The following is a 115,343-nucleotide window of genomic DNA, read 5'->3' as shown; positions in this document are numbered from 1 at the left end:
CCGGCCTCGCCTGGGGCGCGGGTCAGCTCCAGCCGCTCGCCGGACGTCCCGAGGCTGACGGCGGCGCGGCTGTCGTCTTCTTCGAGGCCGAGCCCGGCCGACTGGTCGCCATCAAGGGCGCCGACGAGGCGCGGGCCCACTCCGGTGTCGTCGAATTCCACCTCAACTTCGAGGTGGGCCAGGTCATCCCGCCGGTCCGCTGGTCGCTGGACCGCGCCGGGTACGTGGTGGTGACGGCCGAGACGGCACGGGCTGCGCAGGACCTGGCCCAGGCGCTGGCCTCCCAGGTGCAGTTCGTGACCGAGCCCGCCCCGGACGCCGAAGAGGACGGTGCCGCGAGCCGCCGCCGGTACCGCGATCTCGTGGCAGAACTCAACCAGGTCCCTCACGTCGATGCACTGACGTGAGGAGATGACCTGCGAAGCAGGCAGGGCGACACCCGGCGTCTCCTCGAACGGGGTATCGCCCTGCCCGCCGAGGAGTCGTCCCTGCCCGGCGCTCGTCGATGCCGATGTCGCACACACGTGACCACACAGCACGCATGACGGCGGACCTGGTCGGCCTCATCGGCGGTGGGTGCCCCGGCCGGACCGAGCAGCGTGCCTCAGAACCGCCGCGAAAAGCCCTTCGCGAAGTCTCTCTTCGACCGCCCGCCGCACCTCAGCGACCGTCCTCGCGGCCCGCGCGATCGTCTCGGCCATTGCTCTGCCGGCTTCCGCGCAGGACAGCGACCGACACCGCCCCACACCCCGCGTCGTCATCAGCGACGTGCAGGCCGACAGCCAGGGCCGCGACACCCGCACCGACCTCTTCCAGGACCGCCGCGCCTACGTCCGGGACAACTACAGCGACACCGCAGCCCTGCGCGACGCCCGCGGCCGCACCGTCGATACCGACTCCTGGGGCCACAACCACCACCGCCGCTGACCAAACCCGCGGCCACGCGAAGCTGACCGCTGAGTGGCATGCCCCCACGTAGGGGCAGGGCAGGAACGTCACCCACCGGGGCCAGCTTCCGCGCCAACCACCAGCTCGCTGCTGCACGAAAACCAGCTCGCACACGAAGCGAATGTGGTGTGCTCCCCGATCAGCTTCAGTCGTCCGGGCCCCCTCAATGCCGCAGCCCGGACGACTGGAGCCGATCGGGCACCTTGCCTCGGTTTGCGCGTGGCCATTTCGCCCGGACGGCCGCCCGACGTCCCGCGGCCGTCCTGGTGGCTCGCGCAGCGGCCGTTCCTCCGGCTTCCTCCGCAGGTGCCCTGTACGGCCGGGAGCGGATACACACAGATAGTTTGAATTATGAACTAAAGTGTCAGCGCGGTGATATTCCGCCCATGCGTGGTGCGTTGGGGCTGACACGCCGTCCGGCGCCCGGAGGATTCCGGGAATTTGACCACACGCTTGACAAATTAAGTCCACATTGCCAGCATGCAAAAATCTCGCGAGTTTCCGCACGTATCCCGATGGCGCAACGAAAGCTCTCGCAGCTTCAGCACGGATCGGTACGGCTGCTTCCCGGGTGACGGGACATCACCCGGGCGCAGGTTCCTCCCTCAGTGACACGGCAGCGTGCTAGCCGCGCGCTCACGCCTGACTCACTCCCCCCAAGGCCAGGAAGGACGCTCCATGTCAGGACTGTCAGGACGGTCACGGCCGAGACATACGTGGTTGAGGTGGCTCACGGTACTCGGCCTGGTGGTCAGCGGCGGTGCCCTCGTCGGCCCCGCCGCCTCGGCCCACCCCGGTCACCCCGAGCACGAGGCCGCTGCTGCGGCCATCCCGGCCGGCGACTACCAGCAAGTACAACTTGCCTTGGGCTCAGCAGAGTTGGGCGAAGCTATGTCGCTCGCGGTCCTGCCCGACCGGGCCGTCGTGCACACGGCCAGAGACGGCACGGTCCGCTACACCGACGCCGCGGGCAACACCAAGACGGCCGGCAAGCTGGACGTCTACACGCACGACGAGGAGGGCCTCCAGGGTATAGCCGCCGACCCGGGCTTCGCCTCCAACCGCTATCTGTACCTGTACTACTCACCCAAGCTCAGCACCCCGGGGGGCGACGCCCCCGTCACGGGCAGCGCCGCCACGTTCGAGGCGTGGAAGGGGCATCTCAACCTGTCCCGCTTCACCCTCAGGACCGACGGCACCCTCGACCTGGCAAGCGAGAAAGTCGTGCTCGAAGTCCCCAACGACCGTGGCCAGTGCTGTCACGTGGGCGGCGACATCGACTTCGACGCTGCTGGGAACCTCTACCTGACGACCGGTGACGACACCAACCCCTTCGAGTCGAGCGGCTACTCGCCGATCGACGAACGGACCGACCGTAACCCGCAGTTCGACGCCCAGCGCTCCTCGGGCAACACCAACGACCTGCGCGGCAAGGTGCTGCGGATCAAGCCCACCGCCGCCGGTGGCTACACCGTGCCCGTCGGGAACCTCTTCGCGCCCGGCACGGCGAGCACCCGCCCCGAGATCTACGCGATGGGATTCCGCAACCCCTTCCGGATGTCCGTCGACAAGGCCACCGGTGCCGTCTACCTCGGTGACTACGGACCCGACGCGGGCGTCACCGACGGCAGCAGGGGCCCGAGCGGGCAGGTCGAGTTCAACCGGATCACCGCCCCGGGCAACTACGGCTGGCCGTACTGCACGGGTACGAACACCGCCACCGAGACGTACGGCGAGTACACCTTCCCGAGCGGTCCGTCCGCGGCGAAGTACAACTGCGGCTCCGGCCCGGCCAACAACTCCTTCCGCAACACCGGCCTGCCGACCCTCCCCGCCGCCAAACCGGCGTGGATCCGGTACGCCGGGGACGCCGGCTCGCCATCCGAGTTCGGCAGCGGCTCCGAATCCCCCATGGGCGGCCCGGTCTACCGCTACGACGCGGCGCTGAACTCCAACGTCAAGTTCCCCCAGTCCCTCGACGGACGCTTCTTCGCGGGCGAGTACGGCCGTAAGTGGATCAAGGCCATCGAGGTCAAGGCCGACGGCACCCCCGGCGTCATCGAGGCCTTCCCCTGGACCGGTACGCAGGTGATGGACCAGGCCTTCGGGCCCGACGGGGCGCTGTACGTCCTCGACTACGGCACCGGCGGCAACAACCAGGCCCTCTACCGGGTCGAGTACATCGGCGGCAGCAACCGCAACCCGGTCGCCAAGGCAGCCGCCGACAAGGTCTCGGGACCGACGCCGCTCAGCGTCGCGTTCTCATCGGCCGGCAGCTCCGACCCCGAGGGCCGAGCCCTCACGTACGCCTGGGACTTCGGTGACGGCACCAGCTCCACCGCGGCCAACCCGAGCCACACGTACACCACCAACGGCACCTTCCGTCCCACCCTCACGGTCAAGGACCCCGAAGGGCTCACGGGCTCGGCCAGTCTCGTGGTGACCGCGGGCAACACCGCACCGACGGTCACGCTCCAGTCCCCGAAGGACGGCCAGCTGTTCTCCTTCGGTGACACCGTGCCCTTCCAGGTGTCGGTCAGTGACCCCGAGGACGGTGCGATCGACTGCTCGAAGGTCAAGGTCACCTACCTTCTCGGCCACGACGAGCACCGGCATCAGATCACCCAGACCACCGGATGCTCCGGCAACCTGACCGTGCCCGCCGACGGCGAGCACGACAGTGCGGCCAACATCTACGGAGTCTTCGACGCCGAGTACACCGACGCTGCCGGGCTGACGACGCACAGCGCGCGCATCCTCCAGCCGCGCCACCGGCAGGGTGAGCACTTCGGTGCGCAGAACGGCATCCAGGTCGCCGCGCACGGCACGGCGGAGGGCGGCAGCACCGTCGGCTTCACCGACAACAACGACTGGGTGTCCTTCAAGCCGTACAACCTCGCCAACGCCACCCGGTTCACCGCCCGGGTCTCCTCGGGAGGCGTCGGCGGCACGATCGAGGTACGGGCGGGCTCCGCCACCGGCACACTGCTGGGCAGCGCAGCCGTCGCGCCGACCGGCGGTTGGGAGAACTTCGTCGACGTGTCGGCGAACCTCACCAACGTCCCCACAGCGAGCACGGAGTTGTTCCTCGTCTTCAAGGGCGTGACCGGACAGGGCAACCTCTTCGATCTCGACGCGTTCACCCTCGCCACGGGCAGCACCGGATCGAGTCAGACGGTCGAGGGCGAGTCGTTCAGTTCCGGGCAGGGTGTCCAGGCCGCCGACCACGCCCCCGCGAGCGGCGGCAGGACCCTCGGCTACATCGAGAACGGCGACTGGGCGGGCTACGCGGCGGTCCCGACGGCCGGCACCAAGACCTTCAGCGCGAAGGTGTCCTCGGCAGGCGCGGGCGGCACCATCCAGATCCGCTCCGGGTCGGCGACCGGCGCCGTGCTCGGTTCGGTGGCGGTCGCCAGCACCGGCGGCTGGGAGACCTTCGCCACGGTCTCGACCACGCTGACCGGTACGGCGTCCTCGGGCACACTGTTCCTCACCTTCACCGGTGGCACAGGGTCCCTGTTCGACATCGACACCCTCACCCTCACCAAGTGACGGACGGGAAGGGATCATGATGTTTCCTCGACTCCGCCGGCTGCCGGCGACTGCGGCCTCGGCCCTCGTCGTCGCGCTCGGCCTCGCAGGCTCGCTCCTGACGCCTGCCTCGGCGGCGCCCGCCGCCGACCCCGCCTACAAGGTGCTGGTCTTCTCCAAGACGGCGGGCTTCCGCCACGACTCCATCCCGGTCGGCACCCAGACCATCCGTGATCTGGGAGCGGCCAACAACTTCACCGTCACCGCCACCGAGGACAGCAACGCCTTCACGACGGCCAACCTGGCCGGCTTCAAGGCGGTGGTCTTCCTTTCGACCACCGGTGACGTCCTGAACGCCACCCAGCAGTCGGCCCTCCAGTCGTACGTGGACGGGGGCGGCGGCTACCTCGGCATCCACGCCGCGGCCGACACCGAGTACGAATGGCCGCAGTACCAGCAGCTCGTCGGCGCCTGGTTCAAGAGCCACCCGGCGATCCAGCAGGCCACGGTGCGGACCGAGGACCGGGCCAACCCGGCGACCTCCCACCTCGGCCAGACCTGGAGCCGCACCGACGAGTGGTACAACTACCGCACCAACCCGCGCCCCGACGTGAGGGTGCTCCAGAGCCTGGACGAGGGCAGCTACAACGGCGGCGAGATGAGCGGCGACCACCCCATCACGTGGTGCCACCCGCAGGGCAGTGGCCGGTCCTTCTACACGGGACTCGGACACACCCAGGAGTCGTACGCCGACCCCGCCTTCCGTTCGCTCCTGCTCGGCGGCATCCGGTACGCGGCGGGCTTCGCCAAGGCGGACTGCCGCCCCGAGACCGGCTACACGAGCCTCTACAACGGCTCCACCACCGGCTGGTCACAGGCGGGTCCCGGCAGCTTCACCAACACCGACGCCACCCTCACGTCAACGGGCGGCATGGGCCTGTACTGGTACCGCGCCAAGGAGTTCGCCTCGTACTCGCTCAAGCTGGACTGGCGGATGCCGGGAGACGACAACTCCGGCGTGTACGTCGGCTTCCCGGCCTCCGACGACCCCAACTCGGCCGTCAACCAGGGGTACGAGATCCAGATCGACGCCACCGACTCCGCCGACCGCACCACAGGGGCGATCTACGGCTTCAGGTCGGCGGACATCCCGGCGCGCGACGCGGCGCTCAACCCCCCGGGCAGCTGGAACACGTACGAGATCCGGGTGGAGGGCGAACGGCTCCAGGTGTTCCTGAACGGCACGCGGATCAACGACTTCACCAACACCGACCCCGTTCGCTCCCTCGCGCAGGGATACATCGGGATCCAGAACCACAGCACCTCTGACGACGTGGCCTTCCGCAACATCCGGATCAAGGAGCTGGGCGGCACGACCCCGCCCACATCGACCACATACGAGGGGGAGTCCTACACCTCCTCGCAGGGGGTCCAGGCAGCGGACCACACCCCGGCCAGCGGCGGCAGGACGCTCGGCTACATCGAGAACGGCGACTGGGCGGGCTACGCCCAGGCGTCACTGACGGGTGCGAAGACCTTCACCGCCAAGGTCTCCTCGGCCGGCGCGGGCGGCACCGTACAGGTCCGCTCCGGCTCGGCCGGCGGACAGGTCATCGGGACAGTATCCGTGCCCAACACCGGAGGCTGGGAGACCTTCAGAACGGTCTCCACAGCGCTCTCCGGCACACCGACCGGACCGGTGTTCCTCACCTTCACCGGTGGCGCCGGCTCCCTGTTCGACATCGACACCTTCACCCTCGGGAGGTAGGCACCGGCAGGCACACCTGGAGGAAGCGTCGGGGCGTCGGCGCCCCGACCGGTGGGCGGGTTCCGGACAGACCGGGGCCCGCCCGCCGCCGTCGACCGGAAGCAGCGGTGAGACGGACCAGCTTTGTCTCGCGCCCGCCACCATAGGAGGCTGCGCCCGACACGGTCACAAGCGGCTGGTATGCCTCTCCCACCCTTCTTCCCGCCTTCCCGGAGCGCGACTGGACGACGGATCCAGCGACCCTACTGGTCGACGGACTGGTCCCCGTCAGCGGCGTCCCACGTGCGGCGCGATACGAGGTCGACGCTGTCACCGCCGACAGTCCAGGCGCCGATGGACTGTCCGGCGGTGAAGTCGGTGAACGGGGCCGGCGCCGGGACGAGGGGGCTCTCGAAGCTGCCGGATGACACCCCGGTGGTGTACGTCCGGACAGCGGTGTCGTCCGCGTGAGGAGTGGCAGAGGCGGTGGCGGTGGCTATGGAGCCCAGCAGGAGTAGGGCGATCGCGGTGGCGGACAGGGCGGATTCGGGCGTGCGTAGTGAACGCATCAGGGCCTTCCGGTTCGATGACGCCTCACGGCGGGGCCCGGTGCGAGAACCCTCCAGGAGTGTGCGGTCGGCGTCGGAGACTGCCAAGAGCACCTGCCCGCAACCGGGAGTGCTCAAGGAGTGCTCCGCCGACGTGGACGTCACGCCCTGCAGGCCCCAGGGAGCGCGGGCGACGTTCGCGCGCCCCGCCCTCTCACCCGTCTCGACCTGGGCTCACGCGGCACGCCCCGCTCGGCGGGCCCGGACCGGCGAGGGAGGCGTCCGAGCCGGGGCGACGACGCGCTCCCGTGGACGCGATCCGATCCAGGGGTGCACGCGCTCCGGCTCCGCGCTCCGGGATCTTGGTGATCCTGGAACGTGTAGATCTACGTGGCACGGGCTTGTTTGGCGGATCTTCCCGGATTGCCCACCGCCGCTGAATCGCTGCGGCACCCGCCGGACAGGAACTGGGCGAGCAGGTCGGGTCCGCCGCTAAATGCCTCGACATCGGGCGCGGTGATCGGGGACGCTTCGCGCGATGACCAAAATCGACGACACGCCGCCCGCATGGGACGATCGCACCCAGCTCACCACGTTCCTCGACTACGCACGTGACACCGCTCGCGCCAAGTGCGGCGGTGTCTCTGCGGAGAACGCACGCAAGGCGCTTCTGCCGGGCTCACCCCTGATGACCATGAGCGGAGTCATCAACCACCTCCGCTGGGTCGAGTACTACTGGTTCCAAGTGGTCTTCCTCGGCGAGGAAGACAGGGCCCCCATGACGGAGGAGGACCCCGACCGCGAGATGCGTATCGCCGTCGACTTTCCGCTTACGCAGTTGCTCGATGAATACGCCGAACAGAGCGCCCGCTACCGCGAACTGGTCGCCGGGAACGACCTGGACAAGCAGGCCAAGGGAAGCATTCGCGACGGCCTCCATGTCGACCTGCGCTGGATCCTCCTCCATCTCACCGAGGAGACGGCCCGCCACAACGGCCACCTGGACATCCTGCGCGAGCTGCTCGACGGCACGACCGGCGGCTAAAGGCTGTTGCAGAAGGGTGAGCGTGGGCAGGCCGAAGTGGTGTTTGACCTGCTGGTTCAGCCTGTCATGGCGAGGTTGTGCACAGGGGCGACGGCTTGGACGGCGTGGTGGAGGCCGTCTCCTTTCTGGCGGCAGTCGCGGAGAACGTCTTGCCCACGTACTCGATCACCGTATCGAGCACGGCGTATGGGGAGGCATGACCGAACGGGAAGGCGAGCACTCCTACGACGTCGCCCAACGGTGACCTCCTGGCGGCGTCTGCTGGAGACCGCGCGCGCCGACGACCGACAGCACCGCACGGGTCAGCTCGAGTCGTCGCTCTGTTGCGTGGCCTCGGCTTCCATGTCAGTCCGCTCCAGGCCGGGTATTCGGCACCGGAGGCGCCTCGGAATTCCGTACGACCATGTCGTGCTCCGCGTGGAACCCGATGGCGGCACGGGGCCGTGGATGGCCGATGCGGGATTCGGGGACCACGCCTTGACGCCGGCCGCACCGCACGGAGCAGGAGGGGAGGCGCCCCAGGGTGCCTCGACCTCTCACGCGACGGTTCTCGGCGATTCCGTCTTGATTTGCGACCGCGTGTGCTCTCGGATTTCCTCGCCGGTTCCTGGTACCACCGCACCACGACCGATTCCCACTTCACGCGGTCTCTCGTCTGCTCGCGGCGTACCGAGGAGAGGCAGGTGACCCTCGGTGACCGATCCCATCGCAACCGTGCTTGAGGAGCGCAGAATCAAGGTGCTGGCCACAGATGCCGACCTACTCGGCGTGTATGTACGAGAGTTCGGGCTGATGCTCGATCACATGCCGGACATATGATTGTCCTTGACCGAGAGACATACGGGGAGCCGGACGACGCAGTGTGGAATACGGGTCATCAGGGCCAGGCGTCACAGTTGCGAACGACTGGGCGTACTCGGTGCAACCGGTCGCGAGCTGCCGCGTTTGCCTCGAACCTCGCAACGGTGATCGAATGTCTACTCGTCGGCGGGCCGCAGTTCTGACAACGACGTCCATCCGTCAGGGGTCCGAGGTAAGAGCCCCCTGAGGAGTACGTGCACGTGTTCGGCCGTTGGCTAGGCAGAAGAACTGAGTCGGGCGCGAAGCAGGGCAACGCCCTCGCGGGGCTCTCGGTCCCGCAGAATGCCGGAATGCTCAGCTGTCGGGTGCTCGATCCCGTCAACGAGCCCTTGAGGCAGGCAGAGTTCGTCGTGACCGACAACGGCGGCCGGAAGGTCGTCCGCGGGGAGACGGGCCCCTTCGGGAACGTGGTCGCAACCGTGCCGGCCGGCGACTACCGCCTGGCCGTCACCAGCGAGGGCTTCACTCCGTTCCACGGCTCGGTCGCCGTGACCGAAGGGGGCCACGCGAGTATCGGGGATGTCGTCATGCAGGCGGCCGCGCCCCAGCAGCTCCCGGAAGCGGGTGACTGGGAGATCGATCCGGGACACACCCAGATCGGCTTCATCGGGCGGCACATCGGCATGGCGCGCATCCGCGGACGGTTCAACTCCTTCGCCGGTGCCGTCCGGATCGCGGAGCGCATGGAGGACTCCGCCATGCACGTCATCATCGACGCCGCGACGATCGACACCAACGTCCAGATGCGTGACGACCATCTGCGGTCGGACGACTTCCTCGACGTGGAGCGCTACCCGACCATCGAGTTCTACAGCGAGCGTTTCGCCCACCGGGGCGGAGCCCGCTGGGCCGTGACCGGAGCGCTCACCCTGCATGGTGTGAGCCGCACCGTCACTCTGGACGTCCAGTACCTCGGCGTGGGTAACGGCGTCATGGGAGAGACGCGCGCTGCGTGCCGGGCGAGCACCGAGCTGCACCGCGAGGACTTCACGCTGACCTGGCAGACGATGCTGGCGCGAGGCATCGCGGTTGTGGGTCCGAGCATCGAGATCGAGATGGACATCCAGATTGTCCCCAAGACCTGAGGGTCAGGTGCACCCTGGCTTCGGGCCGTCGCCTCATCGAGTGAGGTGCCAGCCGGGAGGGCCTGGCCGTGAGCGCGGAGGGGAACGGTTGTCGTGCGTCCTTGGGCGCGGCTTGACCAACTCCGCGAGCATCCGCAGGCCGAAGCCGAGGAGGTGCGCAGCTTGTTGGAGCGGCTGGCAGAAGCACCCGATCCACGGGATCCACGCCCCGTGCGGCACGCCCTGGCGGCCGTGCTCGCGCTGACCGCGTGTGCGGTGCTGGCCGTGGTCGGCCAAGGCCTGCGCGGTGTGGTCAGGGCAACGGGCCGCAGGATGCACCTGCCGGCGGCGGTGGAGCACACCACTCGCGTCGTCCTGGCGCCCAGCTGAACTGTGCGAGAAGACGAACGAGATCACCTGCTTCCGGCCGCTGCTGGACACCGTCGCCGATCTCGCTGGAGCTGCGGTGACCGGGGGCGCGTTGCACACCCAGCGCGAGCACGCCGCCTATCTCCTGGGCCGCCGGGCGCACTACATCGTGATCGTCAAAGCCCAACCAGAAGCGCCTGCGCAAACAACTCAAATTGCTGCCTGGGAGGACATCCCCCTTCAGGGCAGCACCCGTGACCGAGGCCACGGCCGCCATGAGATCGGCCGGATCAAGGCCGTACCGTGAACAACCTGCTCGTCCCCGGAGCCCGTCAGGCGCTGCCGATCAAGCGCCGCCGCACCGATCGCACGACCGGCAAGGCCACCATCAAGACGATCCACGCCGTCACCAGCCTGACCTCCGAGCAAGCCTCACCTACCCAGCCCGTCCGGCTGATCCGCGACCGCCGGGCGCATCGAGGCCCTCCACCACCCGCGACACGACCTTCGCCGAGACGCCTTCCAACTACGGACCGGCAACGCGCCACGCGCGATGGCCACCTGGCGCAACCTCCCATCGGCTCCCTGAAACAGGCCGGCGTCACCAATATCGCAGCGGCTCTGCGGCGCAACGCACGCGACCCCCGACGACCACTCGCACTTTTCGGCCTCGGATGAGCACGAAACGGACATCACCCGACTACGCCGAGGCCCTGTTTCCCGGCCGGGCCAGGGTCCCCGCCAATGGATTCCTGGTAGGCATCCGCGTAGGTGGGGGAGTCCTTGATCAGGTCGTCGCAGAACGCTGCGACGTCGGTGCCGGTGAGACCCAAAACTCCCTTGCCCTCGGCGGCGCCCTCATGGAAGAAGTCGACGATTCCGGGGAGGAGAGAGCCGTCGGACAGGCTGACCGGTCCGACCTTGAACAGGTACTTCTGCATCTCCCTGTAGACGATCTGGTAGTCCGGCGGGAGTGCCTTGACCCGAGCAGCGTGCGCACGCCACTGTTTCTTGCCTTCGATGACGTCTTGAATGCTCACGTCAGCCTCCCAGCCGGCTCAATTTTCTTGCGACGTTCCTGTTCAACTGCTCGCGCCACCGGTCGCGATGAGTCCGGGCCCCTGCTCCGCCGGCCAGCGCCGTGCAGAAGCCCTGGATGTCGTCGCCGAGCACCTCGTGGACGTTCTGCACGTCCGCTGCCGACACTTCGAGCAGCCCCAGGGCGGAGTCGAGGATCGGTATCAGATTGCGGCCGGTGAAGTCCCCGTAGGGGAAGAGGTGGGCGACGATCTGGTCCCACCCCTCCCGGTAGTCGTCCGGCAGAGCCTCGACCCGGGCTCCGAACGCCTGCCAATCCCTGGTGAGATCGCTGCCTGTGACCTTCTCCCAGAAGTTCATCTCCCGCCCTCCTCGAGCCTGTCGATGCGTGATGAGAGGTACTGCCATTTCGCCCAGAACTTTGCGAGCTCTTCGCGCCCGGCGTCGTTGAGCGCGTAGAACTTGCGCGGCGGACCCACCCCGGATGGACGTTTCGTCACTTGGACGAGCCCGTTCCTCTCCAGCCGCAGCAAGATCGTGTACACCGTCCCCTCGATGACGTCGGCGAAGCCGAGTTCATTCAGCCGGCGAGTGATGGCGTACCCGTAGGTTTCCTCGCTGCCGATGATTTCGAGCACGCACCCTTCGAGCGTGCCCTTCAACATCTCCGTCAGGTCGTCCATCGCGGGGTGCTCCTCAGCCCTGCCAGTACTACGTGATACTGAGTACCGCTACACGGTATCACCGAGTAGTGGAACGGCGACGTCTCCAGTGGACACAATCCCGGGCCGACTCGTTCAGCGAGGAAACCGGGTTGAGGCGAACCCTGCAGCCCGGCCATCGGTTGAGCTGACGGGTGGGCCGTTGCGCGTCAACATGCTGAACTTGACAGAGAAAGCGCGTCCTGGAACAGCCGCACCCCCGCGGAACCGGTCCCCGTCACACCGGCCCTTGTCGCGGTTGCTTTGTTCACGACAACACGCTGAATTCGTGGACCACTTCGGGTTCTGGCTCACTATCCGTGAAGCGGTCACACGCTGTTCAGTGACGTCCACCGCTGAGATGATCACTGCTCACCCACAGCGGAGGAGTCGGGGCCCGGATGAGTAGCTGGCCGCCAGAGATGGATGAGGTGTTGGAGGCGTCAGGATGGACGCCTGGACGGAAAGTAGACACGGCCCCCTGGCGATCCATGTTCGAAGCAGTCGGCCTCGCCATGCACGACGCTGCGGAAGCCTTCCTGCAGGAGTTCGGCGGTTTGACTGTGAACGTCAGCGGACCAGGCATCAGCTGTGCACGCACGCCGTTCGAGCTGGACCCCGAGCTGGCCTGGGGCGAGGATGGCCGATTCACGGAGTGGGGCGAAGCGATCGGGCGCCATCTCTACCCGCTCGGCGAGCTGGACCACGGCCGGTTCTTCCTGGGCATCGATGAAGTGGGCGTGATCTATCTCGTAGAGACCTGGGTCGCCAGCTTCGGAGCGATGCCTCACGCCATGGAGAACTTGGTTCTCGGCGTGGCTCCTCGCCGTATCGATGAGGGGTTCGAGCCAGCGGAGCAGTCGTCCTGACGCGTCGGTCACCTGGAGCGCAGTACTCGCTTTCGGAGGAGCGGGAATCCGGCTCGGCCGAGCATCTGTCGCTTGAGCATCTTGATCCGGTTGACGTGCCCCTCTACGACGCCCGAGTTGCAGGGCAAGGTGAGACCGGCGATGACAGATCGACTACGTTCCCTCCTGGACCCGTCCCCTACGCGTTGTCCCTGCGCAGGCCGGAGCCTGCCTGGCCCCCGCGAAAGTCCTCAGCCCCGAAGCCTGCCTCCGCCCTACGGTGGCGGTCCGTGACCTTTCCGCCGCTGCGCGTGGTCGATGTGGCTCTCCGGACACCTCCGAGCTGGCGCATCACGACCACTCGGGACGCCACGTGTCGTGCGGGTGGGGCGGGCTCGCTGGGTAGTCGCCGCAGGCTGCTCCCTGTGGTGCCTGTGACCCCCGGGAGCGGTGAAGAACGCTCGTCCGCAGGGTGCTGCTGGTCGGCGGCGTTCGTCGCGCTCACGGCACCTTGGGGCCGCCGAGATACGTCCCGTGCTCGTCGTACGGCCACGCATTGGGCAGGCAGCCGTCGAGACCGTCGATCTGCTGCATCATGGCCGGTGCGGGTCTGCCCGGCCCGGGGCATCCTTCGTGCCCGTGCCCGATGCGGTGTCCGACCTCGTGGTTGATGATCAGCGCCCGGTAGTCGGCCAGCGGTCCGTGGAAGTTGGGGGATCCCGAGTTCCAGCGCTTCAGATTGACGATGACACGTGAGCCGACGTCGCAGTTCACCTCTCCCTGCGTCCGCAGCCCCGCGGCTCCGCAGATCCTGTCCACCGTCGCGGGTGAGGCGATGACGACCACGAAGTCCCGGTCCCCCTCGGAGACGAGTTCGAAGCCGTCGTGGCCGTCCGCTGTCCAGGATCGGTGGTCGGCCAGTGTCCCGTACACCTCACGGGCCACCTCGTCGGCCGATACCCCGATGCCGTCCTCCACCCGGACCTTGAAACGTCGGATGGTGCCGGTGCCGATCGGTGGGGCGGAGATCCTCGCTGTCACGAATCCGTCCGTGTCCCCTGGGACGGCAGGTGAAGGCGCCGTGGAGGTGGGCGGGGGAGTCCCGAGCTCGTGTCTGTGGGCCGCGGCAGCGACACCTCCGGAGGGGCTGCCGTGTGAGCGCAGCAGGTGCGGGGCGGTGCTGGCCGCGATCGCTGCGAGCAGCAGGACGAGCAGGAGGCGCGTCACCGGCTTCCGGCGGCTTCGTCCGGGCCGTGGCCGGGAACCGGCTGCTCCGGGCGTGTTGCGCGGTCGCGCCCTTGAGGGTGATGCAGGGTGACGTGCCATGTCTGATGCCGGTCCGTATCCGAGTGCCTAGGGAAAATGTCCTCCTGGTCTTACACGAGCCATATGGCTCGATTTGTTCATTCGGCAGTCCGGCCCCCAGAGGAGTCGATCCCGTAGAGCCCGGTACATCCGTCTTCTTCGCAGGCGGCCGGAGGGCGCCGGGCGGGCCCGATGTCCTGCTTTCCGGCCGTTCGGCTTCCTCGGCCGCCTGCCCTTCCGTGGCCGCCGCTTTCGCTGGTGATCGTCGTGCACAGGAGAGATGAGCGAGGACAAGGCGTCGTGGCGTTGGCGAGAGGGTGTGCCGGACAGTGGGAGCTATGAATGTGACTGCGGTGCCGGTCGCCACTGGAGCACCCAGCAAGCCGGGGCCGACCTCACCTCGTTCCTCCCACAGCTCGGCCGGATGGCCAGAAGCGTCAGCAGGCCGTCGCCACCAGCATCACCGGCACCCGCAGCGAGGGCACCGACCGGTGGGCGGACCTGCTGCGCATCACGATCCTCGAGGGTCTGGCCCGCGACGCGATCCTCGCCCCGGCCTGGCCCGACATGGCCGCCTCCATGGGCTGCTTCAACGACCAGAGCATCGACGTCGCCGGATCCTCACCGACGCACACGCCGCGGGGCTCGGCGTCGACTAGGCCGTCGCCGCCGTCACCACCACCGCCGCGCCAGTCACCCCGGCCGCAGCCGCGGGGGCTGCGCAGCCATCCCCGACGGGCGCACCCGCCACCACGGCACCGGGTGCGGCCCGTGTCCCCCACCCCGCTCCCGCTCCGGCCACCGCCACCATCGCACCCGCCCCGGCGGCGGGGAAGTGGGCTGGTTCGTGGGCCCCAGCCGGCGCGGACATCCAAGCCATGTGGGGCCCGCTGACCGAGGGCCTGCCACTCCCGGAGGTCCTGCATCTCGACGACCGGGAGACGGCGATGGGCCAGCTCGATCACCGCTCCTCGCAGAACGCCCACCCGGTGTCGGTGCTGAAGGAGACCATCGGCTCCGGCCCGAGTGGCCGATCTCGTAGTCGGCGCCCGGGCCTGGTCCCTGCTTGCCTTCCGCAGGGTCCGTGCGCCGCCACCGACCTGGCCCAAAGCCGTCGCCGTCCTGGGACGCGCACAGCAGGACGCGGCCTGGAACCGGCAGCAGGTCGCCAATCAGCTGCGGTCCCCGCTCAGGGAGCACTTCCCGGCGATGATCGAGGCGTTCACGGACAAGCCGGGAACCCTGACCCGCCCCGATGCCCGCCGCATCCTGGCCGTCGCGCCCATGCCTGCCCTGGCGGCCGAGCTGCAGATGTGGAAGTTGACCGCCATGCTCCGGCGAGCTGGACGTCGCCGGGGCGGCGAGACGGACGCCGAACGAATCCAGCAGCTCTCCCGCCAGGAAGCCCCACGGCAGCTGCCCCTCGTCGAGGACGCCATGGACGCCGCCTGCCAGGCGGTCGATGACCTGGCGCAGGCCACAGAGGAAGCCCTCCGCTCACACTCGGACGCGGAGATCACGCTGAGCTTCCCCGGGATCGGCTCCCAGGTCGGTGCCCGCATCCTGGGCGAGATCGGCGATGACCGGAGCCGGTTCGTCACGGCCGGAGGGTTGAAAGCGTACGCCGGATCGGCTCCGATCACGCGGGCCTCCGGCAAACGCCGCTACGTCGGCCGCCGGTTCGTCAAGAACAACCGGCTCAACCACGTCGGCCACCTGTGGGCCTTCACCTCCCTCAGTGGTTCATCCGGCGCTGACGCCCACTACCGGTGACGCCGGGCAGGAGGTGACTGGCACATGCAGGCACTGCGGCACCTGTTCGACCGCATGCTGGGGCAGCTGCATCACTGCCTGCTCGCCCGCGTTCCTTTCGACGAAGCCATCGCCTTCCCTCCTTCAGCTGCGACGCCCCAGCCGGCCCGTTCATAGGGCTCAGGACATGAGGGCAGTCGACACGCGAACCAGGTCTTCTGGTGTAAGGGCGAAGCCATTGGACGGGTTCCGGTACGAGTACGCGCCGTCGTCCACGCGAACACCGCTCTTGCTGGTCCAGCGGGAGGCCCCTACCGCGCCTTGGCCTTCAACGAGAGCGACAGCGAGTTCCTCGGGGGCCTCAAAGGCAGTAACGGCGCTGAGGGCTGCTATCAGGCGGTGCTTTGCGTTGTACGGGATGTTGTCGTCTCCGAGCGCGGGCAGCAGCAACAGGAGTCGGCGGTGTGGATCGGCTGTGCTGCCACCGGGCAGCCCGTTGTCGGTGGCAGAGAACAACTCGGACCAGGACAGGGCGGGACCCATGAAGTGCCCGTCGTCCTTGGCCAGCAACAGTGCTCGCTCCCAGCTGGGGTGGTGCAGGAGAAAGTCGACACCGGGGTCGTCCTTCCACGCGCGGTAGACGACGTGGAGGAGGTGCCCGGCGGCCAGCGGGATGGTGAAGACGGGCCACTTCGCCCGCTCCCTCAGCTCCCGGTGGAACACCTCGGCCGCCTCGTAGTCCGCACCGAAGAGCAGCTCTTCCGTGTCCTCGTCGTGAGCGCACGAGTACAGGTGGCCAAGCCAGAGGAAGGGTTCTTCCAGCAGCTCTGGCTGGTGGACGAGAGGGTGACCGTCGTACCCGGGTATCTCCATCATGCCGATCATCATGCCGCCTACGCGGCTGCCCCTATATGGTCGGCCCCCGATACTCCGGTGCCAGCCCGCGAAGCCTCGCGTGCGTCATCACGGCGATGCGGATACGAAGTCCCTCGGTGCATCTTGACGGCTTGACTGCATGAGGTGTCTTTCCACGCGATAGCCGTGGGAGAGGTGAAGGGGCCGCGGGCCGTGGTGCCGGACCGCGCCGTGCGTCTCGCGCTGGCTGATCCCGCGCGGGCGCTGCGTGAGGTCGAGGTATCTGACTCCCCAAACTGGCGGCTGAAACCGCCGGGCTCCTGACGCACCTGACTCGTGAGAACCCGTCGACGGGGCTTGCGCCGCTTTCTAGCGCCTCCTCCAGCGTCTGCCCATCACTCCGCAACCAAGCGCTGCGTATCCGCTCTACGCCCCGTCTGCGACCGTTCGGATCGATCGAGTGGTCCCGGATCGCGGACTGTGACCCCGAGCCGCGGGCCTCGTTCTCGTCTCATGTCCTACAGGCCTATCCACCCTGGAGGCGCGTTGGCGGCGGCGCCGAGCGGGCCGAAGGCAGGGGCGCGGGCGCAGCCAGAGCCGGGCGCCTTGATGAGGTAGAGAAACCTGTGTCGGGTATCGATCTGCTGGTCGCCGACGGCGCCTACACGAACACCAGCCTCGTCATCCCGCACCGGAAACGACCCGGCCGACCGCTCCTGCCCGGCCAGGAAGCGGACAACGCCGGTCACCGACGCGTGCGGGCCCGCGTGGAATACGCCCTCGCCCGCATGAAGCACTACAAGATCCTCCGCGACAGCCGACAACGCGGCAACGGCCTCCACTACGCAGTTGGGCCGCGATTGATCACAGTTCACGGTCGGCCGGTGACGTACGGGACGGTCACTGCTGCGTCGTTCAGGCGTCCAGCCAGCAGCCGGCAAGCAGCCGGACCACCATGGCGCGCGCGTCTTCCTGCTCATAGCCGGGGCCCAGGATGCAGAGGTTGCCGATCGCCCGCATCAGCACGTACGCGTTCACGCTGGGGTCCATCCGTCCGCGAGCCACGGCGGCGTCGATGAGCAGCCCACACGCCGGCACGAGCTTGTCGAGCATCAGGGAGTGCAGTGTGTGGAAGCCGGCGTCATCCGACTGCAGGGCCGCCCCGAGCCCGTGCTTGGTGACCAGGAACTCGACGAACGAGTCGACCCACCGGGACAAGGCGCCCCTGGAGTCGGGCGAGTCGGCCAGCTCGCTCGCGAGGGCGGCGCACTCATCGATCTGGTGCCGGTAGACGGCGATGACCAGCTCGGCTCGATCGGGAAAGTGTCGGTACACGGTACCCAGGCCCACCTGGGCGCGGCCGGCGATGGCACGAATGGGCGCGTTCACGCCCTGTTCGACGAACACCTGGGCCGCCGCCGTCAAGAGCGCCTGACGGGTGCGCTGCGCTCCGGCCTCCCGGGCGCCTGTTTCTCGCGGCATTACTTCTCCTTGCTTCGCGGAACACTGTTCCGCTAAGTTGGCGGAACAGTGTTCCGCCAAGTATGCGGCACGTCCCCTTCATGAGGAAACCAGCACACATGCCTACTCCCGCACATCATCAGACGATCGCGATCAAGCCGATCATCGTTCCCACCGATGGTCGAGACCTCGAACTGCAGGTGAAGGTGACCGCACCCGTCCTGGGCGCCGACCTGCCCGTCATCGTGTTCTCCCACGGCAACGCGTGGTCGATGGACGGCTATGAGCCGTTGGTCGACCGCTGGACTGCCGCGGGCTTTGTCGTCGTCCAGCCCACGCATCTCGACTCCCGCCGGTTCGGCATCGGGTTCGACGACCCGCGCTTCGGCACCATCTGGCGGGTTCGGATCGCCGACCTCCATGGTGTGCTCGACCACCTCGGCCACGTCATGGAGCAGGCCGGGCTCACCGACCGAGTCGACCAGTCACGAGTCGCGCTGGTGGGGCACTCCTGGGGTGCCCAGACCGTGGGCGCGCTCCTCGGTGCCCGTGTCCTCGACGACACCGGCAACCCTAGGGAGGACTTCTTCCGCGATGGCATCAAGGCCGGCGTCCTGATCGCCGCGACCGGAACGGGGGACTCCCTGACTCCGTTCGCTGTTGAGCACCTGTCCTTCATGAGGCCGGACTACAGCACCATGAGTGCTCCCGCGCTCGTCATCGCCGGCGAGAAGGACCAGTCGAAGATGTCCACTCGAGGCCCGGACTGGTTCCTCGACGCCTACCATCTGAGCCCCGCGCCAAAGCAGTTGATGGCCGTACCGAACGGCGAGCACACCCTGGGTGGCGTCGCCGGGGAAGCCGTGGCCGAGACCACCGACGCCGACCCCGCCCGCGTGGCGCTCGTGGCGGACGCGGTCAGCGCCTACCTGTTCGAGGCTCTTGACGTCAGCACCAACGCCTGGTCCACGTTCCGCGTTGCGACGGAGACCGAGGGGAGGGCATCCCTGCGGCGCAAGGACTGACTCCCGCACTCCTCCCTCCCGGCCCACCGCCTCAGGCGCGCACAGGCCGGGAGGAAGGTTGGTCACCGAGCTCCGTGCCTGCCGAGACACCTCGAAGCGCGCTTGGAACCCGGTGGCCCTCGACCAGATCGGAGACCTCATGACTGAACACATCACCATCCCCACCCGTCCGGACTCGCTGACCCTCGGGCTGAAGCTGAGGGATCAGGAAAGCAGCCGATCCCCTTGGGCCTCAGAGCTCGTAACACGAGGGTCTGTCAAACGAACGGTTCTGTCTCACATTCGGTGATGACGGAGGGGGCGAAGCATCGTTGATATCGATGGGATGGATGTCAACCAGCTTGTGCAGATGGTCTTTTCGGGGATAGCTCCGCTGCTCATCGGCGGACACCCGCCACTCTCCCCGAGTAGGCCGCCCACCGCCGCCCCAGCGGCGAAGGCGTTGTCAGCGCTGGACCCGACCGCACTCATGACCGGCTCTCCGGTGCACATGCCGAAGCCCGGTCGTGCGCCGCTGCCGTGGCAGGGTGTTCCGTCCGGGCCGCCGACGCCATCGCCGGCGGCCCGGAGGCGTGAACTGCGCCGCGTGCGAGTCCCGGCGGGGAGCCCGGGGCCGGTTTGGCCGCTCGTTCGCGCTTCACGAACGGGCGTGCCGGAGACCCCGTGCTCCCCGCCGGACCGCGTCACATCTTCATGTCGGGGTCCATGCCCTTCTTGTGGCCCATGGCTCCGTTCATACCCATCGTCATTGCGTGGATCTCGTGGATCGCCGGCGGCATGATCACGAACGGCCGCATCATCCCCTCGTCCTCGTGGGAGAGGATGTGGCAGTGGTACATCACCTTGCCGGTCTGGTCGGCGAGGCGTCCGGCCACCGTGACAAGGCTGTTGGCGGTGACCGTGATGGTGTCCTTCCAGCCCGACTCCTCGGGAGCGACGGGCATCGGCGCACCCAGGGTCAGAGGCTTCTTCGTCCGGCCGGCGCTGACGTCCAGGCCCGAACCGTCCACGGCCCGCCGGTCGATGACCTGGAAGTTCATCAGGTGGATGTGCATCGGGTGGTAGATCGGCAGCTCGGCCGGTCCCGCGCTGATGAAGTGCCACTTCTCCCAGGTGCCCGCGGCCGCGAAGAAGGTGGTGGTGTCCTCGAACATGGCGGCCGTACGGCGCAGTGTCCGGGTCCTGCCCGCCATCTCGATCTGGACGATGCCGTCCTTGGACGGTGTGTCCGACGCCACCTCCTGCATCTCCCAGAGCTGCGGCATTCCGCCGGTCCTGTCGAAGGCCGTCATGACGAACCGCTCGGTGGCGTTCGAGGGGACGTCGGACGCCTTGAGCTTGCGGAACGAGCTGGACAGCGTCGCCGGAATGTGAGTGGGCGAGTGCCGCTTCTTGCCGACGCGGAACTGCATCACCTCGGCGAACGGGATCGCGAAGTCCGGAAGGGCTGCTCCAGGACGCTGGCCCGGGATGGTGTTGACGAGCTTGAGCCGCTTTCCGGGGAAGGCGGCGAAGTCGATCACGATGTCCGCGCGCTCGGCGGGGGAGAGGGAGATCGCCTCCTCGATGGTCTGCGGCTTCCCCAGCAGGCCCATGTCGGTGCCGATCAGCTTCATGGCGCCGGGGACGGCCTTCCCGGTCTCCTCGTCGACGACGACGAGCCGGTAGATGCGGCTGTCCGATGTGTTGACGGCGCGGAAGCGGTAGGCGCGGGCCTCCACGTCCAGGTGCGGCCAGACCACCCCGTTGACCATGGTGAAGGGGGCGAGCGTGGACAGGGCCGGCGGCAGCGTGCCGGGTTCGGGGGCGCCGGGCCCGCCGATGATCCGCTTGAAGGCGACCTGGCCGTTGAGGCGCCCCTTGGCATCCGTGTCGAAGTTGACGTCCTGGATCGTCAGCGGGATCTCGTAGTCACCGCTGGGCAGGTCGAGCCGCGACTCCTCCTTGTCGCGGACGATGTAGTTGCCTATCAGGCCCGCCGCCACGTTGAGCGCGGTCACCGCCATGGCGTGGTCGTGGTAGAAGAGGTGCGTCGCCGCCTGGTCGTTGGCGTACTCGGCCAACTGTGTGGAGCCGGGGCCGATTCCGTACTCGGCCGCGCCGTCGTTGAGGGCGTTCTGGTGGCCGCCGTGCAGGTGCACCGTCGTCCACGCGGTGAGCTTGTCGATCTCGGGGCGCGGGTACGAGCCCTGCGTTCCCGGGCGGTTGTAGGGCAGCAGGCCGGGGCCGGGGCCCTCGCCGTGCACCCAGACGGCCTTCACGGGCGTGGTGCCGGACAGTCTGTTGTTCCAGGCGATCCGGAACGTCTCCCCGCGGCGCGCCTCGATGGTCGGACCGGGGAAGTGGCCCTTGTAGGTCCACAGACGGGTGGCGGGCATCTGCGAGTGGAGCCGGAGTCGGGTCTCGACGAGGTCGATCTCCGTGATGCCCTTGCTCCCGGGCCGCAGGGTCGGAGGTATGCGCAGCGGGTCCTTGAACGGAGCCAGCGTCGAGTGCGTCGGCTCGGTCACCCCTGGCAGGGTACTGGCAGCCAGTACCTTGTCGTCGTCGGAGTCGTTCGAGCGGAGGATGCCGACGCCGGCCACGGCAACGGCGGCCGTGGTTAAACCGGCCATGCCCAGAATGGACCGCCTGGACGTACCTGTCATGTGTTTACGTGTCCTCAATCAGTAATCGAAGCCTGGGGATGCGTCCACGCGGAAGAAGCCGTCATGGATCGCAGAAACGTTTCGGCGATGAGGGCGCCTGAGACCCCGGGGAACGCGTGACACGCATGCCCCGGCGAGTGGAGCCTGGCTTGTCCGCGATTGGGCGGATATCTCGTGCCGGTAAAGAGCAGTAGATCATGAAGAAGTTGACTCTGCAATTGCAGTGTGGATTTCGTGGAGGAGGCCCGGGTGTGGCGTGCCGGTGGGGGCGGCAGTCCGAAGGATTTCGGTGTCGAGCCGGCGGGGTGGGGTGCGAGAGTGACGGACTGTCGCACGCCGGCGGTGGGATGCCCTGGGCCTGTGACGCCGGACCTTCCGGCGGGGCGATCCCGTCATGTTCGTGTCGGTTCCTGGATTCGTTCCGGGCGCGTTCGCCGCAGCCGATGCGGAACGTTCCTGTCCGCCCTCTTGTGAGAACCCCGGCTCGCATGGCACATAGGTTTGGACCATTGCTGTCAGATGGAACACATCACCGTGCAACGCCCCCACGTAAGGACCGCGTTGACCTGTTCCACCACACTGCTCATGGCCGCGCTCACCTCCTGCGCGGCATCCGCCGAGGCTGACGCCAGGGACCCTACGGCCCCCCGGGCGTGACCGCGGGGGCCGGCAGTGCGACCCGCCCACGTCATGTGGGAACGGGCCTCGGACGAGAAGGGCTCAGCGGCCACGACGCCTACTACGAGGACGAGAAGCCGCTTCCCGGACCCACACGCTCACCAGGGCGACGGCCGCACTCGATAGGCCCCATCGGAGCGCCTAACGGCCCCACGGGCTCGGGCTCTTACCATCGACAGCCGGCATGAGTTCCTCCTTGGTTCTGGATCCGGCCGACACCTGCGTCCGTAGGCGAATTCTGCGGCTGGGGAGGGCAAGCATCCTGGGCGGCCGCGATCGGGTCAGGCGCGAAACTGCTCCCCGTCGCGGTACGCGCCTCGGGTCATGCGGGGGTTGGGAAGGATGCCCGAGACGACCGAGGAGGTAAGACCAGGGACGTCCACGAAGGTGGTGTATCGGTCCAGGGCTGCTCGGTCGCGACAGCCCGGCTCTGTGTGGTGTGGCGTCATAACGCGTCTGCGCCGGTGTCGGCGGGGTGTCCGCCGACACCGGCGCGGGGCGTTATCAGTTCTGGTTCAGCGGGAGCGCGATGTCGACGACCTGTCGGCCGGTCGGGAACGAGCCGACGAGGGATGTCTCACCGTTAAGAACGTTCACCCGGTAGAAGCGCTGCTTTCCACCGGTGGACAGCGCGGCGAACCCGCGGTTGGAGCCGTCGGAGGGCTTGTAGTAGATGTCGAACCCGGCCCAGGGCCCTGCGTTCACTCCCAGGTTTCCGGTGGGGGCGAGGGTGCCGGAGTTGGCCGGGGACTGGAGGGAGACGCGGTCGTTGACCGTGTCGATGTCGAACAGGGTGGTGGCGGTGGCCGCGTTGACGTCGTTGTTGGTGTAGGCGGCTCCGGTGACGCCGAGCGCGGTCGAGGGCGGTGTGGTCGGGTTGGTGAGGGTGCCGTCGACGGTGGTGGTGCGTGGTGTGGCCGGGTCGTCGATGTTGTGGCGCAGGTTCTGGCCGGTGTCGCTGATGACGCGCAGGCGGTTGGCGGCGGGGTTGAAGTCGACGCCGAAGTTCTGACCCGCCAGTGCGACGGTGAGCTGGGAGACCTTGACTGCTTGCGCGTCGCTGTTGACGGTGTAGATGCCGCCCTGGTCGCCGACGCCGTAGAGCTTGCCGTTCTGGACCCGGAAGTCGATACCGACCAGCTTCCCGTCCCCCCTCAGGCCGGATACTTTGCCGAACGACCAGCTGTCGCCGGGGTTGGTGACCTGGAAGCCGACCAGGCGCTGGTCGGAGGTCAGCCCCACGCTGATGAGACTGGGCGACGCCGCACGCCCGCGTGGGCCGAACGGGGTGGGCTCGGTCTCAGCCGATGCGAGCGCCGGGGCGGCAAGGGACAGTGCGATGGCGCCGGCAGCGGCGGCCGGAAGAAGACGAGTACGCACGGTTGCACTCCGAACGGTAGTCGGCCCACCCTTCGGAACGGGGCGGGTCCACCCGTTGTTTCGATGCCCCCTTCGATCTGGTTTGGGCCCATGGGGCAATACACCCCGAATGGACCACAAAGACGCGCCTTCGTGCGGCCGTTCAGGGGTATCGCCGGTAGCCACAGACCTGAGCGGCCGTCCTCCGACACTTCCACGTCCGGCTGCGGAAAGTAGTCGCTCGCCACCGTGCGCTTCTACGTCGCTGGGTGATGCCGGATCGGCTCCCCAGCCACCGCGCGGGCACCGGTCGCGCGGTGGTTACGCCGGTTCCGCAACGCTGTTTCGCCTGCACCCTGGGCCACGGATTCTCTGCTCGGGGCCGTGCACGGTCCAGGTGCTCCCGGTTCACGATCGCGGAGCCCGGTTTCCACCGGCCTTGCTTCGTCGGTTCCCCGTCGGCGTCCGCGTGCTCGCCGCCCCTGCGATCCCGCCGCAGACCTGATGGCCTTGCTGTGTGGCGCCTGTACCTACATCCACACCTTCGCCCCGGACATCTTCCGCTGGCGCGAGATTTGTGCCAGGCAGGGCGAGCCACGCGCCGACCTGCCGCGTCACACCAGCGCACCGCCCGTCCGCGCCGAATACACCGACGCGCTCCTGACCCAGTGGCTCAGCACGCCGGGCAACGAAGTGCGCGTCCACGAGGGCGCCGTTTCTGGGCAGGGCCGCAATCGGCGGACACCGCGTAGCGACCGTCAGCGCGGGTGTGGGTCGCGGCAAGGGATCCACCGCACCGAGCTACACCGCCCCGGGCGCCGGGACAGGCGCCACTCAGGAACAGCTGGACGACGACGTGCGAAGCTGGCTCGCCGATCCAGCCATCGTGGTACCCGTGCATGCCACCGAAGACCACGGGCGGGCGGGAGAGCCGGTGTGGGCGACCGAAGCCCACCGCAAGAGGTACGCTAGGAGATTCGACCTGCGCCACCGGGCAGGAGCAGAGCGCGGGCGCCTGCTGAGGGAGGCCGTGGCCGCCGGCCGCGGCGTGCCCGTCGATCTGGGGGTGAAAGACGGCTGGCGTGCCTACCCGCTGCCACGCCCGGACGCCGCCCGCATACAGCGCGAAGCGGCCCAACGGCACCGTGGCGCACTCGGATCAGCGTCGTAGAGCGAGCCATCCCGCACCGAGGAATTCCAAGATCCCCGACAGAGTCAAGCTAGGTCTCTCACCAAGTCCACGTCCATCAAGCCCTTCCCAGTGTGCTTCGGTACGGCTACGGCATGATCGCGTATGCGTACGACAACGCCCCGTCCCGCGCGGCGCCACCGGCAGGTTTCACGACGCTTCAGGACGACGCCACGGCCTAACTACGCCGGTCGCGCTACCCGACCTGGGCTCTGGCGGGTTCCAGCTCGGCCCAGCGCTCGGGTCCGGCCCACTCCGAGCGAAGCATTGTGACTGAGCCCCGTAGTTGGCATGTCTGGCCAACTACGTGCACACGCGGGACACAGCTTCGGGCGTGGACGGTGGCGTGCTGGTCAGAGTTCCCAGTCCGCGGAGGCGAAGGTGTCTTGCGGGTGAGGAAGCGTGCTCTGTGAGTAGGTGGAGCCGGACGGCGAGAAACGTCAAATGCGTTCAACGAGCCGCGGCGTGCGCGGGCCGTGGTCGAGTTCATTTGCTTCGGGCTTTGGTGACGTTCCCGATAAGGGTGGCGATGACCGCCTCGTCGGGGCCCGGGTCCGGCTTGAACGCTCTGAGTTTCTCGGGTGGCAGAGGCCCGGTGGTGTCCGGGACGTTCATCGTAGCGATGACGTCTCCGACCCGTACCGCGGTCACAAGTTTCCAGGCAAAGCCTCCGTTGTCCAACCGGGACAGGGTCCGGTACCGCAGTGCGTCCTCCCCTAGGTCCGGGGCATCTAGCGCCTCGGTCGTGACGGACGCCTTTCCGATCGTGTTGCTGAAGCTGAACCGGCTGCATGCCCCGACGGCCTCGCTCAACTGCTTCATGCGGACCCGTGCAGCCCCTTCCGGATAGCTCATTAGGTTGGTGCTCCTGGGAGCCATGGAGGTCCCAGCCCGGTACATGATCGACGAGGCTGCGGCAGCCTCCTCACCATCACCCCCGGTAGCCTCCCTCACATGCCGGCAGACCTCCGGGGAGACGGTCTCCTTGACGTCGAGGGAGGAGTCCGGTTCAGCCCCGTCCCGAGAACTGCTCTCCGTGATCTCGAAACCGACGGCCTGGTCCGCGGTGAGCAGCGCGGCCTTCAGCTTGGCAGCGGTCAGCGGTTCGGAGTGGTGTTCCGCCGCCATACCGGCTGCCGTGCTCGTCGGCCGCCCCGGCCTTCTCTCGGCTTCAACGGACTCGGCGCTGTCCCCGCACCCTGCGGTCAGTCCTATCGCCGACAGGAGCGTCACCGCCGACGCCAGTCTTCGTCCGCTCTTCCGCACCATCAGGTCCCCACCTCGAACTCGCACTGTTCACATACCTACTGGCGAACGATATCCGTGCATGCCCAGCCTCTGACGTGTCAGCGATTGAAGGTGATCGGCTTTCCAGCCGGTCAAGGAGCTGGGCAAGGTTGCACGGAAACTGCCAGCGCGCCGCCCGCTACCTCGAGGGCTATCTGCCCCGCTCAAGAGGCCAACTGCGATGCACAGAACGCGGGCGGGTGTGCGGGCGACGTGGTCGGGGGACGCCGGTCGTAGTTCAGGGCAGTGGGGCTCAGGGGGCGTCGCACGGTTCGGGCTCTTCCGAGTGGAGCATGCGGCGGACGCAGCGCAGGAGCCCTGATTCGCCGCAGCCGACCGCCGTCATCCAGGGGTCCATAGCGCGAGCGCGCTCTTGGGCGGCCAGGGCATCGACGGTGGCGTGCAGGGCGTCGGGGACGGGTTCGTTGGTGAGGCAGAGCCAGCCGATCGCGGCGGCAAGGCGGACTTCGGGGGCCTGTGCCCTGTCCTGCCACAGCGCGCGGGTCCACGCGCTGTCCGGCCGGTGCGAGTGGGCACGGGGGCTCTCTGCTGTGGCGAGCACCAGGGCAGCCACTCCCAGTTGGCTCGGTCCCGCGCGCCGGGTCCTCCCCATAGGCAGCCGACTCGGCCACCCGGCCCAGCCAGTCGAGCAGGGCGGCCCGCAAGCTGCGCGGCGGCCCGTCGTCCCACGGGAAGTGTCCCTCATGCCCGGCGAGGCACAGGGGATGGTCGAGGATCGCGGCGACGAACAGCGCCGCGGGCGCGGTGACCGTGTACAGAGAGCCCTGATGCAGCACGCCCATGTCCAACGCCCCGGACCGCACCTCGGCATCCTCGTCCACGAGGGAGCACAGGGAGACGGGTATGTCCTCGCCGGAGCCGTAGGCGTGCCGGTGAGAAGCCCAGTCCGTCTCCAACAGCAGTTCTTGAGCCACTGCTGGCAACCCGCTCAGGATCCGCGTCATGCGGGCACTCTCGCTGTCCGTCATGCACACACCCTGCCAGTACCCACCGACAACGCCCCCTCTCGGAAGCCCACGGGACGGAGCCAGCGCTCTACCGCAGCGGGGCCATCCACCGCCCACAGTGGCCAACTGGCGCGCTCAAGGGTTAACTACAACAGCTCATCGTGACGACGGCGCTGTGTCGTGGGTCCCGGGTGCTCAGTGTCGGACGTTCGTAGATGGCTGGTGTGCAGTGAGCTCCGCCTTTTGCAGCCAGTCGATGTACCAGCGGGTGAAGGTGACCGGCTTCCCGGCCTGGTCGAGGAGCGGGGCGAGGTCCGTGTCATCCGCCCGGCAGTCGGACCAGATGGTGCCGCGGTGGGTGCCGCTGATGATCAACCACTCCCTTTGGCCGCAGCCGAGGTGAGAGATCACGATGGCGCCGGCGGTGCGTTCGGGGGCGAACACCAGGGGTTCCCAGCGTTCGTCCCACGCCTCGATGGCGTCGTCGAAGTCCTCGATCTCCTCGAAGTCCTCTTCCTTCGGGCGCACTGCGAGAAGTGCTTCGAGGTCTAGGGGATCCGGGCCGTGGTCGGGAAAAGGCCGGGCGAGCATGGTCAGGTCGGCGAGGTCGGCGCCATCTCCTTCCCAGCGCCAGCGGCCTTGTACGCGGCGGAGGGGGAAGAGGCCGTATGCGGGTCCCGCGCCGCCTGCGCCCACAGAAGTGAGGAAATTCCGGTAGTCATCCGGAAACCGCACACCCATCTGCGCTTCGAGTTCGGCAAGTCCGTCATCGGTCAGCGGGTCTTCCAGAGCCCACCTGTGCCCGAGCGAGCCGAACACCTTGCTACTCGTCGGTTGGGTACCCAACGCGGCCACGCGCTGACGTACACCGTTCCACTGCTCATCGACCATGCCTAGACGGTACGGGGAACCAGTGACAGCGGAAGCTATTGGGGACCACCGCACGCTGACAGGCCACCTCCGAAGTTCAGCCCCCCGGACTCGCGGTGCACGTCACCAGCTGGTCGGTCGTGCACAACAGGATGCGTCCGTCCGCTGTGCCGATCACCAGTTGCCCGGGACCGGAGGAGGCGAGGGAGAGCCCTACGACTGGCATGCCGGCCACGGTCGGCCGGTGCCGCCACCGCGTGCGGCCGGTCATCGCGTCGAGTGCCACGATCTCCCCGGAGCGCAGGCTCGCGTACACGGTGGCGTGCCCGTCCCATTCGAGGGCGATAACCACCGAGTCGGTGGTGAATACCCAGGTCGGGAAACCGTCTGGCAGGTGGCGTCGGACGATGAAGGCGCGCACAGGGTCGTGCAGGGTCGCGGAATGCACGAGCGCCTGGCCGGTCGCGTCGGCCACCTCGGTCCCGGGGCCGCCAAGGAGCGGCCGACTCTGCTCGGTGTCCCCTATGAGTCGCGGTAGCGGTGCTGGCGGTGGGAACCACGAAAAGGGGAACAGCCGTCGCACCACGGGAGGAGGACGGCCATTCTCCCCGTTTTCCGCCGTGGCCACCCAGGCTTGGGAAGCGGACTGTGGGGGAAGGCCGCTCTCGCTGGCCACGTGGTGGAGAAAGTAGAAAGCGGAGGCGTGCCGAATGGGGAACGAAAGGATGATGGTGGGGTCGAACGCGCCGAACGGCATCCGGTCCGACACGTTGCCCTCGGGGCTTGGCGCGTGGTCCGCGGTCTGCGTTTCGTCCGCGCCTGGCTGCGCGTTCCACAGTGCCCGCAGAACCGCGGAACGAGGCCGCCGCGTGGAAGCCGGTGCCGAGGGGACCACGAGCTTGCCGTCGGCCAGGGAGTGTCGCACGACCGCGTCCGGGGATTGCGACCGTCGCGGCCCCTGCCAGGCGCGCCGTCCCGGCACCGAGACCCAGGCCGTGCGCTGGTCGGAGGCGACGTGGATCAGTCTGCCGCCATCTCCCCCCTCTTCCAGGACCCGCCATTGCAGCGCGCCGTCCTGCCGCCACGACTCCAGTCGGACGGCGTCGAGCGCGGCCAGCACCCTGCCGTCCTGCAGTTGCTCGACGGCCTGGACCATGCGCCGCGGCGACCAGACGGCGCCCGCCGCGGCGGCGACGCGCCGGAGGGCTTTGCGGGCGTCCTCCTTGGTCCGGGGCGGCTGGTTCTCCCTGAGAGGTCCGTCCAGTTCCGCAGTGTCTATCCCTTTCGGCGCGACGGTGGACCAGTCGTCCCGTTCGATCATGGCGTCGAAGCCGACGGTGAGGGCGTCTGGGCCGAGTTCCCAGTCGTTGGACGGCGCCAGCGCGATGTCGAGTACCCGTCCCTCCCGCCAGTGGCGCCACACGAGGTCGCGTACCTCGCGGGGGCGGTCGAGGGCGGAGACGGTCGTCCCAGAGTCGAGGTGAATCAGGAGCAGTTCGCCTTTGAAGGAGAACCCGCCGTCGTAGCTGCCAGTGCCCACCGCCAGCAGCGGTAGGCTCGGATGGAACGCCAGCGCGTTCACGGGCCAGACGGACTCCACAAGATGACGGCACGTCAGGTCATTGCGGCGGTAGATGCCGATCCGGTGGGCGCGCCATCCGCCGGTCGCGCTACCCGCCCGCGGCCATCCGATCGCTCCCCCGACCGCGATGAGCCCCAGCTGCCCGCTGAGGGCAACACTGCTCGGAGCACCGATCTCGGCGAACGGGCCGTTGCCCAAGACGCGTTCGACACTCAGCGGTTGACCGAGCACGCGCAGAACCTCCAGAGACGTGGTGGCCATCATAGCGATCAGCTGGCGGACCCTATCGCCGCTTGCGGTGGGTGGAAGCAGGCGCAGGCGGCTCGATCAGAGCGTCCGCGCAGGCCACACTGCGGAATCCACTGTGGTCGGGTGCGGATCCATTCGGACGTGGGTTGAGCTGGGGACTTGCTGATCCCGGTGTGGAGTGGGGGTGGTGTCGTCTCTACCGTGTCGGTAGAGGAGGCGGTGCCGGATGGGTTCGTTGATCGGGCAACTCAAGGCGAGGCAGGCGGCGGTTCGAGGCCGGGTGGAGGATCTCGAAGGTGGGATCGCCGCCTTGACGTCCCGGCTGCGAGTGGAGCGGAGGCGGCTGGAGCGGCTGACAGTGACGCGGGAGACTCTGGACGAGCTCGCGGCCGAGGGGATCACCCTCGAGGCGTCGGCCTCGGCGGCGGAGCCGGTAGGTGGGGGCCAGGTCGTGGGGGTTCAGACCGTGCACGTGTGGCGGGAGGGGATGGCCAGCGCGGATCTCTCGCCGGTTTATCGGGACATCGTGGACGTGGTCGACGACGCGCCGGGGCCGGTGCAGGCGAAGTAGATCGTGCCCAGGATCGGCCTGCCGGCCCGGACGGCGAAGATCGAGGGGATGCGGGGCAAGCTGAAACGGCTGGTCGAGCGAGGCTGGCTGGACGAACAGACGGCGGGGTTGCTCGCCCCGTCCGCTCGGCGGAGGGACGCGGGAGTGGCGGGCGGCTTCAAGTCCCGGTGATGAAGGGGCTCTTATCTCTGCATTCGTAGGTGCGAACCAAAACGAACACCAGGAAGAAGAACCCCAGTGCAACGTTACGACACCTGCGCTGCCCCTGACCCGTTCGCTTCGTCGATGGAGGCGGTGAAATCGCTGGCAGCACGGCTGTCGGCACCGGAGGCCGTCGAGTTGGACCACGCCTCGATGGAACGGCTGATCGAGAGTGACGGCCGGGAGATCCTGCGCCGCTTTTTCCAGGACCACCTCGATCTGCGGGCCCTGCGCGAGGGACGCGACCGCCACCGCAGGCGGTCGTGGGCGCGGACGACGAAGTGTGCCCGCACCGTGAAACCGGACATGCCCGGCAGCTGACCTGCCTGTTCGGCAAGGTGACAGTGGTGCGATGCGCGTGGCGGAACCGGGGCCACGCCGACGTGCACCCGGCGGACGCGCGGTTGTCGCTGCCGCATGGCCGGCACAGCCCCGGGATCAAGCGCCTCGCGGCCCGCGAAGCGGTCCGTGGTTCGTTCACGCAGGCCGTCGAGGCGCTCACCGACCGGTGCGGGCGGGTGCTGGGTAAGCGCCGGACCGCGTCCTGCGACGTGCGCTCCCATGCCGCGAGGCTGGTGTCGAGGGCGTCCGCCCCGCCACGGGGGCGAGTTCATCTTGGCCGCACCCGCCGGCGAGACCACACTCACGGCTGGAGGACACAGCGGTTGTGTTATGCCTTGAGGTGACCCTTCACCATTTCCCAGACTTCGTGCACTATCTCCGGCCGATACATGTCGCGGTGAAGGCACGCTACTGCGCGTTCCTCGATCTGGCCGGAGACGTAGGGGCTCCACGAATCAAGGGCAGCGGCATTGGTGTCACGACTGGAAACGAAGAGAACTTTCCCGTCGACCTTGTTCGGTTCGTGCTCCATCAGGAGTCTGATGTTATTCAGGAGGACTCTCCTGTAGGTCTCGATCTCGTCTTGTGAGGCGGTTCCGAATATTTCGTTCGCTCGAGCGGTCTCCGCTGCGACATCTGCTGCGATGTCTGAGATCTTCTTCTGGTCATCGAGAGGGAGCCCGGCCACTTGCCTCGGCGTGGATGGAATGGAGTCCAGAATGACAAGAGCGGCAATCCGCTCGCCCGCGGCCTGCAATTGGGCTGCCATCTCCTGGGCGACGTTCCCGCCGAAAGACCAGCCGATCAAGTGATATGGGCCGAATGGCTGAATCGATCGTACGTGAGTGACATAGTCAGCTGCCATCTGCGTCACGGACTTGGGAAGTTCCGTCGCACCGTCAAACCCCCGTGCCTGAAGGCCGTAAACCGGATAGTCCGCAGGCATGCACTGCGCCAGGTACGTGTATTCCCAGCCCAGGCCGTGTACATCGTGGACGCAGAAAAACGGCACCTGCCCACCCCGCGAACGGAACGGCAGCAGCACACTGCTGTCAGTCTGTCGGCCGGACGCATCCAGGCGCCGTGCGATTCCGGCGACGGTCGGGGCGGTGAATACGTCGCGGATGGATATCTCCACGCCGAGGAGGGATCGGATTCGGCTGACCAGTCGGGTGGCCAGGAGTGAGTGTCCGCCGAGGTCGAAGAAGTTGTCGTCGATGCCGACCGTGGGGAGGTCGAGGATGTCGGCGAAGACTGTGCAGAGGATTTCTTCGCGTACGGTGGTTGGTCCTCGGCGTGTGTCGGTGTTGGTGGTGGTGGTGGTGTGGTCGGGGGCGGGTAGGGCTTTGCGGTCCAGTTTGCCGTTGGCTGTCAGTGGCAGTGTGTCCAGGATGACGAGGGCGGAGGGGACCATGTGGTGTGGTAGTCGCTGGGTGGTGAATGCGCGTACGGCTGTGGTGTCCAGGCTGTTGTGGGGGTTGTTGTCGGTGGTGTGGGTGGGGACGAGGTAGGCGACCAGGCGTTGGTCGCTGGGGGTGTCTTCGCGCACGATGACGGCGGCCTGGGCGACTGCCGGGTGCTCGGTCAGGGCGGCTTCGATCTCGCCGGGTTCGATGCGGAAGCCGCGGATCTTGACCTGGTCGTCGGCTCGGCCCAGGTATTCGAGTGTGCCTTGCGTGGTCCAGCGTGCCAGGTCGCCGGTGCGGTACATCCGCTCGCCCGGTTTGCCGAACGGGCAGGCCACGAAGCGCTGCGCGGTCAAGGCCGCACGCCCCAGATAGCCCCGCGCGAGCTGGGCACCCGCCAGGTAGAGTTCGCCGGCTACGCCGGCCGGAACTGGTCGCAGCATGTCGTCCAGCACGAACACGCGGGTGTTGTCCGCCGGGCGGCCGATCGGGACCACGGAGCCGTCCCGCTCCGCGTCACAGGACCAGGCGGTGACGGCGATCGTCGCCTCGGTCGGTCCGTACTGGTTGTGCAGCGGCACGCCCAGCGCCGCGTCGAACCGGTCGCGCAGGGCCGGACTGAGCGGCTCGCCACCGCAGATCACGGCTCGCAGGCTCGTGCACTCGGCCGCGTCGACGGACTGGACGAACACGTCGAGCATCGACGGTACAAACTGCGCGACCGTCACCTGCTCACGCGTGATCAGGTCGGCCAGGTACTGCGGGTCGCGGTGTCCTCCGGGCCGGGCCAGCACGACCGCCGCACCCTCGAGCAGCGGCCAGAACAGCTCCGGCACCGAGGCGTCGAACCCGAACGGGATCTTCTGCAGCACCCGGTCGCTGGACGACAGCCCGAGCTTGGACTGGAGCCAGGCCAACAGGTTGGCCACACCGTGGTGGGGGACCATGACGCCCTTGGGGCGGCCGGTGGAGCCGGAGGTGTAGAGCACGTAGGCGGGGTGCTGCGGCAGCAGCGGGTTCCGGCGGTCCGTGTCCGTGACCGCACCGGCGTCGAGGCGGGCCAGCTCTGTCTCGGTCTGTGGATCGTCGAGCACGATCCACAGACCCTGATCGAACCCGTCATCCGTTGCTACGCCGTCCGGTCCGGTGCGGAACTGGTTGGCGAACTGCGAGGTGGTCACCACCGCGGCGGGTGCGGCGTCGTGCAGGGTGTCCACGATGCGCGCCACCGGATACTCCGGGTCCAGCGGCACGTACGCGCCGCCGGCCTTGAGGACGGCCAGCAGGGTGACGATCAGGTCGCAGGAGCGTTCCATCAGGACCCCGACCAGGGTCTCCGGGCCTACGCCGCGGCCGATGAGGAGTCGAGCCAGCCGGCTGGAGCGCTCGTCGACCTCCGCGTACGACAACTGGACGTCCTCACCCACCACCGCGACCGCGTCCGGCGTACGGGCCACCTGGGCCTGGACCAGGTCCGGCACAGTCGCCTGCGGCAGATGCCGATCGGTGTCGTTCCATTCCGTCAGCACCCGCCTCGACTCGTCGCCATCCAGGACATCGACCCGGCTGATCGACTGCGACGGGTTCGCGGTGACCGCCTCCAGTACCCTTGTCAGCCGCGCGGCGAGGAACTCGACGGTCACCTGGTCGAACAGGTCCGTCGCGTAAACAATTCCGCCCTCCAGGCCGGCCGGGGTGCCATCGGCACCGAACCGCTCGAAGAGTTGGATGTCCAGGTCGAACTTCGCCGTCGGCCAGACGTCCGGATACGCCTCGACCCGCATGCCGGGCAGTTCCATAGGAGTCCCGGCGTTGTTCTGGAGGGCGAGCATGATCTGGAAAAGTGGTTGGTGGGCCGTCGAGCGCGTCGGCGCCAGCTGCTCGACCAGCCGGTCGAACGGCACATCCTGGTGCTCCAGCGCTCCGGTGTTGAAGTTGTGGATCACGTCCCGGACCCGGTCCGCGCTGGTGAACGTGACCTCGGCGATCTTCGCCACCGGCATGCCCTGGGCGGACAGCAGCACCATCTGGGCCCGCCGCCAGGTCACCACCGACCCCGTACCGCGGCGGATGATCCGCAGCAACCGTCGGCCCTCATCGTCATCGATCTCACGAACGCGTACTCGTTCAACCACCAGCACAGCTTGACGGCCTTACGCCGCCCGGGACAGCACCCGAGCGGCGCGTCACATCACGACAGGGCAAACGTGCTTGACGCGGCAGTAGTTGAGGACCTTGACGCAGGCGTCAGACGACGGTCAGGCCGCGGTCGGCAGAGGTGCTCTGGGCCCCGGTTGAGTGGCGGCGGTGGGAGTCGTGCGCACCCGTCAGGGTTGGGCAGCATCCGCCAGGGGGAGCCTGTGTCCTGCGGACCGCTGACTGCTGCGGAACCCCTGTGCTATTGCGGCCGTTGTTCTTCGAGAGCCGGAGAAACTTCACGGATGGAGTTGATGCACGGTGGAACGACGTATGCCGGTGGCGACGCACTGGGGCAGTTTTGTAGCTGTGGTCGATTCGGGCCGGCTGGTGCGCATCGAGCCTCGGGGTGATGACCCCGCGCCATCGCCGATCGGCCCGGGCATGGTTACGGCTGCTGAGGACGGTGCGCGTGTGCTGCGTCCTGCGGTGCGCAAAGGGTGGCTCGATGGCTTGCCGCGCGCCGATGAAACGGCCAGAGGTTCGGACGCCTTCGTAGAAGTCAGCTGGGACGACGCGCTCACGCTGGTGAGCGAGGAATTGCGCCGAGTACGCGCACAGCACGGGAACAGGGCGGTATTCGGCGGCTCATACGGCTGGGCCAGTGCGGGCGCGTTCCACAATGCGCAGGCTCAACTCCAGCGGTTCCTCGCGTTGGGCGGAGGTTACACCGACTCGCGCAACACGTACAGCACCGCCGCTCTTGAGGTCATCCTTCCGCACGTGATCGGCGGGGCTCCGTGGAGCTACCAGTCCCGGATGCCGATGTGGGACGAGATCGCCGAGAACTGCGAGCTCGTGGTGGCGTTCGGGGGGCTGGCTCTGAAGAACAGCCAGATCAACCCTGGCGGGCTGGCTCGGCACCAGACCCGGGACTTGCAGCGGAAGTGCCGTGAGGCCGGGGTGCGGTTCGTGAACGTCAGCCCGATCCGGAGTGACACCGCCGACTTCCTTGACGCCGAGTGGCTGCCAGTCACCCCCAACACCGACACCGCCTTGATGCTCGGTATCGCGCACACGATGCTGGTCAACGACTGGCACGACGAGGACTTCCTCACCCGCTGCTGCGAGGGGTTCGACCGCTTCGCCTCCTACCTGACCGGCGACGCAGACGGCGTCCTCAAGGACGCCGACTGGGCTGCGAGGATCACGGGCATCAGCCGCGACACGATCCTCGATCTCGCCCGCCGCCTGTCCACACAGCGTTCCCTCATCATGGTCAACTACGCCATTCAGCGAGCGGACCACGGTGAGCAGCCGATCTGGATGTCGGTCGTGCTGGCGGCCATGACGGGTTCGCTGGGCCGCCCCGGCTGCGGCTGGGGCGCGGGCTACGCAACGATGGACGCGACCGGTGTCGCCCCGGGCCGCCCGTCTGTGGCGTCGATGCCGAGGGTGGCGAACCCTGTTGCGGACTTCATTCCGGTCGCCCGGATAGCCGACACCCTCCTGGAACCGGGCGCGACCATCGACTACGACGGTCAGCGCCTGAGCCTGCCAGACCTGCGCCTGATCTACTGGTGTGGGGGCAACCCCTTCCACCACCACCAGGACCTCCATCGCCTCACCCGAGCTTGGCAGCGCCCGGACACGGTGGTGGTCCATGAGGCCTGGTGGAATACCACGGCGAAGTTCGCCGACATCGTGCTTCCCGTCGCGACCAGCCTGGAGCGTGACGACTTCGCCGCGGGGTTCTCCGACCCTCACCTCGTCGCGATGCCTAAGGTCCGCGAGCCGGCCGGCGAGGCACGCACCGACCACCAGATCTTCGCCGCTCTGGCTGCCCGGCTCGGCTATGAGTGCGAGTTCACCCAGACGCGTTCAGAGATCGAATGGGTCCGTCACCTCTACGACCAGACACAGGCGAACCTCGGCCATGACGCGGCCCTGCCAGACTTCGACGACTTCTGGCAACGCGCCTCCGGTGTCGAACTGCCGGCACTCAGCGGGCCGTTTCCCGGCAGCTTTGAGGCACTGCGCTCCGATCCGCAGCGCTTCCCCCTGACGACGCCGTCGGGCCGGATTGAGATCTTCTCCGGGACAATCGACTCGTTCGGCTACGACGACTGCACCGGACATCCGACGTGGTTCGAACCCATGGAGTGGCTTCGCGCCGACTTGGCGGACCGCTTCCCACTGCATCTGATCTCGAACCAGCCTGCCTCACGCCTGCACAGCCAGTATGACAACGGCGGCCACAGCCTCCAGTCAAAGATTCACGGCCGCGAGCCCGTAACGATCAACCCGCAAGATGCGGCATCACGCGGTATCGGGAACGACATGATCGTGCGGGTCTTCAACGGCCGAGGCAGCTGCCTAGCCGGCGCGATCCTGTCGGACGCCGTAATGCCCGGCGTCATCCAGTTGTCCACCGGAGCGTGGTGGGACCCGGCCCAACCGGGCCGGAGCGGAACCTTGGACCGCCACGGCAACCCGAACACCCTCACCGGGGACCGCGGGTGCTCGCGTCTGTCCCAGGGACCCAGCGCGCACAGTGCTCTCGTCGATGTCGAGGTCTACGACGGGCCGGTCGAGAAGGTACTCGCCTTCACGCCACCACACCTCGAACACTGAGACGAAGCCAACTCCATGACAGGCGAGTTCGCCGTGTTCACCCTTGTCGGGCGCCCAGGCGCCCGGTCCGACCGGCGCCCAGCCTCCATTCTGATGGTTGCATGATCGTAACTGCGTGATTACGGTGCGCAGTCATGACTGCACTCCAAAATCTCAAGTACGGCCAGTGGTTCAAGGGCGCCGATGTCGACGGCGACGGGTTCATTACCCAGCACGACGTCCGCAGGATGTGCGAGCGTTACATCAGCGCCCGCGAGAGCACCCCTAATGCCGAGACCGTCCGCGGGCTCACCGAGGGGATGGACCAGTTCTGGTCGAACGTCATCGCACCTATGGATCAGGACGGTGACGGGAAGGTCGACGTACGTGAGATGACCGAAGGCTTCAAGAGCGTCCTGACCGACCGCGCGCTCTACCCGCAGCAGATTGCGCCGGTCACCAATTGCTTCTTCGACCTCGTCGACCTCAACGGAGACGGCAAGATCGACCAAGCCGAGTTCCAGCAGATGTTCGACTCGGTCGCCGCCGTCCCCGGCGAGGACTGCGCCGCCGTTTTCGCCGCTCTCGACCTCAATGGTTCCGGCGGACTGGACCGTGACGAGTTCCACCAGGCACTCGAAGAGTTCTTCTACGGCAACGACCCCGACGCTCCCGCCAACCACATCTTCGGCAAGGTCACCGCCTGACAATCCCCAGATACGCACCTGGACCCTCGCGAATGCCAGGGCCTGCCCCCTGGCTAACGAGCTCGTGCACGATAGGCGTCACCGCAGGTCAGCGGCTTGCGCCGTCGCTACGCCTGAGCCGCTGACCTGCACCGATGCAGCAACGATCCTTATCGTGCACGAGGTCGTAAGACCTGTCCCGTAAATGATCTTCAGCGGGTGCGGTTCGGTCCAACACGCGGCCTCGCTGGGCACCCTGTCCGTGGGCTGCGGCGCTTCAGGTCCATGAGGGAAAGTCAGGGTGGCCGGTGTAGGGCGAGGCAAGGTCTCGCAGGTCGTGGCACGGCCATGGGTCGCGGGCGTGACGGGCCAGTATGCGCCGTTTGGCTTCGACCTCGCGCAGGACGCGGGCCGGGTCGTGCAGAGCCACATGCAGAGCAATCGTGGGGTGGAATCCGGAGAGGTCAACCTGACAGAAGTCGACCGTGTGTCCGTGGGCAGACCACTCCCCGCATCCGTCGCCGTCGCAGCGTCGTGCCAAGTCGGCCTCCTCGTCCAGCCGCGCCTTGAGAAATTTCACCAGCTCTTCAGTCATAGGAGCATTCTCGACGTTGTGTCGGCACCATGAAACGATCTTGTCGTGTCTGGTGTGATCACGGCGTCGGAGTCGTCCTGGATAACCGCTTTCACGGGGCTAAGCCCGCGTGTCTTCGGCAAGTTGGTGACTGAACTGCGCCGCGAGGGAGCGGATCCTGTCCGCAAGGGCCGCCCATGGTCCCTTCCACGAGGGCAGCCGGGGCCGGGAACTGGACGGAGTGGCCCCCGCCCCTCTACCTCGGCGTAAGCAGCAACTGGGAGCAGGGGCGAGACGAAGTGGCGACCTGCCAGCCGACGACCATGCGGTGAAGACATCGATGACGAAGGCCGCGTAGACCCAGCCGGAGAACGTTCTGATGTAGGTGATGTCAGCAACCCACAGCTGATTGGGGGCAGTTGCCGCGAACTGCCGCAGGTCGGCCGAACGGTCAAACCCGGGGCGGTTCGAACAACGGTCGTGGAACGCGGATCGAGATCAACCCTGTGGACCAGTCCAGGGTGGAGGACAAGCGCCAGCGGGACCTGTCCAGCCGGAGCTTGTCCGTGCGCGGCGTGTGGGACCGGGCGGTCGATGCCTGGCTCGACGACGACGTCGAAGAGCTGGACGACATCTGGGACGACATCTGGGACGACATCATTCAGGATCTCGGCTCCGCGCGACGCAACACACCGCCCCGGCATTGGAGCTGCCGGGGGCGGTGCGTTTTGCATCGTAGCCGCAGGTGGGGTGCAGGCCTCTGATGTCGCGCCGCAGGTGGAGCTATGCGGCCAGGGCCTCTTCGACGGTGGGGTAGATGCGCAGGACGCTGTCCGCGCCGATCAGGCCGAAGAGCCTGGTGATGGCGGGGGAGGGGGCGGCGATGCGCAGGTCGGTGCGGTGGTGGGTGGTCAGGACGAGTCTGATGAACATGGAGTCGCCGAAGGTGATGCCGCTGGCGTCCAGGACGATGCTCTCGTACTGGGTGAGTGCCGTCTCGATCTCCGCTTCCAGCGGCACGATGGAGACCACATCGAATTTCCCGGTCGGGGTGAGCACGGCCGATCGCGCAGGGGCCGGGCGGTGGGAGGCATCGGATGTCATCCGACAATTGTTGCCCACGGGGTGGCGAGGCAGTCCCGTGGCACCCAGAATTCGAACAGACATGGCATTGAGGCGTGCCCGCGTACACCATTCCTCAGGACCTCCTCGACCTGCAAGCAGCCCTCGACGAGGTGCAGAAAGAGCATGATCTGTTCGCCCAGGCCCTGCCATGGTCGGCTGAGCCGACGCCCGGATGGAAGGCGCCCAAGCAGCTCCACAGCGACCGCCAGCCGGAAAAGCCCGACAGCCCCGGATACACACCCGAGCAGGCAGAACGCCTCGCCGGATACCCTGCGCGCATTCTGGAACTGACCACGCAGGTGATTACCCACCCGTACTGGGCGACGCTGCCGGCTCGGACCGGGTCGAAGCACGCACCGCCCTCACGCACGTCCACGACGCGGCCGGCCCCGAGGCATAGCCATGCCTGACGGCACGCCGCGCCCCGGCATCAGTGACCTGGAGAAGAACCGTGCACTTCTCGAATGACTGCGCTGGCAGGTCGGGCTGACCGAACGCCGCTTCCGCGAGCTGGAGATCCAGGAAGCGCAGGAGCGAGCACGGCGCGAGGAGGCACGAGCAGAGATGTCCTGGAAGATTCAGCCCCAACGCTCCTCCTCCGCAGCGCTGCTCCACCGTGGAGGCTGTGCCACCTACCCGGACCAGGTAGGGCTGATCTCCCGCGAAGACGCCATGGTGGCCCTGGCGGACCCGGACATCGAGTCGTGCGAGGTCTGCCGTCCGCAGACCGGACTGCTGCGCTGAGGGAGCACACGAAGCGTCACTCTGGCCCGGCCCTCCTGCAACTCCAGACCATCGGCGAATCTCTGGTCGTCGACGTCTGGGACAGCGAGCCGCTACTGCCCGAAGTCCGGTCCGCAGAGCCGGAGCGCATTGGGCAGCACGGCCTGGAAATCGTCTCGGCTCTCGCGACAACCATCGATATACGCCCCGCACCCCCCGGCAGGCGGGTCACCGGACACATCCTCCTCGGGACGGATCCAGCAGGCACCGCCCCGTGAAGCGCATCACAGTGCCGGCGACACCCTGCAACGCAACACCCCTGAGCGCGGCTTCTCCCGCTACGCCGACTGCCCCACACCAGTTGGCGTGGGGCAGTCGCAATAGCCATTCCGACCATGGAGGCAGGACGGTCAGGCGCCTACAGCTGGGTAACGGCCGGAGGGCTGGGTGGCCACGGCGTACATGGCGGGCGACCGTCGCCTAGACAGGCACGCGCGGTGGTTACGCGGCGAGCGCGTCCTCAAGAGTGGGGTAGAGGCGCAGGACAGCATCGGCCCCGACGAGGTGGAACAGCCTACTGACGGCAGGGGAGGGCGCTGCGATCCGCAGGTCGCTGCGGTGGTGTGTGGTCAGGACAAGTCTCGGGCATATGGATGACGGCCGCATCGAGCTCCCGTCAGTATCTGTGTGCTCCACCGCTCAGGTCCACGACGGCGCGGGCCACCTGTACGAACCGCCCTGGTGACCCGAACGTCGGCTGGCGAGCCGTCACCGTCGGGACGATTGTGAGCAGCAGTGGGTCCGCGAGCGGTACTGCCTACAGCCCGGTCCTGTACGTGCCCTGCGCGTAGTGGCACATTGGAAGGCCTGCGGCGGCCGACCGTTGGCCGCCGCAGGCCTTCCGTTTCCTTCCGGAAGAGAGGACCGACGTGACCGCGGCCCCTGACCTTCTCTGGCGGCGCTGTGCTCACCTGGGACGTGTCCTGCTGCCGCAGGCGGACCAGGAACCAGGTGAAAGAACGGATCGCCATGAGCATCTGCGGACCTGGGGGATCAGCCAGGCTGCGGGAGAGCGACTGATCGAGATCTTCACTGCCCTGGCCGCCCACGCGGTCGCAGCCGACGCTGCGATATCCGCTGAACGCCTCGGCGGCCTGCCCCTGGAAACGGTGGCCGACGCGGCCACCGGTAAACGTGACTTCGAACTGCTCGCAGGACTCCCTGCCACCTTTGACGACGTCCGTGACGACCAAGCTGTCGCTCTGTTCCGCCTCTCCGCCTACGAGGGCGGACAGGCCAGCCGCCGGCTCTTCCGGCTGAGCCGGGAAGTGCGCCATGCGCTGACCGTGCTTGCCAACAGCTCGCCCACGCGACGTCCCACCTGTGAGGATGTCTGCCGGCGGGCAGCTGACAGCGACCTTCGGTAAACGTCGCCCGGCCACGTCGCCGGGAAGGTCGGGGTCCGGATCGAGCCGCCGACACGGCACCGGCCGTAGGCCAACTTGAGCGAATTGACGAGCGGTGTCGATGGGAGGCGATGTGGCGTCCTCGGTGTACGGGATGGTGGAGTCGCAGACTTCGATCATGTCGTCGAAGAACTGGGTGGAGTCCGGGCAGCGCCCGCGTCGTGAAGGACGACACCGCCCACCCGACGCAGGTCCTGCTGATGACGGACACAGAAGCCGCCGACCGGCTCACCGCCACGGCGGCCGGGAAGAGCTGACCCCCAGATCGGACACACCACGGGCCCCGGGGATCAGCCATGACCTCCCCGGGGCTCGGACTGCTGGAGCACAGCGCGCGGGCGGCTCGTACCTACTTGCGCCGATGGCCTGCTGGTTCGTGGGGTGGTTGAACTTCCGCTTGTGTGTTCCGCCGGCCTTGATGTGGTTCATGCCGTACTTGCTGCTGCCGACCCGGATGACGGTGCTCTCGAATCCCCTCACGAACCAGTAAAGGATCTTCTGGTCCCTCGGACCGCTCTTCGTGGCCCTTGGTGCACCTGTCGTCGAAGCCGCAGTTCCAGGTCTTGGGCCTGCTGGTGTGGTAGCTGGCCTGGGCGGGCGTGGTGGCCAGAAGGGTGATGGCTGCTGCGGTTGCGAGAGCGGTGGTGGCTCGTCGTTTCACGGCGCTTTCCGATCTTGGTGAGATGCAGGTGCCGACGAACGTATGCGTCCCCGACAACGCCGCTGCGGATTCGGTGAGCGTGTCGGCCCGTGATGTGCCACTCCCGCCCCGGAGAAGGACGCTTGACGCCGGCTTCGGCCGGCGGGAGGGTCGGTGCGCAACTACACGCAACTGGCTCCTCCCGGAGGGAATCATGGCGTTACTTTTCTTCGGCACGGACCCCAACTCGGGTGGAGAACTGCCCGGCGGTGTGGGTGGACACCCAAGGCTTCGGCGTAGTCGGACTTCGTCCTTTTCGATCATTTGAGGCCGAGATGGGCGAGAGTGCGGGTTTGGTCCCTGGCTGTCCGGCGGATGCCTGCGGCGATGTTGCGGACGCCGGCGAGGCGGAGGGCTCCGATCGCGAGGTTTCTGTAGGTCGCCATCGCCTGGGGCGCGTTCCCGGTCCGCAGCTGGGAGGCGTCCTCGGCGAAGGTGACGTCCCTGACGTGGTGCAGGGCCTCGACCGTCCAGTGTCCGCGAATCAGTTGGGCGAGCCGGACGGGCGGGGCCTGTTCCGCGGCGAGGCTGGTGACCGCGTAGACGGTCTTGAGGCTGATCTTCCCAGTCGTGCGATTCACGCGGCGTCGGACGATCGGGACAGCCTGGCGGGCGCCGGGGAAGAGCAGGTTGTTGACCGTGCAGACCTTCAGCCTGCGGATTTCGCAGCGTCCGTACCCGATCGTGCGGGTGCGGTCCTGGAGCGGAATCTGTTTCCAGGGAAGGGAATTGAGCTGCGTGCGGAGTTTCTTCGTGTTGCGCTTCACGATCACGATGTAATGGGCGTCCCGCCCACGCAGGTAGGTGGCGTGGTCGACTTGAGTGTGCAGGGCATCGCTGGTCACGACGGTGCTGGACAGGTCAGGCAGCGTGTCCAGCAGAGGCCGGAATCGAGTGATCTCGTTGGTCTTCTCACCGACGTCCATCTGTGCGAGGACCAGCCCGCCGACGTGGTCGCAGGCGGCCAGGAGGTGGATTTTCCGGCCCTTGGCGCGGGCGGCACCCCGCAGCGACTTCCCGTCGACGGCCAGTGCCTGCAACCCGCCCGCGTTCTGCTGCCGGCCGGCAAGCCAGATCCCGACCGCCCGGTCCAGGGCGTTTGCGTCGATCCGAGCCAGGACTCTGCGGATTGTTGTTTCCGCAGGCCAGGAGCGTTTCGGGAAGAGCGGGTCGACACGGATTCCGAACCGCTCGAGGAGTTCTTCGGGGGCATCGGCCACCCATTCACTCACCGCCAGCAGCGACCTCGCACCGGCGAGGACCGCGCAGGCGGTCAAGGCCAGCACCGCGACGAGCGGATGCCGAACTCCGCGGGGATCACGAGGGTCTGGGACCTACGCGAGGCACTCCAGCAGGTCGGGGATCTCCCTGGGGGTGGCTCCCGGACGGGGGCCGAGTTGATCCAGGGCAGGGGGGATCAGAGATGATACGTCGGCAGGCACGGACTTCCCAGGATCACAGAGCGTAGAGAACTCCATGATTATGGGCGTCCGTGCCTGTTCTGCACGCGACCCCGCCCAATCTGGTCACCCGTCAGGAAGTAGGCGTCATCCGAAAACACCGACGCCCCGAGGCTTACGTGACCACGGAACGGCAGCCCATCAAGGCTCTGTCCACGGACCTACTCGCCCGGCGGAACTCGAACGAAGCCCTCGGTCCAATCATCCTCATCGAGCTCGCAGGGGTCGAAGTAGAAGCACTCCGGTTCATCACGGAAGCCCGGTAGCAGTCGAGCCTGACGCACACGCTCTTCAACCCGTTCAAGGGTTGAGTAGATACCGAGCAGCTTTACGTCATCGCCGTCCGACTCGTCGCAGAACACGCCACTCTCATCGACGTGCACTGTCGAGCCGTCACCGCCAGCTTCGTTCTGGTGGCCGACATGCCACAGCGGATACACGATCACGGGCGCGAAGCTACCAGCACTCAAGTTCCTGGAAGTTCGGCCCCTCACCTCCTGGGCCCTCACGATCACAAATTGGCATTACACGACTTCGCCGAGGCCCTGCGGATCCACTCGTCTAAGGGCTGTCCCGTAAATGATCTCCGAGTCGCCTCGGGCGTGGTTGGCCCTGGTGCGGGCCGCTCGACTATCCGGTGAGGGTGAGGTTGTGCATGCGGGCGATGCCGAGCATCGCGTGGCGCACTCCGTCGCCTCTGAGACGGCAGTCGCGGAGAATCTTCCAGGTCTTCATACGGGCGAAGACGTGCTCGACCCGGGCTCGGACCTGCTTGTGTGACTTGTTGTGCTCCTGCTTCCACTCAGCCAGCTCTTCGCCTTTGCGTCGGCGGTGCGGCATGACAAGTCCCGTGCCGGGGTAGCCGCCGTCGGCGATCGTCAGCGTGTTGCCGACGGCGGCTTTGGCGCCGGATTCCTCCCATGCCTTGCAGTCGTTGCGGTTTCCGGCGAGCGGCCGGCCAACCACGACGACCAGGCGGGTGTCGGCGTCAATGACGACCTGGTGGTTGGTGGAGTACCGATAGTTCTTCGACTGCGCGGCCACGGTGTGGTCGCGGGTGGGCACCAGGGTGCCGTCCACGATGAGCACGGCATCCTTGGCGAACCGCTTGCGGGGCTGGAGAGCGAGCATCGGCCCGAGGTGGTCGATGATCCGGTCCGCCGCCGACTTGGAGACCCCGAACAATGGGGCGAGTTGGCGCATGGTCAGGTTCGTGCGCCAGTACGCCGCGACCAGCAGGGCCCGGTCCTCCAACGGCAGACTCCACGGCCGGCCCTTGCGGACCGCGTCCGCACCCTCGCGCCGCAGAACCGTCACCAGCTTCCCGAACTGCCGCGGGCTCAGCCCCGTGAACGGGGCTATCCAAGACGGCTCCGACGCCGTGATCACACCAGCCACCCGGTGATCATTTCAGTTGCCGACGTAGCTCGTGCTGGGCGATCCTGTCCACTTCGCAAGCGAGGAGGACGACATGGGCTTGATCCTGTTCCCAGGAGACGGAGACAACAGCAGCCCGGACGTCACATGGTCCTGCATCCGCTTCAACGACTTCCGGGAACGGCTCGCACGGGCCGAGGGGTTCAACCTCCCTGAGATGTGGGGCTTCGGGGGCGACCGGCCGTGGAGCGACATCTCCACCACCCTGGAGCCACTCCTCGATCACCCGGATGTCGGTGGCGACGACCTCTCCGCCGCCGACTGCGCTGCGATGCTGCCCCGCCTGAAAGCAATCATCGGCCAGTGGCAGGAGGAGCCCGACGAACCGATCCTCCAGCAGCACATCCAGGACGCCCAACAGCTGACTGTCGTCCTGCGTTTCTGCGTAGATGAGGGCGTCGAGCTCATCTTCGGCTGACGTTGAGGAGTGCCCAGACAGCCAAACCCCACCACGGCCGCAGTTACGGGACAGCCCTTAGAAATTCCAAGATCCCCGACAGAGTCAAGCTTAGCGAGTGTGAGACAGAGCCGTTCCACTGGCAGACCCCGACGCGCATCACTGCGGGCGCCCTGACAAACCTTTACCACCGTCTTTCCATGCTACACGTTCGGTGACCGGGTCCCATGTTCCGGTTTTATCGGTCTGCCAGTCGTAGACGTTGACGATTGCTGCCGGAGAAATAGAAGAAGTAAAGACTACTTCCCTCTCGCCGGGAAGGGGTGACTGCAGTTTCCTGTTTTCGAAGTGGGCATTCACGTCAACGCCAGTGGGATCGAAATTCAACCTGGTATTGATTTGATACCTGTAGCGCGCCCCCCTGAATCGACTTAGCCATGATCGCGTAGTGGCAACGAACTGCGCTTCAGGATTTTCACGGACCCATGCATCAATGGAGACGATATTGTTGACATTTTTCGCCTCGAACCCTTCCTGGAAGACTATAGAGGGTTCCACATTCGTGCTCCTCCAGAGAATTTCTCCGAATTCACTTTCTGCGTAACCATCATCTTCTGCGTGAAGCATGCTTTCATTCACTCCGCCGAGCATAGGATACTTGCGATTTGCTACGGCCTTATTGAAGAGAAGATTCGCTTGTTGGATTGACGAAAGACTCCGTTCGTGAGGCGTCAGTGCGTCATACAGCCGTCTGACAAGGTCGTTCCCCGTGCCGTGTTCTGCAGCATGCTTTCGGAAGAGTGAATTGGTGTGTTCCAGAACCCATTTCGCATTATCCGGATCTCGGTTGGCAAAGTCATTCCAAGCCGCGTACTCCGACTTAATGCCCGAGGTTTCTGTCTGAAAAAAAACTCCGGTGTGGCTGTGGGGTGCGAAAATTTCCGCGATCTGTTGTAGGTGGTCGGCGGTCAGCACGAAGGAACCGGCAGTATCGATGGCATCCATAATGCTGGACTCGCCGTCAGCCAGAACCTGCCTTCCTCGCCCACCAGGAGTCAGCAGCACCTTCTCGTTAGGACGGTCGTCCCAACAACCCAGGCCGTGAACGATCTCGTGCACGAACGCCAACGAAGCGACATCAGCGTACCAACGGTTCGTTCGCATAGGCAGGCCAATTATGGGAAGCCCCGGCACGACCTCGACTACCTCGTGAGCGGAGTGCTCGTTGCCGACGAATTCCACCCCAACCCGCAGAATTGGCCCCGGCCACTGCGGGCCGAACACGACATTTGGCTGCAGAGCGGGCAATCGGTAGCCGCGTCGATTTATCAGATCATCCAAGCCGCGTTTTACTCGCGCTTCAACATCGGAAATCTGCTCCCGACTCACACCATTACCGCGCAAGTGAATTCGGCGTGTCATGGACAGGACGTCTGCGGCTGGGGAAGCACCTCCATGCCATATCCATGCATATCCTACCTGCAACCGTTCACCCGATTGAGGCAACCGGAGCACCCGCAACCTGCCACTCACGCTCCGCGTGAAGCTAAAAGCCTCCTGGCCGGCCGGCTGGCCATTCCTTTTATTCGCCCCATAAGGAATCCATCGATCCGATACCACCTCGCCCGCGCCCCGGGCGAATTCAGCAGCAGAATGATGCTCTTCCAATATCGAGCTGACGGGAGCGAGCCGAGCCGCGTCGTTCAATCCGGTGGATGCAGGCATGCGATCGCCATCGGATTCCTGGAGCGGGAGATTTGGCGCGACATCTGAATTGATCCCTTCAAATGATCTCGCACCGTCATGCGCACCATCAATCCACTCAACATCACCCAGTTCTGAATTCCACTTGCCAGTCCTATTGTGCTTTCTGTCATAAACGCTAACAAAGGCGCCCGGCTGAATCATCCCTGTGAACGAAACCTCCTCCTCTTCGGTGAATTCTGAATACTCATCATATTCTTCGACAGCTTTCACCGGAAGGATACCGGCGTTTCGCTGTCGCTGGATTGTCGCATTGGCGTCAATCCCTCGGGCGTCGGCATTCATTGAAGTTTCGACTTTATACCTGTAGCGCCGTGCGCCGTACCAAAGGTCGCTGTTGCGTGTCGTGGAAACATAGGTACTTGCGGTGTTTTCCAGCTGCCATTCCCACAGCGGAACGATCCGGGTCGGCTCGTCAGCAACGAGCCCCTCAAGAAACCTTCGATGAGGTTCTGTGTTCGAAAAGTTCCAGACCACCTCACCGAGGTTGCTCTCCACAACAAAGTCCTGGTCTCCGGGGTGCACAAGCTTGTAGTCCACGGCTGGCGCTACATCGATAGACAGTTCACCCCCCAGCCCCTCTGCGGCCGCCGGCGCGTCCGGGCCGACGGCCGCGTTCACGCGACTTCGCCGTGGCCCTGGGACCGGGGCACGGGGGGAACGGGAAGTGGGCCGGCCCTCCGGGGTCTGGTCAACCTTCTTGAGGAGGTCGTCGATGCCCGGATGGGGTGCGCTTTGCCCGTCGTCGTGAGCTGCTACGGGTGTCGGGCTCTGCTGCGCGGATTCCGCCGACAAATCGTGGTGCCGGCGCAGGCTTGTGGCCAGGCCGGGGTCGATGGCGGGTTTGGCCAGGACGAGGCGGATCGTGTCCTGGTCGTTCAGGCCTACCTCGCGGAGGGGTATCTCAGCCCGCGGGTTGAGGTCCCAGGTGATGTCCAGACGGCTGTCGTAGGCGAGGCCCTCCAGATCGGACCGGACGATGAGCGCGGAGCGGACAGGATCGTCGTGCAGGCGTGCCTTCAGTTCCTGTGTCAGCTCAGAGTCACGGGAGAGGCCGACGCCGCCCTCAAAACGAGCGGCCCCCTCGGCGGCCACCTGTCCGGGCTCGGTGGTCTGGTGCATGGGGCCGGTTCGTGCGGTCCCGGGATCCGCGGGGGCTTGCGAGGCGGGTACGGCTTCACCGGGTGAGGCGGGTCGGACCGGTGAAGTCCGCGCACCAGATGTGTCGTCGCGGCCCGCAGGCACAGACGGTCGCGCTTCCTCTCCGGTGCCTGTCGGCGGGGCCGGAAGGGCGGTGGTGATCGCCGCGGGAGACGGACCGGTTTGTGTGGCGTGGTGTGTGCCGCTCTGGGTGGGGTGCCCGCTTTCAAGGCTGGGTTCGGGGGCTTGTTGTGTCTGGCGGGCCTTGCCCTTGTCCGTGTGGAGGCCGGAGGGCCCGGCCCCAGGTGTCTGATCGGCGGGGTGTGTGGCTGTGTTGTGGGCGCGGGTTGTCGTGGTGTCGGGTGCGCCACCGTGCATGCGGGCGATGTGTCCGTACTGGCGGATGTCCGCGAGTGCGGCCGCGGTCAGGCCCGGGTAGCTCCATGTGAGGTCGATGCGCAGGCGTGGATAGTTTTCCGCGACCCAAGGGGTGGTGATGTCGGGCAGTCTGCGGCGGCGTAGCTGGGAGTTGACGGCATCGGTGAGGTCGCGCAGTTGGTCGGCGTTGAGGGGTGGCCGGGGTGGCGGGCGCAGTGGTCCTGTGGGGCGGGGGCCGCCCAGTGCCGTGTAGAGGGCGTCTTGTTCGGGGGTCAGGGGCCTTCCCATGACCAGTGCGAGGAAGGCTTCTGCGGGAAATTCTAGGGGGTCCGTAGCGTAGGCGGACAGCGCTCGGGCGGGTTTCTTGTCCAGCAGTTCGGTGGCGGTGGTGGTGTCGTAGAAGTGTGACGGATTTTGCGTGTGGTGCAGGAAGTGCCCGAGCTCGTGGATGATGGTCGCCATCCCGGAGTCGGCGAACTGCGAGTCCAGATGTGTGAAAGTCCCGTCGGCCTCACGCGTGGGGGCGCTGGAGGCGAGGAGGCGGGGGGAGAGGACGAGCATGTCAGGCTGGAAGAACTGCCCGTCTGCGTTCCAGTCCTTGGGCGCCTTCTTGTCGACCTGGGTGTCCTCGCCGGAGAGGGCTGCGATCGGTTGGGCGTATTTGGGCAGGTAGACGCGTATGGCCGGGACCGAGAAGCCGGCGTCCTGGACCCGGCTCACCGCGTCTTCCAACTGCTCGATCCGCTGCTGGGTCAGCTGCTCGGGCTCGGTGGGATCGGTGTGCACGCTCACCGCGGTACCGCCCACCTCGAACGCCCACTCCGTCATCTCATCGAAGGGGATGTTCGTGTCCCGGTAATACGTGCGCCCCTTATCTTTGATGGGCGTCAGCGTCTGCGAACTGCCTGGACGCTGATGGTGGAACGAGGCGAGCTCCGGGAACCGCTCCAGTTCGCTGTCAAGTGATTTCGACGCGCGCGCTTCCCGCAGCATCTCGGGGCCCACACGGTCGGAAACCACCCCCGCATACCGCTCCAGCAACTCTTGCGTCTCGCGGAACACACGGCCGGCATAACGCTGCATGAGGTTCACGGACAGCCTTGGGAAGACGCCTTCCTTCCGCTTTCCTGTCAGCGCGTGATGCACCTCGTTGTCCGCCACGATCGCCTCAACCCTGGGCCGGAACACGAACCCTTCCATGTCCGGATGCACCACCTGGTAGCGCTCCCGCTGATCTTCGTCCAGCGGCAGCATGGCGGCCCCGACACCGGCACGCATGCGCGGCAGCTCGCGGCCAAGGACGCGTGCGGCGATGTCCGTTGCCAGTGCCCGCGTATTGATCCGCCCCAGCGAACCCCCGGCCTTCTCAACCAGCTCCCGGCGAATTTGCTCCACCACCTCTCGCGACACCGGCCGCTCGCTCTTCGGCAGTGCGAGATTGACCGACTGGTACAAGTTCTCGGCCTGCTCGAGAGCACGCGCGACGCCGATCGTGCTGCCAGGCGCTGTGCCATCGTCGCTGTGCGGGTCGCCGGTACCGGCGGCGAGGCCGGCGGGGGATTCCTGTTCAGGGCCCGTCGCCTCGCCGCGCGGCACGGTCTCGACGGCGGACGAACCCTGTGTGCGGCCCCTGCCACCGGGCACCTCCCCGGTCTGCGCGGACGCTGACCCCGTGTGAGGGATCTGGGTAGGGCCGGCGGCTGTCTTGCCTTCGCCGGCTTCGTGGGCAGGCGAGGCAGGAGTGGCTGCCTGCCCTGTGGCGGGTTCCACTCCCGCGGGCCCGTCCTGCGACACGTCGTCCGCGGCCACGAGGGGCAGGGCGACCCCATCGGAAGCGAACTCGACGACGGCCGTAAGACCACCGCCGTAAACGATCTCGGCGGACTCGCCCGCCCCAGGGAAACGGGCCGGTCCCTCACGCACGACAAGGCTGTCGTGCGCAGACTCCCGCACCGGCTCGGGCCGCACGCCGCCGGGCCCGTACCCGGCGCCCTCCTGCGAGGGCGAGGTCATCGCCGTCCCAGCGGCCACGCGCACCCCACCGGTATCCGCCGGGGAGACCACGTTCCGATCTATCGGCCCATCTGTGGCTGACGCGAACTCGTCAGCCTCGTGGCCATCCTGAACCTGGTCCATACCCCGCGGGCCGATCTGTCCCTGCCGCCCGGCGTGTGCCTCGGTGACATGTTCCGTGGCCTGCTTGACCATCATGTGGCGGGGCGTGCGGGAGGCTGCTGCCCGGTTGTGTGCCGTGTGGCTTGTGGATGGCTCAGCCCAGGACTCCCAGGACTTCACCAGACGATCGAAGAACGCGGCACGTTGCGGCGCATACTCACGCAGGTATTCCCTGTCGTTGAAGTAGTGTGTCGCAGTTTCGGCGAAATCCTCCCTCGGGGACGTTTGGGCGTATTCGCTGATCGCCTCTTCATAGGTGGTCCGGTGGCCGTTCTCGTCCCACTCGCCGACCATGCGGGTAAACCAGGGGAGGTAGGCGGCCAGTTCCGCCGCGATGCGCCGCGCTCCGGCAGTCCGGGTCTCACCGGTCCGCAACGCCGGCCCAGGGCCGGGTCCGATCAGCCTATCGATCGCCCGTGCGCGCCGGGGCCACAATGTCCTCAACCTTTCGGGATCCCGCAGGAACCATCTGATCGACTCCCGGAAATCACTTTCCGGAGTTTCCGTGATGCCATCTTCCGCAGTCACCAGTGAACTGTCTTTCCGCTGGCGGAACTGCTCGATGAACTCCTGCAGCGCATCATCAAACATATCGGAATGGGCTATTTCGTGGGTCGTTACCCACTTAATCCCGTCCGGCCGGTAAGCGGACTGGTCACGGCCTGCCAGAATCTTGCGTGCGGTCGAGAAGAGAGCAACCACGGAATCGAAATGAATGCCGGCAGTACGGAAATTTTCAATCTCTTCGCCGGGGAAGGTCGACAGGAAGCCGATCTTTTTGATTCCCAGCTTGCCACCGCTCTTGGCAGCGCGCTGCCTGTCAATGATCGGCCTATAGTGATTCAATGCCGCGTGGACCTGCGACAGGGAAGAAGCATCCCACTTAAGTGGCTTGCTCACGTTCGTCGAATAGGCCGTGTTGACAGCCTCGGCCACGGTCTTCGAATTCACGGATACGCCGAAGTCTTGAAGGATCCGCTCCTTCCACACATCCGACTCCGTCCGCAACGGCGGTTCTTGCGTAGCGTGTCCGGGTCGAGTGCGGTGCGTCGCCCGGACGGCGGATGTCGAAGCGAGAGCAGCGGTCGCCGGCCTCGGGCGCTCTGATTCTGTCCGAAGGTACAGAACCTCGACATTCACGCCGCCTTCCGCGGCCGACCGGACCTCCACCGATATGTCGAATGCTTTGTCCTGGAACGCCCGGAGAGATATATTGCGTTCCCAGCCTTCGGAGAGCAGGGAGCTCAGGGCCGCGTAAACGAGCTCTGCGCGCATCCCGGCATTCCTGATGGCCGCCTCGTTCTCGGAAGAGTTCTGCTCCGTATATCCGATGACTTTGATCTCGGGCTTGGGGTGACCTGCCCGGCTGACCCAGGTACTCGCGTCAAGGATGATCCCGGCGATCTCGGAGAGTCTGGGATCACCTACGCCGGAGTACCGATGCACATGCACGATGCCCGGACCAGCACCCTGTACATGCTGCACCGGATCGGCGCCCTGCGGCCACTCCCTGCGCAGCGCGCCAACGCGCCGCTGGGGCGCCATCATCCGGCGCTCTGGCGCACGATTTCCTGTCCCCATGGCGAGTGGCGGTGTCCCGTGCGTTCCACGCGGCGTGTTGGCGGGGTCCGCGTCTATGCGTGTGGAGGGTGTCGGTATGTCGGCGTGGGAACGTTCCGTGTCCGCATCTGGTGTGAACGCGGCCCGGTCGTCCGCGGCATGGTCGACGTCATCGAGGAGGTCGTCGATGCCCGGATGGGGTGCGCTTTGCCCGTCGTCGTGAGCTGCTACGGGTGTCGGGCTCTGCTGCGCGGATTCCGCCGACAAATCGTGGTGCCGGCGCAGGCTTGTGGCCAGTCCGGGGTCGATGGCGGGTTTGGCCAGGACGAGGCGGATCGTGTCCTGGTCGTTCAGGCCTACCTCGCGGAGGGGTATCTCAGCCCGCGGGTTGAGATACCAGGTGATGTCCAGACGGCTGTCGTAGGCGAGGCCTTCCACATCGGACCGGACGATCAGCGCGGAGCGGACACGATCGTCGTGCAGGCGTGCCTTCAGTTCCTGTGTCAGCTCAGGGGCACGGGTGAGGCCGACGCCGCTCTCAAAACGAGCGGCCCCCTCGGTCACTACCTGTCCGGGCTCGGTGGTCTGAAGGTGCGGGGGAGCCGATTGTGGGTCGACGTGGAGGAATTGACCGTCAGTGCCGTCGTCGGAAGGTATGACCGCCAACGATTCGAAGGCCACCGCTGTGGTTACGTCGGTGCGGGGTCCGGTGACGTCCGCGACGATGCCGGTGGTCGGCTCCGTGGGCGGGGTGCTGGTGTTGTCACCGTCCGGCTGGTGTTGCGGTTGGTGGCTGGTGGCGGTCTCGGGGGCCCGGGGGAGGTTGCGGGCCGATGGCTGTGTGGTGGTGGTTGTGGGGGTCAGGGGGAGGCGGAGGGTGGGGCCGGTGTGTGTGGTGTGGGGGGTGATGTGCAGGGTGTGGCCGTCGCTGCGGAGTGTGTGGGTGGGTTCGGGGGTGTCCAGGGTGGGGTGCAGGGTGTCCCAGTTGTCGATGCGGCCGATCCAGCCGGTATCGCCTCGCAGTATTACTCCGTGGTCGAGGTGGAGGAAGTCGTCTCCGTAGGCCGTCCAGCCGTCCGCGGACAGACGGGTCACCCCCTCACCGTCGCCGTTGCCGTCGCTGTCGTCGTGGTGGGAGTAGTGGATCTCTCCGGTGTCGCTGACGTCATAGCCGAACTGGGCGTGCGGCCGGGAGGGATCGGACAGTTCGAAGCGGGTCCAGGCCGGCTGCTGTTTCCCCTTCGCGTCTCCCATGGGGCGAGTGGGCGTGTGCGGGACGGTGACGACAGAGCGGGCCTCTGGTCCCTCCACGGTGATGCGATGGCCCAGGGGCAGCCCTGTTGGATCCAGACCGGTATCGCGCGAGCCGCCCGGCCGGTTCCACGGATTTTGGCCACCCTGCGGATAGAAAAGACCAGACCTGTGCGACGCCTGACCGCCCCGTGGGCCACCCGGATAAAATGACGGGTGGACGGTCTGTTCCGTTGGCCTATGGATTTCTGTCCGGTGTGGTGTGCTGAGACGGTAAACGGCTTGGATGGCCCTGATCAATCCTGCGCGGACCTCGGGGTCTGCGAGGTCCGATACTCCCTCCGAAAGCAATTTCTGGATCGTGGCGGACAGAACATTGAGCTCTTCAATTGCGCGGGCGGGCAAGGGCCGGTTCTGAGTGAACTCGTCGAGTGACCGCGCGAGGAACAGCGTCTGGTCGCTGTGGGTGGTCTCGGGGGTGCCCGGTGGGCCGGCTACCACCATGCGCGGGATGATCTTGAGAAGGGGGGCGATCTGGGACACGTCGGGGTGGGAGAGAATTCTTTTTGCCATCTCGCCGAGGTGATCCGTGGTCGCCTCCTGCCGATGATTCAGGAAGGACTGCCGCACATTATCGGACACTTCACGGAGATATTGGTTCCTCTGACGAGAGGAAACGAGCCCTGCCTTTGATCCGAATTGCCGGAGTTCCAGCAGTGCCAGTGGAATTCCGTCCTGCATTTCGAGCCGGTCGTACAGAGGATCCAGTCTCATCCCGATGGCGTCTCGCTGACTGACGGGACGGCCACTGTTATTCCCCCTGAAAGCAAAAGCGAGATAATCCCTCGGGGTGAAATTCCCTTCATCTCCGATCGGAATATAGAGAAGTTGGTCGATCGGAGATTCTATTTCGTGGTCTTGGTATTTCTCGGCAAGTCCAGTAATGACTCGTACGAAATTCTGTTCGATGTTGCCGTATTCTCGTTCGAAGAAGTCCTGCACTGCCGGATGGAGGGCTGCGTGCAATTCCCCGAGAGGGTTCCTCGAGGCAGTGGGAACCCAGTTCTTCGCCAAACGGCGATGGTTTACGGCAGACAGGAACAAGGCTGCGGCATGATTGAAGGCCAGCCAGCCGTATCCCCAGACCTCTCGCACCAGCCGGTCCGATGTCAGCAAATATATTCCGGAATCGGGAATATCGTAGCCGTAAAATCCTGACACGAACTTTTCAGCATATATCCTGCCGAACCCGCGCGAAAGGTCGAGAAGGTCATATGCCATACCATCTGTGCGCGCGTCGTTCAGGTGGAGCAGGGAGAGGAAACCGTCGACCGGCAAGCCGACCGTCATCTGAGTGTAGAGATTTTCCCCGTCGCCACCTGCCGGGGCGGGATGAATGACATGAGACATGAGGTGCGGCTCCACGCTCCATCCGTCCCGGCCGTGGAGGATCTCTCCGAGTGTTTTCGCCTCGGTGACGTTCAGGTGTCTGCGCGTCGATTCCAGAAGTATTTTCGTGGCCTTCAAATCCAGGGTGCGTGTCTCCCCGGGGAGTATGGAGGCAGGAGCAGAAACAAACTCCGGGATGTGGTGATCCTCTGCTATCGGTTCCGCATGGCCTGCTCTATATGCATCATCCCAGGTCATGTACAGAGAATCGCCACTTCGCCAGAACCGCCGCGCGTCGAACGTAAGATCCGCGCCGGAAGTGTGGGTCGCGATGACCTGCCCATAGACATCTGGGGCGTCCGGGCTTTTCAGTCCGAGGTCTTGGTGGAACTCCACCTCGATTCCCAGGGCGCCGTACTGGTGCGTGCCGGCGGGATCGATGAGTGCCTGTACCGAGGTGGATTCGATGTGTTCCGGGAGTGCGCCAGCCGCGACGCGGGCGTTTTTGTCGATGATGACCGCGCGTGCCTCGAGGGGTGCCATGCCGGGGGGACGTGCGGCCAGTTGACGGTCGCCACCGGCGGTGAGGTCGATCCAGACGATCTCCGTCGGGGACACGTCTTCCCGGATCCCGCCGTCGCTCGTGCCGGGAAGCGCATAGGCGGCGAACGCGTGCCCCCTGCCCGAGGAGCGCCGGGCGAGCACGAAGGCGGCGGTGCCGGGGCCGGCGGCGGCGAGTGCCTCTGTGATCCGGTCGAAGGAAGCGACGGTGCGCCAACCCGGACCCAGCGCGAGCGGGCCTTCCTGAGTGCGGCCGTCCAGGACGCTGTCATCGACGGCCCGCGCAGGGGCGATGCCCTGAGGGAAGAGGCTGTCCCGCAGCGACTGCAGCAGGATCAGACACTCCTGTTCGGACATCTCGTGCGGGGACAGTCCCGCAGACCCCGGCATTCCACCGTGGCCGGCCGCTACGACCTGCCCGATTTCCCGCAGCAGACCCGGCCGGTCCCAGATCCGCGGGTTACGCGACTCCACAGCCAGCTCAAGACCCGGAACACCGCCCGTCATCCCACCACGCGGACTCCGACGGGCCCCGCCCCGCAGCTCGACGTACTCACCTCGCGCGGCCACCTCCGCCACCTGTCCCGTCCAGTCCCGCTGTGCGAGCTCGACACGTTCCCGGGTACCTGAACCGCGCTCCGCGGAGGCAGCGGGCTGGTGTGTGCCGAGGGCTGCTTGCAGTCGGGTGAGGTGTTGTGCGCTGGTGTTCGGGTCGTTGAGGGCGAAGCCGACGGCTTCTTGGAGGACGTTCCGCAGTTTGGTGTCGAAGGTGGGGTCGAGTGTGGCCATGAATACCTGAGACTGCCCTGGCCACCACCACTGGGCTGCCAGGTTTTCCGGTGCATTGCCCGGCCCTGTCACCGCGGCGGCGTCGTCCGGGCCGTTCCACTGGCCCTGCTGGTAGACCGGTTCGGGGAACGGGTCACTGCCTGTCATGGGGTCGTCCGTGTGCGGGGCGTGGACATTACCCGTCTGGGACGGGAACGCGCCTGTGGGGGAGGTGGCCTGGTCACTGGTCCCGAACTCGGGCAGCGGTTTTTCGGGCAGCGGTTTTATCGAGGCCACTTCGTCCGGCGTGAACCAGGTGCGCGCGAGGGCGTCTTCCAGGCCGTGCCACTGGACTTTCTGGGCCGGGTTGGGGAACGGGTCACCGCTTGTCATGGGGTCGTTCGCGTTCGGGGCGGGGACATTACCCGCCGTCCGGAAGGGGAACGCACCCATGCCGGAAATCTGATCACCGGGTTCCTGCCCGGGTTCCTGTCCGGGTTCGGGCAGGATGCCGGGCATCGAGTCGGGGTCTTCGTGGGTGAATCCAGCAGCCGCATCATCGCCCGGAGGCCAGACGTCTCCCTGGAAAGCCGGCGGGGACACCATCCCCGGCCAGGTGCCCGGCGCGTGGCCAGGTGTGACCGCAGCGGCCTGCGGTCCGCCCACGGGCCCGAGCGCGTTGCTCAGTGTGCTGGATGACGTGGCGGCCGGGGCCGGCGCGGCGGAAGGGAAATGGGTGGGGGCGAGGTGCCCGATGGCGACCCATGCGGCCGGTGTCCGTGCCCCGTCACGGATCTCGGTGATCAGTCGTGCCCGGTCCTCCTGTATCTGGGCCTCGTCACTGCTCGACGACCAGTTCGCGAGGGGTTGGTTCAGGAGGGCGTGTTCCAGGGCCAGCCACACATGGGAGCCCTGGGGGTCGTGCCCGGTGTGCAGCTCCTCGAGGTGGTCGGCCACAGCCGTGCGCATCTGCGCAAGGGTCGGCGTCCGCCCCTCGGGCGTACTCAGCCACTGGCCCTGGGCCCAGGTCACCAGCCCCACATCCCACGGATCACCCAACACCCGCGCATCACTGCCACCCGCAGGCGGTGGGTACCCCGGCCCCGCCGGCGGGCCCACCAGATGCGCGTTGACCCCGTCCAGGTACTCGCTGACCGGACCCGCGGACAGATCATGACCCGACCACAGCCCGCCCCGCGGGTCACCCGGCGCCTCCACGGGCTCTCCGCGCTCCGCAGGTCCCTGATCCACGAGCGGCGAGTACGCCGCGTCCGGACCGGGGGTCACCATCCCCTCCCGCGCATCACCCGACGCATACCACGCTGAGGGATCCTCCCCGGGCCAAACCCCCGCAACCGGCTGATCGGCCTCGGTCATCGGCGAGGTACCCGCTCCCAGCGAGCGGCCCTGCCAATCCCCCATGCCCTCAGCGGCCTGTTCCACACCAGCCGGATCGTCGACTCCTCCGCCATGCCCACCTGACGAAGAACCCAGACGCCAGGAGTCCTGGGCGACCGGCGAAGGCACCATCCCCGGCCACGTGCCCGGCACGTGACCGGGTATGACCGCAGCGGCCTGCGGTCCGCCCACGGGCCCAAGCGTGTTGCCCAGTGTGCTGGATGACGTGGCGGCCGGGGCCGGCGCGGCGGAAGGGAAAAGGGTGGGGGCGAGGTGCCCGATGGCGACCCATGCGGCCGGTGTCCGCTCCCCGCTGCGAATCTCGGCGATCAGCCGCGCCCGGTCGTCCTGTATCTGGGCCTCGTCACTGCTCGACGACCAGTTCGCGGAGGGTTCCTTCAGGAGAGCGTGTTCCAGGGCCTGCCACACATGGGAGCCCTGGGGGTCGTGCCCGGTGTGCAGCTCCTCGAGGTGGTCGGCGACAGCCGTGCGCATCTGTACAACGGTCGGCGTCCGCCCCTCGGGCGTGCTCAGCCAGTGGCTCCGGGCCGACGTCACCAGCCCCACATCCCACGGGTCACCCAGCACCCGCACACCACTGCCATTCGCGGGCGCCGGGTACTCCGGCCCCACCGGCGGACCCGCCGGACCATAGAACTCAGCGACGAGGCCCCTGCTGGGTGGCTTCACCTTCCACGTCCGGTACAGACCCGGAGCCCCCCCCAATCCCCCCAGCAGAGCGTTCACCCGCACCTTGTCGGCGTAACGGCGTGGCAGTGTTTTGAGGATATCCGATCGTGACATGCCCTTCTCTCCCGCCACCTCGAGGGAATCCGCGAGCCGCTGCAGGGTTGATGGATCGGGTGCTTGAGGCTGCGTATCGGGAGCGTCAATCAGCTGAATCAAGAAACCCTTGCCCTGCTTGACCTTTCGATAGTCGCCAGTGTCAATCAACGCTTGCACCGCGGCAGTGGCGTACTTCCTATTCTTCTTGGACAAGATGCCATTAAAATCATGGAGGGGGATGCCGTTCGCCCCTGCATTGTCAACAGCGGTTTTCACCTTAGCCAGGACCGCGGGGTCGACAACGAGCTGGGGCTGGGCGGTACCATCCAGATCTCGCGCATCTATGGCGCCCGCCGGCATCTGGTATTCCTTATTGGTGTCCGGATCGATGATCAACCTGTAATAGGTGGTGCCCTCTTTGTTCCAGGTCCGATAGCGGGCAGGGTATTCCTCCAGCCCCTTGACCAGAGTTGTGATATCGCCGCTGCTGCGGCTGCGCGTGAACAGCTCAGCGCCAATTTTATCGCGGGTGCGGCCTCCTTCCTTTGAGGCGTTGATATAATCTCTCAGCCTTTCCGCGTCGCCGTGCTGTATGGGAGCGAATTTTCCGGTGTGGGGGTGGGTGGGGTCGGTGAGGGCCTGGATGGTGGGGGTGGTGGTGGGTTGGGGGGTGGGGGTGATCAGGTGGCCGTCGGGGCCGGTGATGAGGACGCGGCTGTGGACGGGGGCGGGCAGGTGGTCCGCGAGCAGGGCGCCAGGCGTGAGTCCGTCCACGGTGTCGGGCATGGTTTTGCCGTCGGTGTGCTGTGTGCCGGTGCCTGCCGCCCCGCGCACACCACTGCCTTGGGTGCTGCTGTTGCGATCGCTGGTGGTGGTGAGGGGGGTGAGGGTGTGGTGGCCGGGGGTGGTGGGGTTGATGAGGATGAGGCCGTGGTCGGTGGTGTGGGCGATGGCGGCGGCGTGGCCGATGTGTGAGGGGCGGCCGGTGATGAGGTAGGCGAGGGTGCCGGGTGGGGTCTGGGCCAGGGTGTGGGTGAGGGTGGTGTAGTCGGTGACGGGGTGCCACAGGTCGGTGGGGATGTTGAGGTGTCGGCGTGCGGGTTCGCCGGCGTGGAGGGTGAGGTCATCAGCGGTGCGGCCGGTTCGGATCCGGCCGGTCAGGCGGTTCGCGAGGTCCTCGATCAGGCGGAGGCAGTACTGTCCCCAGGCGGGTCCGGGGACCGGCCCTGTCTGAGCGAGTCGGGTGGCCTCCATGTCCGCGGCCGCGCGTGCTGCCTGCCCGGCCATCTCCCCGATGACGCGGGCCGAAGACTCCCCACGCCAGGACGAGCCCCCACGTCTGCTGTGATCGAAGGACACCGCGTCGTTGCCGGGATTGTGCCCGGGCGGTGGCGTCGCGCTCTCGTCATTCCCGGTCGTGGACTCCGGGGAGGCCAGGGAGCCCGGGGCGGTGGGCCGGGCGCCGGGACGGGGGGTGTCCGGGGTGCTCGGCCGGTGCGTGTCCAGGGCGGCTTGCAGTCGGGCGAGGCGTTCCGGGCTGGCGTCGGGGCTGGTGGGGGTCTGGCCGATGGGGGTTGTGGTGGGCAGGGTACTCATACCGGGCATACCTATACCCGTGTCCGTGGCGGCTGGTGATTTACCCTGCCCCTGCGGAGAGGGTGCTTCGGCGGATCCGGGGGACGCTGTTGTCCCGAGGACGGCGACAATCTGTTTCTGTTCGCCTCTGATGGTGATTTCTACCGCGACGTCGCGGAATAGGCCCTGTACGACCGAGGTGTCCGTGTCCGGGTCCTGCGGGAGGACCTTGAACCGTGCGTTCGCTGACGCGCGGTAGACGTACGTCGTGTATGCGGCAGCGAGCAGATCATCGCGGGTCCAGTTCCGCGGGAGGCCCTGGCTCATGACAGGTTCCAGACCGGGAGCGAATGCTTTTTGCACATCGGCGACTTCCAGCAGGGTGGGAGCATGCTGTTCCGCGGTATTGGAATCGGTCGGGTCGTATGCACTCAGTGTGGTTGGACCGACCAGAACGTCGGTCCTGAGCAGCCAGTTCTGAAGGTTCTTTCGGAACGCGGTTCCTGTCATCTTTGTGTCCGTGACGCTACCGGTCGGCGCCATCCACAGGGGGTCGGGATCCTTGGCGATGAGTGACTGCGTCAGCTCCTCAATGGACCGTTGGTCCGATTTCACGGGGAAGAGATCCGTCAAGAATCGTGCGATCTGTTCGGCCGAGAGGTTTTCCGGGCCGATGGGTAGGGACACCGCGGTCGGACCGGGCTGCTGAACTCTTACCAATCCGAACCTGACCAGAGTCCCGCTGTTCGAGCGGGGCTTGGTCCACATGTTGGCGCCCAGCTGCAGCAGGCGCCAGATGGCGGCTGCTGCAGCGGCGTCTGCGCCTGGTTCGAGGTCCAGGTGAACGTAGACCGCGAACTGAAGGGCGTGCTGTCCATTGGGAAACAGCACGCGTTGCATTTTGACGTGGTCAGTTCCGGTCAGAGGGGCCAGGGGTGTCACCGCGACGGGCTGCTGCTTTGATGGCCAGTCGGTGTACGGCTGGTGCGCTGTAGGCCGGTAGGCGACGTACTGGCCGTTTCTGACCAGGCCCTCAATTCTTACCCCGTTGGAATCACCGACCCAATGGTAGGCGCCGTTGTCCAGGAGCCTGGTGCGCTCGGAGGTCACCGCCTGAAGGTGCGCCTGCTCGACATTGTCGAGAACCTGCTGCGGTGTCCATGCCTCAGGGAACAAGACCGTGGACTTGCCCGCAGTGTGCAACCGCCACCTGCTCGGAAGTTCGGCAAGCACGTCGCGCGGGCCGAGCTCCGGATCAAGGAAGTAGACATCAGCCGCGTGAGTACCGTTGTTGAGCGTCTCGACAGTTTTCGCATGCACGCCGCGGCCGAAGGCGTTCCTTGCGGGCAGGCGATGATGTGCACCGGTCCGGCTGACGCGGTCTCCGTAGGCCGCGATGTCCTCAACACGATGCCCGAACGCCGGGCCCGCAATCGGCCGCGGAATCTGTACAGGTGCCGGCAGGTAGGGCGGCACCTTCAGCCCCGACTGATCTTGCGCAAGCCGAAAACTGGTGAAGACGTCTCCGCGGAGCTCGCCCTCGATGCGCACTCCGCCGTATTCGCCCACCCACGTGTAGATGTGGTCACGTCCCGGAACGACGGTTACGTTGTTGCCGCGCAGTGCGTGGAGGTAGCTCTGCTCGGCGGCGTAGACCGCGTCATCCTCCGTCCAGTACTCGGGAAACATCATCTGCCGCCGCAGCCGAAACGGCGCCACGATGTCCCCGGCGACCGGAGCGACCCGGGTGGTTTCCTCACCCGCGCCGGGCAGCGGCGAGATGGCGCTGAAGGTGTTGTTCTCGTTCATCCATTCCGGCTCGCGCCGCGGGCGAGCAGATATTCCCCGGGAGGGCAGCGCACCTGCCCGTCCTGTTCGCGTGTCCCCGTACAGGACGGCCTGACGGACCTCCAGCGAAAAGTGCGCCCTGGCAGGCAGCCCGTCCGACCTGGGAGCTATGGCGTCCTCCGTCGCAAACGCCGTCTCACCATCGATCCGCGGCCGTGCCACGCCCAGCGCCTGGTCCACAGCCGCACCCAGCTGACGCAAGTGCCGGGGCGCCACAGTCATACGGCTGTGGCCCGCAGGCTTGGGCAGCCGGTCCTCGTCGAGCAGCGCACGCCCCTGCTGGTCCACCAAGAACCCGACCATCAGGGCACCGTCGTCGTACACCGGCCGCGGACCGTATGCCGCCTCCCGGTACTCATCCCGCAACCCGATCAGATGGCCGATCTCATGCGCCGCCACGAACGCTTGCACGTTCGCAGGCCAGGCGTTGCTTGTTGTGCGCTTCACCGCTGTGTAGAGCTTGACCACATGATGCGCGTGTGCGGCATCGTCCACCGCTTGCAGCGTCACCTGCAGGCGGTCCCCGCTCGGCAGCCGCAAACCACCATTGAAAAACCTAGTGATCCCGCGCTGGGCCCGTGCCGCCACCTCCAGCACATCCTCCGCGCTCGGCGAAACGCCGTCAGCGTCCTCCTGCGGAGCGAACACCACCCGCACCACCACGACGCTCACAAACTGCCCGTCCCCAAGCGAGACCCGCCGCACTTCAAACGCACGCATGGGCAGGCCAGCACTATTACCGGCCCAGGCCACAACCTCCGCCGGCGGCGGAACTACCTCCGCCCGCCCCACCTCCACAGGGTGAACTGAACTCTGCTCCACCTTGCTTTGGTGGACAGCAGCCTGATGACCAAACGGTCCCACCGCTGGTGTCTGAGATTCATGCGGCTGCTTCTGTTGGTCCTCCGTAAGCGCCGAGGGAGGCAGAGGACGATAGCGAAATGTACGGGAGGTGTGAGCGCCTCGTGCGCGCTGTGCATGTGACTGCTGTTCGGTGACCCATGCCTCGAACTGGGCCGTCAGTGTGTGCGGGTCGTGGCCCAGTCGCTGCAGTGCTTGAGCCGCGCTGTCTCTCTGCTTCCGAGCACGTTCGGCTGCGTGCGTGACCCGTGAAGAATCGGACTCGGTTTGCCTGTCCAGTGTTTGACCGTCAGGGCCATGGCTTTGTTGGCGCAGAGCTTCCTCCGCGTCGATCATTTCAACCCGTCGGCTCGCCTGCCACCATTGTGACCAGAGGCGCAGCCTCTCGCCGGGTCGCGTCACCGGCCCTCCGGCGGGAGCGGTGGCGTTCAGATGCGCATCCCACGAGGCGGGATCGATACCCAGCGCCGTGAGAGCTTCTGCTCCAGTGGCTGGGACGTCGTGAACTTGCGGCGACCTAACCCCTAGTGCGATCTCGTCGGGGAACAAGCCGCCTGCGGCGACATAGGCGCGCAATTCCTCTTCGGTCAGCGGAGGGATGTGCCGGTAGCGACTCCACTCGTTCACATATGAAACTGTTTCTCCGTGCGCTTCGTCCCACATTTGCGCGGACCGCAGCAATTCGTGAAGGGTGTGATGCTTTGCTGCGAGCGCATGCCCGATAAGACCCAGGCGAATTTCCTGCAAATCGAATACCCGGCCACTGTGCTGCTGCAGGCGCCATAGCGCCTCCAGAGTAAATGCCATTGAGCCAGAAGTTCCCGTGGCCACGAGGGCCCCGGTCGTCTGCCCGCTCTGGTGCAAGGGGGCCTGCACCGGAAGATCCATTTTAACGGTTGCCGGTAGCCACGCCACGAACTCCTTTCCGGATTTGTCCTTTCTGATTGCTATTTTTCGCTCGGCTGCACTTAGCGGAGGAACGACATGTTGCGGCCTGAGCGACTTGGGAAGGTTCTCCACATCAAATTTTCGACGCCAGGCGCGCTCTTTTCCAATTTCCGGAAAATCGTCATACGAAGGTGGATCGATCACCTCGGCCAAGGCATCTGAGGAAACCGCATAGAAAAGCATTGCGGACAATTCGCGCAGGTTCCCCGACCGAACCACGTTCCTGAGCGTGCTCACATTGTTTCCGACATTTCCAGCGCCCCAGTCGTTGCCTTGCGCCCCCAGAAGCGGAAGAAGCTGTGGATGCCCCTTCTCCAAGGTTTCCCAAATCACCTGGACCGCCTGTCGAGTGGCCACCAGGGACTCGGGTCGCTGTACCAGATAACGCCCCAACCGCTCTTCGAATACCTTTGCCGCTTCAGAAAAGCGTATCTGCGCGGACCAGGCAGAAACAGAATTGTTTTCTGCGCTCGGGGGCATGGGGAGATGATGAGCAGTCTCTTTGTGCGAAACGGACGCTCCAGGCCCTGTTTCAGGTGATTCATGCGTCAGATGATCCGGCGTAGCAACATTCGCCGATGACTCGTCGACCTGCTCCATAAAGTCCCGGTAGCTGTCGTACATCTCCTTGTCGGCACGGGTGGCATTGACGGGATTGGCCTGTTCACGGTGGATGGCCATGGGATCTGAACCGTAAAGCCGCTCCAGCAACGGCACGAGCTCACTTACGTTGGCCCGAACCCACTCGGAGCCGTTGTTGCGCTGTTGGCCACTGTAGGGGTCTGTGCCGTGATTCGTGCCCAGGTAGGCGTTGGTCAGCTGCGCAAAATATTCTTCGACGTTGGAGGATGAGTAGTTTTCAATTCGATTCCCCTTATCGTTCGCCTGGGTGGTCCCGTCCGGCCATTCAGCTCCTATACCTCTTCGATACCGGTTCCGGTAGCTGGCATCGATGGCTGCCAGGTCCTCCGGCGTCAGCGCGTACCAGTGAATGGCGTGGGCGAATTCGTGAGTGGTAGTCGAGTAGCCGTCGGGGTAGCTGGGGGCGATCCGTGTGCTGGCCCCGAGCAGGTTCTCCTCCGTGACAGCAGTTGACCGCCCTCCGAGTCCGCGCGTGGCGTCGAAACCGCGGCCCTGCCCGGATGCAACAGCCGAAGTGCCGCCGCGCAGTTCATGGAACAGCGGAAGGGACGTCATGGAGACATCGCGGGGCACGATGACCACGCGCGCGCCTGCTTTGAGCAGCCGGGCCGCTGTAACGCCGTCCTGGAGCAGGCGGCTGATCTGAGCATGAGCCTCGTGACGGGCCGACGCGGGCTCCTCGCTCCCCTCGGGGACTTCCACCAGCAGCCGAGCCCCGGTGGCAGCGAACTCACCCGCCGGCAGGGCCTCATGAAGCGCGTCAACGAACACGCCGTTCCGTGCCAGCCAACGCCGGTTTTCCGTGCTCAACGAGTCCAGCGTCTGAGCACGCTCCCTCGGCGTCATCAAAGGCAGGTCCCGCACCAGCTCGTTCGCCGCAGGCGGCGCGATGGCCGACGGCAGCACCGGGTCAAATGAGCTGGCATCGTCCCACCACGCGTGCTGCGCTCGGACGTGTGCCAGCAGCCGGCTCGCCGCCTCGCTTCGGATGCTCCGGTCGGGTTTGCCGTTCCACGCCTCCAAAGCCTCAATGATGGTGCGCAACTGCTGTCGGTTCCCTGATCGGTCACCACTGGTACGGCTGCCGGCCATCCAACTGCGCACTGCCGCATCCACCCTCTGAACCACGGCACTACGCGGCTGCCCGGGGACCGCCGACTGCCGGAACCAGGTCGGAATGATCTCCGCATCCCCCAGCGCGCCGGCATCGGACTCCGCCACTCCTTCCACAACCGCCGGAGGCGGCAAAGGGCGATAGTTCACTGCACGGGTACTCGAATGTTCGGATACGCTCGACCACTCGAACTGCGTCTCTCTGTCGCGTCCGATCCCCCTACCCATCAAGTAGATCGGCTCAGGTGGCGCTTGCTGCCGATCATCCTGCGATTCCGGGCGCAGGATCCCTGTGAATCGGACCTCCTCATCCAGGTTCCGATCAATGTCGGCGCGGCTTACGGGCGTTTCGGCGGCTACGTCAGCCGGCTGTTCCTGGTGGCTGGACCGAGTCTCGGCAGTCGGGTCGTCCGGGAACGAATCCAATGCGTCTTCGTAAACCGATTTGCCCGAATCAAGTGTGTCCGCGTCATCCGAGTCGTCGCCGACCCGCTCGTCGATCCGTTGGTTGGTGTCGATGCTGCTGAGCATCTGGACGGTGATGTCTTGTGCGGGCACGTTGAAGGGCGGCGTCTTCCCGAATGCTGAAGCGAGCGGGCTGTCCGCCTCCGGGCTCGGAGCGGTGAGGCTGTGGAGCCACCGCTTGAGGTGGTCCTCCTTCCCGGCCGCGTTCTTGTCTCCCTTGTTGTCACGGTCGTCCCGGTCGTCGCTGTTGTCGTCGACGAGGGTGTCACCGGAGATCGACTCGTCGTCCGGGGGCTCGGTGCCGGCGTCCGTGTCGGTATCCGTGTCGGTGTCGGTATTGATGGCCGGGTCGGTGGATGTGGTGAGCGGGGTGCTGGTGACCGGGCGGGGTGTCGGACCGGTGGCGCCGATGGCGTCGCGTGTGGAGACCGTGGGCACGCTCGGCGACAGTTCCGGCTCCACCGACTGTGCGGAGTAGGAGAGTGGGCCGGCCTGCTCCTCCTGTGTGCTGCGGGGCTGTGCGTTCGGTGTGCCGAAGGTGGTGTGCAGGCGGGTTTCGGGCCGTAGCGACCGGCGGATCGTGTCGGCGAGGAACACGACCTGGTCGGGTGTCAGGGCCGGTGTCTGTGCCGCGGCGTTCTGAACGGCTGCGATCTGCTCGTCGCGGTAGGCGGTGACGGCGGCCCGCAGACGGGTCAGCTGGTCGGGGCTGATCGTGAGAGCTGTCGCGTCCGGCTGCGGGTTGCCGGAGTACAAGGGGTCGCCCCCGTGGTGGCCGGCGACCTGCTTCAGGGTGGCTGCGGGACCGAGGATCGTGGTGAGCTGGTCCCTGTCCAGGACGGCGGAGAGCTGTCGCAGCGGGCCCGGGTCCAGGCGCAGACCGCCGCCGGTGGTCGGGGGGAGCGTGGCGAGGGCGGACAGGGCGTCGTCGGCGTCGTGCAGCTGTGCCCAGCCCTGCAGGCCGTGTGGGCCCCGGTCGTGGAGCGATGTCAGCCAGTCGCCCGGCAGTTCGCTCCCGTCGTTCGCCTGGAGACCGGCCTGCCCTGTCGTGTCCGGTGCGTCCGTCGGGTGGCGGTCGATGCGCGGTCCGAGGTGTGCGGGTATCAGGGAGACCAGGCGGTCCGCCACCGTGTCGGGTGCCGCGAGCGTGAACCGGCCCGGATAGCCCAGCGCGTTCAGCGAGTTGATCAGCGTCGCCGCGGCCGCGTGCTGGCCGAAGCCCGCCCCGTCCTCCAGCGTCACCATCACACCGGGCAGCGCGCCGAGTTGGCTGTGGACGCCCTGGCGCAGGTCGATCTCCCGCTGGGTCGGCGCGATGCCACCCCGCTGCGCGGCGAGTTCGTCGATAAGTGCCTGATGGTCGTCGGACGGCGTTGCGAAGAGCCGCTGCCAGACGTCGTGTTCGGCCTGGTGGGCCTCACGTGACGTGATCGGTGAATCGTCCGCTGTCCGCTGAGCCGCGGCTGTGGTGGGCTGGGTGGTGCCGGCCGGGTTGTGGGAGCCGCTGCCCGCGGCGTCGGCGGCTGCCGGACTTGCCTGCGCACCGGTGACCGGCCCCGAGACCGAGGCCGGGGGTGTGGACGTGGACGTGGGTGTGGATGTGGGTGTGGCCGAGGACGTGGTCGGTGTCTGCTGGTGGCCGCCGGCCGGGGAACCGGACGGCTGAACAGGTGTGGAGCCGTCATGCGCCGCAGCCGGTGCCGTGCCAGCCGCATCAGAGGCACCCGTCGTACCCGTCGAACCGGTCGTGCCCGTCACGTCGGTGGTGCCCGTCGCGTCGGTGGTGTCGGTCGTGTCGGTGGTGCCCGTCGCGTCGGTGGTGTCGGTCGTGTCGAGTGGGGAGGTGGTGGGCCTGGACGGTGTTGTCGGCGTGTGCGTGCTGCCGGCCGGTGAGGTGACGGAGCTGCCCGGTGTGTGTCCGCTGCCGGCGGGGACCTGGTGGGCCGGTCCGGTCTCGGCCTCGCCCTCGTTGTGTTCACCGCTGTCGGGCTGCTGGAGGGTGTGCGGCTGTTCGCCCGCCGGGCCGGTGCTGCTGGTGACGGGGCGGCCCGGGGTGGCCGTAGGGGCGCCCGCACCGATGGGTGAACCGGCAGGACTCGTCGTGCCGCCCGCAGGATGGGTCGTGCCGCCCGTGCCGGGCATGTGGGTGTCGGAGCTGACCGTGGTGACATCGGGCCTGCCGGTGCCGGCCCCCGGTGTGAAGGTGGAAAGGCCGGAGAAGTCCTGCTGCTTCACCGGTTTGACGTTGACGTTGCCGCCTCCCGCCGGGGACACCACCCCCGGGCCACCGGCTCCCGCCGGCACCCCGTGGGCGCCCGCAGGGTTCCCGGTCGTGGCGCCCGCACCCGCCGGCGCGTTCACGCCCGCGTTCAGCACACTGGCGATATTGCCGAAATTGAACTTGCTCGCGAAGAGCGCGCCCGCGCCCAGGCCCACGCCCAGGAACAGTCCCTGCGTCACCACACTGCTCGTGCCGGCACCGAGCATGGTTGCCCAGCTCCATGCCCACTTCCCGTCGAACAGACCGGTGCCCAGGAACTCGGCCAGAGTCTCGGAAAGCCCCTCGTACGTGAAGGTCCTCACCGCCCCGCCACCAGCACTGGTCACGTTGCCCAGGGCGTGGGAGAGACCGTTCCCGCCGGTCAGCGTGCCCGCGTCCCTGACGGAACGATCCGGCACGTTCCTGCCGGCCCCGGACAGACCCGGACCGTCCAACTTCTTGGTCACATCCTGGACCAGGTTCTTGCTGTCGAAGGTGGAATGCTCGTCGAACGTCTTCAGAAGATTCTTGAGCTTGTTCTCCATGCCGGGCAGCGCATGCGAGAACGCGCCTCCGAGTGCACCGAAAAGACCGTCCTTGCCGATCGCACCCCAGTCGATGCCCTTCGGCCTCAGGCCGTCCGGGCCGCCCGCGATCAGCGACAGCCGGACCGCGAAGGTCGTGAACGCCTCCTCGAACGCCTCACTCACCGAGGGCATGAGATGCGTCCGCTTGATCAACAGATCGAGAATCGTCAGAATCCGCAGACGCGTCGCCGCCTTGGCAATTGCTATATCGCCCGCGGAGGCACCGCCCGAGAAGACGGACAGCACGGTAAGAACCAGAAGCTCGAGGATCAGCCGCACGACTTCGGCTATGAGCTGCACCTTGCCCTCGACGATGTTCATCGCCGTCTTCCTGCGGCCGTCAGCAATCTCCATCAACTGATCCGCAAAATTTTTCAGATGGTTCGTACCGCCGTCGTCCACAAGCAGACTCACGGCCTTGAGGTAAGCGTTCCCGACCTGCGGGGGCAAAGCGCGGGCCGCGCCGAGGAGTGTGCCACTGATGTACTCGTTGGCTTTGAGTACATCATTTGCCAGGCCATTGAGCGGAATGGCGCTCCGGAGCGCCTTGTCCTCGTTGGCGTACGGCATCCTCAGGCCGGTGAGCGCCCAGAAGGTGTTGTTCAGGTCCTCGCTTGCCTCAATGGCCATGGCTGATCAGTGCCGTCCGGTCTTCTTGGATTCGTCCTTGATGGCCTCGATATTCGCGCCCTGAGTCCGGTTGATGTTCTCGAGGTTGGCAAGTGTGCCGTGAGTCACCGCATACACGGCTGCCTCGAGTGACTCCCCCGTCGCTATCACAGTCCGGTTCTCCTGTTCCGTCTTCGGCCCTATCTCCTTCGCGAAATCGTCATCCCAGCCATACCAATCAGCGGTTGCACGCTGCCCGCTGACAAACCGGGCCGTAGCACGACTGATCATCCTGGAAAGCTCCTCGATACTTGAGGTCGCAATCTGAAGCTCCGTAGGATTTGCTGTGTATTCCCCAGAAGGCATGACTCAGTCCTCCGCATCCTCGCCGATCTCATCCTGCAACTTACTGTCCCGCCTGCGCCCGCCGCCCGACCCGTCCCGCACCCCGGGCCCGAAGATCCGCTCCCAGTCGACCTCGATACCGGGGAACCCAGGGACCGCGCCACCGGACTCGGTGAACGGCTGGAGCTTCTTCATCACACGACGCGACATCTGCGTACGGGCACGCCCGGCAGCCTCCAGCACACTGGCCGCGAGTTCACCCGCAGCCATCGTGCGCTGCTTGCCCTCCAGGAACACCAACCCCGTCAACTCACCCTGCGACCCGACCGTGACCTCGACCGCACGGTCCCTCGACCGCACCGTCACCGACGCCGCCCGAAGCTCCGCCTCAGCCTTCGCCACCCCGTTCTGAACATTCTCCAACTCCGCCATCGCCTGAGCGATGCGCTGCTGCATCGACTCGATCCCCACAGACGAATCGAAGAGTTCCCCACCGCCCAGCGGGCTCCCCTCACCCATCAGCCGATCACCGCCGGCGCGCCACCCTCATCCGAACCCCACACGTCTTCCTCCTCCAGCCAGCTGAAACACCCTTCAGCGCGCCCCGCGACACCTGCCTGCAGCACACCCAGCGACGGTGGCGGAAGGCTGCCGCACTGTGGTCAGTTACCGAGGCCCGCGGCTGCCATATAAACCGACCGCCACCGCTGATTCCTTTACGTGTCAAACAGGCAGAGTACCCAACCCCAGCCGGGCACATGTGAACGGTCCAGGATGCGGGCCGCACCAACTCGGCTCTCTGCGCCCGTAACCCGCCGCACGGCCCCCGCGCCAAGTACCGTCCACACCTGACGAACGGGTACCCGTGCCACCTGCGGAGATCGCGCTGCTGAAACCCGGCCCCGGGATGAAACAAGACGCCCGGTCACGGAGCCAACACCCGACCCGCCCTCCCCGGCGGCCGGTGAACCGCTCCGTCATTCCAGCGAGTTCGACCGCCTGCTGAAATCCGCGCCCGCCGGCCGAGCACCCCCGTACCTTCCTCGTCAACGTGGCTCAGTGGTTTGACGGAGAGGTGTTCGAGGCACCCGGACCTGCCGGACTCGGTCGGCGACCGCGGCAGGCCCGGCGTCGTGTGGGTCGCTAGCGTCAGCCTCCGCCACCTGGAGTGCCTGTCCGGACCGAAGTATGTTCTCGCGGATGCCCCGGAGGTCCACGAGTCGTGGATCTCCGGGTCCACGGAGCGGAGCCGCGTCTGCCGTTGCCGGCGTGGTGCCCGTCGGCGTGTGTGCCTTTCTTCCTCGTCCTGAAGGTGGGCCGGTAGCGGTTTCCGAGCTGTCGCAGACCATGAGCCCCGCAACCCTCCGGGCCCACAGCGCTTCGCCCCGCTGCGCGACTGCGCAGCGGGGCGAACCTGCACCGGTTCAGCCAACAGTCCAAAGGTGTTTCGCCTTGGGCCGGGCGGTCGTCATCAGTGCTCGCGGGCGACCTTGCGGCGGCGTGCGGTAACGAACAGGCCGCCTCCCAGGGCAAGAAGGACTGCTGCTGTGCCGGCCGCCACAGGGACGGCGTTGCTGCTGCCGGTGTGGGCGAGCGAGCCGTTTCCACTGTCCGATGTGCTCGGTGCGGCCGCTGCCGTGGAGGACGCCGGGGTAGTGGCTGGCGGCGTGGTCGCCGGAGCCGTGGTCGTGGCCGGCGGCGTGGTCGCCGGGGCAGTCGTCGTGGCCGGCGGTGTGGTTGCGGGTGCTGTGGCGGGCGGTGTGGTCGCCGGAGCCGTAGCCGGGGGTGTCGTCGCCGGAGCCGTCGCCGGGGGCTTGGTGGGCGCGGCCTCGCAGGTGCGCGTTCCCCCGTGCCAGGCGGCGATAAGGTTGTCGCCGAATACCGGGTGGTTGGGTCCTTCGGGAAGGTCGCCGCTCTTGCCGTCGTGTTTGGTGTTACCCACGTAAAGGTCGACCTGAGCGAAGCATTCAGGGGCGGGCACAGTGATGTCGAGCGTGGCATGCTCGTGGCGGCCGACAGTGACGGTGTCGAAGTCCTGGAACGCCTGCTTGCCGGACGTCTGCCAGGTCGCCCCGTGGGCTCCGTAGGAGGCGAGTGAGACCGTGCACGGGTGATCCCTCCGGATCCCACGCACACCGATCTGTACCGTCCCGTCGGTGCCGGTCCTCAGCGCGTTGGTCCTGTACTCGGCCGCCGACATCCAGGTGTCGCCGTCGGGCGAGAACTGGCAGAAGGCGGCGTCATTTTTGCCCGCGGTCGGGGTGGACTGATACCTGGTGTGGTCGGACCCGCGGGTCCGGTGGCCGTCAGCGTGTGCCGTGGTCGCGCCTATCGCGGTCACGGCCAGCACGGCCGTGGTGGTGGTCATGAGGGCCCGCAGGACCCCATGACGTGCTGCAAACATGAATAGATCCCCATCTTGTTTCGACGCCCTCGGCGTGCCTGGCGCAGGTAGCCGCACGGGCGAACTCCCGGACTCCGGCAACGGAACCGGGTCTTAACAGCTGTTGAGTCGGCAGGTGACGTACTTAGTGGTTGCCAGGCCTGCCGCAGTGAGCAACTCGAGACCACTTTTACTCGATCTTGTGTCTCCTGTCCAAGCTCCCTGGAAACACCTGGCGGCACGTCACCTGCTGGGGTGTGTCGCCAGGTGTCGGCCCGGGTCTCATGGAAGGTCAGTCATCCGCCCGCGTCAAGAACCCGGGTCGCTGAGCTCCCCCCGCTCGCGCTGCGCATGGAGCGGAGGCCGGCTCGCTCCGCTCAGTCCCGCCCGGCACGCTGCGCGCCCACCGCCCACGCCACGCGCACCACTTCCCCGTGGGCGCGTGGCACGAGCCGCATGGCCTACTCGCGGCCCTCGTAACCCGAGAGTGGCCCATCGCTGCGCGTATGCGTAACCCCATCACCTGGCCGAGCCCGCCCCCGGCGACGTCACGCAGCTTGCGTACGTACCGGCCGTGCACCCGAGCAGAACTCTGACCACACCGGCAGGTCCCGCTCTTCGCCCGCATGCGCGTCCTCAACACCACCTTGCCGGGCCGTCGCTCGACCTCCTCAGTGAGCAACGCGGGCCGGTACGGACACAGCTCCAGAAGCACATCACGAGAGCACGCGGTACATGATTGCGAACGGTCGGCACGAACCGCTCAACCGTCCGGATCACAAGATCGTCGACAGAGCCCGGGGCTTCGCGTTGATGGCGTCCACGAAAAGCACCGGACAGACGCGGTGCCAGTGGCCGGTTGGACCACTCCGCCATGCCGTCCATCACCGCGTCGGTGATTGTGGAGATCGTGGTCCTGTCCACGCTCGCCGTAGACCTCGGCCAGGTGCGCGGATACCTCGCCGTGGGTGAGCCCTTTCGCGGACGAGGACGGCACTATCTCGTCCACGCCCGACAGGCGCCGCTGCCGCTTCTTGACGATGGCCGGCTCGAACGTGCCGGCCACGCCCCGGGGGACCCTCACCTCGAGAGGACCGACATTGGTCAGCACCCTCTTCGTCCGCGTCCCGTTGCGGAGTTGCCGTTGCCGTTGCCGTTGCCGTTGCCGTTGCCGTTGCCGTTGCCCCGGCCCTCGGCGTCGTGCCTCTCGTATCCGAGGTGATCGGTGATCTCGCCCTCCAAGGCGGACTCCAGGACCCGCTTGGCTGGAGCAGGCCCCCTTCCCCGTTCAGCCGCAGACCCTCGCTGCGGGCCCGGTCCACGAGCATCGCGACCAACCGCTCGTCACTCGCCGGCACGACCGCTGTCGGCTCACTCCCCGTTATCTCCTCGATGGTGGTGTCGCTCATCTGGCGTCTCCTTGATCATCGGATCCGCCGATCATTGGACACTCCCGGAACCGCACCCGGCCGTTCCGGAATGCCGGAACGGCGGATCGTCCCGCCGCGGTCGGGGTCCAACCTGGCCACAAGTCTGAAGCGGTGATCCGCGGAGCTCGCGCCTAGAGTTTGCGCATAAGTGAGGTCCGGTTCGTGAACACGTGCGTCGAACCAGGGAGATGAGGGGCATCTGTGCCGAAGAAGCAGCGGCAGCGCCGCAAGGCAAGTCCGCATACGCCAGCACCGCGGAAGCGGGCAGTGCTGCCGCAACTGCCCGGGCCGCAGGTGGAGAGCGCTGACGAGGAGTGGGATTCCCAGTGGGATGACGGCCCCGGCCTTAGGTTCATTGTGGGCCAGGACCCGTCCGGACCCGGCGCCGCCTCGGTGGCTCCGGGAGGCGCGCGTCTGCAACGGAACCTTGAGAGTTCCGTGGTGGCGTTGGTCAATCAGGAACGTCGGCGCCATGGCCTGCCGCTTTTGAAGGAGGACGCACGCCTGCGCAGCTCGGCCAGGGCCCACAGCGAGGACATGGCGAGGAGGGGGTTTTTCGCCCACCTCTCACCTGACGGGAGTTCTCCCGCAGACCGCATGACAAGGCATGCTCACCCTCGGCCGGGAGGCGAGAACATCGCCATGGGGCAGCAGCAGGCAGCCGCGGTCATGGTGGCATGGATGAACAGCCCCGGCCATCGAGCGAACATTCTGCATGGTGACTTTGGCTCCATCGGGGTGGGCGTCCACATCGGCTCACCAGGCCACTGGTGGACACAGAACTTCGGCTATTGATCGCTGTGGGGATCCGTGGGCCGTCGCCCGGTGCGCATGCCCTTCTGATGTCCTGGCGCGACTTTGCCGACCGCACCCCGCGCCGCCAGGAGGCGCGGTCGGCCGCCCGCACGGATGCCATGCCGGGTCCTTCCGAGGTACGGCATGGCCGGGCGGGGGCTGGAGCTCACAGGGCCTTTCCGGCTTCATTGGTCTGTTCGCTCCGGCCCGTCCGATCCGACCGCCCCGCTCCGGGAGGCGTCTCGGTTGTGCGGAGCAGGAGGTCTCCGGCGACCCAGCGCGTGCCGCTGGGGCCGTGGACCTCTACCAGTGCCACGGCGCGGACGCGGTGGCCGTCCAGGCCTTCGCCCTTGGCGTTGGCCATCGGTGTGCCGAACCGCAGCAGTTCGCGGCGCTGGCTGGAGGCGCTTGCGTTCTGGCCGAGCATGGCGCGGTCGCCCGCGACCGGGACGGTCGGTCCGCCGCGGTCAGCTGAGCCGTACCGTGAGGAATGGTTGTAACCGAGGCTCGGCGCGATGGTGTTGTCCGCCTGTGTCTGGAAGCCGTCCGCCGAGAGCTCGATCCGGTCGATGGCGGTGTCCTTGCTGGTCACCTCCGCGCGCGGTGAGTAGAGAGTGATCTTCAACGACACGCCGGTGCCGCCCGGGTGGCCGAGGAACGGGGCAACGGCCGCAGGCTCCAGCGGGGTCGGTCGGTTGCTCTGCGCCAGCGACGTCAGCCGGATGAGCATGCCTTCGGCCGACGTGGTGGTCTGGGGCCTGGAGGTGTCCTTCAGCGAGGGGTCGACGGCTCGCAGTGCGTCCCTGAGTTCGTCCATGCCACCGAAGTCGTAGATCTCGATCGGCCGTGCGGGCACCCAGGCCGGGCCGGACAGCAGGACACGCAGGTCTGCTGGGACCTCCATCTCCACGGCCACTCCGCCGGGGGGCGGCGTCGGGCGGGGAGCGGATGGATTGGTCGTGAAGACGGCAGGCGGGATGGTCGCGGCGCGCCGTTCCCCTTGGTCCGGTGTCTCCGAGGCGTTGAACCGCAGCACGGCAGTGGCCGGTTCCACCTCCCGGCGCCCGATGCGGGACGCGGGGAAGAGTCCGATCGATCGCAGGGGCAGGACGAATACGGATGCCAGGTCCAGCCCGCTGCCGATCAGATCGGCGAGACGTCCGACCAGTGACTCGGTCAGCGGGCGTGAGGAGACCCGTACCTCGTACTCGTAGGGCACGGGAAACTCGCTGGTGTTGCCGAACGTGCGCTGCCAGGAACGCAGTTCACGGCTGGAGCTCTGGACGTCCGAACGGTTGCTCTGCCGTGCCAGACTCAGCGTGATCCTGGCCTGCTCGCCGTTGCTTTCGCCGAGCGGCGCGAAGTCGACCTGCCTGCTGATGGTCCGGGTGCTGCTGATCCTGGTGGCGCCCGGCACCTCCAGGGCGGTGCCGTCGCCGTGGGAGTGGCCGAACACGTTGTCCATGCCGGAGGTCGTCGTCACCCGCTTGCCACGGCGTGCGGAGAGGTCGTGTCCGGGGGCCGGCCGCGCGACGAGCGCCACCTCGACAAGACGGGGGCCGAGCCAGGAGCGGTGGACGAAGTGGAAGGCTGTGTGCCTTCGGGGACCCGCGTTGACCAGGGTGCGCAGGCCGAGGCTGGTGGTTGCGCCGCAGTTCCCAGGTCACCGCATTTTGAGGGCGAGAACACCACCCGCCTGACGACAGCCGACAAGTGGGGCAACGTCGTCGCGTACACGCTGACGATTGAATCGACTGGCGGCAGCGCCATCACCGTGCCCGGGCGGGGCTTCCTGCTCAACAGCGAGCTGACCGACTTCTCCTTCGCTCCCGCCAACCGGCAGGTCCGCGACACCGTCCTCAAGGGGCTGATCACCGAGGTCTACGAGACCAACTTCCGTGTCTGCGGGGACAGAAAGGTCTGGCGCGAGCTGCACCGCCAGGGCCACGAGGGCAGTGGGTCCAAGGCTCCCTCCTGCTCACGGATGAGGAACGGTTAGCGGACGCCCTTTCCTGCAGTGCCTGGTCGCCGCGGCGCCCACCGGGCCGTCGCAGCGTCGAGCCGGGGCTGAACCGGTGTTGCTGGGCAACCGCGGATGGTTGGGGCAGGCGGCCGCACGGCGGCCAGCCGCAACGGTCCGCGCCTCTAGCCAGCGGTGGGCCCGGAGACGTTGAGCGGTGTGACGCCGTCCGTGCGCGTTCGCATCGTCATGGCCATGTACAGAGCCACGAACCAGAGCAGACCCGTGGAACCGCCGATCAGGCTGACCACGATGACCAGCCACAGGCGCTCCACCTTCCTGCGGTAGGCAACGATCGCAGGCACACACAGGAGAAGAAACGCCACTGGCACAAAAATCAGCAGCTCAAGGGGACCCATGTTTCCAAGCATCGGGTGACTCTATCCGTATGGCGAGCACCTGCTCACTGCGGCGCCCGACAGACCGGCGCAGAGCCCTTCTGAGGCCAGCGCAGCAGTGCCCGGCTTCCCTGCGACCATAGACCCAGCCACCCACCTCCATATCCCAGAGCGGGCAGGCCAGGGGGCAAGCGGAGGTCTGAGCACTCACTACACGCAAAACGTTGTCTGACCTGCAGTTATGCAGAAGTCGGTTCCCGGAAGCTATCGGTCGTAGCGCCGGTAAAAGTGTCGGCATAGGTAGGGCCCCACGCATGCCGCTCACCGCGGGCGCCTGGGTGCCACGTCGATTCCGGCCCGGTCAAGGCGCCGGAGCGACCGGCGACCGCGCCGCGCTCCACGCGACGAGCGCTCTCGAGGGCCAGGTGTCCCCGCGGTCCGGCCCCTCCCCGTCCGCTGAGCGCCGCCGCGTGTGGGAGGGTGTCGGGGCCCGGGGCGGGAGGCTGGTGTCCGGCACCGGCGACGGAGCTCCCGCCCCGGGCACCTGCGCGCCGCGGGCGCCCCCCCGTACCGCTGTCGCTTCGACCTTCTACGCACCGCACCGTAAGGGAGGATTCGACAAGGGAAGTTCCCAGTGTCGAGGATTTGTCGTGGTGAGTGGCCGACCGGAAAGCTCACCACGGCCGCAGGGGCTACTCACCACGAAAAGCTCACCGTGGCAGGTCAGGGGCGTGGTGGGGTCAGTGACGACCTGGACCTCGCGGACGTCGGCGGTGAACTCCGATGCGCGGGTTTCGGTGAACCGGCCACCGTCGTGGAGCGCGGGCGGGGATTCCCCCTTCCTACGGCAGGACTTCAACACCCGGAGCAGTGGAACCCGGCGCCACCCCGAGGCGAGACACTCGGGCCCCGTGCCTGCCCGACCTCAGCCCCCGGCACGAAATCGGTCTACCGACTCCGCCGGCGGACCGTCATGAAACTACGAGGTCAGTATCAATGCCAGTGACTTAAAGATCTTGGCTGATAGGGTGCCTGCTCAGCAGGGGGCCTTGGGGGGGCTTTTTTCGCGTCCGTTGTCGGGGTCACCAGCCCAGCCTTTCACTCGCGAGGACATTGTGGGTCAGTGTCGGGTGGGCGCGGCGCGATCGGCGATCTGAGCGAGGTCGTGGGCGATGCTGCGCAGCACGTACGGGTCGACGCGGTGCCCGGTTTCGGTGGCGTCGGCCACGTGATGCAGCAGCACGGCGGCTGTGAGAACTGCGTACTGGACGGTTGGCTGGCCGCAGCCCGTGTGGTTGAGGCCGTGCAGCACCTCTGCGGCATTGTCGGCGAGCTGGTCGGAAGTCGTCGGATCGGTCATGGGCGTGTCCTTCCGGTGTCGGCCAGGAGTGTACGCGGACTCTTGAAGGGTTGAAGGAGAACCCCTGCCGGATGATCGATCATGCAGCGCCTTGGGGCGCGACAGGCATCATTTGCGAAGGTGTGGCCGGGAAGTGACCCCCTCGCATGGCGGGGGTCGTGTTGGCCGCTCATAGCGGCGTGCGCGGATCTACGGTGCCGGGGCGGGCTACGAAGTACAGCGACGCGGCTACCAGAGCCTGCCGACGTTCAGCGCGGGCTCGCGGGACGGCTGGAGGAGCGGGCCGGACTCCTGCGCGCCGAAGCCCCATCGGCGCCAGGCCTTGAGTGCCGGCCCAAATTGACAACCGTGACTGACTCGGCATCGCACGGAACCGACGCCGCGTTGACCGTTCAGGCCGCCCACTCCAGCCCGAGCGCCGCGCGGTGGTGAGCTTGGGACCGCGGTTCTTGGAGTTCGTGAGGAGCCGCCCGAGTACCGTGGCGTGTTTTCGCTGGTCAGCAGTCGAACCAGGCATAATTCACAACTGACGCAAAAATAGCACAACTTGAGTCGCATTCGAGCATGCGTGTGATCTTTGTGGGCGCTTCTCTCGCTTCAGGAAGTGAAGGCTGACCGGGAGGTCGGCTCAGACAAGAGAGGTGTTTCCATGAGGCGTATGAGCGCTGTTCTGGCGGGTACTGCACTGCTGCTCTCGGGCGCAGCTGTGGGAACGACACAGGCGGTGGCGGCTCCGGCGGCTGCCACCGCGACGTTCTACTCGGACTACGACTTCACAGGTGGCACGGAGATCATCAACGCCACGGAAAATGACGGCGGCGGGGTCCACGTGCACTACGGTTCGTGGCACTCAGTGCGTAACAACACCGGCCGGGTCCTTTGTCCGCGGGACAGTGCCGGTAAGGACTGGGAGCTCTCGGGGAACTACTCGCGGAACCACATCGGTGACCCCAACCCGATCGTTGACGCCCATGTCAGGCCCAGCTGGTCCGGAAAGTGCTGACACTCCGCACCTGTTGCTGATCGGCGCTCCGGCGGTTGAGGGCAGCGAGGTCGACAAGCACACCGAACCCGCCGCTGTGGTCGCGAGGAAGGTCGAGAACTACCGCCGGTTCTTCCAGCGCACCGTGAAGGACCACCACGGTGTGGACGTGGCGTTCTAGTCGATCCGGTGGGACGACTCACCCCGCGACGGCTACCCGCCCTTGGCCCTGGTCTTCAGAAGAACGTCAGCCCCGACGCGGCCATGAACCGCACGAAGAGCATGCACCTGTTCAACGAGACCAGGGCGACCGCCCGTTACGACTACACCGCCTACCCCGCCCATCCGGACATCCTGAAGAAGCCCTCCAAGAAGGACCCCGACCAGATCTGGGAAGCCCGGCCCCGCTTCCACCACCCCGGCTACTCCCTCAAGGCCCCCGGCGACATCAAGGTCACCGCCCTCGACGTGAACGCCGCCTACCTGTCGGCCCTGAAGTGCTGGCTGCCGATCGGCAAGCTTGAGCACAGCACCGGCATGGACGGTGTCGAACCGAAGCGGTCCGGGGTGCACCTGATCACCCCCGCTCCTTGGGAGCACCCGCACCTGCCGGACCCGATCGGCGACCGCGACGAGCCCGGCGCCCTGTGGGTCACCAACGCCACCCTCCGCCTCCTGCAGCGCCTCTCAGGCCCGAAGTACGCCCTGGTCGAGCCCCCGGTCATTCATGAGTCGTGGACCTCGGGTGCGACGGAGAACTTCCTGGACGCCTTGCGTAAGACGCTGTCCGCCGCGCGGGAGACGGCCATCGACCAGGACGACACCCTGACCTTGGAGTACGTCAAGGCGATGTACTCCAAGTTCATCTCGACGATGGGGGAGTCTGTCCACAACCGGGAGATGGTGCGCCCGGACTGGATGCACATCATCCACTCCCAGGCCTACGCGAACCTGTGGGGCAAGGCTTTCAAGGCCCACCAGGCGGGCCTGGATGTCGTCAGCATGATGGGCACCGACGAACTCCATCTGACGGGCGACTGGCGCCAGGTCTTCCCCGAGGGCCGCGGCGTGGCGCAGATGAAGGTCAAGCACGGGGATGCCAAGGCGTCCGGTGAGTACACCGTCGGCCGGGTGACCATCTGATGGCGGGCCGCTGGATGGACCTGGGCATGTTCAACGCCCACGGGGTGCCGGGTGCCGACGCGTTGGGTGCGGCGATCGAGAACATGGTCACCGGCATCGCCTCACCCGTGGACAGCGACCGCGGGCTTTCCGCCCGCCTGCGCTATCTCACCAAGACCGATGCCGGATACGAGGCCATGGACCGGGCCGGTATCCACGTTTCCCCGCGCACCCTGATGGCCTGGCTCGCGGAGGAGCGCACCCCGAACAAGGCTAACCGGACCCGGCTGGACGCCGCGTACTGGGATCTGCGGCGCCGCAACGTGGCAACCGACCTCAAGCACCGCCTGAACAACGACGGGCGCGGTACCCGTGTGGAGATCAACCCGGTTGACCAGTCCGGGGTCGAGCGCAAACACCAGCGTGACGTGGCCAGCCGCAGCATCAACGTCCGCGGTATCTGGGACCGCGCTGTCGATGCATGGATTGGTGATGACGTTCAGGAACTCGACGCCATCTGGGATGACATCATCCAGGACCTCGGCTCGGACTACGACGCGTACAGCAACGTCTCCTCCATCGGCTGGGCAGCCTGAACAGCACAAGGGGAACGGCGCTGGTGCGCGACGAGGGAGAGCCGACGGGGTCTGACGCGTGAGATCGCCCAGGAGCGATCTCCGGCCCGGGGGTGCAGCGGGCGGCCGAGACGCTGTGTACGAGGTGTCGCCGATAAACGGCTGGGGTAGCTCTCCGGGCAGTTGACGGAGGGGGCAGCGGTGGGGCGGGCTAGCCGGGGTAAGAAGGCACGTAACCGTGATCACCAAGGCGAATGGACCGCGACCAAGGCAGCGGCGAAGGCGTCAGCCATAAGGGCGGACACACTAAGGCTCTTGCCGGGCAACCCCTGGGTACGCGTCATGGTGAGCTCCAACCTCAGCAACGTACTCAGCGACATGCACCAGGTGCTCCTCAACAGTGACGCGCCCAAGGGCTCCGAGTGGGACCTGGCCTGTTCGATGATCCTGGGCAAGCTCGGCATGCGTCCACCGTGGCCATCCGGCCCGGACACGGCCGCGGAATGGCAGCTGGCCCAGGATGTGCGTGTCCTGCGATCAGCCGAGCTGATGGTCATTTCTCCCTCTGCTCACGCCGCTGTGATGGCGGCGGCCGCCACCATCGAACCTGGCGACCTCACCCTGCTCTCCCGTGACCGGGACGTTGTCACTCCCACCGGCCTGCTCGTCTTACCCGAGCCCGTTGTGTGCGTGAACCGCACCGGGTCCCAGTCCGACACTCTCGCCTATGGCTGGCAGTTCACGACCCAGCACCAGATCCTGCCCACCGCGCAGTATGCCGGCGTCCGCATCAGCACTTTCATGGACCGCGACGGTCCCGTACAGCCCGACGACTGGCGTGCTGCGGTGACTCAAGCCCGCGTCTCCGGCCACCCCCTGCCCCGACTCGTCCCCGACGGTATGTACGGGATGCGTGGCGACCGCCCAGGCAGCATGGCGAGTGAGCCCTCCCCTGAGCTGCTGACGCAAAAGCACAAGGAACTCCAGGCCGCTCTCACTCAAGCATCCGTTTGGCGCTCTGAACCGGTTGCCGACATCGGAGAGTGGGCCGGCGGCCGCGTAGAGGACCCAAGTGACGACTTCGCCTGCCGCTACATGTTTGCCTTCTGGCGTCTTGTCGCCCAAGGCATCACGACCACGGCCCCCACATTTCCGGCGCCAGAGGGCCCCCGGTCGATAGGCCACCCCCACGACCCCGACATCCGGGTGGTGCGGCTGGTCCGGCAGATACCGGATCAGCGGACTCCAGAGACACGTGGCAAGCAGGTGAGGACCTACCACCACCGATGGCCCGTGCGAATGCACAAGGTGCGCCAGTGGTACCCATCCACTCAGGAACACCGCCTCATCTGGCGGGGTCCCTACATCAAGGGACCGGCCGACGCACCTCTCATGCTGGGTGAGAAGATCTATACAACGCATAGCGGCTGACTTCCATCTACGCCTGCTGCCAGCAGTCAACCGAGTTGCGCAAACTGCCGTCTCGGCAGGACCCTCTCCTTGGTTAACCACCCTTGACAGCAACGTCGTTCCGTGAAATAAGGGTGGTTGCACCGGGGCTTTGATCCGGACGCCACCACGGGCGGACCCACGTGGACGCGGACCCTAACCGGGATCGCCGCGAAGCTTGCAGTCATTCGACCGCAACGGAGTGCGCCCGCTAGTAGTGCTTGGTCATGTGCGGTTCGTGATGGCGTGTCTTCTTGATCGTCGTGTCGTTGACCGGGTGTGCTGAGTGAGGAGTTGGCTGCGGTCCGGTGCGATCTGGAGGACTTCGCGGCGGAGATGTTCGAGCCGTTCGCGCGGTCGGATCAGCGTCGGTGGGGCGGGGTCTATCTGCGGGGTCTGTTGCTGGACGGCGGGCGCAAGTCGGTAGAACCGATGGCCGCCCGCCTGGGCGAGGACGGGAACCGGCAGGCCCTGGCCCACTTCGTCACCTCCAGCCCGTGGGATGCGGCGCATGTGCGGGCCCGGCTGGCCTGGCGCATGCAGCCGGTCATCAAACCCACCGCGCTGGTCATCGATGACACCGGATTCCTCAAGGACGGGGACGCGTCGGCGTGCGTGACCCGGCAGTACACCGGCACCGCGGGCAAGGTCACCAACTGCCAGGCCGGAGTCTCGCTCCACCTGGCTTCCAACGGAGCCTCCGCGGCGGTGAACTGGCGTCTGTTCCTGCCCGGGAGCTGGGATCCCGCCTCGCCCAAGGCCGATCCGGCCAAAGTGGCCCGCCGTGAGGGTTGCGCCATCCCTGCCCAGGTGGGCCATGTCGAGAAGTGGCAGCTGGCTCTCGACATGATCGACGAGACGCGGTCCTGGGGCATCGAGGTGCCCCAGGTCATCGCCGACGGCGGCTACGGGGACACCGCCGCCTTCCGGCTCGGCCTGGAAGAACGAGGTCTCGACTACGTGGTGGGCATCTCGACTACGACCACCGCACAACCCGAAGACGCACAGCCGTGCACACCTGCCTACTCCGGCCGCGGCCCGCATCCGGTTCCTGCCTACCCCGAGCCGGCCCAGCGAGTGAAGAGCCTGGTCATCGCGGCCGGCAAAGCGTCCGCGCGGCCGGTGCAGTGGAGGGAGGGATCACGGCCGGGCAGCGGCCGCAGCGGGTTCAAGCGCATGTACTCGCGCTTCGTGGCCCTGCGGATCCGGCCCGCCGGACGTGAGATCCGCAAGGCCGCGGCCACCGCCGAGCTTCCGGTCCGCTGGCTGCTGGCCGAATGGCCCGCCGACCAGAACGAGCCCGTGCAGTTCTGGCTCTCCAACCTGCCCGAGACCACCCCGCTGCCCGTCCTCGTGCGCACCGCTAAGCTCCGCTGGCGCATCGAGAACGACTACCGCGAGATGAAACAGGCGCTCGGCCTGGCCCACTTCGAAGGCCGCAGCTGGCCAGGCTGGCACCACCACGTCACCCTCGTCTCGGTCGCCCACGCCTTCTGCACCCTCCAGCGACTGACCCGATCCCTAAAAGAGACGGCGCCGGCCTGAGCCTCTACCGAGTCGTCCGCGAGCTGCAGCTACTCCTCGCGACCTGGACCGGCGCCTGCCCTACCTGTCACCGCGACTTACCAGATCCCGCACCGACGTGACCACGCCCTGCTAGCAGTTCTGGGTGGTGAACTTCGTTGCAGGTTCTGTGCCGGTACCCGTATCCGCCTCCGGCAGAGCCCATCGGGCAATGCTGCCGTAGTGGTCCTCGATCAACAGCTTTCCACCCTTCACGGGCACGTTGAGGTCGGTGATGGCCCTGTACTCGTCATTGGCCTTGACCGTCGCATAGGGGGTGAAGGCATCGATGCAGCCCTGCCAAGGCGCATCGGTGTAGTCCCAGGCTTCGGCCATCTCCGGACCCCGCGCCCACTTGATGTGGTTGTCCGTCTGCTGACCAAGGGTCCCGCCCGTCGCAGATTTCATGGTGAAGGCGACGGCCAGCGCGTACTTCCCGTTCAAGGGAAGCGTCTTGTCCTTGGCGAAGGCATCCCGGTAGGCAATGCCGGTGAGTGTGATTTGCATGGGGCGACCTTCATCGTCGCTGAGCGTGACGGTCTGGCCGATCTGCCGAAGCGCCGGGTCCGAGGCGCCAGCCTCCCCCGGTGCCTGACTCACCGCTTGCGGTGGCCGGGAGTCTTGGCCACCTTCGGCTTCTGTGCACCCCGCCACCGCAAGGGAAACCGCCAGCGTCACGACCGCTAATGCGTTCTTCATGGATGAAGCACCCGCCCTCTCCTCGTTGCCATCGGGACATCTGCCTGTGCGCTAGTCCTTGCTGCGCGTCGAGTACATCTGCCTCGTCCCACAGGCATTTCGTGTCGTGTGAACGCTACCGAGGAATCGATCATGGTGCGTCAAATTGGCCGACCTGCCAACGGCGACGCCGACACGACGGTCCTGCGCACGATCATGGCTGGCCCGATCAACGAACGACCGACCAAGAAGACACGCCGTCACGGATCGCACATGACCAAGCACTACTAGGGCGGCAGAAATGATCATCCGTTGCATGGACGGCTCAACGCACCTGGCCACCCACGCCGTCACGGGTCGAAGGGCGAGTTCACCCGAACTCGTCGCCCCCCGCTGGCTTCGGTGATCTCTTAAGAGACCATCTCATCTGGCGAGTCTGCGGTAGCAGGAAGTGGTCGCCGCCGGCGGAGCAGGTGGGCACGACAGCGGCGCGCCCGGGTTCCGGCCGCGCCGCTGTCGAGCTGTGGTCAGCCCTCGGGGGAGCCTCCGGGTCAGTGGAGCTTGTTGACGGCGGTCTTCGTCGTGGTGCGGAAGGCGGTCAGCGGGGCGTCCTCGAGGTCGCCCATCTGGCCCCAGCGGACGAGGGTGACGGTGCGGCCGTCGCGGCCGACGGAGAACAGGTGGATGTCGGAGATGCCGATCTGCGGGTCGGCGGTGTCCAGGCTGTAGACCCAGGCGCCCTCCTCGACGGCGAGCTTGCCGTGGGAGGCGCTGACGGCCTGCAGGCCCGGGTTCTGCTGCTCCAGCAGGGGGCCGCAGCCGGCGAGGGCCCCGCGGAGGGTGTCGACCAGCTTCACGGCGTCGGCCTCGGTAGGGGCGACGGTGGTGACCTGGACGCCGTTGGTGTCGAGCTCGGTGCTGAACTCGCGGTAGCGGGTGTTCTGCGCCGGGATCTTGTACGGGGTGCAGAGGACGCCGCCGTTCTCCGGAACGCCGGTGAAGACCTGGGTGGCGGTCCACGGCGTCGACGACGGCGGCATCTGGGAGGCGGCGAGGAAGGCGGGCTGGGCAGCGGCCTGCGCCGGGGCTGTGGCGAGGGCCGCGAGGCCCAGTGCGGCAGCGGCTGCGGTGGCGAGTGCGGTGCGGAGCTTGTTCATGGTGGTGGATCCCCCGTCGGGTTGTTCGTTGGGTCAGTGCTCAACCAGCGTGGGGCCGGCGCCCGCCGGTTGCAACGATCACGCGCCCACCAGCCGTCCCGGAACCATTCCACCCCCGCTGACGTGCAAGGACGTGAAGGATGGGACGCAAGGTCGAGGGGGATGGAATGCCGAAGGACGCCGCCGTCGAGGAGTTCGCGGGGCTCGTGCGCGCGCTGAAGGCGCGGGACGGGAGGAGTTACGAGGCGCTGGGCCGGCGGCTGAGCGTCAGCGCGTCCACCCTCCACCGCTACTGCTCGGGCGCGACCGTCCCGGAGGAGTTCGCCGTGGTCGACCGCCTCGCCCTGCTGTGCGGGGCGGACGAGGAGGAACGGCGGGCCCTGGAGGCGGCCTGGACGGAGGCGGACCGCGCCCGCCGCCGAGCGGCCACGACCTCGCCCGCGCCCGCACCTGTGCCGGCCGTGTCGGCCGCGCCGGAATCGAACCCGGTACCGTCCGCGCCGGAACCAGGCCCCGGCCCCGCCCCGGACCCGACCGCGCCGGGGGCGCCCCGCGCCCGCCCCCGTCGTGGCGCCCCCGCTCCCCTCCTCGTCGCTGCTGCCGTCGCCCTCGTCGTGCTCGCCCTCGCCGCCATCCTGCTCGGCCACCCCACCCGTACGGCTTCCGCACCCGCTCCCGCTTCCACCGCTCCGGGGCGGACCGCGGCCCCCCTCCCCTTCACCTGGAGCATCGGTTCCCAGCTCTGGGAGGGCGGCTGCGGGCACACCTACCTCGTGGACCGGGCCCCCCGCGCGGTCGCCCCGCCGCCGGTCGCGGCCGACTCCGGGGCGTGGGCCGGGACGCACGGTGCCGTGCACGGCGGGGAGGCGCTGGTGCGGATTACGGTCCAGGGCCGGTCGCCGTCCGACGCCGTCGTCCTCCATGCCCTGCACGTGCGCGTGGTCGACCGCGCCGCGCCGCTGCAGTGGAACGCGTACCGGATGGACAACGGCTGTGGCGGCGCCGTCACCCCGCGCCACTTCGCCGTGGACCTCGACCGGCCGCGCCCGCTCGCGAGGCCCGTCGACGGCCTTGACGCCTCCGGCGCAAAGGTCCGGAAGATCCCGGCCGTCTCCTTCCCGTACAAGGTCACCTCCTCCGACCCCGAGGAGCTGCTGGTCTCCGCGCGGGCGGCGGGCTGCGACTGCCGCTGGTACCTGGAGCTGGAGTGGAGCGCCGGGGGCCGTACGGGGACGGTGCGGATCACGGACGGCGGGAAGCCGTTCCGCACGAGCGGGACCAAGGGGAGGCCGGCGTACGTGCACGACTCCGCCGAAGGGCGCTGGATCACAGACTCGGACTCTGGACAGACCGGGTGACCGATGAGTAACTTCGAACGGGAAGGCCGTTGCCAAGGGCACCGACCTGGAGAACTACGCAAGCACCGACGCGCTGTCGAAGTTCCGTTCGGATCTGGCCCACATGAAGGAACAGCGCACCGTGATCCGGGGCGAGCTCGGACACGACGCGAAGGTGACCTCGCTCGACGCGGTCGCGAAGCTGCCGACCGCGACGATCGAGGACTGCGTCGACCTGTCGAAGTGGCAGACCACAGACACCCGCACTAACAAGGTCCTTCCCCTCCCGACGAAACAGCCGCGCCGCTACGTCGCGACGGCGACGGCGGAGAAGTGGCCGAACGGCTGGATAGTGACCGACTACGTACCGGATGGGGCACGCACGTGCTGAGGCGCGCGGCGGCGTGGCGGGCCTCCTGGCGCCGGGGCTCGCATACGCGGACGACGGCCCCGCACTCGGCACCAGACCCGGCTGCCGGGGCTCGCTGCTTTCGGTGACGGTGTGCGCCTCGGACACCACCACCGCTGGCGGCACCCCGGGCCCCGATGCTTAAGAACAGCATCTGTCGACGGTTTCCGGCCGCAGCTGGTGTCACTCGGCCTGTGAATGTCGAAGTGGAACGACGGCCGTTGTGCGGGCGGGGAACGGGAAGGGGGCGGCCGACGTGATGTCGACCGCCCCCGCACCGTCGCTGGTGGCCCGGTGCTCCACCCGGTAGTTGCCGGGCCGATGTGTCAGAGACCGAGGAACGTGAAGCGGTCCCACTTGCTCTCGCTCTTGCTGTTGTCGTGCCAGACCGGTCCGACGTGGTCGATGACACCGGCGAACGACTTGTCGGCGGACCGCTCGGCGCCCTGCGAGCCGGTGCCCCGGATGAGCCCGCCATCGTCGTCGGCGAGGGCGGCGCCGGCGCCACCGAGCAGGATGCCAGCAGCGAGGACGGACGCGGTGAGGGCAGAGCGCATCCGCATGACTACTCCCGAGGATCTCTGGATGACGCGTCAGGAAAGATCACGTCCGGCCGTTCAACGCCCCGGAACGAACACGGAAACGACATGTCACCCAGACGGAGCCACCCCCTGGAATGCTCCTTCTCAGCGGGTGTTCGGGTGTTCCGTTTCTTCAGGTGAACCGGTGTCGCGATCGGGTGACGTAGCGTCATTGCCCAACCGCCGGGCAGGGGGCGGCTGCTACACCACGTCTCGTGATGATCTCCCTGCTGCGACGCGGCCTTCCCGCGCTCGCCCTCGCCGTCCTGCCTCTGCTCGCCTCGCCCGCCGCCGCCGCCGGCCCCCTGCCGGTGGAAGAACTCCCCTTCACCTCCTACGCCCCGGCGCAGACCCCTGACGGTGCCCCTGGCGCCCGGGCATCGCTGCGACTGTTCGAGGCCATCGACCGGCTCCCGGTCGCCGAGGAGCACCGGGCGGGCTACCAGCGGACCCTGTACAAGCACTGGAACCGCGGCCTGAACGCCACGGACGGCTGCGACACCCGTCGCGAGGTCATCCTCTCCGAGGCCGTGAACGCGCCCGAGGTCACGGCCGGCTGCAAGCTCACCGGTGGCTCCTGGCGCAGCGCGTACGACAACCTGGTGGTGACGGACGCCGGGCGGCTGGACGTCGACCATTTCGTGCCGCTCGCCGAAGTCTTCGACTCAGAGCAGACACCGTGGAGCGCAGAGCGGCGCGAGGCGTACGCCAACGACCAGGACAGCCCGGACACGCTGATCGCGGTCTCCGCGGCCTCCAACCGGTCCAAGAGCGACAAGGACCCCGCCCAGTGGATGCCCACGGACGCGTCCTACCACTGCGCCTACGCCGCGACCTGGGTAGGAACGAAGCTCCGCTGGGACCTGGCTGTGGATGACGCCGAGCGACAGGCCCTGCTCGGCGCGGCCGAGGACTGTGCCGGCACCACCGTCACCTACGAGCCCGCCCCGTAGCCCTGGGTGACCTTTGGGCCGCAGCCACCCTGGCCTTGGGCTGGGGAAGGCAGCCTGACAGCACGACGACGGTGCCCGACCTCCGAGGCCCTTCTCTGGGGGCCGGGCGTCGTCGTGGGTCAGGTGCTCAGCGCGCAGTGTCTGGACCTGCGGGACCCCGGAGTACCGCAGGTAATTCATCTCCGGGCGTCTGCACGGGCCCATAGTGGGACGGCTACCGGCCCGCAGGCGGAGCCGCTACTGCCGTGAGGGGCCGACGACGTCCTGAGTCGCGGCCGGTCACGCGGAGACGTACACCAGAAGGTATGAGTGACGCGCAGACGACATGGCACCCGGGCGAGATCGTCCCCGAGAGCGGGATCTACGAGTGTGACTGCGGAGCGGCCCACCACTGGAGCACCGACGTGAAGGGCCACCGCTTCCCACCCTTCCCGGCAGGCTGCCCCGGCAGCGCATGGGCCCTGAAAACGGACGCCCACCCGGACACCTGACCAGCCCCGGACCGGCCACGGGAAGGAGCCCCGCATGGTGCTGCGACCTCCCGTGGAGCCCATGCTCGCCCAGGCACCCGAGACCATCCCCCTCCCTGGAGCGATGCCAGGGGGCATGCTCATCGATCCCAAGTTCGATGGATTCCGGTGTCCGCTGTTCACGCCGGTCGAGGACGGGCAGCCTGTGGTGCTGCAGACGCGTCGCGGAGCGATGTACCAGGCGTGTTTCCCCGATCTGGTTGCCGCGGCCGGGCAGCTGCCCCGCGGTCTGGTCCTCGATGGCGAACTTGCCGTACTCGAAGAGGGCCAGCTGTAGGGACCGCGGTTCCGTGAGCACTGCGTCCTGCGGAAACGTCGGATTCCGCGTGTCGTGAGCGCTGCTCGGGGGTGTTGATCATGAGCAGGATGTCCCGGTGTGGAGCCCACGGCGGCAGGAACTGACCAACCCCCAGATTGCCGATGGGAAGAGCGTGTTGAGGAGGCCCTGCCGCTCGCGGAAGTTTCGCGGGCACCTGAGCCGCAAGTCCGGACGTGGGGGCAAGAGCGTGTAGCCGTGGCCGACACGTGCACGAGTTCGTTAGGCGTCGGCGAGAAGGGGGTCGTACGGAGTGCTCGTGCGGCGGCCCGACATGAAGGAGAGGAAGTCACCCACGAAGGTGCTCCGGCCGTAGGCGCCGTCGGTGGCGGTGATGTCGCGGTGGAAGGCGGTGCGGAAGAGGGTCCGGTACTCGTCGGCTTCGATGCTCCCACTTCCGTCCTTGTCGGTGGCGTCGAAGAGCACCTCCGCGACGCGGATGAGCGCGGGTCCGGCGAGGGAGGGGATGGCGGCGGCGTACTCGTCGGCGCTGACGCGGCCGTCGCCGTCCGTGTCGAGGGCAGCCTGGAGCTCGCGCCACCAGGCGGCGAAGGCGTCGTAGAGCCGGGTCTCCTCGGGCTCGTCCAGGTCGAGGCGGGTGGACAGTTCGCGGGCCATGGCGGCGAGGTCAGGCCAGTCGAGGTAGCCGTCGCCCGTCTGGTCCAGCACCTGGCGGAAGAACTCTCCCGCCGAGCGTCGGCCCTCTCCCGTGCCCGCGGAAGGCGCCGGGTCCAGGCCGGGGCCGGCGTCGCCGCCCAGTGGTGTGAGGAGACGGAGCAGGGCCGACGTCCGCTTCATGCGGGCGCGCAGAGCGGCCACGGTGCGGGCGCGGGGGTCGTCGCTGCCAGGCGAGAGGGAGAGGACTTCGATGATGCTTTCGGCGCTGATCCAGCCCTCGGGTAGGAAGCGGGCGAGTCCGGCGGTGAGGTAGGCCCCCTGCATGAGGGTCTGGGCACCGGGCATCTCCGGCAGCCCGGCCCTGCGCCGGTACGGCTCGGGGAGTGAGGCGACGGTGATCGCGCCGAGGAGCGGGCCGGCGACGGCCCGGCCGGCCGCCCACAGCGTCGGCGCGCCGTCGAGCAGTGCCGGGGCGGGCAAGTGGTCGAAGAGCCGGTAGAGGATGACGCGAGCCGCTTCGGTGTTCTCGAGCTCGTTTTCGACGACCCGGTCGAAGTATCGCCAGAAGTCGTTCAGGTCCTCGGGGAGTTCTGCGGCGTCGCCGTCGAGCGCGGCGAGGAACGTGCGGTATTCGGCGTACATCCGCTCCATCGTGTCCTGGTCGAGCGGCTGGCCGCTCAGCCGGCACATGGTGACGGCGCTCTCGAAGAGGGTGGCGACCACCCAGGCCCGGGTCGCGCGGTCCATCGCGTCGTAGGCGCGGCCGCGGGAGTCGGAGCCGCTCATGCGGGCGTGCAGCCGGTTGAGCCGGGCGGCTTCCCGTTCGCGCTCCGCCAAGTCGGTGCCGAACATGCGCCGCATGCTGAGGAAGGTGTTGCGCAGCCGGCGCCAGGGGTGGGCGACGAAGGTGGAGTTGTCGACGAGGGCAGCGCCGATCTGCGGGTGAGCGGCCTCCAACACGGTGGCGCGGATCATGGCCAGCGCCCAGCGCGGGTCGTCGAAGAAGGCGCTGAACTGCGATTCCGGGCCGAACAAGGGTGCCTCGTCAGCCGTGTCCGTGGCTTCGGCGGTCATGATGGGTCTCCGTTCGTCCGGGGCGGCACGCCGCCGAAGCGGCGGTCGCGGCGCCGGTAGGTATGTAGGCACGCGAGGAACTCGGGGGCTCGGAAGTCCGGCCAGAGCACCTCGGGGAAGATCCACTCGGCGTAGGCAACCTGCCAGAGCATGAAGTTGGAGATGCGCTGTTCGCCGGAGGTGCGGATGACGAGGTCCACGTTGGGGGTGTCGGGAAACGGCAGGTGGTCCGCGAAGAGCCGCTCGGTCACCTCATCAGCGGGCGTCTTGCTGCGGATGAGCGATCTTGCGGCCTCCACGATGTCCCGGCGCCCGCCGTGGTCGAAGGCCACGGTCAGCGTCATCCCGCGGTTGTCGGCGGTCAGCGCAGCCAGATCGTCGAAATCTCGGGCCAGTTCACGGGGGATACGCGGGTCGGCGACCCCGAGGAAGCGACAGCGGATGCCACGGGCCAGCAGCAACGGCGCATGCTTCCGCACGACTCGGCGGACCAAGCGCATCAGATAGTCGACCTCTGTGCCCGGGCGGTTCCAGTTCTCGGTGGAGAAGGCGTACAGGCTGAGCCACTCGACACCGGCGGCCCGGGCCGCCTCGATGATGTCGATGACGGTCGTCTCCGCAGCCCGGTGGCCCGCTGTCCGGGGAAGCGAACGCCGCTGCGCCCAGCGGCCGTTGCCGTCCATCACGCAGGCTACGTGTCGCGGCACCGGACGCACCGGCCTGTCGTCCTGCCGCAGCTCGTCGCCGTACTGTTGCCCGCCCGGCCGGTCCTTCGTGGCCGGGCGGGCGTGCGGGACACCGTGGTCCGTCACGCCCAGCCCCGTCTCACCCGGAAAGGCACGGTCGACTCTACCGCGCTCGGTCACGCCCACCCCGTCTCGCCCATACCCACGCCCCACCGGCGCCTTCCGTCCCAGAGTCTGACGGCGCGAAAGAATCCTGACCGGCCAATCGGGTGACTGTCACCCTTGGCCCATATGTCCGATTCTCCCGTACCGGCATCGGCAGCTTCTCCGCTGACCGCGAACCACCCGTCTCGTTCTCGACGGCAGCAAGGGGAGTGGGGGACACACCAGCCGGATGGGGTCGGTGCCGTGGCGGCCTTCGTCCACGATGCGGTCCACGCGCAGGCGGCCGACTGGGAAGGCCGACTCGCTGGAAGATCACTTGGACGGCGGCGCCGCTATTGGGCGGGATGGAATCGTCGACGGCGGTGTTGGGGTTGACGAAGAGGTGGGGTTGGAGCTGTCGGGCCAGCGGTGGTGGTGCTGAAGTCCCCATGATGTGGCCAGGCGCAGGGCGAAGGCGTCGAGGTAGACGATGTGGTCTATGCGTCCTGCCCGAAGCAGGCGTAGTCGACCTTTGCTGCGATCGAGGTCGGTTCGCTCGAGGTGGACGAACTGTCCGGGGAAGCAGTCGTGAATGGCAACGAGCGTTCGCGGGGAGCGTCGAGCGGTCCAAGGGGCCGGCAGCTACTGAACGTAGTGACTGCTCATGATCACGCGGAAATGCTCGCCGAATCGCGGATCCTAGACCAGCTCAGCTTCACCGCCTTGCAGCGCCGGGCGACCGCCGTCCGCCAGGCCAAGGTCCTGGCTGCCGAACTGCCCGCGCACTTCATCGCCTTCGACGTCCTCCAAGTCGACTGGCGGGAGCTTCTGGACGATCCCCTGTGGCGGCGCCGAGAGATCCTCGAGGCGCTGTTCGCCGACCATCGGCTGACGCCGCTGTGGACGCTGCGCCCGTCGACCACCGACCTCGCCGTCGTGCAGGAGTGGCTGACCGAATGGACCGACGTCCCGGGTGTTGAGGGCGTCGTCGTGAAGTGCCGGGCCGGGCGGTACCGCCCGGGCGTTCGTGGATCCTGGTACAAGGTCCGCCGCCGCGCCACGACAGAAGCGATCATCGGCGGGATCACCGGCTCCCTCCGTCGCCCTCAGGTCCTCCTCCGACATGAGCGGGCGTCTGCGGTGTGAGGCTGGGGGATGTCGAGTGGACGGACTGCGGCCCATCTCCGCGACGATCTCTCTCACGACGGCCTTCTCCCGCAGCCGGTCCGCGATGTGGATCTGCTCGCCCTCACACAGCCTGAATGCGCCGGAAGGCGGCACCACCGCGGAAATTGGTGGTGCCGCCTTCTGTATACGGTCGGCGCTGCGCCCGTCACGCCACTTGTTGCCGCTCCGCCGGTCAACACCGACGATCCGGCAGGCTTCCGTGCTGCTGTATCCCCACTGCATCACGAGCCGTGAGTACGCCTTCCGCTCCCGGCGCAGCTTCACGTCCCCTGAGCGGTCGTCCGCACCTTGCGGATATCGAAGTCCATCGGGTGTTGTGACAACCACTAGAAGCTAAGGGGACAGCTGACCCTACGCTTTGGGCTTCGCGCGCGCCTGCGTGTCAGTGCTACCCGTAGGAGGGCAGCATCGACGTCAGCGAGTGTCTGTCAGAGACGCGAGATACCGCCGCTCCAGGGTAGTTCGTCTTCGAAATCGCACGCGGCTACGGCCTTTCCACCTGAACCCCAGATGACATGCAGGAGGTTTGATGCCTTGGCGATTATCACTGCGGAATCGACATCGGAGTTCAGCTCCAGTTCCACGGTGGTCGGCCACGTGATGAAATCTGACCCGGTAGTCCGTGCGTCAGAGTCCTCGTTATCGCGGATATCGACTGTAAGGCCTTCAGGATCTTCGGCGTGACCGAACCGTGAAAAGGGCGTCCGAAAGACGTCTGCCAGCAGTCCGAGCGTCCGTGCTCGGCTCAGCGAGACGTAAATTCTGCAGTATTCGTACTTCTCGTCGCCTGTCTCATCTGATGTCGATGTATGGGCCATCATCAAATTCTCCTCCGATCTTAATAACGGAAAGGTCTACCTTCACGCCGAGTGTCTCCTGCAGGGCATCCCGCACTTTACTGAGGCGTGGTTTAACGTCTCCAGCGGTGATCTTCCCTACTCTGATCGCGTGAATTCGAGTCTTATCGCGTGAAGACCCGGAGTTCGGTGTACCAAAAGACTCTGCGATCATTCTGTCGAACTTACGCGGAGGGACGAGGACTGCGATGTCCAAGTCCGAACCATCTGTGACGTGCTGAGATGCTCGACTACCCTGCACAGATAGCTTGCCGATATCGCCTACACCCCGTTCCCGTAGCATGGACGATATTTTTGAGAATTGACTAGAGCTGATGCCTTGTGGCACACCGAACTTACGTTCAATGCTGCTCCCTCTTAGCCCGAAGAATCCGAGTGAACCACCGGTCATGCCGGAGGCTACTCCAACTTTGAAGAGAGCATTCCGCACATCGCACAGCCCGTCGTCGACCGCGCACGGAAGATCCGGCATGGCGGCGGTAGTCGACCCTTGATCGAGAGCTCCGGGACCCGTTCCCATGGCCCAGTGCTTCTTCTCCGGCGGCTTTTTGGGTCCGACCTTGAGGCTGACAGCCTTGGTGTAGCCAGATTTCCTGTTGTAGGAGGTGTAAGTGGTGAGTGAGTACTGTCTGTTCTGGTACGTGTAGTTCTGGTTGTTTACTGCAGACCAGCCCCAGGACCAGCCGCCGCCGCCGTTGTAGGTCCAGGTCTCGTACTTTTCGTCGCCTGACTTGGTGTGGCCGACGATGCATGTGCCAGAGCCGCCGCATGCGCCGTCGGGCCGAAGGCCGGTCGGGTCGGCGAGGGTGACGGGTGTGTTGTTGGCATAGGCATAGCCGTTGAGTGACTCGTGGTCCTCGGGAGCGAGGATCGGGTCGACGCTGATGAAACGGCCGGTGTCTGTGTCGTACTCGCGTGCGCCGACGTGCGTCAGTTGCGTGTTTGTGTCTTGTGGCTTACCGAGGAACGTTTTGTCGTCGGGCCATGCCTGGGGCTTGGTTCCGCGAGTCTCGCCGAACGGTGCGGTGTAGCGGCGGGTGAGCTTCTGTGTGGTGGCGTCGACGACGAGTGAGGCGGTGTTGTGGTGGTCTGAGACTTTCCAGCTCAAGCCGGTGTTGGTCCGTACTGCGGACCCGTTGCCAGCACTGTAGGAGCGCTGGCCGGTGAACTGCTTGGTGGTTGTGTCGTAGTGGACTTCTTGACCGCCAAGGTAGAGGACTGCCTCGGTGGGGCCGCTGCGGATGAGGAGCTCGCCTGTTGCGCTGTAGAGGTAGGTGGTTGTCTTACCGTCCTCTGTGAGTGACGCAAGGTGTCCTTCGACATCCCAAACCAGGTTTTGAGTGCTTTTCGAACCCGGCCTGGATTCGGTGTTGCCGCTTTTATCGTAGGTGTAGCTGCTGGTGGCTCCGGACGTGGTGCGGCTTGTGAGGGTGTGGGGCTGGCCCGCGCCGGTGCTGGAGACCTCGGGGTAGTTGTGGGTGGTGACGGTGGTGCCGCTGGATGAGTGGGCAGTCTGGGTGTCTCGCAGGCCGGCTGCGGTGTACGTCCAGCTGGTCCAGTAAGGGGCGGGGCCCCCCAGATTATTCGCCGCGGGTGCGGCTGTGCAGGCGGTGTCTGCCGGAGTCCATGCTTGCGTCAGCCGCTTGTGTCCGTCGTAGGCGAAGCACTGGGCGTCAGAGGTGGCCTTGTCCTTGACCGAGGTGACGTTTCCGCTGTCGTCGTAGGTGTAGTTGACGTCGCTGGTGTTGCCGGGGTTGGTGTCGTCCAGCGAGCGGGAGTTGGCTAGCCGCCTGGTGCCGCTCTCGTAGCTGTTGAGGATCTGCATCCGCTTGGCCGCAGAGGAGGTGCCGAGCAGGGTCTCTTCTACGTCGCCGAGCGGCGAGTAGCCCACCGACCGAATGTAGTCGGTGTCGCCCTTGACCGAGGTGACCATGCCGAGAGCGTTGTGCCCGTAGGCGACCGTCTCGCCAGGCAGACCGCCAGCCGCCGGAAGACGTACGCTCTGCGTGCTGCCGTCGGCGTTGAAGATCTGGTTGGTGGTGTAGGAGCTGGGGGCACCCGCGACGACGAGAGGGTCTGTTGCCGCAAGTACAGTCTTCGACTCGGTTGCGCGATAAAGGCCGTCGTACTTGACCACTTGGTCCGAGTAGACCCTGCTCCCGGTCTGGCCTACACCGCCGACGTAGCGAACCGAAGCGGCGGGCAGCCCCTTCCCGTTGGGCACGCTGTCATAGGTGAGGCGTGTCAGCTGGTGGGCGTTGTCCTTGATGCCGTCCCAGGTGCCGATGGTGCGACCCAGTGCGTCGTAGTCAAACACGACGGTTTTGTCGCGGGCATCGGTGGTGGACAGGACTTGGTCGGCGTCGTCGTACGACGTCTTGGTCCTGCCGGAGTCGGGGTCCGTCTGTTCGGTCAGCCGGCCGCGCAGGTCGTAGGTGTAGGTCCAGACTGACTGATCAGGGCCAGTCATGGTCTTGACCTGGCCGGTAGGCCAGTAGGTGTAAGTGGTCTTCGTGTAGTCGTTGCCTTCCGGCTTGGGACCGGCGTATTCACGCCGCTCGGTCACCTGGCCTCTGCCGTTGGTGACGGTCAGAGTCCCCGAACCGCCATCGGCGGCGGTGGTGGCCACCCGGTCGCCTAGGTTTGCCGTCTTGGTGCGCCACTTCTCCTGGTCGTAGACCCGGAATATCGATTCGGTGGCGCGGCCGGCTCCGTCGACAACGGTTTCCGTGGAGGCGGGGACAGAACCGGGCAGGGTGCTGGCGAGTGCGCCTACCGGTGAGGTCTCGTCGTGGACATCAGTGTTCGTGATGGTAGCGAGTCCACGGTCGTCGTACAGGGATTCGGAGATCACCCTGCCACCGGAAGGCGAAGCTACCTGCTGCTGGCGTGATCGCAGCAGTGAGTCGAAAATTTCGTAGCTGTTGTCATAGGTCTTGCTGTCGGCCTTAATCGTGCCGGTGCGTACCCATGAGGCCACGGTGTTGCTGACGCTGTACTCGTACTCGATGCTGGCCGTGTCGCCGAGGGCGCGCACGCGGTCTGGCTGCCAGACGGCGGTGAGGCGGCCGAGGGCGTCGAATGAGTATTCGGTGGTGGATCCGTTGACGTCTACGGCTTTGGTGACCGAGCCCCATGCGGGGTCGATGGTGCTCGTGACGGTGTAGCCCTTGGGGTCAGTCACTACGCTTCCGGTGACCGGGCCGTATCCGCTGGGTGGCGGGGTGTACGTGGTGGTGGTGGTTCGGTTGAGGACGTCCGTTGTGCTGGCGAGGCGCCCGAGAGCGTCGTAGGTATTGGTGGCCAGGGGTTGGTAGTCGGGACGGCCGGCGGTGTAGCTCTTGAGCCGGGCCATCGCTGTGGCGTCGCCCGCAGTAGGTGCGCTGCCGATCGGCTGGTTGTCGTATGCGGTCGTAGTGTCGGAGATGGTGTCCTTGGGCAGCTGTGGCGTAGTGCCGCATGCGACTGCGTAGGACTCGACGCGGGACGGGAGGCTGATCAACCAGGCGTCGGTGTTGTGGACGTAGGTCGTCTTGGTGCAGGTCTCGTCACCAATAGCCGCGTCGTCGCCTGCGTCAGCGATGCTGATGGGACTGCCGTAGGTGGTGTCGAAGGTTGTGGTGGACGACTGGGTTCGGTACGTGCCGTCTGGCTGTCGCTCCCGTTTGTGAGCGGTCGCGGTATTGACGAACCAGGCTTCGGTCGTGCCCCAGGTGTAGGCGTGTGAGGCGGTGCGCTGTGACCAGGGGTCGTTGATAGTCGTGCCCACGACGGTGGCACCGTCGAACGTGGTGCTTTCGCGGAGGAATCCTGCGTACTGGCGAGAGTCCTCGAGGACCTTTCCGGTGGAGTCGGTGGTCTTCTCGTCTCTGGGGGTGCCGTCCTTTTCTTTTTCGCCGTCCAGACCGCGCATGAAGAGGTCGGTCTGCATGGTCCGGGGGCCGGTGGCGTCACCGGTGGTGGTGGTGACCTTGGCGTAGCCGCGCCATTGTGCCCAGGTGCGGTACTTGTCCTTGCTCAGGCCCTCGTCGTCGCTGTACCCCCATCCCGCGCCGCGGTCGTCGACGCCGTAGGTGTTGTACGTCTCGATGGTGCGGCCGCCGGCCGTGGTCTCGTCCTGGAAGACGGACTCGACGACGTACTTGTGGAACCAGTCCAGGGTCGGCTCGCCGCCGTCACTGGCCCAGTAGACGGGGTAGCAGCGCAGGTCATTCTTGTCCTCCGCTACCGGCATGAGGGTGCCGCGGACGCACTGGACGTCGGAGTAGTTGACGGTGATGAGCGACCCGGTCTCGGACTTGATGGTCCGCACACGCCATTTGATGAAGGGAGCGATGTCGTCATTGGGGCTGTCAACGCGGTTGGACTTCTGAATGCCGCCGAAGGTCACCTTGGGCAGAGAGACCGATGTTCCCGCCTTGCCCGTGTTCTGAATCGACTCCAGCCACAGCGAGGGCTGGCTGACATCACCAGAAGCAGGGAAGGACTGTTCGAAGTGCCAGCCGTCCACGGAGCGGAAGTCAGTCTCAGCGCCGGCTCCGGTACCCGTGCCCTTCCATACCGAGGTAGTGACATCCGTCAGCCGCTTGCGAGTGAAGAAGGTCGGGCTGATCAGGAGCGGGCACGCCTTGCCGTCAGCACAGATCTGGTCGAACGGAACATCGGGCCAGTTTTTCTTCGTAGCGTCGGTCAAACTGCCGCAGCCGTCCGTGACGACGCAGCGTTCGGCGTAAGTGAATGTGACACGCTGGGAAGCCGGCTTGCTGAGCAGGCTGTCCGTGCGCAGACCGTACTCGATGCGGTCGAGGTAGCCGCCGCGGGTGTAGCCGGTGCTGGTGCCGGTCGTGGCGTTCTTGGCGTAGTTGTTCGATTCCTTGGTGTACCAGTAGGTGCTGGCATTGCCGTGGGTGTCGACGACATAGTCGAGGTTCCAACGCCAGGCCTGCATGCAGGAAGAGGCAGTGAAGGTCGAGGCATTGCACGGCTCGCCGCTGTCGTCCCCGAACACCGGTACGGTCCAGACGGAGTTCGTAACACGGCTGTTGTCGCTCTTCAGCTTGTGCTTCCCGAAGAAGTACTGGGTGCCGTCACCAGTGGTGACCTTCCAGTACTCACCGTTCGCGTCGCCGTTATCTAGCGAGGTATCGGTCAGACGCTCGACGCGTGAAGCATCGTCGCCCTTCAGCCGCCAGTTTGTGCTGGCGTTCTGAGACTTTTCGTCGGCACGGCAGGCGGAGTCGGTTGTGCAGGCCTTGACGAGCTCACTGGCCTTGCCGTTGAGGACGAGCGTGGCGTTGTCGTACTTCCAGCACAGGTCGCCCTTGCCCGACTGGCCGTCGTCCTTGCAGGAGCCATACTTGCGCTCCATATAGGACTCGGTGATCGAAAAGCCTTCACCGACGACGGAGGTCTGGTTGTTCTCCGAGCCTGTGCGCCCGTCCACGCTGCCGGAGTCGTAACCGATGTTGACGAGCGGCTCAGGGCCCGCGGTGGCAGGGGGGACCCGCAGCGGGTAGTTCCACGTGAAGGCTCCTGTGCTACCTCCGCCGTCCCACGAAGCGGACTGCGACAAAGGCGTGGCGCTGAAGTCGCCACCCGCAGAGCTTGCAGCAGCTACCGCCGCGAACACCATGGGCTGGACGCCGACAGCGGCGCTCATAGCCGCTGCTCTCGGAACAGTGGCGGTCACCACCTGGTCCTCGGTGCTGTTCTTCGACCCCAGGCCCTTCGGCGTCAGGCAAGTCGCCTTGGCAGGAGTGGTCAGCGCACACGCTGGCATCTGCATGAGCTTGAGGCGCGAGCCGTAGGAGCCGCCATAGGCCGAGGCGAACGACGAATAATCGAGAGAGACCCGCAGTTCCTGGCCGCTGGGCAGCTGCTCGGCGGGATCCACAGTGAACAGGAGCCCGTTGAGGCCCACCTTCTGCGCGGCGCCGTGCCCCAGAAGCTTCACCTTGGTCTCTACCGAAGGCGCGAGGCTCGGCGCCACCTGCAACCCTGACGCCTGCTTACCACGACGGGGGGTGGCAGCTGTTGAGAGGGCTATGGGCAAGCTTCCAGCACGCACCGACTTCGCGCCCACGGCAGGCAGTCTGAGACTTGCGCTTGCCGCATCCGGCCACCGCGTGTTCTTCAACCGCGTAGCCGTGTCAGCAGCCGCAGGGCGTGCCTTGTCCGCCGGAGCGTGGGATGTCTTCTTCGTGAAGGGCAGAACCTTGTCGATGCGGTCCTTGGGTGGGCTGGGGAAGTCCCGGTGGCTGGCTGCTGCGGCAGTGAACGAGTCGTACCCCGCGGGTATGACGACCTGCGGTAGGCAGGCGAGGGCGACGGCCAGGGCGCCGCGCTGAATCCAGCGCGAAACGCCCGCGGCTCGTCTGCCACGGGTAGGGGAGGTCACGGTGTGTGCATCCTTGCTTGAATTGGGACCCCTCAACTTCAGGGGCATGCCAGAAACGTCCTGCGGGAGCCCGGCGCTCCGTTACCAAAGAGCGCCGGCCTCCTCAGTAGACCGGTCGGAGAAGGGCAGTTGGGGAGCGGAGGTCTACTGCTCGGCGTAGTACAGGTCGCCGACCGTGGTCTCGTCCATGGCGCCCGCCCAGACACGGATGCCGGCTACCCAGCCGGGGAAGTAGTTCTGGGCCAGACCGTCCTTCCAGGTACGGCCGACGTTGAGCTTGCCGACCGCCTGCCAGGGGGTGTCGAAGACTTCGCCGTCCTCGTCGCTGAAGCGCTGAGCGTCGACATACAGGAAGAGGGCCCCCTGTTGGCTCTGGCCTGCAGAGTCCTTGGCCTGCTGCTGCGCATCGTAGACAGCGGTCAGACGCACCCACTCGTCCTTGGAGGCCGCACCGGATTCGACCGTGATCGTGGCCGGGCTGGCTGCGTCCTTGTTCGTGCGTCCGAATACCCAGCGCCCGACGCTGCTTCCTGCTGGCTGCTCGTACCACACGCCCCAGGAGGACTGCGTTGTGCCCGGCGTGCCGAGAACCTGAATCGTATGGGCTTTGGACGTGTCTGTGAGCTTGGTGCCGTCGACTCGGGCCCACACCGTGGCGGTGAAGGATCCCGTCTCGTCCACCACCGGACCGGGCCCGGCCGCACTACTGGCACTGCCGCTCAGTGCCATGACCTGGCGAGAGGGGATACTCGGATCGATTTCCTGGTCGATCAGCGACTGCGGGTCGATGCCGAGCGTGGCGCCGGTCAGTGACATGGCACGGTTATAGGCGGAAGCGTCGGCGATGGTGGTGCCGGTGGCCCTGGCGGGGTCCGTGGCGTCCCAGTCACCGACCTTTGCCGTGACGGGCGCGCCGGCCGTCCCATCGCTGTCATCGGTGTCCTCGGCCCGCGCGTGTGCGACGGCCTCATCTTCGCTCAGAGCCCGAGACCAGCTGTGAATGTCATCCACATCGCCGACGAACGGCTCCACATAGCCCGTACTGCTATGGAAACGGCCCACCTGCATCGGGCCGGTGGCCTCCCACGGGGTGGTGAAGGCGACTGGTGCACCTTGGGCCCTGCCGTTGACATACAGCTGCACCGTCTGAGCGCCCGCATCGTAGACCCCGGTCAGGTGAGTCCACACGTTAGGGACAGGCGACGCATCGGATACCGAACGAGCGGACGTAGGTGCGGCGATGTCGCTTGCGTAGCGTGAGAACGCCCACTTCTTCAAGCTGAATGAGTAGTGCAGAGCAAAAGCCGACAGCGTTGGTGCCTCTTGCGACAGAATGGTCTGGCTGCGGGAAACGTCACCAATCCTTACCCACGCCGAGACCGTGAAGGACTTGGAAGTATCCAGAGGCGACGCACTCGTGGCCGCATAGGCAGTGGTGCCGTTCAACCTGAGCGCGTGAGAGCCGACACGAGCCGTCGATACGAACGCGGCTGAGCCAGCTGGCACCAGAGGATGCTGTGTGGCAGTGGCGCTGTCCGTGCCGTCGTTGTCCAGATGCCAGATACCGGAAGGCGTCTCGGCACCGGCCACCCTGAACCGGTACTCGCCCTCCAGCGACGAATGACCCGCCGCGTCGTAACCCCACACCCGGATCACGTTCTCACCGGGCTGGTCGGGCGTGATATCGACGTCCTTGGCCGTGCCCACCGGCACCGTGATGGGAGGAGAAATGGCATTGCTGTTCAGCCGGTAGCGGTAGGAAACCACGTCGGAGTCAATCGCAGGGGTAGAGGGGTTCGTGTCACCCGGAGTGAAGGTAAAGGTGCCCTTGGTTCCCACGCCACCGGATGCGGGATGCGTCTCCGAGGGCTGGTAGAGGTTCGGATCCTTGCTGCTGATCAGCGGCTCGGGCGGGCTGTCGGTATCTACCTTGAAGTAGCACCAAGTTGACCAGCTCGACAGCAACGACCCGGTGACCCCACGGTCCGTCTTGTAGTAGGCCTCGGTTCGGGCCCGCATCTTGTACAGAGTCTGACCCGCTAGCGCGCTTGTGTCCGCACCGCGGATCGAAGGCGCCGCCCACGTGGTACTCGGCGAACTCACCCCCCACGTCTTCGCAGTCGCGCCCTCTTTCCACACCTCGAATTGGGAGCGCAACTGCGCTTGCGCACCGTCCGATGAACCTACGGGTGCAAGGACCTGAGGGGTGGTATCGCTGGTGACGAACGGGGCGGTCGCAGTACCGCATTTGGTGCCAGTAGTGCCCTGCCTGACTCCCAGAGAGGCTCCTGACGGCGTGTTCGGCGGGGACACGTACGTCACAGACAGCTTGGCGTCGTCTCGGAATCGGGCCCATGACGCAGTCGAATCCTCGTCGTGCGGATTCAGCGCGAAGGTGATCTGAGATTTCTTGTCTGTGATGTACTGCTGGACGGTCGGGGTGAGGTTCTCGTTCGCCTCATCCGGGTCCTTCACGTTGTCGCTGAAGTCCACCCAGTCTGAAGGCTGGGACGGGCTACACAGCGATCCCCTCCCATTTGCGACGTTTCGGTCACCCATCAGATCAACCTTGGCCGCCTGTGATCCCCACGTAGTGGTAGAGGAGATCCCGGCGCTCCTGTATTCCAGGAGGCTCAGGTCGTACCAACGTGGTGTACAGGTGAACGACCAGGTCTGGTACGCGGAGAACGTCGCGTCCACGACCTTCTTGCCGTACAGAGAGGCAAGCGGGTACTCGAAGAACAGACGTTGCCTGTACGGCGTGGATGAGCACAGGTAGCCGGCGTAGTCCTTGCAGTACCCGGTGCCCTTGTCGCCCTTGAACTCCCAGAACTTGTCACCATCCGAGGACAGCGCTGTCCAGTCGGACCGCACCAGAGCCGAGACTGGAGGGTCGACATAGACGGGGAAGACGGTATCCGAACCACGTAGAAGCTCCAGGTCAGGCGCAATCTCCACGCCGCCGTCCGTGATCTTCACTGGCAGCGTCGCTGTGTTGTCGCCGCTGCTTGGGCCCTGAGACGCAGCTTCCGGGTTGGCTTGATTTGCGGCGGACTCCTCGCCTTCAGCCATGGCGTGCTGAGCTGCGCGAGCACCGCTCTGGGCCTTGGCGACCGGGGTGATATCTCCAGCCGAGTCCCACATGTTGCCAGCGGGGGCCTCGAAGACCTTGGCCCCATCGCCATCGACGAAGCGCAGGCCGCCACCATCCCCCGGCAGCATACGAACCCCCGTGGCCGCTACGGCCATCCGTAGCCGCTCAAGCTCGGGGTTCTCGGCGGCCTTCGCTGTCTTGACGACAAGGACCTGGGAGAAGCCCGTGCTGGTCGCAGTGAGCTGCAGGTCCACGCCTGGCAGAACTTCTGCGTACGTCGCGGCATCCGAGTCGAGCGTCGGCTCAGGCAGCGCATCAGGCCACCCGAAGGTCAGGGACTTGCCGTCCCTTTGCAAGTTGACCATGGCGCTGCCTGGCCCACCGCCGGAGAAGGAGACCTGGGCGGTCGTCGAGCGTGCTTCGATACGACCGCCCGCTGTGCGCTCAAGAGTCGTGTCGATCGCCGCCCACGAACCATTGCCTCCACGGGCTCGCACCGGTGCGGCGTTCATTGTCTGCGTGAACGTACCGTCCGGGTTGGCGAAGGTCTGCGAGGTCTCACTGCGGGCTTCGTCGACCTCTACGGGCTTTCCTGTCTCGCCCGCGCGCGCCGCTGCCTCAGATTCCGGCGTCAAAGCTGCTGCGGCTTCTGGCTGTGGTGCAGCTGACGCTCCGTCGGTCAGAGGTGGCAATGCCGCGATGACGATCGTCGCAGCGGCCAACAGGCCGACTCTGTGGCGCGTAGAGCGCCACACTCCAATTTTCACAAATCTCACCCTACGCTTACATGATCTTTATGATTGTAAATATGTGCGGGTGGATCGGCTTCGGTCAATGGTGACGTGTGTCACGCCGTGGCGAGTAAGTGCAGGTCAGACGGATGGTGTAATGAGTGGCTAGAAGTAGACAGATTGGACCGCTTGTCGCTCTGGATCCGCGATGGCATCTATCGAATCCCGACAAGGTGGCAGTCGGGGCCGCCAAAAAATCGCAGTGCTCCTTCGCGATCGCTTGCGTGCGATCGTCCAGAACTGACCTATCGTCAGATGCAGGGGAAGCCAAAGAATGACGGCCTGTCACCCATGGAATTATCAAGGTGATGTAAGTCGCTTTGCGGCATCAAATTGACTGTGGGAAAGGGTAGTTGCGCAGTCCCCTTCTAACGGTAGACCTTCCTCCAAGGCAGGCGCGTCCAAGGAGCGACGCGCGTCGAGGCCGGTGATACGTGGGGGGACGGAGGTGGGAACTGGTGACGCACGTGACCGTGGGTACCAGGCCATCCGGAGCCGCTAGCTGTTCGGAGCTTGCAGGATGACGACAGATGGGCAGCTCAATCAGCCCTTGTCGACTCCCAGGCCAGATACAGACACTCGGCAGTACACGATTGAACAGGCCGAATGTACGAGCTCGCGAAGTCATGGCACAGCATGGATCGACGTTTTCAGGTCAAGACAGTGGGTGCTCTGCCCCCGCACCCCCGACCACCCTGCTGAGGGTGCTCGGAGGGGCAGCACGGGCCAGTTCGCGGTGGGGGTGGTGTGCGGGGTGGGTCCCTCGTTGGACGCTCCTCCGCACCATGCCCTAGGAGCTGTCCGGCCGATCATTGATGGCGTGCGTATGGCTGCTGCTTGGGGAGCCTGTAGCGACGGTCTGAAGTCGATTGCTGGACACCTGGTGCTGCGCGACCATCGTCGGATGAGTACGGATGAGGGTGGGAAGCTGAGGCGGGTTGTGCAGACGTGCTCCGCATACCCGTCGCAGTGGGATGCCTGGACGGCGGACGGCCAGTACCTGTATCTCCGATACCGGCATGGTGAGGGCTGCGTCGAGTGGCATCCCGGCCCTGAGGACGACGCTGACACGCCGGCGTCTTGGAACGAGGGCCTCTCCGGGCTCCTGATCGAATGGGACGACGGCAGCGGCAACGGCGTCATCAGCCTTGAGGACTTCCTCGCGGCAGCGGGCTTGGGGTTGGCGCCGGGCGCCTCGGTGAGTTGAGCTCCTGGCACCCGGTCAGGTGCGCAGCCAGATGAAGAGTGCGGCTGCGGTGACGGTGCCGAGGAAGACGTAGCCGCGCTTGTCGTAACGGGTCGCGACGGCGCAGGAGTTCTTTAGCCTGTTGATGGCCCTCTCGACGGTGTTGCGCTTCTTGTACCGCTCCTCGCTGAACCCCGGCGGCCGGCCACCTTGCGATCCTTTGCGCAGGCGGGCGGCCTGGCTGTCGGCCTTCTCCGGGATCGTGTGGTGGATGGCGCGCCGTCGCAGATGCTGGCGGCAAGGGCCGTTGCTGTATGCCTTGTCGGCTGCGATGCTGTCGGGTTTCTTGCGGGGCCTGCCAGGTCCGAGCCGGAGGACCCGGATCTTCTCCAGCACCGGTATGAACTGGGTGCAGTCGGCTCGCTGCCCCGGCGTGACGATCAGGGACAGCGGGCGGCAGCGGCCGTCCGCGCTCAGGTGGATCTTGCTGGTGAAGCCGCCACGCGAACGACCCAGGCCCTCGCCTCCCGCACCACCTCCACCAGCCGGCCGCCGAGGCTCTGCCACGGAGTTTCGTCCTGGTGTTCCAACGACTCGTCCCCCTTTGAGCCGGCAAGAGCCGGTGGGGGATCGATGCGGGCGCCGGCCGCGTGCTGGTGCGCGCGCACGATGGTGGAGTCCACCGAGACGTCCCAGTCGATCTCCCCTGCCGCGTCGGCCGCGGCCTGGACCTGCTGCAGCAGCCGTTCCCAGGTTCCGTCGGCAGACCAAAGCCGATGGCACTCGTAGACCGTCTTCCACGGCCCGAACCGCTCTGGCAGATCACGCCAGTGAACCCCGGTCCGAACCCGGTGAAGAATCCCGTCGATCACCTGTCGATGATCACGCCACCGCCCACACCGACCGTTGCTCACCGGCAGGAACGGCCGCAGCCGCTCCCACTCGGCGTCCGACAGATCGCCACGTTCTCCCTGCCCCATAACGGAAACAACGAGCAGACCAGGCGACAGTCACATGATCGGCCGGACAGCTCCTAAGGGCTTGCCGGGAATCAAGTCGTGGCTTCCAGCTGTCGGCCTCGTTGTTCTGGTATGGGGAGACCGGAGGGGGCCGAGGATGTCCTGGCGGCGAAGTTCCAGGTGTTGTTGCCGTATCTCGATGAGCGTCAGCGTCGGCTGGCCATAGGGGCGGAAGCACTTCGCTGGGGCACGGTGGGATCAGACTCGTTGCCGCCGCGGCCGGGGTTCGGGAGGGCACAGTCTCGCGCGGAGTGGCCGAACTGGAGTCTGGTCAGGTGTTGTTGGGGCGAGTTCGTCGTCCTGGTGGGGGCCGGAAGAGGGCAGCGGACCTTGATCCCGGGCTGCGGCCGGCTTTGCTTGGGTTGGTCGAGCCCGACGAGCGGGGCGACCCGATGTCGCCGCTGCGGTGGACGACGAAGTCGACCCGGAAGCTGGCAGCGGAGCTGACCCGGCAGGGCCATCGGGTCTCCGCCGACACGGTCGCCGGCCTGCTGCGGGAGGAAGGCTTCAGTCTGCAGGCCAACGCCAAGACCATCGAGGGTGCTCAGCACCCCGACAGGGATGCCCAGTTCCGCTACCTCAACGAGCGGGCACGAGATCACAGGGACGCCGGTGACCCGGTGATCAGTGTGGACAGCAAGAAGAAGGAACTGATCGGCGACTACAAGAACGCCGGGCACGAATGGCAGCCCGCAGGGCAACCCGTCAGGGTCAAGACCCACGACTTCCCAGGCCAGGCCGAGAAGGCGATTCCGTACGGGATCTATGACATGGCAGCGAACACCGGCTGGGTCAGCATCGGCACCGATCACGACACGGCGGCGTTCGCCGTCGCCTCGATCCGACGCTGGTGGCAGGCTCGCGGCCGACACGACTATGCCCGTGCCCGCCGGCTGCTGATCACCGCTGACGGCGGGGGCTCCAACGGCTACCGCACCCGCGGCTGGAAGGTCCACCTCGCCGACCTCGCTGCAGAGACCGGCCTTGAAATCACGGTGTGTCATCTGCCGCCCGGAACCTCTAAGTGGAACAAGATCGAGCACCGGCTGTTCTCCCACATCACCATGAACTGGCGAGGCAGACCCCTGACCAGCCACGAAGTCATGATTCAGACCATCGCCGCGACCACCAGCCGCACCGGTCTCACCGTGCATGCCGAACTCGACAGCGGCGAGTACCCCACCGGCATCCGCGTCAGCGACGACGAGATCGCCGCCCTGCCCATCAACCGCCATCGCTTCCACGGCGACTGGAACTACACCCTCCACCCCCAGCATCCGATGGACACGGCGACCGCCAGCAGCACACCGGGCGAGGCCCTGGCGAGCAGACCGACTCACCTCACGCGGCATTCACTCCAGGACCCGGAACTGACCGGGATGGCCCGCCGACAGCTCAGCGAACTCATCGACTCATTGACACCAGCGATGGAGGACCAACGCGAACAAGTGCTCCGCGCACGCCGGGGCCACGAGCGCCTGGTGGCCCCCGGCACCGGTGCCAAGGCCAAGCTCACCTCAGCCGACCGGGTCCTGGTCACCGTGCTTCACCTGCGAAAACTCGCAACCATGGACCTCCTGGGGCAGCTCTTCAACACCACCGCCATGACCATCAGTCGCGCAGCGAAAGACGTCCGCCCCCTCCTGAAAGCCCACGGCATTCACATCCCTGCCTCGACCGCCCGATTCCGCACACCAGTCGACATCGCGAGGTTCCTCGACCTCGACACGACCAAGATCAAACCGACGTGTTGATTCCCGGCAAGCCCTTAGAGCTCGTAACACGATCATGGTGAGACGCGGTCTACCCTTGTTGGGGTGTCGTCCCTCGCTGTTACTGCTTCTTCGCACTCATCGGCGTCTGCCGCCATCGTCTACGCGGCGCTCCTGGATGCAGAATCCTGGCCGTTGTGGTCCGCCCACGCCGACATCGAGTGGGATGTGCCTGCGGGAGTCGACCGGCCGGCACGCGTGGATGACCTGCGCACCATCCGTTCCCATACTGGGCGTGTGTGCTGCCGCGAGCGCGTCGTCGAGATGATTCCCGACCAGCGGTTCAGCTACGAACAGACCGCAGGTCTGTTCACCTCTCATCGAGGGTCTGTGGACCTGGCCCGAGCCTCCCATGGCGGCACCGACATCACCTGGTCAGCGACCTACCGACACACCCTCCCTCTCCTGGACATGCTCAGGAGACGGCGTCTGCAGGTTTGGGTCCAGGATCTCGCGTCATACGCCAACTCGATCGTGAGCCGTAACTCCTAGAACTGCAGTGCAGATTCATGATCCGAACTTCTTCAGGCGTCTCCAGCAGATGAGGCTGCAGCCCAAGGAGACTAACGAGCTGGTGCGTGATTGCGCGTGAGGTGTTCTTGCTGGTGGGTGGCATGATCCGGATGTGGCGATCATGGTCAGTCGGACGGTTCTCGCGCATCAGGTGTTCACAGGGGTTTCTCGGGGGCATCTCGCGTACCTGGTTGAGGAGTTGGCCGACCCTTGGCAGGCGGTGGTCGAGGGGCGTCGTCACAAAGCCCGCGGCGGGGCCAGGCAGCGTGAGGCAGGAGCCGGTGTCCGGCATCGGCTGGTGTTCGTCGACCGGCTCGTGGCCACGCTGATTCATCTGCGGCACGATTTGCCGCATGCAGCGTTGGGGCTGCTGTTCGACGTCGACCGCTCTACCATCACCCGTGCGATCGGCGAGATGCGAGGGCTGCTGGCCGAGCGGGGATGTGCGGTCCCGGACCGGCCCGGCCTGCGGCTGCGGACCTTGGCGGATGTGTTCGCATACGCCCAGGCCGAAGACATCGAGCTGCGGCTGGACGCCACCGAAGTCCAGGTCCGCCGGCCCCCGGCCGGCCGCGGCGGACGCCGTGTCTTCGTCTCGGGGAAGAAGAAGCAGAACACGATGAAGGCCACCGTCGTTGCCGACCATGAGGGCCGCACGCTCTGGACCGACGCCCTGCGACCAGGGCGGATGCATGACGCGACCGCTGCACGCAACGAGGGCATCGGTACCTGTTTCCAGCACTTCTCCGACGTGGAAGTCCTCCTGGACGACGGCTACCTCGGACTCCGCCGCGACCATCCCGGCCAAGCGGTGACGCCGCCGAGGAAGGGAAACAAGATCAGCCCTCCCGAGGTCCTCGAAGCCCGCCTACGAGCCCGGCACCGGCACTCCTCGAAGCGCATCACCGTCGAACACGCCCTCGCCGATCACAAACGCTGGAAGCAATTGGTCCGCTGGACCCACCGCCGGGAGAACCTGCCCGCCACCTACCGGGCCATCGCCGGCCTCGTCTCCGACCGCAACACCACCGACTGACAAAAACCCCCCGGTCAGGCATCCACGTCTCAAACGCAATCACGCACCAGCTCGTTAGAGCGGGGCTGCCGCAATGTTCCATGCCCCCATCCACGGACCCCCGACGCGCGTACCGTGGTGGCATCAACCTCCCGGGAGGGACAAGCCGATGAGCGCGCAGCCTGACCACGCCCCCGTCACGCCCTACGCCCCCGCTCCAGGAGCTCCGGCCGAGCTGCTCGCCCAGCTGCGCGCCGATCGCCGCTCCACGCGGTGGGTGCCGGCCTTCGAGCAGGAGTGGGCGGCCGCCCTCGAGGAGTCACGCCGGACGTTTTCGCTCGGTGCGCTGTACGAAGTCATTCAGGTCTGGCAGGCTCGCCTCGCCTCCGCGCCGACAGTGGACGCGTTCCTCGACTCAGGTCGGGACGACAGCGCCTTCATGGACCTGCAGGAGATCCGGAGAAAGCGCCGGTGACCAGTCAGCCGTATGCGGTCAGGATCTCGGCGCAGGCCGCGAAGGTACTCGCCGAACTGCCCGACCACGCGGAAGAGACGGTGTGGGACGTGCTCGATGCCGCCGCGGCCAGCCCGTGGGGGTTCACACAGTGGGACGCCGACGACCCTGAAGGCGAAGACATCCGCATCGCGTCCGTCGGCCAGCTGTCCGTCATCTTCTTCGCCAACCGCATCCTGCGCCACCTGTCCGTGCTGGACATCGTCTGGCTCGGATAGACGGGGCGTAGGTGCCCGGCTGACGTCACCCTTCCTGGCCAATCCTCCAGTGAGGGCACTAGGACCGAAGCTGCGAGGTTGTCGTCGACTTCTCCGTGGATGCGGGCTGGCATCCTTTGAGCGGCTGGCTGCTGTAGTGACATGATCCCGCTCTCAAGGGGAGGCGGGGCAGTGAAGGTCACACGCATTGAAGCGCAGAACTTTATGTCATTTAGCAGGCTCGACTTGCCGTTGGATGCAGGCACGACGGTGGTAACTGGCCCCAACGCTGTGGGTAAGTCGAATCTGGGCCGGATCATCGACGTGGCCCGCCTGGTGGTGGCCTCGCACGCCAGCTCACAGGTCCAGGAGCAGTTGGACCTGTATGCACGGGCTCCTCGCCACGGTGGCCGAGGTTTTCGGGTGATCATGGACATCGAGATGGACCAGCCCTGGGAACAGGAGCTTGTCGCCACCTTCGTTCGCGCCGTCTACGTATCCAGTGTCTATCACAGCCCGCCGCAGGGACCTTCCGCGGAGTGGCGGGACCGGGATGCCCGCCGTCGACTGGCCCCGGATAGCACCCATCTGCTGCTCCGCGGTTCCATCGTTGTCATCTACGACGAAGGAGCACAACCGCGCTGGCGGGCTAGATGGGACCATTCGGCCACCGGAGATCTTTACGCTAACCAGTCGGTCTGGTCAATAAACTTGCAGACGGGATCCACAGTACTTCGCGCCACTGGTGACGCCACGGGGAGGTCGCTAACTTTGGCGGATGCCTGGCGGCGCGTGTTTCCCGAGGACGAAATCAGCCCTACCGCGACGAGTCCGAAGCTCGACTTCATGCGAATCTTCACAGAGCTTGACCAACCAATTCTTCTCTCGGCCCGTAGCCACGGCACTGCCATACGTAGCGACGGCAATGCCGTGCCGCTGCCGGACAGCGTGCGGGATCTACACCTGCTGCTGGGCTACAACACGAGCGACGACCGGACCGTCGACTTCGCCCATGTCCTGAACGCAGTTCTCCAGCGCGGGATTGCACTCACCGACAATCGACGCCTGCCGCTGGATCGGTCATTCAGTTTGGAGAACGTCGGCAAACAAGCAGACCTTGAGGACGGAAGCCAGGTCCCCTCGGAGCTTTACCGGCTCAAGAACGGCCCGCTGCCCCTCAGACAGCGCTACCAACGGATTCAAGACCGCTTCAGAGAACTGGTTGGCACTGGGTTCGATGTCCTGGCCACCCCCGACCCCGGGCAGTCGGGACACTTGCTGATCGATGTCACAGTGGCTGAGGGCGACTACGAGTACCCGATCGCATTCTCTGGTGCCGGCCGACAAGAAGCACTCTTCCTCAGCACCATTCTCGTGGGAGACCCCGGACGGGTCATCGTGCTGGACGAACCCGGCGTCCACATCGAGCCCACCCTGCAGCGCCGCATCACGCAGGCAAGTTCCGACGATACCCAGTGCCTGGTCATCACCCACAGCGCCGACCTTGTCCCGGTGTCAGCGCCCAGTGACCTGTCAAGGATTCTTCGGCTCTCCCTCTCGCCCGCTGGTAGCAAGGCCCACCGGGCCGACCAGCTTGAGCCCAAGACCCAAGCGCGATGGCTGCAGGTTCTAGGCCTACGTGACACACGCTCTCTTCTGTTCTGCGCTGGTGCCGTGTTGTGTGAGGGAGCGACAGAAGTCGGGGGCCTGGGCACATGGTGGGAAAGCAGCAGCACCCCACCTAGCAGCGCCAACTTCGCTCTGATTGACGTAGGCGGAGACAAGGCCTTCGGTCGCTATATCGAGTTTCTGGAAGCCTTCCAGATTCCATGGTCCGTCATCGCAGACGGACCTGCACTGCACCCGGGAAGCAGCCTGCATCGACAGCTGAAAGAGGAAGGCCTGCTTCCCGCCACGGAACCCAACAGTGCGACACCCGTATTCGACGAATGGAAGGACTTCTGGAGGAGCAACGGGGTATTCAGTGTCGCTGACACCTTCGGAAACGACGGTTCGCACGCCGGGGAATTCGAAGCTTACCTCCAGCGACTGAATCCGCACCTACTTGCCCAGCTCAACGGGGAAAGGAGTAAACCTCGGCTCGGAGCCGCATTCGCCAATCAGCACCCCATGCCTCCCGAGATCGCCAGCCTGTACAGGGACGTCCGGGACCGTCTGAGTCCTTCTGCCTGACGACGGCACGCGGTAAACGGCAAAGCCTTACTGAGGTTGAACGCGTGGTGTCGTAGGGGGTGACGGCTGGCCGGTGGCTGCGGTATCACCGGAGTCATGCGGTATCCACAAGGGGGCGGGCTGACCGCCGAACGGCAGCAGTTCCGCGAAGAGTTACGGCTCCAGGCGGCCGAGCGGTTCGCCCGGGGCGAGGGCAGTACCGCGATCGCCCGAGATCTGCGGGTCAGTGTCCGCTCGGTCCAGCGATGGCGTCATGCGTGGGCCGAGGGCGGCCCGCGATCCCTGCGGTCGCAGGGACCGGCATCACTGCCGAGGTTGAGCGATCAGCAGTTCGCTCAGCTGGAGGCGGAGCTGGCCAAGGGGCCGGCCGCGCATGGCTGGGAGGACCAGCGCTGGACGCTGAACCGCGTGAAGACGGTGATCGGCCGACGCTTCCATCTGACGTACACGATCCAGGGTGTGCGGAAGCTGTTGGTGCGTAACGGCTGGTCCTGCCAGGTCCCGGCCCGTCGTGCCATGGAGCGGGACGATGATGCGGTCGCGGGGTGGGGCAAGGAGGTGTGGCCCCGCGCGGAAGATTAGCGGCGGCCCGTGGGGCCTGGCTGGTCTTCGAGGACGAAGCCGGGTTCTCCATGACGCCGCCGCAGGCCAAGACATGGTCACCACGAGGCCGCACCCCGATGGTCCGGGTCCGCGGCCGTTCCCGCCGCCGGCTCTCCATAGCCGCGCTGACCTGCTACAAACCCCGCCACCGATCCCGGCTGATCTACCGACCGCGGCGGGACGACGGCCGGCGTGACGGGCGCAAAAGCTTCTCCTGGCGTGACTACCGGGACCTGCTGGTCGCCGCCCACCAACAACTCGGCGGCCCGATCGTCCTCGTCTGGGACAACCTCAACGTCCACAAAGCCGCAGGTCTGCGGGAGTTAGGTCTGCGGGAGTTCGCCGAAACCCGGGACTGGCTGACCATCCACTACCTGCCGCCCTACGCACCCGACCTCAACCCCGTCGAAGGCATCTGGTCCCTCCTGCGGCGCGGCTGGCTCTCCAATGTCGCCTTCTCCACACCAGAGCACCTCATCCGCACAGTCCGGAGCGGCCTACGGCACATCCAGTACCGCAGCAACCTCATCGACGGCTGCCTCACCGAGACCGGCCTGACCATCCGACCCCCCTGACTGGCAGCACGACATCCCGAGTTCAACCTCAGTAACCTGGACCCTGCGCCCCTGGCCGAAGGCCGCGGGCGGCTGGGGCGCATCAGTGACCACCTGGCTGGAGGCGGGCGAGCAGATGGCTTCCTTGGCTTCCGATATCCGGCAATTCCTCGTCGGAGAGCAGTAGTGACATCCGGCTCGGGGAACCGCATCAGCTGGACGCTGGGGAACACGGATGGGCCGACATCCGGTGGGCGACTCTCTGTACGAGCACGTATATGAAGGCTCGCGGTGTTCTTGGTGGACATAGGTGTTGATCTTGGTGGGTAGCCTGAGTAGTCAGTGCTCGGGTCCCTCGTGGGGTGCGATGATCGGTCCGTGTCTGAGGAAATATCGCGCTGGTATCGGGGCCGTTTGGTCGTGGGGCCGTTCAGGTCGTTCGAAGTCGATGAGCTGGGGCGTCTCGAGCAGGAGGTTGGGTTGCCTCTGCCGACGTCATATCGGTCGTTCCTGGAGGCGGCGGGCGGTAAGAGCCTGACCTATTCGGTCCGCCTGCCGGATTGTGAACCGGAGCCGTTGCAGAGTTTCGACGATCTCCACCAACTTGGCCGCGACCGCGATGGAGACTACGGCTGGGGCACGTTGCTCGGCGAATACCGCCGCAGTCGGGAAGGGTGGCTCGCCGATGAAGTCTCGCCCACGGGACTTCTGCCGATCGCCCGAAACGGCGGCAGCGACACCCTGTTCCTGGACCTGAATCCC

At 66.5% G+C, this 115,343-nt stretch carries 79 protein-coding genes and 13 pseudogenes (2 of these 92 cut by a window edge); 52 read left to right on the top strand and 40 right to left on the bottom strand.

What is annotated here, in order from left to right:
* From OG206_RS00720 to OG206_RS00705, 4 genes are all read left to right on the top strand, one after another.
* Window positions 1-407, top strand: partial view of an ATP-grasp domain-containing protein gene (locus OG206_RS00720; RefSeq protein ID WP_327111068.1) — the 3' end only. It extends 886 nt beyond the left edge of the window; the window shows 407 of its 1,293 coding nt (coding positions 887-1,293); the start codon falls outside the window, past its left edge; the stop codon is at window positions 405-407.
* Window positions 408-768: 361 nt separating this feature from the next.
* Window positions 769-927: a hypothetical protein gene (locus OG206_RS00715; RefSeq protein WP_327111066.1), complete on the top strand. Its 159-nt coding sequence runs from the start codon at window positions 769-771 to the stop codon at window positions 925-927.
* A gap of 699 nt (window positions 928-1,626) precedes the next feature.
* The gene (locus tag OG206_RS00710) at window positions 1,627-4,500 is read left to right on the top strand and encodes a carbohydrate-binding protein (RefSeq protein ID WP_327111064.1); all 2,874 of its coding nucleotides are present in this window, start codon (window positions 1,627-1,629) and stop codon (window positions 4,498-4,500) included.
* A gap of 19 nt (window positions 4,501-4,519) precedes the next feature.
* Window positions 4,520-6,247: a ThuA domain-containing protein gene (locus tag OG206_RS00705; protein ID WP_327122142.1), complete on the top strand. Its 1,728-nt coding sequence runs from the start codon at window positions 4,520-4,522 to the stop codon at window positions 6,245-6,247.
* 242 nt (window positions 6,248-6,489) lie between these two features.
* Here OG206_RS00705 and OG206_RS00700 read toward each other — a convergent pair whose 3' ends face one another.
* Window positions 6,490-6,795, bottom strand: coding sequence for a hypothetical protein (locus OG206_RS00700; RefSeq protein ID WP_327111062.1), 306 nt, complete (start codon window positions 6,793-6,795; stop codon window positions 6,490-6,492).
* 517 nt (window positions 6,796-7,312) lie between these two features.
* On the opposite strand from OG206_RS00700, the gene OG206_RS00695 reads away from it, so the two are divergent.
* Window positions 7,313-7,819, top strand: coding sequence for a DinB family protein (locus tag OG206_RS00695; protein ID WP_327111060.1), 507 nt, complete (start codon window positions 7,313-7,315; stop codon window positions 7,817-7,819).
* Between the two features lie 56 nt (window positions 7,820-7,875).
* On the opposite strand, the pseudogene OG206_RS00690 reads toward OG206_RS00695, so the two are convergent.
* A pseudogene (locus OG206_RS00690) lies at window positions 7,876-7,965 on the bottom strand (IS5/IS1182 family transposase); the annotation flags it as partial.
* Here OG206_RS00690 and OG206_RS00685 point away from each other — a divergent pair.
* The 7 genes and pseudogenes from OG206_RS00685 to OG206_RS00655 form a co-directional block, all read left to right on the top strand.
* Window positions 7,956-8,101, top strand: a pseudogene (locus tag OG206_RS00685) (WhiB family transcriptional regulator); the annotation flags it as partial. The pseudogenes OG206_RS00690 and OG206_RS00685 sit on opposite strands and share 10 nt — an antisense overlap.
* 161 nt (window positions 8,102-8,262) lie before the next feature.
* A complete protein-coding gene (locus OG206_RS00680) occupies window positions 8,263-8,541 on the top strand; it encodes an arylamine N-acetyltransferase (protein ID WP_327111058.1) in 279 nt (92 codons plus the stop codon).
* Window positions 8,513-8,638: a hypothetical protein gene (locus tag OG206_RS00675; RefSeq protein ID WP_327111056.1), complete on the top strand. Its 126-nt coding sequence runs from the start codon at window positions 8,513-8,515 to the stop codon at window positions 8,636-8,638. The genes OG206_RS00680 and OG206_RS00675 overlap by 29 nt, the downstream gene beginning before the upstream one ends.
* A gap of 242 nt (window positions 8,639-8,880) precedes the next feature.
* On the top strand, window positions 8,881-9,765 hold the full coding sequence (locus OG206_RS00670; RefSeq protein WP_327111054.1) for a YceI family protein: 885 nt from the start codon (window positions 8,881-8,883) through the stop codon (window positions 9,763-9,765).
* A 93-nt stretch (window positions 9,766-9,858) separates the two neighbouring features.
* Window positions 9,859-10,134: a hypothetical protein gene (locus OG206_RS00665; protein ID WP_327111053.1), complete on the top strand. Its 276-nt coding sequence runs from the start codon at window positions 9,859-9,861 to the stop codon at window positions 10,132-10,134.
* A gap of 76 nt (window positions 10,135-10,210) precedes the next feature.
* On the top strand, window positions 10,211-10,420 hold the full coding sequence (locus OG206_RS00660) for a hypothetical protein (RefSeq protein WP_327111051.1): 210 nt from the start codon (window positions 10,211-10,213) through the stop codon (window positions 10,418-10,420).
* Window positions 10,417-10,791, top strand: coding sequence for a hypothetical protein (locus tag OG206_RS00655; RefSeq protein ID WP_327111049.1), 375 nt, complete (start codon window positions 10,417-10,419; stop codon window positions 10,789-10,791). The genes OG206_RS00660 and OG206_RS00655 overlap by 4 nt, the downstream gene beginning before the upstream one ends.
* A 14-nt stretch (window positions 10,792-10,805) precedes the next feature.
* On the opposite strand, the gene OG206_RS00650 is transcribed toward OG206_RS00655, so the two are convergent.
* The 3 genes from OG206_RS00650 to OG206_RS00640 are packed head-to-tail and all read right to left on the bottom strand — an operon-like array spanning window position 10,806 to window position 11,834.
* The gene (locus tag OG206_RS00650) at window positions 10,806-11,153 is read right to left on the bottom strand and encodes a DUF1048 domain-containing protein (RefSeq protein WP_327111047.1); all 348 of its coding nucleotides are present in this window, start codon (window positions 11,151-11,153) and stop codon (window positions 10,806-10,808) included.
* A gap of 1 nt (window position 11,154) precedes the next feature.
* Window positions 11,155-11,511, bottom strand: coding sequence for a DUF1048 domain-containing protein (locus OG206_RS00645; protein ID WP_327111045.1), 357 nt, complete (start codon window positions 11,509-11,511; stop codon window positions 11,155-11,157).
* A complete protein-coding gene (locus OG206_RS00640) occupies window positions 11,508-11,834 on the bottom strand; it encodes a PadR family transcriptional regulator (RefSeq protein WP_327111043.1) in 327 nt (108 codons plus the stop codon). Before OG206_RS00640 ends, OG206_RS00645 begins: the two co-directional genes overlap by 4 nt.
* A 419-nt stretch (window positions 11,835-12,253) precedes the next feature.
* Here OG206_RS00640 and OG206_RS00635 point away from each other — a divergent pair, with 419 nt between their 5' ends.
* Window positions 12,254-12,721: an SUKH-3 domain-containing protein gene (locus OG206_RS00635; RefSeq protein WP_327111041.1), complete on the top strand. Its 468-nt coding sequence runs from the start codon at window positions 12,254-12,256 to the stop codon at window positions 12,719-12,721.
* 480 nt (window positions 12,722-13,201) lie between these two features.
* Here OG206_RS00635 and OG206_RS00630 read toward each other — a convergent pair whose 3' ends face one another.
* Both OG206_RS00630 and OG206_RS00625 read right to left on the bottom strand, forming a co-directional pair.
* Window positions 13,202-13,927, bottom strand: coding sequence for a DUF3152 domain-containing protein (locus OG206_RS00630; protein WP_327111039.1), 726 nt, complete (start codon window positions 13,925-13,927; stop codon window positions 13,202-13,204).
* Between the two features lie 515 nt (window positions 13,928-14,442).
* Window positions 14,443-14,598: a hypothetical protein gene (locus OG206_RS00625; protein ID WP_327111037.1), complete on the bottom strand. Its 156-nt coding sequence runs from the start codon at window positions 14,596-14,598 to the stop codon at window positions 14,443-14,445.
* Between the two features lie 514 nt (window positions 14,599-15,112).
* On the opposite strand from OG206_RS00625, the pseudogene OG206_RS00620 reads away from it, so the two are divergent.
* A pseudogene (locus OG206_RS00620) lies at window positions 15,113-15,934 on the top strand (transposase); the annotation flags it as partial.
* A 3-nt stretch (window positions 15,935-15,937) separates the two neighbouring features.
* Here the strand turns inward: OG206_RS00620 and OG206_RS00615 are convergent.
* Window positions 15,938-16,633: a hypothetical protein gene (locus OG206_RS00615; RefSeq protein ID WP_327111035.1), complete on the bottom strand. Its 696-nt coding sequence runs from the start codon at window positions 16,631-16,633 to the stop codon at window positions 15,938-15,940.
* Between the two features lie 605 nt (window positions 16,634-17,238).
* Between OG206_RS00615 and OG206_RS00610 the strand changes: the two are divergent.
* A pseudogene (locus OG206_RS00610) lies at window positions 17,239-17,463 on the top strand (transposase family protein); the annotation flags it as partial.
* Window positions 17,464-17,527: 64 nt separating this feature from the next.
* Here OG206_RS00610 and OG206_RS00605 read toward each other — a convergent pair.
* Window positions 17,528-18,094, bottom strand: a complete 567-nt coding sequence (locus OG206_RS00605; RefSeq protein WP_327111033.1) for a TetR/AcrR family transcriptional regulator — start codon at window positions 18,092-18,094, stop codon at window positions 17,528-17,530.
* A gap of 98 nt (window positions 18,095-18,192) precedes the next feature.
* Between OG206_RS00605 and OG206_RS00600 the strand changes: the two genes are divergently transcribed.
* The gene (locus OG206_RS00600; RefSeq protein WP_327111031.1) at window positions 18,193-19,098 is read left to right on the top strand and encodes an alpha/beta hydrolase family protein; all 906 of its coding nucleotides are present in this window, start codon (window positions 18,193-18,195) and stop codon (window positions 19,096-19,098) included.
* Window positions 19,099-19,781: 683 nt separating this feature from the next.
* Here the strand turns inward: OG206_RS00600 and OG206_RS00595 are convergent.
* From OG206_RS00595 to OG206_RS00570, 6 genes are all read right to left on the bottom strand, one after another.
* On the bottom strand, window positions 19,782-21,713 hold the full coding sequence (locus tag OG206_RS00595) for a multicopper oxidase family protein (RefSeq protein ID WP_327111029.1): 1,932 nt from the start codon (window positions 21,711-21,713) through the stop codon (window positions 19,782-19,784).
* A gap of 1,215 nt (window positions 21,714-22,928) precedes the next feature.
* Window positions 22,929-23,804 (bottom strand): DUF4394 domain-containing protein, encoded by an 876-nt coding sequence (locus OG206_RS00590; protein WP_327111027.1) that lies wholly within the window; start codon window positions 23,802-23,804, stop codon window positions 22,929-22,931.
* Between the two features lie 1,654 nt (window positions 23,805-25,458).
* Window positions 25,459-26,241, bottom strand: a complete 783-nt coding sequence (locus OG206_RS00585; protein WP_327111025.1) for a hypothetical protein — start codon at window positions 26,239-26,241, stop codon at window positions 25,459-25,461.
* A 271-nt stretch (window positions 26,242-26,512) separates the two neighbouring features.
* Window positions 26,513-26,821, bottom strand: a complete 309-nt coding sequence (locus OG206_RS00580; protein ID WP_327111023.1) for a hypothetical protein — start codon at window positions 26,819-26,821, stop codon at window positions 26,513-26,515.
* Window positions 26,822-27,422: 601 nt separating this feature from the next.
* Window positions 27,423-28,118: an SMI1/KNR4 family protein gene (locus tag OG206_RS00575; protein WP_327111021.1), complete on the bottom strand. Its 696-nt coding sequence runs from the start codon at window positions 28,116-28,118 to the stop codon at window positions 27,423-27,425.
* A 76-nt stretch (window positions 28,119-28,194) separates the two neighbouring features.
* On the bottom strand, window positions 28,195-29,943 hold the full coding sequence (locus OG206_RS00570; RefSeq protein WP_327111019.1) for a hypothetical protein: 1,749 nt from the start codon (window positions 29,941-29,943) through the stop codon (window positions 28,195-28,197).
* A gap of 211 nt (window positions 29,944-30,154) precedes the next feature.
* Between OG206_RS00570 and OG206_RS00565 the strand changes: the two genes are divergently transcribed.
* From OG206_RS00565 to OG206_RS00555, 3 genes are all read left to right on the top strand, one after another.
* A complete protein-coding gene (locus tag OG206_RS00565) occupies window positions 30,155-30,499 on the top strand; it encodes a hypothetical protein (RefSeq protein ID WP_327111017.1) in 345 nt (114 codons plus the stop codon).
* A gap of 3 nt (window positions 30,500-30,502) precedes the next feature.
* A complete protein-coding gene (locus tag OG206_RS00560) occupies window positions 30,503-30,670 on the top strand; it encodes a hypothetical protein (protein ID WP_327111015.1) in 168 nt (55 codons plus the stop codon).
* 66 nt (window positions 30,671-30,736) lie between these two features.
* The gene (locus tag OG206_RS00555; RefSeq protein WP_327111013.1) at window positions 30,737-31,021 is read left to right on the top strand and encodes a hypothetical protein; all 285 of its coding nucleotides are present in this window, start codon (window positions 30,737-30,739) and stop codon (window positions 31,019-31,021) included.
* Between the two features lie 349 nt (window positions 31,022-31,370).
* Here the strand turns inward: OG206_RS00555 and OG206_RS00550 are convergent, their stop codons facing one another.
* Complete coding sequence (locus tag OG206_RS00550) at window positions 31,371-34,394, bottom strand: amino acid adenylation domain-containing protein (RefSeq protein WP_327111011.1); 3,024 nt, start codon at window positions 34,392-34,394, stop codon at window positions 31,371-31,373.
* Window positions 34,395-34,905: 511 nt separating this feature from the next.
* Here OG206_RS00550 and OG206_RS00545 point away from each other — a divergent pair.
* Entirely contained in the window at window positions 34,906-37,218 is a 2,313-nt protein-coding gene (locus tag OG206_RS00545) for a molybdopterin-dependent oxidoreductase (RefSeq protein WP_327111009.1), read from the top strand.
* Window positions 37,219-37,352: 134 nt separating this feature from the next.
* Complete coding sequence (locus OG206_RS00540; protein WP_327111007.1) at window positions 37,353-37,904, top strand: EF-hand domain-containing protein; 552 nt, start codon at window positions 37,353-37,355, stop codon at window positions 37,902-37,904.
* 256 nt (window positions 37,905-38,160) lie between these two features.
* Here OG206_RS00540 and OG206_RS00535 read toward each other — a convergent pair whose 3' ends face one another.
* On the bottom strand, window positions 38,161-38,478 hold the full coding sequence (locus tag OG206_RS00535; protein ID WP_327111005.1) for a DUF6221 family protein: 318 nt from the start codon (window positions 38,476-38,478) through the stop codon (window positions 38,161-38,163).
* Window positions 38,479-38,523: 45 nt separating this feature from the next.
* Here OG206_RS00535 and OG206_RS00530 point away from each other — a divergent pair.
* Window positions 38,524-38,667, top strand: a pseudogene (locus OG206_RS00530) (IS5/IS1182 family transposase); the annotation flags it as partial.
* An 88-nt stretch (window positions 38,668-38,755) separates the two neighbouring features.
* Here OG206_RS00530 and OG206_RS00525 read toward each other — a convergent pair.
* A pseudogene (locus tag OG206_RS00525) lies at window positions 38,756-38,907 on the bottom strand (DDE-type integrase/transposase/recombinase); the annotation flags it as partial.
* 71 nt (window positions 38,908-38,978) lie between these two features.
* On the opposite strand from OG206_RS00525, the gene OG206_RS00520 reads away from it, so the two are divergent.
* On the top strand, window positions 38,979-39,221 hold the full coding sequence (locus tag OG206_RS00520) for a hypothetical protein (RefSeq protein ID WP_327111003.1): 243 nt from the start codon (window positions 38,979-38,981) through the stop codon (window positions 39,219-39,221).
* 19 nt (window positions 39,222-39,240) lie between these two features.
* Here OG206_RS00520 and OG206_RS00515 read toward each other — a convergent pair whose 3' ends face one another.
* Entirely contained in the window at window positions 39,241-39,561 is a 321-nt protein-coding gene (locus tag OG206_RS00515; protein ID WP_327111001.1) for an STAS domain-containing protein, read from the bottom strand.
* A 74-nt stretch (window positions 39,562-39,635) separates the two neighbouring features.
* Between OG206_RS00515 and OG206_RS00510 the strand changes: the two genes are divergently transcribed.
* From OG206_RS00510 to OG206_RS00500, 3 genes are all read left to right on the top strand, one after another.
* Complete coding sequence (locus OG206_RS00510) at window positions 39,636-39,992, top strand: hypothetical protein (protein WP_327110999.1); 357 nt, start codon at window positions 39,636-39,638, stop codon at window positions 39,990-39,992.
* 154 nt (window positions 39,993-40,146) lie between these two features.
* Complete coding sequence (locus OG206_RS00505; RefSeq protein ID WP_327110997.1) at window positions 40,147-40,326, top strand: DUF6233 domain-containing protein; 180 nt, start codon at window positions 40,147-40,149, stop codon at window positions 40,324-40,326.
* Between the two features lie 908 nt (window positions 40,327-41,234).
* Window positions 41,235-41,732, top strand: coding sequence for a hypothetical protein (locus OG206_RS00500; RefSeq protein ID WP_327110995.1), 498 nt, complete (start codon window positions 41,235-41,237; stop codon window positions 41,730-41,732).
* 999 nt (window positions 41,733-42,731) lie between these two features.
* On the opposite strand, the pseudogene OG206_RS00495 reads toward OG206_RS00500, so the two are convergent.
* The 3 genes and pseudogenes from OG206_RS00495 to OG206_RS00485 all read right to left on the bottom strand — a co-directional run.
* A pseudogene (locus OG206_RS00495) lies at window positions 42,732-43,793 on the bottom strand (ISAs1 family transposase); the annotation flags it as partial.
* Window positions 43,794-44,092: 299 nt separating this feature from the next.
* Window positions 44,093-44,377, bottom strand: coding sequence for a DUF7336 domain-containing protein (locus tag OG206_RS00490; protein ID WP_327110994.1), 285 nt, complete (start codon window positions 44,375-44,377; stop codon window positions 44,093-44,095).
* A gap of 184 nt (window positions 44,378-44,561) precedes the next feature.
* Window positions 44,562-45,329, bottom strand: coding sequence for a transposase (locus tag OG206_RS00485; protein ID WP_327110992.1), 768 nt, complete (start codon window positions 45,327-45,329; stop codon window positions 44,562-44,564).
* 73 nt (window positions 45,330-45,402) lie between these two features.
* On the opposite strand from OG206_RS00485, the gene OG206_RS00480 reads away from it, so the two are divergent.
* Complete coding sequence (locus tag OG206_RS00480) at window positions 45,403-45,786, top strand: hypothetical protein (RefSeq protein WP_327110989.1); 384 nt, start codon at window positions 45,403-45,405, stop codon at window positions 45,784-45,786.
* Between the two features lie 138 nt (window positions 45,787-45,924).
* Here OG206_RS00480 and OG206_RS00475 read toward each other — a convergent pair whose 3' ends face one another.
* The 5 genes and pseudogenes from OG206_RS00475 to OG206_RS00455 all read right to left on the bottom strand — a co-directional run.
* A complete protein-coding gene (locus OG206_RS00475) occupies window positions 45,925-69,864 on the bottom strand; it encodes a scabin-related ADP-ribosyltransferase (RefSeq protein WP_327110987.1) in 23,940 nt (7,979 codons plus the stop codon).
* Window positions 69,865-69,870: 6 nt separating this feature from the next.
* Window positions 69,871-70,134 (bottom strand): hypothetical protein, encoded by a 264-nt coding sequence (locus tag OG206_RS00470; protein ID WP_327110985.1) that lies wholly within the window; start codon window positions 70,132-70,134, stop codon window positions 69,871-69,873.
* Between the two features lie 78 nt (window positions 70,135-70,212).
* On the bottom strand, window positions 70,213-70,644 hold the full coding sequence (locus OG206_RS00465) for a YbaB/EbfC family nucleoid-associated protein (RefSeq protein ID WP_327110983.1): 432 nt from the start codon (window positions 70,642-70,644) through the stop codon (window positions 70,213-70,215).
* Between the two features lie 1,015 nt (window positions 70,645-71,659).
* Window positions 71,660-72,556, bottom strand: coding sequence for an LAETG motif-containing sortase-dependent surface protein (locus tag OG206_RS00460; RefSeq protein WP_327110980.1), 897 nt, complete (start codon window positions 72,554-72,556; stop codon window positions 71,660-71,662).
* A gap of 812 nt (window positions 72,557-73,368) precedes the next feature.
* Window positions 73,369-73,980: pseudogene (locus tag OG206_RS00455) on the bottom strand (transposase); the annotation flags it as partial.
* A 222-nt stretch (window positions 73,981-74,202) separates the two neighbouring features.
* Between OG206_RS00455 and OG206_RS00450 the strand changes: the two are divergent.
* On the top strand, window positions 74,203-74,796 hold the full coding sequence (locus OG206_RS00450) for a CAP domain-containing protein (RefSeq protein ID WP_327110978.1): 594 nt from the start codon (window positions 74,203-74,205) through the stop codon (window positions 74,794-74,796).
* 166 nt (window positions 74,797-74,962) lie between these two features.
* Here the strand turns inward: OG206_RS00450 and OG206_RS00445 are convergent, their stop codons facing one another.
* Window positions 74,963-76,279 (bottom strand): hypothetical protein, encoded by a 1,317-nt coding sequence (locus OG206_RS00445; protein WP_327110976.1) that lies wholly within the window; start codon window positions 76,277-76,279, stop codon window positions 74,963-74,965.
* A gap of 153 nt (window positions 76,280-76,432) precedes the next feature.
* On the opposite strand from OG206_RS00445, the pseudogene OG206_RS00440 reads away from it, so the two are divergent.
* Window positions 76,433-76,663, top strand: a pseudogene (locus tag OG206_RS00440) (gamma-glutamyltransferase); the annotation flags it as partial.
* A gap of 278 nt (window positions 76,664-76,941) precedes the next feature.
* Here OG206_RS00440 and OG206_RS00435 read toward each other — a convergent pair.
* Window positions 76,942-77,121: a superinfection immunity protein gene (locus OG206_RS00435; RefSeq protein WP_327110974.1), complete on the bottom strand. Its 180-nt coding sequence runs from the start codon at window positions 77,119-77,121 to the stop codon at window positions 76,942-76,944.
* Window positions 77,122-78,274: 1,153 nt separating this feature from the next.
* Window positions 78,275-78,514, bottom strand: coding sequence for a hypothetical protein (locus OG206_RS00430; protein WP_327110972.1), 240 nt, complete (start codon window positions 78,512-78,514; stop codon window positions 78,275-78,277).
* 658 nt (window positions 78,515-79,172) lie between these two features.
* Here OG206_RS00430 and OG206_RS00425 point away from each other — a divergent pair.
* The 6 genes and pseudogenes from OG206_RS00425 (at window position 79,173) to OG206_RS00400 (ending at window position 84,187) form a co-directional block, all read left to right on the top strand.
* Entirely contained in the window at window positions 79,173-79,517 is a 345-nt protein-coding gene (locus tag OG206_RS00425; RefSeq protein WP_327110970.1) for a hypothetical protein, read from the top strand.
* Between the two features lie 13 nt (window positions 79,518-79,530).
* Window positions 79,531-79,677: a hypothetical protein gene (locus OG206_RS00420; RefSeq protein WP_327110968.1), complete on the top strand. Its 147-nt coding sequence runs from the start codon at window positions 79,531-79,533 to the stop codon at window positions 79,675-79,677.
* A gap of 101 nt (window positions 79,678-79,778) precedes the next feature.
* Window positions 79,779-80,639, top strand: a pseudogene (locus tag OG206_RS00415) (DNA-binding protein); the annotation flags it as partial.
* Window positions 80,639-81,214 (top strand): transcriptional regulator, encoded by a 576-nt coding sequence (locus OG206_RS00410; protein WP_327110966.1) that lies wholly within the window; start codon window positions 80,639-80,641, stop codon window positions 81,212-81,214. The pseudogene OG206_RS00415 and the gene OG206_RS00410, both read left to right, overlap by 1 nt.
* A 321-nt stretch (window positions 81,215-81,535) precedes the next feature.
* Entirely contained in the window at window positions 81,536-82,624 is a 1,089-nt protein-coding gene (locus OG206_RS00405; protein WP_327110964.1) for a hypothetical protein, read from the top strand.
* Between the two features lie 297 nt (window positions 82,625-82,921).
* Window positions 82,922-84,187, top strand: coding sequence for an IS701 family transposase (locus OG206_RS00400; RefSeq protein WP_327110962.1), 1,266 nt, complete (start codon window positions 82,922-82,924; stop codon window positions 84,185-84,187).
* A gap of 111 nt (window positions 84,188-84,298) precedes the next feature.
* Here OG206_RS00400 and OG206_RS00395 read toward each other — a convergent pair whose 3' ends face one another.
* Window positions 84,299-84,904 carry a hypothetical protein gene (locus tag OG206_RS00395; protein ID WP_327110960.1) on the bottom strand — a complete coding sequence of 202 codons (606 nt, stop codon included), beginning with the start codon at window positions 84,902-84,904 and terminating at the stop codon, window positions 84,299-84,301.
* 132 nt (window positions 84,905-85,036) lie between these two features.
* Between OG206_RS00395 and OG206_RS00390 the strand changes: the two genes are divergently transcribed.
* Window positions 85,037-85,174, top strand: coding sequence for a hypothetical protein (locus OG206_RS00390; protein WP_327110958.1), 138 nt, complete (start codon window positions 85,037-85,039; stop codon window positions 85,172-85,174).
* Between the two features lie 260 nt (window positions 85,175-85,434).
* Here the strand turns inward: OG206_RS00390 and OG206_RS00385 are convergent, their stop codons facing one another.
* Entirely contained in the window at window positions 85,435-86,040 is a 606-nt protein-coding gene (locus OG206_RS00385) for a hypothetical protein (RefSeq protein ID WP_327110955.1), read from the bottom strand.
* A 167-nt stretch (window positions 86,041-86,207) separates the two neighbouring features.
* Here OG206_RS00385 and OG206_RS00380 point away from each other — a divergent pair, with 167 nt between their 5' ends.
* Window positions 86,208-87,398, top strand: a complete 1,191-nt coding sequence (locus tag OG206_RS00380) for a helix-turn-helix domain-containing protein (RefSeq protein ID WP_327122141.1) — start codon at window positions 86,208-86,210, stop codon at window positions 87,396-87,398.
* Window positions 87,399-87,501: 103 nt separating this feature from the next.
* Window positions 87,502-87,768 (top strand): hypothetical protein, encoded by a 267-nt coding sequence (locus tag OG206_RS00375; protein ID WP_327110952.1) that lies wholly within the window; start codon window positions 87,502-87,504, stop codon window positions 87,766-87,768.
* A gap of 344 nt (window positions 87,769-88,112) precedes the next feature.
* Here the strand turns inward: OG206_RS00375 and OG206_RS00370 are convergent, their stop codons facing one another.
* Window positions 88,113-88,349 carry a hypothetical protein gene (locus tag OG206_RS00370; RefSeq protein WP_327110950.1) on the bottom strand — a complete coding sequence of 79 codons (237 nt, stop codon included), beginning with the start codon at window positions 88,347-88,349 and terminating at the stop codon, window positions 88,113-88,115.
* Between the two features lie 236 nt (window positions 88,350-88,585).
* Between OG206_RS00370 and OG206_RS00365 the strand changes: the two genes are divergently transcribed.
* The 3 genes from OG206_RS00365 (at window position 88,586) to OG206_RS00355 (ending at window position 90,127) form a co-directional block, all read left to right on the top strand.
* Window positions 88,586-89,320 (top strand): HNH endonuclease family protein, encoded by a 735-nt coding sequence (locus tag OG206_RS00365; protein WP_327122140.1) that lies wholly within the window; start codon window positions 88,586-88,588, stop codon window positions 89,318-89,320.
* Window positions 89,321-89,625: 305 nt separating this feature from the next.
* Window positions 89,626-89,811 (top strand): hypothetical protein, encoded by a 186-nt coding sequence (locus OG206_RS00360; protein ID WP_134663867.1) that lies wholly within the window; start codon window positions 89,626-89,628, stop codon window positions 89,809-89,811.
* Window positions 89,812-89,845: 34 nt separating this feature from the next.
* A complete protein-coding gene (locus tag OG206_RS00355; protein WP_327110943.1) occupies window positions 89,846-90,127 on the top strand; it encodes a hypothetical protein in 282 nt (93 codons plus the stop codon).
* A gap of 261 nt (window positions 90,128-90,388) precedes the next feature.
* On the opposite strand, the gene OG206_RS00350 is transcribed toward OG206_RS00355, so the two are convergent.
* Both OG206_RS00350 and uppS read right to left on the bottom strand, forming a co-directional pair.
* Window positions 90,389-91,858: an oxygenase MpaB family protein gene (locus tag OG206_RS00350; protein WP_327110941.1), complete on the bottom strand. Its 1,470-nt coding sequence runs from the start codon at window positions 91,856-91,858 to the stop codon at window positions 90,389-90,391.
* Window positions 91,855-92,574 carry a polyprenyl diphosphate synthase gene (gene uppS / locus OG206_RS00345; protein ID WP_327122139.1) on the bottom strand — a complete coding sequence of 240 codons (720 nt, stop codon included), beginning with the start codon at window positions 92,572-92,574 and terminating at the stop codon, window positions 91,855-91,857. Before uppS ends, OG206_RS00350 begins: the two co-directional genes overlap by 4 nt.
* Before the next feature lie 792 nt (window positions 92,575-93,366).
* Here uppS and OG206_RS00340 point away from each other — a divergent pair.
* Window positions 93,367-93,834, top strand: a complete 468-nt coding sequence (locus tag OG206_RS00340) for an ATP-dependent DNA ligase (RefSeq protein ID WP_327110939.1) — start codon at window positions 93,367-93,369, stop codon at window positions 93,832-93,834.
* Between the two features lie 15 nt (window positions 93,835-93,849).
* Here OG206_RS00340 and OG206_RS32535 read toward each other — a convergent pair.
* The 4 genes and pseudogenes from OG206_RS32535 to OG206_RS00325 form a co-directional block, all read right to left on the bottom strand.
* Window positions 93,850-94,184: pseudogene (locus OG206_RS32535) on the bottom strand (IS30 family transposase); the annotation flags it as partial.
* 120 nt (window positions 94,185-94,304) lie between these two features.
* The gene (locus tag OG206_RS00335) at window positions 94,305-94,697 is read right to left on the bottom strand and encodes a hypothetical protein (protein ID WP_327110937.1); all 393 of its coding nucleotides are present in this window, start codon (window positions 94,695-94,697) and stop codon (window positions 94,305-94,307) included.
* Complete coding sequence (locus tag OG206_RS00330; RefSeq protein ID WP_327110935.1) at window positions 94,669-101,130, bottom strand: RHS repeat-associated core domain-containing protein; 6,462 nt, start codon at window positions 101,128-101,130, stop codon at window positions 94,669-94,671. Before OG206_RS00330 ends, OG206_RS00335 begins: the two co-directional genes overlap by 29 nt.
* A 144-nt stretch (window positions 101,131-101,274) precedes the next feature.
* Complete coding sequence (locus OG206_RS00325) at window positions 101,275-104,946, bottom strand: LamG domain-containing protein (RefSeq protein WP_327110933.1); 3,672 nt, start codon at window positions 104,944-104,946, stop codon at window positions 101,275-101,277.
* Between the two features lie 973 nt (window positions 104,947-105,919).
* Here OG206_RS00325 and OG206_RS00320 point away from each other — a divergent pair.
* Window positions 105,920-106,222, top strand: a complete 303-nt coding sequence (locus OG206_RS00320; RefSeq protein ID WP_327110931.1) for a hypothetical protein — start codon at window positions 105,920-105,922, stop codon at window positions 106,220-106,222.
* Between the two features lie 15 nt (window positions 106,223-106,237).
* Here OG206_RS00320 and OG206_RS00315 read toward each other — a convergent pair.
* Window positions 106,238-107,181 (bottom strand): annotated as a pseudogene (locus OG206_RS00315) (IS5 family transposase).
* Between the two features lie 111 nt (window positions 107,182-107,292).
* On the opposite strand from OG206_RS00315, the pseudogene OG206_RS00310 reads away from it, so the two are divergent.
* The 9 genes and pseudogenes from OG206_RS00310 to OG206_RS00265 form a co-directional block, all read left to right on the top strand.
* Window positions 107,293-108,974: pseudogene (locus OG206_RS00310) on the top strand (ISAzo13 family transposase).
* Window positions 108,975-109,037: 63 nt separating this feature from the next.
* Window positions 109,038-109,484: an SRPBCC family protein gene (locus tag OG206_RS00305; RefSeq protein WP_327110929.1), complete on the top strand. Its 447-nt coding sequence runs from the start codon at window positions 109,038-109,040 to the stop codon at window positions 109,482-109,484.
* A 142-nt stretch (window positions 109,485-109,626) separates the two neighbouring features.
* A complete protein-coding gene (locus tag OG206_RS00300; protein ID WP_327110927.1) occupies window positions 109,627-110,541 on the top strand; it encodes a transposase family protein in 915 nt (304 codons plus the stop codon).
* A gap of 148 nt (window positions 110,542-110,689) precedes the next feature.
* Entirely contained in the window at window positions 110,690-110,995 is a 306-nt protein-coding gene (locus OG206_RS00295) for a DUF6247 family protein (RefSeq protein WP_327110925.1), read from the top strand.
* Window positions 110,992-111,252: a hypothetical protein gene (locus OG206_RS00290; protein ID WP_327110922.1), complete on the top strand. Its 261-nt coding sequence runs from the start codon at window positions 110,992-110,994 to the stop codon at window positions 111,250-111,252. Before OG206_RS00295 ends, OG206_RS00290 begins: the two co-directional genes overlap by 4 nt.
* A gap of 171 nt (window positions 111,253-111,423) precedes the next feature.
* The gene (locus tag OG206_RS00285) at window positions 111,424-113,424 is read left to right on the top strand and encodes an AAA family ATPase (RefSeq protein ID WP_327110920.1); all 2,001 of its coding nucleotides are present in this window, start codon (window positions 111,424-111,426) and stop codon (window positions 113,422-113,424) included.
* A 96-nt stretch (window positions 113,425-113,520) separates the two neighbouring features.
* A protein-coding gene (locus tag OG206_RS32530; RefSeq protein WP_442805777.1) for an IS630 family transposase occupies window positions 113,521-114,602 on the top strand; the annotation gives its coding sequence in 2 pieces (ribosomal slippage) (window positions 113,521-113,967 and window positions 113,970-114,602; 1,080 coding nt in all).
* Between the two features lie 13 nt (window positions 114,603-114,615).
* Window positions 114,616-114,768, top strand: coding sequence for a DUF6228 family protein (locus tag OG206_RS32525; protein ID WP_442805933.1), 153 nt, complete (start codon window positions 114,616-114,618; stop codon window positions 114,766-114,768).
* 191 nt (window positions 114,769-114,959) lie between these two features.
* On the top strand, window positions 114,960-115,343 hold the 5' portion of the coding sequence (locus OG206_RS00265; protein ID WP_327110914.1) for an SMI1/KNR4 family protein. 267 nt of this gene lie beyond the right edge of the window; only the first 384 of its 651 coding nucleotides appear in the window; the start codon lies at window positions 114,960-114,962; the stop codon falls past the right edge of the window.

Origin of the sequence: Streptomyces sp. NBC_01341, assembly GCF_035946055.1 — a bacterium.
Taxonomy (GTDB): domain Bacteria; phylum Actinomycetota; class Actinomycetes; order Streptomycetales; family Streptomycetaceae; genus Streptomyces.
Note: the sequence above shows the minus strand (reverse complement) of the source record. Positions and strands in the feature narration are given on the sequence as shown.

Coding starts and splice junctions, on each gene's coding strand:
- OG206_RS00505 (WP_327110997.1), top strand. CDS start 40,147: ATGTCCTGGAAGATTCAGCCCCAACGCTCCTCCTCCGCAGCGCTGCTC.
- OG206_RS00300 (WP_327110927.1), top strand. CDS start 109,627: ATGGTCAGTCGGACGGTTCTCGCGCATCAGGTGTTCACAGGGGTTTCT.
- OG206_RS00380 (WP_327122141.1), top strand. CDS start 86,208: ATGCCGAAGGACGCCGCCGTCGAGGAGTTCGCGGGGCTCGTGCGCGCG.
- OG206_RS00430 (WP_327110972.1), bottom strand. CDS start 78,514: ATGACCGATCCGACGACTTCCGACCAGCTCGCCGACAATGCCGCAGAG.
- OG206_RS00540 (WP_327111007.1), top strand. CDS start 37,353: ATGACTGCACTCCAAAATCTCAAGTACGGCCAGTGGTTCAAGGGCGCC.
- OG206_RS00595 (WP_327111029.1), bottom strand. CDS start 21,713: ATGGCCGGTTTAACCACGGCCGCCGTTGCCGTGGCCGGCGTCGGCATC.
- OG206_RS00475 (WP_327110987.1), bottom strand. CDS start 69,864: ATGGCCATTGAGGCAAGCGAGGACCTGAACAACACCTTCTGGGCGCTC.
- OG206_RS00695 (WP_327111060.1), top strand. CDS start 7,313: ATGACCAAAATCGACGACACGCCGCCCGCATGGGACGATCGCACCCAG.
- OG206_RS00645 (WP_327111045.1), bottom strand. CDS start 11,511: ATGAACTTCTGGGAGAAGGTCACAGGCAGCGATCTCACCAGGGATTGG.
- OG206_RS00375 (WP_327110952.1), top strand. CDS start 87,502: ATGAAGGAACAGCGCACCGTGATCCGGGGCGAGCTCGGACACGACGCG.
- OG206_RS00575 (WP_327111021.1), bottom strand. CDS start 28,118: ATGGTCGATGAGCAGTGGAACGGTGTACGTCAGCGCGTGGCCGCGTTG.
- OG206_RS00585 (WP_327111025.1), bottom strand. CDS start 26,241: ATGGTGCGGAAGAGCGGACGAAGACTGGCGTCGGCGGTGACGCTCCTG.
- OG206_RS00605 (WP_327111033.1), bottom strand. CDS start 18,094: ATGCCGCGAGAAACAGGCGCCCGGGAGGCCGGAGCGCAGCGCACCCGT.
- OG206_RS00640 (WP_327111043.1), bottom strand. CDS start 11,834: ATGGACGACCTGACGGAGATGTTGAAGGGCACGCTCGAAGGGTGCGTG.
- OG206_RS00340 (WP_327110939.1), top strand. CDS start 93,367: ATGCTCGCCGAATCGCGGATCCTAGACCAGCTCAGCTTCACCGCCTTG.
- OG206_RS00405 (WP_327110964.1), top strand. CDS start 81,536: ATGGTGAGCTCCAACCTCAGCAACGTACTCAGCGACATGCACCAGGTG.
- OG206_RS00370 (WP_327110950.1), bottom strand. CDS start 88,349: ATGCGGATGCGCTCTGCCCTCACCGCGTCCGTCCTCGCTGCTGGCATC.
- OG206_RS00535 (WP_327111005.1), bottom strand. CDS start 38,478: ATGACTGAAGAGCTGGTGAAATTTCTCAAGGCGCGGCTGGACGAGGAG.
- OG206_RS00515 (WP_327111001.1), bottom strand. CDS start 39,561: ATGACATCCGATGCCTCCCACCGCCCGGCCCCTGCGCGATCGGCCGTG.
- OG206_RS00350 (WP_327110941.1), bottom strand. CDS start 91,858: ATGACCGCCGAAGCCACGGACACGGCTGACGAGGCACCCTTGTTCGGC.
- OG206_RS00635 (WP_327111041.1), top strand. CDS start 12,254: ATGAGTAGCTGGCCGCCAGAGATGGATGAGGTGTTGGAGGCGTCAGGA.
- OG206_RS00470 (WP_327110985.1), bottom strand. CDS start 70,134: ATGATCAGTCGTGCTACGGCCCGGTTTGTCAGCGGGCAGCGTGCAACC.
- OG206_RS00425 (WP_327110970.1), top strand. CDS start 79,173: ATGAGCGCTGTTCTGGCGGGTACTGCACTGCTGCTCTCGGGCGCAGCT.
- OG206_RS00355 (WP_327110943.1), top strand. CDS start 89,846: ATGGTGCTGCGACCTCCCGTGGAGCCCATGCTCGCCCAGGCACCCGAG.
- OG206_RS00565 (WP_327111017.1), top strand. CDS start 30,155: ATGGGTTCGTTGATCGGGCAACTCAAGGCGAGGCAGGCGGCGGTTCGA.
- OG206_RS00365 (WP_327122140.1), top strand. CDS start 88,586: ATGATCTCCCTGCTGCGACGCGGCCTTCCCGCGCTCGCCCTCGCCGTC.
- OG206_RS00600 (WP_327111031.1), top strand. CDS start 18,193: ATGCCTACTCCCGCACATCATCAGACGATCGCGATCAAGCCGATCATC.
- OG206_RS00320 (WP_327110931.1), top strand. CDS start 105,920: ATGAGTACGGATGAGGGTGGGAAGCTGAGGCGGGTTGTGCAGACGTGC.
- OG206_RS00710 (WP_327111064.1), top strand. CDS start 1,627: ATGTCAGGACTGTCAGGACGGTCACGGCCGAGACATACGTGGTTGAGG.
- OG206_RS00335 (WP_327110937.1), bottom strand. CDS start 94,697: ATGATGGCCCATACATCGACATCAGATGAGACAGGCGACGAGAAGTAC.
- OG206_RS00615 (WP_327111035.1), bottom strand. CDS start 16,633: ATGATGGAGATACCCGGGTACGACGGTCACCCTCTCGTCCACCAGCCA.
- OG206_RS00385 (WP_327110955.1), bottom strand. CDS start 86,040: ATGAACAAGCTCCGCACCGCACTCGCCACCGCAGCCGCTGCCGCACTG.
- OG206_RS00395 (WP_327110960.1), bottom strand. CDS start 84,904: ATGAAGAACGCATTAGCGGTCGTGACGCTGGCGGTTTCCCTTGCGGTG.
- OG206_RS00480 (WP_327110989.1), top strand. CDS start 45,403: ATGGGCTTGATCCTGTTCCCAGGAGACGGAGACAACAGCAGCCCGGAC.
- OG206_RS00295 (WP_327110925.1), top strand. CDS start 110,690: ATGAGCGCGCAGCCTGACCACGCCCCCGTCACGCCCTACGCCCCCGCT.
- OG206_RS00705 (WP_327122142.1), top strand. CDS start 4,520: ATGTTTCCTCGACTCCGCCGGCTGCCGGCGACTGCGGCCTCGGCCCTC.
- OG206_RS00360 (WP_134663867.1), top strand. CDS start 89,626: ATGAGTGACGCGCAGACGACATGGCACCCGGGCGAGATCGTCCCCGAG.
- OG206_RS00410 (WP_327110966.1), top strand. CDS start 80,639: ATGGCGGGCCGCTGGATGGACCTGGGCATGTTCAACGCCCACGGGGTG.
- OG206_RS00390 (WP_327110958.1), top strand. CDS start 85,037: ATGGTGCGTCAAATTGGCCGACCTGCCAACGGCGACGCCGACACGACG.
- OG206_RS00460 (WP_327110980.1), bottom strand. CDS start 72,556: ATGACCACCACCACGGCCGTGCTGGCCGTGACCGCGATAGGCGCGACC.
- OG206_RS00700 (WP_327111062.1), bottom strand. CDS start 6,795: ATGCGTTCACTACGCACGCCCGAATCCGCCCTGTCCGCCACCGCGATC.
- OG206_RS00465 (WP_327110983.1), bottom strand. CDS start 70,644: ATGCAGCAGCGCATCGCTCAGGCGATGGCGGAGTTGGAGAATGTTCAG.
- OG206_RS00570 (WP_327111019.1), bottom strand. CDS start 29,943: ATGATGGCCACCACGTCTCTGGAGGTTCTGCGCGTGCTCGGTCAACCG.